Raw genomic sequence first — 95,691 nt, forward strand, 5'->3', positions numbered from 1 at the left:
CGCCGGCTCTGACCCAGCGACTAAAGCGCCTGAAGCAGGTGGACCCGGAAGGAAACCGGTCGGGAAGATCGGCCCAGCACGCCCCGGTACGCAATACCCACAAAATGCCATTGAGTACTGCCCGATCGCTGTGGACTTCAGGTCGACCACGGCCATCGAGTCGCCGCGCTGTTACGGGAAGCAACGGCTCCAGTAGCCCCCATTGCTCGTCGGTAAGCTCTTCTCTTCGTGACATGATGAAAAACCATACGAATCCGAAAAAAGCATCGACTACCTATTTATGGAATGAGTTCTAGTAAGGTTGGACTGTCATATCGGTCAACAGAAGAAAAACTGGGTCGAAAAATATAGAGCCGTGCGTGGCCAGGCAATGGCTGTTCCGATTTTACAAATCGTTGGCTATTGGATGAAACCGTAGCGCAGCCCAAGAGAATAAAAGCTGGCATTAAAACTAGCAGTCTCAAACTGCTGATGTATTGGGTCATGTGTAGTCTATATTCTTAACGCTCAATTGGGGTGCGCGGCGTGCGTCAAAACTGAATACCACGTTAAGCATTATTATGCTTACCATCATAACGCACAAAGTTTGTGCAGTTACGAATCCTTTCGCTTCTTCTCTTCTGCACTAATCATAATTTGCGTTAGGCGCGCGGCGACAAGCATTGCCGCCCCGATCATCATTAACACGTTGCTCGAGCGTCCCAGATCAAAGACATATCCGATCGCTGCCAATGCCATTCCCGGAACGGCATAGCGTAAAGCCGTTGATACCGAAGCCTTTTTGAGTTCATCCATAAATAAGTTTCAGTAAGAATATGACGTATAACGATTACGTTGACCAGCGCCAAAGGCGTCGGTGTCGAGCTTCGAGTTATGTCGCATTGCTACTGGCCTCTTCAAGGCGGCTTTTCGCGCCCCAGATGTAGTAGGAAGGGATTTGCTTTTGCAACCCCAACCTATACAGCCCAACACCGTCGGTAAGTCGAGTTTCACGAAGATTTGGCAACTGCAATTGCCATGCATTCCAAAGCAATTCCGCTACTGTGAACGCGTTACCGTCGTCCGCCTTTATCAAAATAGCTGGCTTACTGCTGCCTTTAGGACCAAAAGGAGAAACATATACCTGGGCGGTGCCTAAACACGGCGCACATGCAGCTCCTGCACCTTCGCCACATACCTCAAAAATGTGAGCAAGGCGCTCGATATTTTCTGGCACTTGGTCATACCAATTTAATGCCGTGGATTGCGAGAATGAGAACGGCAGGTCAGGACGATTTGTTTTGAATTCAAGTTCCGAATACTCATCCGTTCTGACGTAAGAGGCGCGTGCCAACAATAACTGGGTTGAAATCCTGTAGTAGGCAACTTTCCCGGTAAGTTTCCCCAGCCCCCAGCCCTCGACACCGGGCCACCATACGTCATACATCACTACGTTGTTATCGAACGCAATTACTCGAATGAGTCGCTCGTCCCAATCTGGCTTATACACAGCGCCGAGCTCAAGTGTGTCCGGTGTGGGATTAATCATTGTCATGCCACATAACTAGGTTTATACGGCACGACGTGTCTGATAAGCTGGGATGGTGTCTGATTAAACATTTCGCTTGATCCTCCGCAAGGCATATACCTCAAGGCTTGCAACAGTATACTGTACATTCATACAGTATTAATTCACCGTGAAAAACGTCAACCAGAATACTGCTCCTGGGCAACCACCAAAGTTGCTGGACCAGCCACAGTCTTCGGCGTTCATGCTTGGTTTATAAGAAGTCATCCTTATCCGCATCGTTTCGAAGTAAAACTTCTCGAAAGAAAAATATCAAATCTCGCTTCGCTATCTGCTAACTTCAGTTCAAGCTCGTAACGACTTAACGCTGCAGAGAGAATGACTAGGATGTGTAGCGGCTCTTGGTGCTCGGAATATTGAGGCGTTGAGCGATCTTCACTAGGCCCACCAGATTTCTGGCTCCCATCTTCTCCATGACCTTCTGCTTGTGCACCTTGGCGGTCACTTCCTGGATGCCCAACTCCATGGCGATTTGCTTATTCATCAGACCTCCAATGGCCAAGCCAAGAACCTCACGCTCGCGTTGGGTGAGCGTGGTGTAGCGCTGCTTGGATTCCAGCAGATCACGGTGCGCATGGAAGTTGACCTCGGCACTAACAAGCGCCTCGTCGACTGCCCGAAGTAAATCTTCGCTATCGATGGGCTTAGTGAGAAATTCCTGGGCGCCTGCCTTCATCGCGCGTACGCTCATCGGAATTGATCCATATCCTGTAATGAAAATAACAGGTAAGGTACTGCCCTTGAGCGCCAGCGCTTCGATCACGTCGAATCCGCTGGCCGTGGTTAGACGCATGTCGAGGACAAGACAGGCAGGCATAGCGTGGGACGGTTCCTGAAGGAACTCTTCCGCCGTCGCAAATTCCTTTGAGGCATGTCCGGCCGAACGTAAAAGCCTTGCCACAGAAGCTCGCACGGCTTTGTCATCATCGACTATGAAAACTAGCTTTTCCATGACTTTCCTCTTTGCATTGCCACACGCCGTTCGTCATTAGCGCACCAAATCCCTGTCATCTTACTTCAGGACGAGTTGCTTCATGGCCCGCCTCGACAAGAGGCAGCACCAAGGAGAAGATGCTGCCGCAGGGCTCAACCGCGGAGGCTTCGAGGCGGCCGCGATGAGCGTCGACAATCGAGCGCGAAATCGCAAGCCCCATGCCCATGCCGTGCCGCTTGGTCGTGTAGAACGGATCGAAAATTCTTTCTTTCGCTTCGGCGCTCAGGCCGACACCCGTATCTTGCACGGAAATCAGAATTTGGCCTTCTTCCACATTATGCGACGATATCGACAGCACGCGGGCGCGGCCGACGACTTCACTCATGGCGTCTATCGCGTTGACGACAAGATTCAACAATACCTGCTGCAGTTGCACGCTGTCGCCCAACACTTCGTAGGCATGCGCTGCTAAACACAATTCAATGGACACGGCCCGCCGCTCGATCTCGCTACGGGCAATGGCTAGAATATGGCGAACCGTATCATGGAGATCGACCGGTCCCATGACCGGGCCGCAGTTAAGGGTCAATGCATGCAAGCTACGGATGATATGGCCGGCGCGCCCGGCTTCGCTGACAATCTCGCTCAAGCCGGCACGCACCTCCCCGAGTTCCGGCGGGTTCCGGTCGAGCCAGCGCAGGCTGGCGCCGCCATTCGAGACGATAGACATCAGCGGCTGGTTGATTTCATGTGCAATCGAGGCGGTCAGCTGCCCTACCGTAGTAATACGCGTGACGCGCGCAAGTTCGGCTTGGGAAATCCGCAAAGCATCTTCGGAAGCACGGCGCTCGGTGATATCAGTAACAGTGCCGACGTAACTGACCGCATCGTCTTCCCCGCCGGACGGCTTGCCAACGCCGAACAAGTAGCGGATGCTGCTATCTGCACGCAGGATGCGGTACTCAACGTGGATGGCTCTCTGCTCGACGGTGCTTGAATGTAAAGAATCAAGTACCATTGAACGGTCGTCGGGGTGGATATGAGCAATGACCTCGTCAAACGGCAGGCGACGCTTCTGCATGTCCAGTCCGAAAATTCTGCAAAACTCCGCCGAGCAGCTGACGACATTCTGATCGAGGTCCCAATGCCAGCTGCCGGTATGGCTGATCTGCTCCCCGAGTTCCAGGGTCGCCTCGCTGGCCTTGAGCGCGCCTTCGGCCTTGCGGCGCTGCGTATTTTCTTCCATCAGTTCGGAATAGAGTCTTGCAATTTCCAGCGAGATCGCGGCTTGGGCCGCCAGAATTTCCAGTACTTTCGCATGCGAATCGGTAAAGGCCTCCGACATCATGCGGTTCTCTAGGTACAGCACGCCGACCAGTTCGCCGCGCTTGACTAAGGGAATGCACATCGCCGCGCAATCCAACTTGTCCTGCAGGTAAGGATCTGACATGAACGGGCTCGGCAGCATGCTGCCGGCATAGTGCACAGGCTGCAGGGTGCGCATCGTAGTCTGCAGTATGGACAGGGGCAAGTCGCCGGCGCCGGGCACATCGTGAACCAGTTTCACGGCAACCCCCGAGTAAGACGTTTCGGCGCAAGCGGCAATAAAGGGAGTCCCTTCTTGCAAGCGGATCAGGAAACCGCGCTGGGCGCTTGCATGCTCGATCGCTGTCGTCATCAGCACCTTGATCAGGCTATCCAGATGGATTTCTTCCGAAAGCGCACGTACCGACCGGATCACGCTGGCCATATCGCGTCCTTCCGTACTCTCGGCAATGGCGACCGTCGCATGAAATGGACTAACCCGCTTTTGCAGCAGCATCGGATAGCGCAGTTCCAGCTGCTTTGCTTTTGCGGTCGCCCCCCAACATCGGTACGCATTGTGCGCACTGTTAAGATGCGCTTCGCCCGCGGTTTGCATGCCTGCATTGAGGTAAAGCCGCGCCGCTAGTTCATGTGCATATGCAGCGTACTGCACGAACCCCTGTTCCTCGGCATGGCGAATGGCCTTGCTATACAAATTGAGCGCTTTCCAAGGATCGCCGTCCAGCCGGGCCAGCTCAGCCTGAACGAGCGCTTCCTTGTCCGCGAAACTGCCCGGGTTGATGCTTGCCCATTCGGCGATCTTGTCGTAATGCGGCCGGATTTTTGCGCGAGCCGCTTCAACGTCGCCCGTAGAGGCGGCTCGGGCGGCATGCGTGAGCGCATAGAAAAGATGGAAATCGAGCAGATGGATATGGCCAGGAGCAGACCAGGCTAAATGTTCTGCCTTGTTCAGGCACATCCATGCCTGTTCGAATTCGGACGCAAGGTAATGGCTGATCGCTTTGTACAACCAGAACCAGAACAACAGCGTAGGCATGCGTTCGTTGTCTTTTCCCGTCAGCAGATCTAGGTCGGACAGCAAAATGTTATTGCCTGAAAAAGGCGAGGAGTCGCTGCGGCGCAGATTATCGATGAAGCGCATTTGTATGCTCAGGATGGCTTCCACGTCCTGGAACGCCGCCTGCCGTACGAAGGAAAACCCACGCTCGGCTTCAGCCCAGACCGAATCGAGATGATCGCCGCGCGTGAGATAATTAGCCACCAGATGGCAGCATTCGAAGCACGCCATCGTCGTATCCCCATGCGCGACGCCCGCCGTGAAGCCCGCTTTCGCACAGTCGATTGAGAACGTGAGCGGCTGGGTCCACACGCTCAGCTGGTCCAGAGGAAGCAGTGTCTTCGCCTCATAATCCAGATAGTGATGTTTCGTGACCAATGCGCGCGATAGCTGACCGTACCGGAAGCCATCGTGATATTTGCCGAAACGATGGCCGACTAGTACTCCGAACCAACTCAGTGCAACTGTCCCTGCCCCCGTCATACCATGCTTGAGAGTTAGATCAAGCGTATGGCATAGCTGTAAGAACTGAAGACGGTCATCAGTAAAACTTGCCGGAACTGACAGTACCGACAGCAAGGCCAACGCCGCTTCCACTTCCGTATCTTGCAAGGGCTTGAGCGCAAGCAATACCTGCTCCGGCTGGTCGGTGAGCTTAACGGCTACGCTTTGGTAAGCAAGAGCGCAATCGGCTTCAGTCGGATGCCGATCAATGAAAATGCCAAGGCCTTGTAGGCCTTCCAGCGCTGTGTCGACGGCCTTGCCGCTGTTGGACCGGCGCAGGTGCAGTTCAGTCTTCAGGCAGAAGGCCATGGCCCTGTCCGCGGCCGGCGCTGGCCTCGCCAGCAGATCGTCGACGACACGGCCGGCATCGGAGAGTTTTCCGCAGATCAGCTTGCATTCTGCCAGCTCCAGCATCAATGGAAAGACGAGTCCTGAGCCATCGCCGCTGCAGTTGCCATTCACCAGCGACAGCGCCGTATGGATGTAAGTCATCGCGGAGTCGTATGCGATCGCACGCTTGGCCTTCTTTGCTGCGCTCAATCCCAGGTTAGCGACAGCGAGCCTTTCGGCCTTGTCGACGATGAGCGGCGCAGCGATGGCAAGATGGTCGTAGGCTCGGAACAGGTCTTCATCATGGTCGCTGGCAATCGCCACGTCCAGCAGTTGCCGTCCGATGGCTAGGTGAAGTTTGTACCGCTGGTCCTCATTGATCATCATGTAGGCCGCTTCCTGCACGCGGTCATGACAGAATCCGAGTCCGTCCCTGGAAAAAAATACGGCTTCCGCCTTCAGCGCGGGCTCCAGCAGCTCGCCAACTTCCGCTACGCTTCTGGAATGAAGCCGGGCCAGTGTCTCGACGGCCGTATGCCGTCCGAGACATGCCAGTCCGCCGAGCAGATATCTTGTGTCGGGAGGCATGCGGGACAAGCGTTGAAGAACTAGGATGGCCACGTTGTCGGTATAGGTCGTCTCGCGGATCGCAGGCAGATCGAATCTCCATTCCGCTTTCGCCGCATCGAATACAATCAGGCCATCGTCGACGATGGCCTTGACGAACTGTCGTACAAAAAACGGGTTACCGTTCGTTTTTTCGTAGATCAGGCGGCCCAGGTCGCGTACTTCGCGGGGGCTCTGCCCCAACAAGTCCGCAATCATGCGTTCGATGGCCTTCGCACTCAAGCCCTCCAGAGTAATTTCAACGACCGAGCTTGACTGTGAATGCAGGCTGTCGAGCATGGATTCGAACAGTGGGTCCGCGGTCCCCCCTTCATCACGGTAGGCGGCAATCAGCAGCAGCGGGATGTCTTCGGCGCAGCTCATCACATACTCAAGCAGCTGCATTGATGGCGGATCGATCCATTGCAGGTCGTCGATTATCAGCACCAGCGGCTCGCCGGGCGAGGCAAACGCACCGAGGAGACGTTGCATGACAGCACGGAATCTGATCTGTGCCTGCGGAGCGGGCAAATCGGGCACCGGCGCAACATCACCGACCAGATGTTCTAGCGCTGGAACGAGGTTCAATGCAAGGTCGCCATGCTCGCCGAGCGCGTGCAGCAGCCGCTGACGCCAAAAAGCCACCGTCTCGTCCGACTGGGCGACGATATGCATGACCAAGCTGTGTAATGCTTGTGCGATGACCGCATAAGGCAAGTCCTTCGAATATTGGTCTACCTTGCCTGTGGCCACGCAGGCGTGCCGTAGCCGCAACTGCGCGAAAAAGGACGACAACAGCGCGGACTTGCCGACGCCGGACTGCCCGTGCACCACTGCGAGAGCACGCGTGCGCGCCGCCGCGACATGGTCGAAGGCGCGGAGCAAGGACTGCAGGCTAGTATCCCTAGCGTAGAGTTTGTCGCCGAACATCAGCTCGCCGTTCGTCTCGTGCGAGCCGAGCGGGAATTCCTCAATGCGGTGCGCCTTCGCCCAGAGAAGACGGCAGCGCTTGAGGTCGCTCTCCAGTCCGGCTGCAGTCTGGTAACGGGCGTCCGGGTTCTTGGCAAGAAGTTTCAGGACCAATGCCGAAAGTTGCCCGGGAATTCCGGGAAGCACAAGGTGCGGCGCCGTTGGCTCGCTGGCCAAGTGCTGGTGTATCCAGTCGGCGCTGTCGGCATCCGCGCCCAGATTGAACGGCAATCGTCCGGTGAGCAGTTCATAGAAGATCACGCCAAGCGAATACAAGTCACTGCGGGTATCAGTCCTGCGCCTGGTCCGCCCCGTGTGCTCGGGGGACATGTAGGCGAAAGTTGTGCTAAGTATCTTAGGTTGATCGCGCGGGTCCGCGCCGGAGATGCGCGATGCCCCGCCGAAACCGGTGATGAGCCAATTGCCCTCGCTTCCGACAAGAAGATTGGAAGGCTTAACATTGTTATGCTGGATCCCGGCTGCGTGCATGTGCCGGACTGCCCCTGCGATGGCGGCGGCACACTCCAGAAAGACGTCGACTTCGATGAGCTGGGCCCGCATTTCATCGAGCGGCACGACGCCGATGTCATCGTAGATCAGCGCGGGACCGCCGTGCCACAGCATGGAGGCGCGTGGCACCAGCGCCCAGGTGGGATTGAGGATATCCCGCAATGCGTATTCATTGGCGAGCTTGAGCGCGGCTTCGACGCCGTCGGCGGCTGTCGCCGCCTGCGCCACCAGCACGCTTGCTTCGGCGTGCTGATGACGGCCTCGGTATAGTGAGAGCACGCCATCCTGCCGGATCGGCTCGAATACGAAGCCGTCGAGCGAACTGGCATCCAGGGCGCCCAAAGTGTTTAGGTTTGCGGACTGCGGAATCTTGTCGAGTTCCAGTTCATCACTCCTCATTGGCATCCCCCCGCCCGACGAGCGTTGCGTGAATATCGCCCAACAGGGCGTCGACGTCGATAGGCTTGTGGAAAAACGAGATGGCTCCCGATCCCAATGCACGCTTCCTGGTGAGCTCATCCCCGACCGCGGAAACGAAGATGACCGGAATATCGACTCCGGAGTCGGCAAGATGCTGCCGCACTTCGAAGCCATCCACTCCTCCCAGCTTGACATCTAGTATCAGGAAATCAAACTTGGCATGCTGGTCGGATGCAAGGAAGGATTCACCGGAAGGAAAGCACTCGGTCAGGTAACCCTCGGACTTCAGCAAGTTGCTCAACCCCCTTCGTACGGAACGTTCGTCATCGACGATGGCAATAAGGCTCTGGTCGATTGATGGGTCAAGCATGTTGCGCCTCGAGTGGGTTGACTGGAAATAGGTTCCGGATCGGAAAAAAGCGTAGAAGTTTCCAGCTGCTGCATTGGGACTCACTGCGCACGTGCGTGTATGTCGCCAGATAAGGATCTATGTTTTTTGATTGTAACGCGAAAAATGCGGCCGCTACGGGTTCGTTACGGCATACCATGGAGATATACCGGTAGTGAAGACCTGGACTGGCAAGGCCGGCATTAGGAATCGCGCTGCATTGCGCCTGAGGCCACGACTGCGGAGTCCGGCTTGTCGGAAGGAGCGCCCATAATTTTGGGCACGCATTCGGCGCGGAACCAGGACATCGTCACAGGTTCGCCTGAGGCCAGGCGCTTTGCGGTTGGCACGATCTGCTCGCCTACGAGCATGCCGAGCAGACCCAACAGGGCAATCACAGGAGGCGCAGGCGAACGTACATTGAGCACCGAGTAGAGCACTCCGGCCAGCAATCCCGTCAGTAAGGAAACCAGATACAACTTCATATGAACTCCCGGATGGATGTTAATGCATCAGTCGCGAAGCCGTAGTTGTCCGGCGACCGATGCAAGGCTGACAATCAGCGGGCAGGAACCGGAGCCAGCGTCTCATGGCTCGATGAGCGCGGCTGAGCCTTGTGCACCATCGTGTATGCATAATCTACGCCCATGCCGTAGGCGCCAGAATGTTCCCTCACGACATTCATTACGGCGTCATAGGTTTCGCGATGAGCCCAGTCGCGTTGCCATTCAAGTAGTACTTGCTGCCAGGTCATCGGCACGACGCCGGCCTGAATCATACGTTGCATCGCATAGTCGTGCGCTTCCTTAGAAGTGCCGCCGGAAGCATCGGCAACCATGTAGATTTCATACCCGCCTTCCGCCATCGCGCACAGTGCAAACGTGTTGTTGCAGACTTCGGTCCACAGTCCAGAGACGATAACTTTTTTGCGGCCGTTCGCGGCAAGCGCATCACGCACTTTCTGGTCATCCCACGAATTCATCGACGTACGCTCCAGCAGGGGCAACTCGGGAAAGACGTCCAGCAGTTCAGGATAGGTATGTCCGGAAAAGCTTTGCGTTTCGACGGTGGTGATGGTGGTCGGAATGCCGAAGATCTTCGCGGCTTTGGCCAAGGCGACGGTATTGTTCTTGAGCACCTGGCGGTCGATGGACTGGACGCCAAAGGCCATTTGCGGCTGGTGATCGATAAAGATGATCTGGCTGTTCTGCGGAGTGAGGACTTCTAGTTTCGGATTTGTCATGTTCGGCTCTTCTGTGATTTAAAGTGGGCAATTTCATGCCTGGACGCCCCTACCCGCACCTCGTTTTGCCTGAACCTCGACATCGTGCGTGACAAGAATCAAGCAATAGGTAAATCGCCGCGAGACTGGCAGGAATTTGCCAGGCATGCTGGTTGATCTGGACGCTGGCGCCGCCGGCCGACGTGGCCAGGGTCCCGGATCGGAAATCATATTAGGCCGCCGAAAGAGGGAATGATATTACCTGTAAGGATAATAGACGCGACCGCACGCCCTTAGCAGAATGCACGTACTTTCTCGTCGTCCGTACTGCCATCGATAGGAGCAAACCCGTGGAACTCTCTTTAAAGCCCGATCTCATTCTGGTAAATGGCAAGTTCCATACCATGAATCGGCAGCAACCGGTCGCCAGCGCCGCCGCCATCAGCGACGGCAGGTTCGTTGAAATCGGCGACACGGAAACCGTCCTGCGCCACAAGACAGCTGACTCCATCCTGATCGACCTGGGCGGGCGCACCGTAATTCCTGGCCTCAACGATTCGCATATCCACCTTATCCGCGGCGGGCTGAACTACAACCTCGAGCTGCGCTGGGAAGGCGTCCCCTCGCTGGCCGATGCGCTGCGCATGCTCAGGCAGCAGGCGGAACGAACGCCGCATCCACAATGGGTGCGCGTGGTAGGCGGCTGGACGGAATTTCAGTTCGCGGAACGCCGGATGCCGACGCTGGAGGAAATCAACGCAGCGGCGCCGGATACGCCGGTGTTCATCCTGCATCTCTATGACCGCGCCCTGCTCAATGCCGCAGCGCTGCGTGCTGTCGGATACACTCGCGATACCCCGAACCCGCCCGGCGGTGAAATCCAGCGTGATGGCGCCGGCAATCCCACCGGCATGCTGATCGCACGGCCCAATGCCATGATTCTGTATGCGACGCTTGCGAAAGGCCCCACTCTGCCCAGGGAGCATCAGGTCAACTCGACCCGGCAGTTCATGCGTGAACTGAACCGGCTAGGCGTCACCAGCGTGATCGATGCTGGCGGTGGTTTTCAGAATTACCCCGACGATTACGCAATCGTTGACCAGCTCGCCCGCGAAGGACAATTAACCGTGCGCATCGCCTACAATCTGTTCACTCAGCGCAAGGGCGCGGAGCTGGAGGACTTCCAAAATTGGACGAAGATGGTGGCGCCCGGCCAGGGAGACGACTACTTCCGCCATAACGGCGCGGGCGAAATGCTGGTCTTTTCCGCTGCCGACTTCGAAGACTTCCTTGAGCCGCGTCCTGAACTCGCGCCCAACATGGAGGCCGAACTTGAACGCGTAGTCAGACATCTCGTCGAGCAGCGCTGGCCTTTCCGCTTGCACGCGACCTATGATGAATCCATCAGCCGGATGCTGGATGTCTTCGAGAAGGTCAACCGCGACACACCCTTTAATGGCCTGCATTGGATGTTTGACCATGCAGAGACCATTACCGAAAAAAATATCGAGCGGGTGCGCGCGCTGGGAGGTGGCATCGCGATTCAGCACCGGATGGCCTTCCAGGGCGAATACTTCATCGACCGTTACGGGTTCGAAGCAGCACGCCATACGCCCCCGGTTGCGCGGATGCTCGAGATGGATGTCCCGGTCGGCGGTGGAACCGATGCCACGCGGGTTGCCAGCTACAACCCATGGACCGCGCTCTACTGGCTGGTCTCAGGCTGCACGGTAGGCGGTACTCGCCTCTATGACGCGGCCGGCATGCTGCCGCGGGATACGGCGCTGGAATTATGGACTGCCGGCAGCGCCTGGTTTTCCGGGGAACAGAACAAGAAGGGACGCATCCAGGCCGGGCAGCTGGCCGACCTTGCAGTCTTGTCCGCCGATTTCTTTTCCATTCCTCAGGAAGATATCAAATCGCTGGAGTCTGTTCTTACCATCGTGGGTGGAAAAGTCGTCCATGCGGATGGCGAGTTCTCGTCGCATGGCCCCGCGCCAATTCCGGTCATGCCGGAATGGTCGCCAGTCAGGACCGTGCCCGGCCATTACCGACCGGCGAAATCCAGTGCAGCCGTGATGGTCCCGCATGCATGCGTCGGAGCATGCGGCGTACATGGGCATGGGCACGACAAGGCACGGCTCTCATCAGTGCCGGCGGCGAACTATAGCGGTTTCTGGGGTGCGCTCGGCTGCAGTTGCTTTTCTTTTTGACCGGGCCAACCTGAACTCCGGCTTAGACTGACTTTATGAAACCGCGCAGATTGAAAGCCTCAAGCACGCGTCACGCCGGACACGCCCTCGACGCCGGCCTACTCTTCCTTCGCCTGGCCGGAAGTTTCATGTTGCTCTACGTGCATGGCTGGCCGAAGTTAATCAACTATTCCTCAGAGCTTGCCATCATTGAAGATCCTTTCGGACTCGGGCCGCATGTCAGCATGTGGAGCGCGCTGCTGGCTGAACTGCTCTGCCCGCTCTTTATCGCCTTCGGAGTCCGGACCCGGCTCGCATGCATGCCGGTCATCGCGGTTCTTCTCGTTGCCATGTTTGCCGTACATCCCGGATGGTCGTTGGCCGAAGGGCAGTTCGGCTGGCTACTCCTCATCATCTTCACCACGATTGTGCTATGCGGCCCCGGTCGGTGGCGCCTTCATGTTCCTTTTTCCGCGGCTTCGGTCTAGCACAACGACGCCGGGATGCCTGACGTAGGCGAACGTTCCCATGTTTAGATAGGTACGATATGAAACAAGCTACAAAGAATCAGGTCAGTTCATCCGAGTTGACAAGCCAGAACCGGACCGGTACGGAGGCAAGTACGAGCACGTCGCCATGGAGTCCGCTGCGTCAACCGATATTCCGCATGGTCTGGATTGCGACCGTCGCGTCCAATATCGGCACATGGATGAATGATGTGGGCGCAAGCTGGATGATGACCACCCTGAATCCCGATCCATTGATGATTGCTCTGGTTCAGGCTGCCGGCAGCCTGCCGATGTTTCTCTTTGCACTTCCGTCCGGTGTTCTGGCCGATATCATAGATCGCCGCAGGTACATGTTGTTCGCGCAAGTGTGGATGCTGATTGCCGCGGCCGGGCTGGGTGCGCTGGCGCTGGGAGGGCTGGTGACACCGGCCGTGCTGCTCGGCGCTGCATTCGTGCTCAGCATGGGTGCGGCGATGAGTGCGCCCGCCTTTCAGGCCATCGTACCCAGCTTGGTGCCCTCTTCCGACCTGCCTCAGGCAGTAGCGTTAAATTCGCTGGGCATCAACATCAGCCGTGCCATCGGTCCGGCTCTTGGCGGCCTTGTGCTGTCCTTCGCCGGACCATCCGCCGTGTTTTTGATCAACGCCGTTTCCGTCCTCGGGGTCATGGTTGTGCTGTATCGATGGAAACCTGCACAGATGCCCAATCGTTTGCCGCCGGAACATTTCTTCCCCGCCATCCGTACCGGAATCCGCTATGTGCATGCCGCGCCGGTTCTGCGCATTGTCCTGATGCGCTCGGTGGCCTTCTTCCTGTTTGGCAGTGCAGGCTGGGCCTTGCTGCCGCTGGTTGCTCGGCAAGAACTCGGCGCGGGGCCGGGGGGCTACGGCATTTTGTTGACCAGCATTGGCCTAGGAGCCGTGGGCGGTGCGCTGCTGCTGCCCAAGATACGGGCGGCGCTCGGTGCCGACAAGCTCGTCGTGCTGTCCAGTCTGGTGTTCGCGCTGACGATGCTCGCGCTAGCTTATATCCGTCATTTCTGGCTGCTCGCTGCCATTCTGCTGTTTGCCGGCTTCTCCTGGATCGCCGTCCTGTCGACGCTCAACGTGGGAGCCCAGCGCAGTACGGCCAATTGGGTCAAGGCGCGCGCGCTGGCCGCCTACCTGACCGTCTTCTATGGCTCCATGACGATAGGAAGTGCGATCTGGGGGCAGACCGCGTCCATGCTGGGCATCACCACGACCTTTCTGATCGCCGCCATCGGTATGGCGGTCGCATCAACGGCGGTACTACGCTGGCGCCTGGATATGTCTCCCGCGCTCGATCTCGGTCGCGCGCAGCTAGCGTCGCTTGCCGAAACCGAAATGGAGCATGACCGTGGACCGGTGATGGTCAGCATCGAATATGACATCAACCCGACGGAACTGGCCGGATTCCGCGCCGCCATACAAGAGATGCGGCGCGTGCGCAGGCGAAGCGGCGCGTTGTCCTGGGCGGTCTATGAAGATATGGAGAATCCGATCCGTCATGTGGAAGTATTCGTCGTCGAATCCTGGCTGGAACATTTGCGCCAGCATGAACGCCATACCGTCAATGACCAAATGCTTAAGAGCCGGGTTAACGCGTTCCATCGCGGCGCGAATCCGCCTTTAGTACGGCATCTTATCGCTCCAAAATGAAGCTGTCGCATGAGAGGCACAAAGCGGGCTCTCCAATACATACGGGTTCCGGCCGCGGGTACAAGCGTTGCCGTCGATAGCCACGACACCGGACCAGCGCTGGGCGACGGATCTATGCCGGGTATGGGCTGGGCGTGACGGCTGGGCGTAGCTACACGGCACTGGTCAGAAGCTATGGCTTGAAACAGGAATTCATTTCGCCGCATCGTCCGCAACAGAACGGCATGGTGGAACGGGTACTTCGTACGTTGAAAGAGCAATGCGTACATCGGCATCGGTTTGAAAGCTTGCAGCATGCCAGCCGGGTTATTGGTGACTGGATTGGCTTTTATAATACCCAGCGTCCACACCAGGCACTGGGCATGAAAACCCCTGCTCAGGCATACGCTTTAGCAGCATAAATTGAGCAGGACTCGGTAGGTCATTACATCTAGTCACCTGGGCGACTTGGAGTCGGTAGAATATGACGACGCTGATGAAATGTGTTGGTTGAAACAATGTCCAATCGGCCTTGCGTTGCGCGGAAGCAGTCGATACCTTTACCAACTACCTTTCAGGGCCTCTGCTGACAAAGAGGAAAAATCCAAAAGTGAGGCAACTCTCATTAAGGAAATTGGTACATTTGCGCCACTAGCGACGGGAGTTGCGACTTTTGCTGAATAAGATCAGGTAGTATTTCTTCACCGTGCGGGTGTGCGCCGAGTAAAATATCTGCCTTGAGGTGGTGCTTCTTCCTCCATGCACAACGCCCTCTCTCCTATCGGCTCGCGGAAGGCCCTGGCCAGACACATGTCCAATGATCAAAATCCGGTTGCGGCTACGACCCGCGCCACACTCAACGACGTAGCGCATGCCGCAGGCGTCGACGTTTCCACGGCCTCTCGGGTCCTGCGCGGAGTACAGAACCAGCGTGTGGCGGAAGAAACCAGGCAACGCATCCTGGATGCCGCAAAGGCGCTGGACTACCGGCCCAACTTCACCGCACGCAGCCTGCGAGCGGCAAAAACATTTACCCTTGGCATCGCGGTTCCGCAGCTCGACAATCCGGTATTTTCCCAGATGATCATCGGCGCAGAGCGGGGAGCGCGCGAACGTGGCTATTCGCTGCTGATTGCGCACATCGGAGAGGGGTCGTCCGACGAAGATGCGTATGAGCGATTAGCTACCGCCAACCGGGTTGACGGCCTGCTGATCACCACGCTCGACGATAACAGCGTCGTGCTGCGGGCAGCGCGGAAAGCACGGGTGCCGGTTGTGCTGCTCAACCGCACTGTCGACGGAATTGAAAATTCGGTCTACTTCGAAAGCGCCAGAGCCGCCAGGATGGCGATGGAACATCTGATCGGCCTCGGACATACCCGCATCGCCCATCTGTCCGGCCAGCTCAACCCATCCACTGGTGTTGGCCGCTTCGCGGGTTATCGCGATGCGCTGGAACTCGCAGGTATCGCCTTTGACCCAAGCCTGGTGGAAGTATCCGGCTATACGATCAAGGGCGGCGCCGACGCGATGCGGGCGGTGCTGCAACGGGCAAAAGAGCCGCCGACGGCGGTGTTCCCGATCACGCTGACGGCAGCGGCGGGCGCGGTGATGGCCATCCAGCAGTACGGCCTGCGTATCCCCGAGGATCTGTCCGTTATCACCGTCCACGACGGTGCGCTGGCAGAAGCGATGTATCCGCCGCTGACGACGGTCCGCATGCCAATCGACCGGATGGGATATGACGGCGCGATTGGTCTGATCGATATCATCGAGGGACGCCGCGACGGCGTATCCGAGGCACTGCAGCCCCTGGATCTCGTCGTGCGCGGCACGACCGCGGCGCCGCGGCCGGCGAGCCGCAAAGCCAGCTAACCCAGCCCTCGTCCAATCGCATCGGCACGGCGGAGGCAATCGGCAACCCGGGAAGCGTCCGCCGACGGGCGCAGATTCCCGATATACGGCGCCGCGCAGGTCCTCTCAGCGATGTCGTCCAATTCCTCGTTCGTCATAGCCGGTACGTTCATGTTCGCAAAGCACACAGGCAATCCCAGCTCACCGCAAAAGCGTGCATGCCGCTCCACTTCCTCCAGCGGGCGATCTTCGGCGATCAGTTGTACGATGGTGCCGAAAGCGACCAATTCGCCGTGCAAAAATCCGCCAAGTACCGGATGCGCCGTGAAGCCGCGGGTGAGCGCATGCGACAACGACAGGCCGCCGCTTTCAAAACCAAGACCGCTGAGCAGGACGGATGCCTCGACCGCGCGCTCGACAGCTTCGTTCGGCGTACCGTGGGTACGTACCTGGCGCACCGCCTCTGCTCCGAACTCGATGATCGTCTCGTAGCAGCGATCTGCCAGAAGGCGCGCCGTCGCCAGGGAGGCGGTGCCGAAGAAGTTCTTCCCACCGGCCAGATGACATTGCTGCGCCTCGAACTTTTTGCTCAACGCATCACCCAGTCCGGCACTGAAAAATCGGGCTGGCGCACGGCTGATGATCGTTGTATCGACCAGGACCACGTCAGGATTGCGCGTCATGGTCTCGACGCCGGCGACCCGATGCTGCTCGTCATAGAGCACGATCAGACGGCTGGTAGGGGAATCGTTGGAGGCGATCGACGGCACGATCATGAGCCGCGCGCCAACCGCCTTCGAGACTCCTTTGGCAGTATCAATGGTTTTTCCGCCGCCGAAGCCAATCACCAAATCGGCTCCGGCACCTTCTTCGGACAGGACCTGGATCGCCTCCTTCGTGCACTCGCCGGCGAAGCGCAAGTGTCGGGCACTCACACCCGAGGATGCCAGCGCGGCATCTAGCTCGGCGCCGGCAGCTTGCCGCACGATGTCGTCCATGACTACAATCGGCGACGTGCAGCCGAATTCCTGCAGCAGGCTGCCGAGCTCGGCAATGGCACCCGGTCCCTGAAGATACCGGCCCGGAAAGCCGATGGTCTTGACTGTCATTCTTCTTCCTTTCAATTTCCCCAGTAGAAATCGCGCCGGCCGCCATCCATGCACACCAGCTCGCCGTTGATGAATGCCGCCTGGTGCGAGCAGAGAAAGACTACTAGCGCGGCGACTTCGTCCGGCCTGCAGGTGCGCCCCACCGGGTTTTGCTTGCATAGCCGCTCACGCATCTCTTCAGAGAACTGCGCAATCAGTTCGGTCTCGACATAGCCAGGAGCAATTGCATTGGCGGTAATTCCAAGTGGGCCGGCTTCCCTGGCGAGAGTTTGCGTGAACCCTGCGATGCCGGCCTTCGCCGCCGCATAGTGTGCCACTCCTGGCCGGCCGCCGCCGGTGAAGTTCATTGACGAAACATTGATAATCCGGCCGAAGCGATTTGCCTTCATTGCAATGATCGCTTCGCGCGACCATAGGAAGGTGCTCCTCATGTGGACTTGGATCATTGTGTCCCAGGCATCAACCGGCATGTCTTCCACGTGGTACGCCGGCTTGACGCCGATACCTGCGTTGTTGACCAGGATGTCGAGCCGCCCGAAGCGCGCAACGATATCAGCGACCGTATTTCGTGCCACCGACTCGTCGGCAGCGTCCCCTGGGTAGCAGACCGCGTGTATGCCCATGCCGGTCAGCGCATCGACCGCCGCCTTCCCAGCTTCGGGGTCCAGTTCATTGAGCACGATAACCGCGCCCTCCTCTCCCAGCGCACGCGCATCAGCCAGGCCGATGCCGCGAGCGCCGCCGGTAATCAGTGCAACCTTGTCCCGCAACCCGAAATCCATGATCTAACCTTTCAGCGCGCCAGCCGCGAGGCCCTTGATGAAATAGCGCGACAGGAACATGAACATGATGAACAGAGGCAGCGCAATCAGCGTCGCGCCCGCCATCAGTTCGCCCCAGCGCGCATCGAAGCTGCCGAGTATCGAGGCCAACCCGACCGGCAGAGTCTTGTTCGCATCGCTGTTGACCAGCACGAACGAGAACACATAGTCGGTCCAGGATAGGAGGAACGAAAAAATCGCCACGGTGATGATGCCTGGCGCCGACAGCGGCAGCACCATGCGAAAGAAGGCGCCGGCTCGTGAGCAGCCATCGACCATTGCTGCCTCCTCAAGATCGAAGGGCATGGCCTTGAAAAATCCCCACAGCATCCAGACGCCCAGCGGGATCGACAACGTGCAGTGCGCCATGACCACGGCGATCAGGTGATCGGCAAGGCCCATGCGCGCGAAGATCGACAGTAGCGGAATCGCCAGCAGCAGCGGCGGGAACATGTAGGCATACAACATGCTGCCGATGATCAGGGTCTTGCCCGGAATCCGGTAGCGGGTCACGACATAGGCGATCACCACCGACACCAGCAGGGTAATCACCACGACAGCGAGGGCGACCTGTACGCTATTAGCGAATTGCACCGGGTAGTCGGTCAGCTCCAGCAGGTTGCGGTAGGCGCTGAATTTCCAGTCGATGTTTTCCGGGATCAGCATCGGCGGAGCGAACAGATCGCGCTCGGGCCGGACGCTGGAAGCGATCATCCAATAAATCGGGAAAAAGGACCATAGCCCGAGCAATGCGGCTGCCACCAACGTCATGGCGCGCAGGATCAACGGTCGGTCATTCATTTATTGCTCCCCTTCCCGTCCAGCGGATAGAAATAAAAGTACACGATGATCAGTATCGACAGTACCGCGAACGAGAGCGTGGCGACTGCCGCCCCACCGCCGACGTCATACTGCAAGAAGGCCTTCCGATAGGCCATGACCGGCAAATGCTCGGTGGCCGACAGCGGTCCGCCCTTGGTCATCAGCCAGATGATGTCGAACTTGTTGAACATCCAGATACTGCGGAGCAGGACGATGACCATCAGCATCGGAACCAGCATCGGGATGGTGACATGCCAGAACCTCTTCCACGGCCCCGCACCATCGACACGTGCGGCCTCATACAAGGATTTAGGTATGGTCTGCAAGGCTGCCAGAAACGAGATGGTGACGAATGGTGTCCAGGTCCAGACGCTGGCGACCACCACGACCAGCATTGCCATCGTCGCGTCTTCGAACCATGCCGGGCGCCCAAATCCCAATCGCTCCGCCCATATGGTAAATAGTCCGAGGCTGCCATCCAGAAGCCATTGGAAGGCAACTGCGACCACCACTGTTGGCAGCAGGTAAGGCAACACAGCAAGGCCACGGATCACCGGCCGCCCAAAGAACGGCTGATCAAGCAGCAGCGCGCAAGCGATGCCGAGCGTGACTTGCAGCAGTATGGTGACCACGCTGAACGTGACACCGATGCCGAACGCTCGCCAGAAACCGCTTTCCCCCAGCATGCGCAGGTAGTTTCCAAGCCCTACCCAGGTGCGGTCGGAGACGAAGGACTCCGAGCGATAGAAGCTCAGCTGGATCGCGTGCAGCACTGGAAACAGGATCAGGACCAGCGTGACAGCGACGCTGGCGATGAATGCGACTAGCAGAAGCTTGTCGCTGTTTGTGCGAAAAGAGAGCATAGATGTTTGACACTGGCTGCGTGAATTCGCGGTCCCACTGCACAGCTGCACAGCGGGACCGGAAGGTGGTTGTCAGAGCACGGTCCGGTATTTCGCTGCCATGACGTCGACTGCCTCTGTGGCCGCCATGTTCTTATACAGAACATTCTGGATCGCGTCGCAGATGGCAAACGTTTCGAACATCTTCCCAGGCCGCAAATCGATATCCGGGCCTTCGGTATCGATAGACCGGATCACCGCGTCCTTTCGGGTCAGGATACTCTTCATGAACTCGACCAGTTCCGCATGCTTTTCGATCAGCGGATGTGCACGCCAGCGGCCGTCGTCATAGACATCTATTCGCGGCGGCTGCATGTGCAGCGGAGCGGAGTGCAGGAAGTTGATGTAGTGGTTGTCGACGAACCATTCCATGAACTTCAGCGATTCTTCGCGCATTGGCGTGTTGAGTACGACCCAGCCATCGTAGCCGTGGTTGACGGCCTGGGACTTGCCGCCCGAGTCCGGGTACATGAAGAACCCGGTCTTGGCGACCAGGTCCGGTGCCTTGTCTTCCAGCACCTCAATCAAGCGTCCGGCATACGGCGCGTGCGCGATCTGTCCGCCGGAGTACTGTCCAAGCACTGTTCCAAACAGGGCTTGCGTCATCCCCTGCGGCATTGATGGAGCGAGCTTTTTCATGAACTCGAGATAGCGCACAACCTTTGGCTTCATCTCCGCATTGTCGACGATCAGCTTGTAGTTGTTGTCGAGCATGCGTACGCCATCCGCCCACATGTAACCGATGGACATCCACTGGGCTGCGGCGTTCGCGCCTACCGGATGGCCCACACCATATTTGCCGCCTTCCGTCAGCGCCTTGCAATTTTCCGCCATCTGGTCCCAGGTGGTCGGGACCTTCAGCCCTTTCTGCTGATACAAATCCTTGCGGTAGTACATCCAGCAGAAGTTGTAGTCATACGGATACCAGTAATTCTCGCCCTTGATGGGAAACAGGATGTTCGGTCCCCACTTGTGACGCTGCACCAGCTTGGTCAGCGGCACCAGCTTGTCGGCCTGCTGGAGCAGCAAGACATGGCCGCCAAACGCGAGTGTCCCCACGTCATAGGAGGTGCCTGCGGCAATAGCGCTCTGCAGCTTGTTGTATGCGTCGTCCGGCGGTACCGTATCGATCACCACCTTGATACCGGTTTTTTTCTCGTACTCTGCCGCGGCAACCCGTAGCGCTCGTACCGATTCGCGCCCCGGCTCGGCATTCAGGAAGCGCAGGATCTTGGGCTGCGCAAATACCGCTGGCGCACCGACGGCCATCAGCGCCGCGCCCGCAGCCGCTGACTTCAGCATGCTACGCCGGCTGACTGGTGGCTTTTCCTGGGCAAGACGGCATTCCTCTGCCAGCAAATCGTTCTGGTCACGCTGAGTCATTTTTTGTCTCCTCTGTTAGTGTGATGAAATTGACTGCCTGCCACTACGGTTACGCCATGTCCAGATTCACTCCCGATGTGGCGTCAAAAAGATGAATGCGGGAGTAGTCCAGACTGATGCGCGCACGATCGCCGGGATGCACATCGTTGCGCCGGCCGCCGAGGACACGGATGCGTGCCGACGCTGCACCTTGCGTACCCGCACCAGACGTTTCCAGCATGGTCAGCGTCTGCGCGCCAAGTTGTTCGACCAAGACGACCGTCGCTGCATTGCCATCGGTTTCCTCACCCGTCATGCGCGCATGCTCAGGCCTGAAGCCCAGCACAACTTCGCTATCCGGGCGCGCCTTCGCAGGCGGGGCATCGACCGGAATCTGCAGACCGGGAGCATCGAATATCAAGCGTCCGGCGCTGGTACGCAACCGCCCCTTGATGAGGTTCATTTCGGGTGCGCCGATGAAGCCTGCGACAAAGAGATTGGCTGGCCGGTCGTAGATCTCCAGTGGCCGCCCCACTTGCTGTACCTGTCCCTGGTTCATGATCACGATGCGGTCACCGAGCGTCATCGCCTCAACCTGGTCATGGGTAACGTAGACCATGTTGGTGGAGACGCGCCTATGCAGTTGGGCAATTTCTTCCCGCATGCGGATGCGCAGCTTGGCGTCGAGGTTAGACAGCGGCTCGTCAAGCAGGAACACCTCTGGCGAACGCACCAATGCCCGCCCGAGAGACACACGTTGCATCTGGCCGCCTGAGAGTTCGCGCGGCTTGCGGCCGAGCAGGCTTTCGATGCCCAGCATCTCTGCCGCCCACCGTACCTTGCTTTCAATCTCGGCTGCCGGCACCTTTCGCATGCGCAGCCCGAAAGCAAGGTTTTCATGCACGGTCTTGTGCGGATACAGCGCATAGTTCTGGAATACCATCGCGATGTTGCGTTCCCCGGGCTGCAGCCGGGTGACGTCGCGACCGCCGATATGGATGGTCCCGCTGCTGACTTCCTCTAATCCGGCGAGCATGCGCAATGTAGTCGACTTGCCGCAACCCGAGGGTCCGACAAGGACGACAAACTCGCTGTCGGCCATCTCAAGGTCGAGCTCGTGCACCACCGCTTGCTCGCCGAAGCGCTTGCACACTTTGGAAAGAACGATCTTTTTCATCGCGCTCATCCCGTTATGCGTGACAGAGCATGGTTGACGCTCGCAAGGCTGGCCTGTGCCTCCTTGTACACGCCGAACAGACTGTCGTAAAACGCGACGTTGTCCGAGTTGGGCGTCGACCTGTCGATGACTTTTGCACAAACAGCGGCTGCCGACAATTCATCGCTGAATACCCCGATCCCAACTCCGGCAAGCAGGGCGGCACCGAAAGAAGCATCGGTCGTCTCTGGCAGGAGAATTTCGACATTCAGCACGTCGGCGACTATCTGGCGCCAGGTCGCGCTTTTCGAGCCGCCGCCTATGATGCGCGCCGTGCGGATATCCATTTCCTGCGCACGGAACTGGTCGAGCACATCGCGCAGCGAGAAAGCGATTCCTTCATAGATCGCCCGCGAGAAATGCGCCTTATCGTGCCGAAACGTCATGCCGACGAAGTCCGCACGCAGCATCGGGTCCCAGTACGGTGCCCGTTCACCCTGCAGGTAAGGATGGAAGAGCAATCCTTCGGCACCCGGGCGCACGGTGGCGGCAAGGCGGTCGATCTCGGCGAATGCGGCGCTGCCGCTGATGCCGGGCGCCATCATGAAGCGGTCGCGGAACCAGCGATGGGCCGATGCGCAACTGTTGGTGCCTGTGATGGTGTACCACAGACCCGGCACCGCAAGCGGATAGTTGATCAATGTCGGGTGAACCCGGGGCTCGCGGCTCACCACGCTGATGGTACCGGCGGTGGCCAGCTTGACAGTACCGTCTCCCGGGCGGACCGAGCCGGCACCGAAGGTTTCGATCGAGGTATCCGACGTACCACAGACTACCGGCGTGCCTTCCGCCAGCCCGCTGGCGTGAGCCGCTGCCGTAGTCACCTTGCCAACGATGGTGGTGGGGGTCACCAGCGGCGGCAGGGTGGCGATGTCCCACTGCGCCATGTCGCACAGTTCCGGCGACCAGGTGTCGTTCGCTGCATCGAATAACAGCGTGCCGACCGCTTCGGTGCGGTCGGTCTCCCAGGTGCCCGTCAAACGGGAGCGCAGCCAATCCTTGGCAACATAGACACGCGCGGTGCGACGCACGGCGTCGGGTTCATGCCGTGCGAGCCACAGGAACTGTGGCAAGGTCCATGTCGGTGCGGGCCGGTTCAACCCGATGGCGAGGATGCGGTCTCCGTATTTCTCCTGCAGTTCACGCGACTCGGCGCCGCTGCGCTGGTCATTCCACAGAATTGCGGGCCGCACCAGTCTGCCCTGCCCGTCTTCCAGGACAGGCGTGTGTGCACCGGCGCTGAACGAAATGGCGGCGATCTGACCGGCGGTCAGACCCGCTTCTTTCAATGCTAGCGGAACGGTGGTGCAGACCGCCTCCCACCAATCCTGCGGATTCTGCTCGCTCCAGAGCGGATGAGGCGAATGGGTCACGATATCGACCGCTGCGCTACCGCGGACGCGCCCCGATGAGTCGATGATCATCGTCTTCAAACTGCCGGCGCCTATATCGATGCCCATCAGGTAGGTTTTTTCAGGTACGGCGCTCATGTCGCAATCCTTTCGGCCAGCGCCGCATCAAGCGTGGCTGGGATGTTCAGGCCGTAGGTGCAGTGCCCCACGCTGGCATTGGCGGCATCTCGCCTGCCAAGCGCAGTTTGCGTGCCGGAGTCGAGCGGCAGACGGCCGTCGAGCACCGCCAGGGTGATCAGCGACAACGCCGAAGGAGTCTGTGATTCCTTCTGTGCCGCGTCGTTATCAGCATAGCTCGGCCGGCAGGTGTTCGGACAGTAGGCACAGATAGTCAATGTGGCGCGATGTTCGTTCATGGTGTCTCCTCAGGATTGCCAGCCGGATCCGGGCGGCTGGCGCAACGCAAGCTTTCCGGGATTGATCAGGTTATCGGGATCGAGTCCGTCCTTGAGAATTTGCAGCAACCTTAAACCCTCGTTCAGTTCCGCGCGAACATAAGGGTTCCGGAACAGCCCTGCGCCATGGTGGTGAGCAACCGATCCACCCATGTCCAGGCATAGCTGCTCGATCCGGTCCCACGCCTGCCGGTGCAGACGGATTGCCTCTTCCTGAGGCATCGGCGGCAGGCGGATAGTCATATACTGGCAGGCACCTTCCGGATAAATGTGCGACCAGTGCGCGCCGAAGTGCATGTCGGGATGGATGGACTCGGCGGCGCTACGCATTGCTGTGTACATGTCGTGCAACCGGGTCCAGGTTCCAGTCACCTCGATCGTGTCCATGTAATAACCCTCGCTCTGCCACTTCGTAGAGTAGGAATGGAAGCGCGTCGCGTCCCAGTGCTCGTAAGGCGCATTGCCGGCCACGACAGCGCCGTGGCGGGTACAAATGGCGAGAGACAGATTGCGCTCGACCATGGCCAGGTCGCGCTTGCCGGCAAACTTCATGATGCAGAGGATGGGATGGCCTGCGAACTCAGGCATGCCTTCGGTACGCTGCGCGCTTTCCTTCGCGTCGTACAGGCGGATGACCTCCGGCCGCAGTTCTGCCTGTAACACTTCGCGCAATGCGTCAAAGCCTTCGGCAAGGCTGGGGAAAGCCAGCACCAGCGGGCTTGCGAACTCCGGGCTGCGCCAGACACGCAGCGTAACCTCCGTGATGAAACCAAAGACGCCTTCGGAACCGACCAGTAGATCCTTGATGCTCGGCCCGACCGCACGGCGGGCCACCGGCCTGACTTCGAGTGGCCGGCCATCTGGCAATATCGCCTTCAGGCCGATGACCATGTCCTCTATCTTGCCATAGCGGGAAGACGCCTGACCGGCACCCCGGCATGCAACCCAGCCGCCGACCGTCGACATCGCAATCGACTGTGGCAGGTGACCGGCAGTAAAGCCCTCACGCTGCAGCTCCTGTTCAAACTGCATGCCGTTCATGCCTGCCTGAACCGTTACCGTCCCGTTTATCTTGTTGAGTTCGACGATGCGATTCAAGCGCTTGAGATCCACCACGACCTCGTTGACGAGCGGCACCGTGCCGCCAAGCACGCCTGATCCAGCACCGAAAGGAATAAGGCGGAGCTGCTTTTGGCGCGCGTATTCGACAATCGCCTGCACTTCTTCCGCGTTGTGCGGAGAGACGATCGCCGAAGGCAAAGTACCAGGGAGATTGCCAGCGCGCAGCTGGAACAGGCCGTATGGCAAGCGGTCCCGGCTGTACGCGTACCGGTCCGCTATGCCCGTCATTACATTGGCCTCGCCAACAATCGCTGCAAACTCGGTAATTGCATCTTTGCCAAGTGGCGATTCGTCCGTTGCCAGCGCCGCTGGAGCTGTCTGAATCATTCTATTGGTTCCTTATTCAAGCAAAACTTGGTTGAACAAACGATTGTTCATTGTGCGCAGATTGGAATTTACTGTCAATAGTTTTGTAAGATGCAACAAATTGCGCGTATGCAAGATAAGATCGGCAAACCAATCAACTGCCAAGGAGTGAAATTTCTTTTCCATTTCACGTTGTCAAAAGCAAAACGCGTAACAACACGTTTCGATAGCTGAAAGATGGAGAAAGGAAATGAATGACTGCCGACTGGTTGAGGTAAGAAGAATTCAACCAAGGCTGCGATATGAAGGAGTAGGAGTAGGAGCCGCATCCGCTTCTATCCATGAAGCGCAGTACGCCTGCTGAAGCCGATGAGTATTGTTCATCACGTGCGTGCGGTGGGAAGCATGACGCAGCACTTCAAGCGAAGATCTCGCCGGTATCGCAATTAACTAGAGCAATGCGAAAAGATGCACTTGATTATCGTGCCACGCTTTCGCCTCGGCATTGCCTTATCGGCTGGTGATCAGGCCGGGCGAAATACACGACCAAGGAGTATTCGTGTTTTCGATGCCAATCAGGGCGTGTCAACATCCGAGTGAGACGGTCGCGAGGCCCAAAGCGACTGCGGATGGTTTGGGTATCCACGCTTTGTCATACTCTCTCGCTAACAAAAGTAGTGCACTGGTATGACGGTTTTTGTATTGACCGAATAGCAGCGCCTTACACGAAGCCTTTGGCGGAATGAAGTGCCGCTGGCTTCGCATCAAAACGTAATTGGTCAGCAGATCAAAACGCCGGAACCACGGCGCCCTTGTACTTTTCTTCAATAAACTTCTTCACTTCCGGAGAGTTCAGCGCGGCCGCTAACTTCTTGATCGCCTCGCTGTTCTTGTTGTCTTCACGTGCCACCAATAGGTTGGCGTAGGGAGAATCGCCATTCTCGATGAAGAGCGAATCCTTGACCGGATTAAGTTTGGCTTCCAGCGCATAGTTGGTATTAATAAGCGCCAGATCTACCTGGTTCAGTACACGCGGCAGGGTTGCCGCTTCCAATTCGCGGAACTTCAAGTTCTTAGGGTTAGCAACGATGTCCTTTTTAGTCGCCGAGATGTTGCTCGAGTCCTTAAGCTTGAGCAAGCCATGACGTTCCAGCAGCAGCAGCGCCCGACCAGAGTTGGATGGGTCGTTTGGAATTGCGACGGTGGCGCCTGCCGGCAGGTCCTTCAATGTCTTGTGCTTCACCGAATAGCCAGCGAAGGGCTCGACATGCACTTTAGCGACAGGCACTTCGATATCATTCTTGTGCCCCTTCTTGAATTCATTTAGGTAAGGCAGATGCAGGAAGAAATTGCCGTCAAGGCGTTTTTCGTTAACCTGCACCGCCGGTTGCACATAGTCGGTGAAGACCTTGACCTGCAGGTCGACACCTTGTTTGGCCAACTGTGGCTTGATGAACTCCAGGATCTCGGCGTGTGGGACCGGCGTGGCGGCAATGGTCAGCTTGTCGGCAGCATGAGCAGAGGGCTGAGCCAGAACGAACGATGCTGCAAGTAGAACGGCAAATTTGAAACGCATGGGAACTCCTGTTTTTTGAATGTTGTTGGGAAACGACTTACTTTCGGGTGAACTTGCGTACTAAGCGGTCGCCGCCTGCCTGCAGCAACTGGACCAGCACGACAAGGATCGACACGGTGACAATCATCACGTCGGTCTGGAAACGTTGATACCCGTAGCGCAATGCCAGGTCGCCTAGCCCGCCGCCGCCGACTACACCGGACATAGCGGCATATGACACCAAGGCAATCGTGGTGACAGTGACTGCCGCCAGCAGTCCGGGCAAGGCTTCCGGTAACAAGGCTTGCAGCACGATCTGGTGCGTCTTCGCGCCCATCGCCTGGCAGGCCTCGATCACGCCGCGGTCAACTTCACGTAATACGTTCTCCACCAATCGTGCGAAAAAGGGCGTGGTGCCGACGACCAGCGGCGGGATCGTGCCCTCCACGCCGAGCGAGGTTCCAACCAGCACCAACGTCACAGGGATCATTACGATCAGAAGGATAATGAATGGTAAGGAGCGCAGCACGTTCACGACTAGTGATAAGGCCGTGTACACGCCTGGCTGCTCGAGCAGCTGGCCACGCCCAGTCAGGAACAGCAGCACGCCCAGCGGCAGGCCAAGCAGGACCGTAAATACTAGCGAGAAGCCGGTCATGGTCAGCGTATCAAGGGTGGCCTGGGCGATGTCGGCCCAGTCAATATTGGAAAATTCCATGTGGTTCATCAATTCAGTCGGTTCAGTTCAATACCTCGCAGCGAATATCCAGGCGCCTAAACAACTCTTGCACCTTGGCGAATTCATCTGCCTCCCCACCGATCTCCACGAGCAGCTGGCCAAAGGGTGTTTTCTTGATCCGCGACACCGCACCTTGCAGAATAGTGATGGTGGCACTAGTCTGTGCGGCCACGACGCTGAGGAGTGGCTGGTAAGCCGCGTCGCCGACATAGGTAAGACGCAGGTGACGGCCATTGCCAGCCACCGCACGCGACCCATCCAATGCAAGTTCATCGTAGGTATTTTCGGTCACCAGGCTTTTCGTGACCGGATGCCGCGGATGCAGGATGACTTCTGTCACATCGCCGGTTTCTACGATCTCACCCGAATCAATCACCGCAACGTGGTCGCAGATACTGCGGATGACCTGCATCTCATGAGTAATGAGCACGATAGTCAGACCGAGCCTGACATTGATTTCCTCAAGTAGTCCGAGGATAGACTGAGTGGTTTCAGGATCGAGCGCGGACGTCGCTTCATCACACAGCAGAAGCTTGGGTGCATGCGCAATGGCACGCGCGATGCCGACGCGCTGCTTCTGCCCGCCGGAAAGCTGCGCCGGATATTTGTACCTATGCGCTTGAAGGCCAACAAGTTCGAGCAATTCATCGACGCGTTCTGCACGTTGTGCCTGGCTATAACCACCGGCAAGCTTAAGGGGAAATTCGATGTTGTCCAGGACCGTCTTCGACGATAGTAGATTGAAGCTCTGGAATACCATGCCTATACTTTGGCGCAGTCGATTAAGTTCCGTCTTATCGAGCTGCGTGATGTCCCGTCCATCAATGCAGATCTTGCCCTGTGTCGGTCTCTCGAGCAGGTTGAAGGTGCGCAGCAACGTACTTTTTCCAGCCCCGGAACGTCCAATGATGCCGAAAATTTTACCCCTGGGGATATGCAGGTTCACATTGGCCAGAGCACTGACCGTGCGGCCGCCGGAGGAATACGTCTTGTGAAGTTCTTCAATATGAATCATGGAGGATGTGGTTTATAACCACTTTATTACGTATGGCCGCGAGGATAATGAATCCATTGCAAAATGCGAACGAAGTAATTCCAATTTGCATATGCTCAGTGCGCACGATAGCCGGGAAATATGCTCTTCGAGCACAATGCACAGAACAAAGCTCAGTGCACTGTTAGATTGACGGAACAATGTTCCGAGTTCGAGATTGTTTTCAGGTCTACACTGTGAGCATGGTCGTGGCGACAGTCTAATGAGGTATGTCCTAACGACGTGCCGTGCAAGGCACTATAAACAAGGTCGGTAGTGGGAACAAAGTAAAACATTACTTTTGATAGTGAAGCGGCAAACGCACAATTCGGGCCGCTCCTGTGTACCGTCGAGACAGGCAAGTTAATTGCCAATTAAAAACTACATATCGGGCATTAAACGCTCATAGCAAGAGTCATCACTTCATCCCCATAATCTTGAAGGCGAAGGCGCTCCTCACGCTGCCATGCTTGATAGTAGCGGGTCTTCATTGGGATAAGCGTTGCTGGGTGCGGTGTCGCTACCCAAATAGCGCGTCCATCCTTATACGAGATTTTCTTATGGAATTGCGGCGAAAAATTGAGCTCCATGTCTGTGCCTCTTAACTTCGTCATTGCCAATCTTTTGCGTCCCTGAAGCCGGATGCCCTATCTGATTGTATTTTCCGCTCTGCCAGAAGTAAAAGATTGTCTTCGCACATTGATATACCTTTATGGATTATGCAGCCAGCTCTCATCGCTTCCCCGACCTACCTTAGTCTCAATGGTAATCCGCACCAACGATAAGGATAAGAAGTAGTTAAAGAATCGGCCACCACCGATCATTCGCAGGAATTTCCTGATCGCTGGCATGACTCCGAGCAATTTGACGTGGAGCTTTGTAAACACTGGCGTGATATACTTTTTAAGGGTGCTCACACAATTACGTGCGGCAGGTTGTGCGACGGTCGGGCCGCCTCGCGGCTCATCTACGACCTATGAACGCATCTACGTCCATCCAAGCTCGTGACGCTAGCCCCTCCAGCGCACCTCTCTTCAACTATGTCCGACATTCGCTTGCGGAAAGTTGGAAAACTTCTCCCCTCTCTCAAGGTTCATCGTACCGAGATACCGGTTACGAGGTACTGAAGTCGCCCCAATCCCCTATCCCTTGCTAAATATGGAAAACATAAACGTTATCGCAGCGGTCATCTTCGCAATTGCCCTTATTCACACTTTCGCGGCAAAGTCTTTTGAGCGGATTGCTGACAGGAGCACGAAGCATGCGGGCTTGTTTCATCTACTTGGTGAAATTGAAATCGTATTCGGACTATGGGCCTTTGTCCTTGTCGTGATAATGGCGATATTAATGGGCGGTAAAGAGGCAATTGACTACGTCGAGTCACGCCACTATACGGAGCCTTTATTCGTCTTCGTTATCATGGTCATCGCAGCCTCCCGGCCAGTCCTGGAAGTTGTGAAGTCGCTGGTTGCAGCAATTGCAAATCTGTCTCCGGTCAGAACAGCAATCGCCCAGGTTTGGCTCTGTCTCGCCCTGGTGCCCCTCATCGGTTCGCTAATTACTGAACCCGCTGCAATGACGCTCGCTGCCCTAATGCTAGCGCCATTGGTTTTTAGACCTGGCATTCCCGAGTGGCTCAAGTACGGCGCATTAGGTGTGCTCTTCGTGAACATTTCTATCGGCGGGACTCTGACATCCTTCGCAGCACCACCAGTGCTAATGGTAGCTTCCACGTGGGGCTGGGACAGTGGGTTTATGGCATCAAACTTTGGCTGGAAAGCGGTCGCCGCCGTCTTCATCAACGCGACAGTAGTCACCTTCCTGCTTCGCTCACATCTGTCCGACCTCGTCCCGACTGGCAACGAGCAAAACAAAGTCAGAGTTCCGGCTTGGGTGAGCGGGATTCACCTTGTTTTCCTGGCATCTGTCGTGGTCTTTGCACACCATCCCGTGGTTTTCCTGGGTTTCTTCCTGTTCTTTTTGGGCTTTACGCATGCTTACGGCGAATATCAAAACCCTTTGATTCTCAAGGAAGGTCTGCTCGTCGGATTCTTTTTAGCTGGCCTCGTCGTGCTCGGAGGCATGCAACAGTGGTGGCTCCAACCGATTGTATCGAGCCTTGAGCCGGCCGCATTATTCTTTGGCGCACTCGGCCTGACGGCAATCACCGACAACGCTGCGCTAACCTATTTAGGGTCACTAATAGAAGGAATGACCGACCAGGCAAAGTACATGTTGGTAGCAGGAGCAGTGGCTGGTGGTGGACTTACCGTGATTGCCAATGCACCTAATCCTGCAGGCGTGGCTTTGTTAAGAGATGGTTTCAACGACGGAGCAATTGGAATCGGCGGGCTGCTGGCTGGGGCAATTTTGCCAACCGTTGTTGCAGCTGGGTTCTTCCTGCTTTGAATTGGAGCCGAGTAGTGTCCCCTGCCAAGGGAACGCTTGCCTATTGCTGCAGCGGTAGATTTAGTGAAACGCGTCCGACTGGATGATCTGCTTGACGTGTCACGGGTGACATGCAGCTTGGATTCCTCGCCAAAAATAAGCTGGACGCCAAAAGGATTTTCGCCGATGCAATTGATCTGACCGGGATGATGCATGCGAGCATGCGTTGAGCGTTCTCAACGGTTGGCTGACTTTATGGATACAAGTCCGGGACGCGTGCTCAGTAGCGAATTGATTGAATATTAACCGGCCACTCTGCTGCCGTACAAATATCCTTTCCTGGTAACAGCTCTGTGTTGCGAACAGAGGGATTGCCATAATCAGAATCGTGAAACGGACTCCTATGACGTCGGTATTGAATAGACCATCTCATCCCTTACAGGTAATTGTTTCTTTAGTCATCTTCGCCGGGTGCAGTGCTGGCAACGCTCAACCGACCGCTCTTGGCGAGACGACCAGCGGTGGCCTTCCGCTGATATCCCCCCCTGCCGTGCAACCAACTGGTGCAGCCCGTCTCCAAGACAGCCTTGTATATACGCTTGATCCGTCTACCCTTCCATTTGGTCCAATAACAGACGTTGCTGTGGAGACCGATCGCTGGTCCGGCATCCTGAACGGAGCTGGGTATCGCGTTGAGGTGCCACGGAACTGGAACGGCCGTCTGGTGCTGTACGCGCACGGTTATGAAGGCCTCAACCCTGCATTGACCATCTCAGATCCACCGATACGACGCCATCTGATCCAAACTGGCTACGCATGGGCAGCATCCACGTTCAGCAAGAATGGTTATGATGTCCGGGCCGGCATAGAAGACACAAATACGCTTGCACAAGCCTTCAATGCTATCGCGGCCCAGAACAACCGACCGTTGCCCCCGCCGGCAAGAACTTACATTGTTGGCGCATCAATGGGCGGGCATGTCGCCGCCGCCGCTGTGGAACGGGAAACGCTCGAAACGGCGGTCAATAAGTTTCGATATAACGGCGCCATGTCGATGTGCGGCGTGGTTGGGGATACGGAACTATTCAACTACATGGCGGCTTACCAACTCGCAGCACAGTATCTCGCCGGTTTGCCAGCGGCGAGCTTTCCGGATAATGATTTTATTAACAAGAAAGACGAAGTCAAAGACAATCTCTGGCGGATATTTCCTCTGCTCCCCAAAGACGAGGGTAAGAAGCTGAGCGACGCCATTATGAACCTGACGGGAGGAGCACGTCCCGTCGCCGCAGACAGTTTCAGGCTCAAGCCTTTGCAAGATCCAATATGGGCTCGATTTGGTAGCGACGGCACCATTGACGGCATAGTCAGCAACAATATCATTGACACGACAGGCATCGTATACCAGCTTGATGGGGATCCCGCGTTATCGGATGAAGAGCGGTTGATGAATGCAACGATTCTTCACGTTAGGCCAACAACCGATGTCAACCCGCGACGCACCGATGGATTGCGCTGGATACCGAAGGTAAATGGCCAGTTTGATGTCCCTGTCGTGACCTTGCATACCTTAGGTGACCTAGCTGTGCCGTTCAGCATGCAGCAGATTTATAAGCGACGTGCAGCCGTAAATGGCAGCGATCAATGGCTTGTACAGCGCGCCATCCGCTCGCCCGGCCATTGCGACTTCACAGCAGCAGAACAGATCGAGGCGTTTGAAGCGATGGTTAATTGGGAGCAGCTCGGCGTTCGGCCCGCGGGCGATGAGGTGCTCAATCCGGGCGTCGTTGCGAATCCAGATTACGGCTGTTCCTTTACACGCAATACAAAGGGGCCGGATGACTCGTCCACGCTGGACGTATTGAGGAAGATTTTCCGCTCCTGCTCCTGAACAGTTGAGGCCTGGTTAAAAAGACCATTTAGTCGTCAAGTAATTTACCGGTCAGTCTCTCCACCAAGAACTCGACCAACGCACTGACCCGGGGAGCTAAAGCGCCTTGCTTATAAAATACAGCCCATACTGGTTGAGACCATGGCAATGTCACAGTCTCCAGAATAGGTAGCAGCCGGCCAGCGGCAATCTCGCTTCGCGTCATAAAATCGGCTAAGCAGACGACTCCGGCACCGGCGACCGCCAAATGAAGTAGCGTTCCGCCGCTGGACGTGCCAATGACCGGTTCCACAGGCAGGCCATCTATGTCGTTTTGCGCTAGCGGCCAGGTGTTCAGCGAGGTCGGCGCAGTGAAGCCGAGCAAGCGATGCTCACGAAGGTCTGCAACTTCTCGTGGAATGCCGTGACGTTTCAGATAAGTGGGCGATGCGAGCAGGCTCAGGCGACTGGTTCCCAAACGCCGGGCATTTAGCGTGGAATCCGCGAGCGGACCAATACGAATGGCGATATCAGCGCGTTCTTCGATAAGATCGATCACGGTTTCGCCGCTGATCAATTCCAGCCGCACGAGCGGATACCTGTCTAAAAATTCCGTCATCAACGGTGCGACCAGATAATCCAAAACCGGCGTTGCAGCGTTAACACGCACCAGGCCCGTTGGTTGCGCAAGGCGTGTCCTCAGTTGTTCTTCCGTGCGTTGCAGCTCTGTCAAAATCTCCCTTGCACGCAGGAGCAACCACTTACCCTCTTCTGTAAGATCGAGCCGACGCGTCGTGCGCGTGATTAATGCTGTTCCAAGTTGTTTTTCCAGCCGTGAAATCGTACGACTGACTCCGGAAGGGGTTTGTCCGATACGCTCTGCCGCAGCGGTAAACGATCCGGTCTCGATTACGGCGATAAAGCCGACAAGTGCATCAACACTGAGCATTATTGACCCTGAGTCAAAAGTATATTGTATTACAAGTGGTTTTTCTCTCTCAATGCCACCCGCACACTACATGGCATTGATAACCCCCACAGGAAAAACCATGCCTCTCGCCTTATGGGCGCTCACTCTAAGCGCTTTTGCCATAGGTACGACAGAATTCGTGATTGTCGGCCTTATTCCTACCATCGCAGCAAGTCTCCAGGTATCTGTTCCGTCGGCCGGTCTGTTGGTAAGCATCTACGCGCTAGGCGTTGCCGTTGGCGCTCCCGTCCTAACCGCACTCACTGGTCGCGTGCCACGTAAGCATTTGCTATTAGGCCTGATGGCCTTATTCACTGTCGGCAACCTGATTGCTTGGCAAGCTCCCGGCTACGAAGCGCTTATGGCGGCCCGGGTTTTAACCGGGTTGGCACACGGCGTGTTCTTCTCAATCGGTTCGACGATTGCTACCAGCCTCGTTCCGAAGGAAAAGGCTGCGAGCGCGATCGCCATCATGTTTACCGGGCTGACCGTAGCGCTGGTCACTGGAGTACCGCTCGGTACGTTTATCGGGCAGACGTTAGGCTGGCAGTCGACCTTCCTCGCAGTATCACTTCTGGGCGTTTTGGCGTTCATTGGAAGTCTGCTCCTGGTGCCGAATAACATCGCCAATAGCCCTCCGGCGTCACTAATGACGCAACTGTCGGTATTGAAGAGGCCACGTCTGTTGCTGGTGTACGCGATGACCACTCTTGGCTACGGTGGCTCGTTTATCGCATTTACTTACCTCGCTCCCATTCTGCAGGAAATATCCGGTTTCTCCGCGTCTAGCGTCAGCCTGTTGATGCTCGTTTATGGCGTGTCGGTAGCCTACGGAAATATATGGGGCGGCAGATTGGCAGACAGGAAGGGTGCAATTCCGGCGCTTAGGACGGTGTTTGGATTGCTGTCATTGGTATTGTTGGTATTTACCTTCACAGCCAACAATCCCTGGCTGGCAGTGGCTACTGTACTGGCATGGGGAGCAGTCGCATTTGGTAACGTCCCTGGTTTGCAGGTATATGTCGTACAGCGCGCCGAGCGTGATGCGCCGCAGGCGGTCGACGTGGCGTCGGGCCTCAATATCGCGGCTTTCAATGTTGGCATAGCGCTCGGAGCTTGGTGTGGCGGACTGATTGTTACCCACATCGGATTGATGGCAACGCCCTGGATTGGCGCACTAGTCGTAGTCGGCGCTTTGGGCCTGACCGCCCTTGCCGGCCGCTTGGACCAGAAGGACGGAATATGCACCCTCACTAGTTCGACGCGCACCATCGCTGCGCACTAACGCTGATCAGCCATCTCTTTAAGACAGAGATATATAAACAAATTAACAAAGGACTTATTGCAATGAATATTCCCGCTATCGGCCTCGGTACCTTTCGTCTGCAGGGCCAGAAAGTAATTGATTCGATCACCAACGGATTAGGGCTTGGCTACCGCCATATCGATACCGCCCAGATATACGACAACGAAGCTGAAGTCGGCCGGGGAGTTGCGAACAGCAACGTCGCGCGCCGAGACCTGTTTTTAACAACCAAGATCTGGATTGAGAACCTGCACGCCGACAAACTAATCCCAAGCCTGAAGAGCAGTCTGGTCAAACTGCGAACCGAACAGGTGAATCTGACATTGATCCACTGGCCGGCACCCGATGATGTAGTGCCGGTTACGGAATACATGCAGGCGTTGCTTGAAGCGAAAGAGCAAGGCCTTACACGCCAGATCGGTGTATCAAATTTCACTATCAACCATCTGGAACAGGCCATTGCGGCTGTTGGTGCTGAAAATATTTCGACCAACCAGGTAGAAATTCACCCATTCCTGCAAAATCGCAAGCTGGTTGAATACGCTGGCAGACAGGGGATTCACCTCACTGCGTACATGCCATTAGCGTATGGCAAGGTAATGCAGGATCCTGTCATACAGCAGCTTGCATTAAAACACGGTGTCACCCCGCCCCAGGTGTCGCTTGCATGGTTGCTACAACAGGGGCACGCCGTGATTCCTTCGTCAACCCAGCGCAACAATCTGGCGACTAATTTTGCTGCTCAAGACTTCAGTCTACCGGAGGAAGATATGGAGGTTATTCGCCGTTTGGACCGTAACGAGCGGATTGCCAACCCTGCTTTTGCACCCGTGTGGGATTAAGATCGGAGAATGCGATTTTCCCTATGACTGCTGCGGCTCGCGACCTTTCTCTTGCAGGACCGGAAATAGCGCAGAACGTGAGCAGGGCCTGCGAGAAATGCAACCGGCTCCTTCATACGGGAGCCGGTTCGGTCAGATTAAGTTGACTATATTGCCGGCTTTGAAAACGGTGGCAAGTATGGTCTTTTCATTGACATTGTCGTTAGAGAAGAAACACGGTACGCCGCCTTGATGTTGGGCCACTTCTGCCTCGCAACGGACTACCTGACGCTATGCGGCTTCACAATTCAGGCCCGGAGATATGTCGATCAGGTAAAGATCAAGTAAAGATTAGCTTGTCTCTTTGCCCACTTAAGATAAACTCCGATCCATCGAGGCGAAACAAGCTACGATTAGCTCGATATATCAGCTCCGAAGCACGCGAGAGACAAGTGACACCGTGCAGGAGCATTTCAAACAGTAACCAGAAAGAAATGCAATTATGGCAACAGGTACAGTAAAGTGGTTTAACGATGCAAAAGGCTTTGGATTCATCACGCCAGACCAAGGTGGCGAAGATTTGTTTGCTCACTTCTCGGCCATCAATTCTTCGGGCTTTAAGTCCTTAAAAGAAGGCCAAAAGGTATCGTTTGAAGTCACGAGCGGCCCAAAAGGTGCACAGGCGTCTAACATCGTTCCGATGTAATTAGGCTTTCCCGCAAGCCCTGATCCGAAGTGCGAGACCAGGGCTTAATCTTCACCCCCATCACTCGGCCATGCAGATCGATTGCATAATTATTGTGCCGCCGACCACTGCAACGCGATCTACCCTGATCGTTTCTAACGCTGCTGCAACAGCACATCAATTTTAATTCCAAGTACAACGATCCAACACAAACAGGGCCACGTACCTCCTTATGGGTCCGGACCGATCTACCGTCAAGTAGCGTCTATGTATTAATTGAGAACGTGAAAACGATGCCTTCTTAAGGCAGACCGCGACCCAGATACTCTCCATACGAGAATAGAGCTGCATGACTCCTGGCTGCTCTGAAGGATAACGGGGTTAGAGCCCAGGTCGCGTACCAGTTTTGATACATATTCTTACAATGGTTCCAAACGTCGGCGATTAATTTTCAAATCATACGCACCATGTCAGATCCGACGCCGGGATAAGAACTATCACGTGGGGACAACGAAGATTCCATCTGCTTTTGACGGCCTTTATCAGCTTGTGAAGTTAACACACAGCAATTCATAATGTTTCCTTATTGCATTGCACAATAAAAACGTTGAAAGTCTCTGTCATCCCTCTATACTGCGCATCTTGCACTGCACAACTTCAGTGTAATTCCGTAATTTTTGCCGACCTTCGCCTTAAGGAATAAATCGATGTTTCCCATGAACGACCAATTCGCTACTTTCTTCAAAACCTTGCAGCCTGCGAACACGCAGTTCACCAATATATTCCAGAATATGGGTCCGGCCAATGAGCAATTCCTTGGCACGGTCAAGGCTAGCGCTGAAAAGCAATTGGCGTTCTTCACTACCTTAGCCGAAACTGCTGTCGACAGTGTGAGCAAACTTGCTGAACTCAACCTTACTGCTTGCAAGGCATCGCTGGAAGAATCAAAGACTGTCACAACGCAGTTCCTTGCGGTGAAGCAACCGCAAGAAGCACTGCAATTGCTCACCGCACTGCAGCAGCCAACACTGACGAAAGTCACTGCATACAACCGCCATCTCGCTGATATCACATCAGGTGCCCAAACTGCCCTTTCCGCAGCTATACAGGAGCAGGTGAAGGAAACGTCCCGTCATTTCAACGAAGTCGTTGATGGCGCCGCTAAAAATGCACCAGCCGGATCTGAAAACGTTGTGGCGGTCATGAAGGCTGCGATTGCCAATGCCAACGCAGGCTACGATCAGTTCAACAAAGCAACACGCCAGGCAGCCGAAGTCGTTCAGGCCAACGTTACGGCTTCCGCTGATCAAATCACCAAGGTGGCTGAACAGGTCACCGGGACTGAGGCGCGCGCTCGCAAGTAAGTGCTATGCCGAAGGCAAACAAAGGCCGCATTGCGGCCTTTTCCTTTTATACCAGTAGAAGCCTACGGTATCACCGTGGCCAGTGGACGGTTCGCCATATCGATATTTGAAAAAACCGGCTCTCGCTTTTTCTGGGTGAACGGTGCGAAGATTGATACAAATGACTGATGCTGCAAACGGATGGGACCAGTAATGCAATCATCAAAAATGGTGAGTACGTGCATCTTCCTTCCTGCTTATCGCATTGCTCTTCAGTCCACTTATTCCTACAAGAGGCGCTCATGATAAGCACCAGTGTCCATGAGATGCAGCAGTATATTGCACAGCTGAACAAGACACTTGAAGATAAGTCCACTGCCTTGGCAGCGACAGAGATGGCTTTGGTCCGCGCAAAGACCAACCTCGACGAAGTCACGCAGATCTATCGAACGACGTTCGATCTTGCTCCTATCGGTATAGCCCATATCACGTTGGACGGAAGGTGGTTTCGTGTTAATCCTTTCCTGTGCGGGATGCTCGGCTATAGCAAGGAAGAGCTGCAAACAAAGACATTTGAGGAATTGACCTATCCTGGGGATGTTGTGCTTGACCTGCAACTGCTCACTGAAGTGATTAATGATAAGCACACGTCATACGCGGTGCAAAAGCGCTATGTCACGAAAAGTGGCGATCCGGTGTGGGCGCACCTAAGTGTTTCCCTGGTACGCGACGCCGATGGATTACCGAGTTACTTCATCGTTATCGTCAAGAACATCGATGCACGTGTGCGAGCCCAGAGCCAGGGGGAAAAAATCCGCGCCCGCCTGAAGGCCGTGCTCGATAGTCTCGATGAAGGTGTTCTTGTGTATTCAAATACGGGCAAGCTTCTGGAAGCCAACCCGGCTGCAATGCGCTTGTTCGAGTACCAAACTCAAGCCGATATCCGTTCAGCATCCAGTGCTCTTACGGACATGTTTGAAGCCACTACCCTGGATCGACAGGCGATCCCGATAGAAGACTGGCCCGTATCCAAGCTCTTACGAGGCGAAACAGTTTCCAACGCAGAAATGATTGTGAGCCGCCGAAATTCCGGAAGGTCATGGGTCGCGAGCGTTTCTGGTACCTTGGTAGACCATGCGCAGCTACCAGGTCCGCTCGCAGTATTGACCTTCAAGGATATCACCAAGCGCATGATGGCAGAGACTGCCTTACGGGTGAGCGAGCAACGGTTGCGACTGGCGTTCGACCATATCCCTGACATGGTCGTGATCTATGATGCTGGTCAGCGTATCCAGTATGTCAACCTGACGGCTGCCTACAATATTGGCAAGAGTGCGAATGATTTAATCGGCCAACACGCCGAGGATGCCCCGGCAAAGTCCATTCTGGGTTTGTGGCAACCCTTGCTTGCCGCGACGCTTAGTTCAGCCACACTGCAAGCCGGTAATTTTGACTTTCCTACGGAGGCGGGGCTTCGCAACCTCAGAGTCACTTGCGTCCCCATTACCGAAGGAGGCCAAACGGTACGAGAAATCATGGTCATCTGTCATGACTATAGCGAACGTCGACAGGCTGAAGAAAAAATCCGGCAGGCGGCCTTGCACGATCCTCTGACAGGATTGCCGAACCGTGCCCTACTCTACGAGCATGCCCGCCATACCTTCGCAGCTGCAAACCGCGCCCAGCAAGAAGTGTCGGTATTGTTTATTGACCTCGATCGCTTTAAACCGATTAACGATGTCCACGGCCATGAGGTCGGCGATATGGTATTGCGTCAGGTCGCCAGCCGGTTAAGACGGAGTATGCGGGGACAGGACATCGTGTTTCGATTGGGAGGAGACGAGTTTCTTGCACTCGTCCCTCACCAACGCGAAGCGACTGCCGGAGAAAAAGTGGCACGGCATCTGATGGACGCAATCAGTCGTCCCTACCATGTCGGATCAGTGGAAGCGTCATTGTCCTGCTCCATCGGAGTCAGCGTCTACCCTCGCAACGGTGTTGACGTTGATATGCTGATCGGCCATGCAGACGCTGCAATGTACATTGCAAAGCAGATGGGGCGTAACACCATCCAGCTTTATACGTCGTCTCTGGCGGAGCGTGTCTATATGCAGTCCCTAATAGAAGAGGGAATTAAACATGCCCTCAGGCGTGATGAGTTCACTTTGTATTATCAACCGTTGGTCGATATGGAAACCGGTCAGGTGGTGAGCGTAGAGGCCCTACTTCGGTGGCCCGCCAACGGCATGGGTCCCGACCGCTTTATTCAGGTAGCCGAAATCACTGGCTTGATCGGGCGCCTGGGCGAATGGGTTTTTTCACGGGCGTGCCATCAACACGCCGCATGGATCAAGGAAGGTTTGCCGGCAATTCCCATTGCAGTCAACGTTTCACCCATGCAGTTTCGGAGAAAGGACTTTGCAACGTATCTGGAAGCGACGATTCATGATCATAGCATTGCCACAAACGGGGTCCAGATTGAACTAACCGAAACTGCAGTAATGGAAGACATCGACCATGCCATCGTCATGCTAAACCGGCTGCGTAGCAAAGGCATCAAAATTTCGCTCGATGATTTTGGCACCGGATATTCGAGCCTGAACTACTTAAGCCGTTTGCCGCTCGACAAAATCAAGGTCGACAAATCTTTTGTGCATCGGCTCCAGGATGACACGGCGAGCCGGGCAATTATCGAAGCCATTATTGCGCTGGGCCGCACGCTCGACCTCGAAATAGTTGCCGAAGGTATTGAGTGTGACACGACGATGGAGTACCTACGTCGACATGGATGTCATCAGGCACAGGGATATCATGTCTGTAAGCCGGTTGCTGGAAGTAAGTTTGCGACATGGTACCGCGAGCACGCTGCTTCCCGCACCTGTCCTGATGAAATCTGATGGTAAACCGCCTCCCAGTGGCAGGCACCGTGCAGGGGCGTCAGCGCGATGTGGAGCGATGGAGCGGCAGGTTCCGGCACCGCTCCGTTTTAAACAACGTTTTTGAACAGTTTAATCGCCCTTGATCCCGTTATCGCGGATGACCTTGCCCCAGCGTTCGTAATCGGCCTGCATACGCTTCGCCATCTGTTGCGGAGGCTGATAAGCAGCGATCGTACCGGCGGCAAGCATCTTCGCCTGTACATCCTTATCCGCCAGCACTACTTGCAATTCCTTGTTGATGCGGTCGACGATTTCCTTCGGTGTGCCAGCAGGTGCCAGCAAGCCACCCCATGCGGTCGCGTCGAACCCCGGGAAGCCCTGTTCGGCTACCGTTTTTACCTCGGGCGTGAAACTAACCCGCTGAGTAGACCCTACTGCAATCGGACGCAGCTTGCCGGCCTTAATGTGCGGGAGGGCAGCGATCATATCGGAGAACATCATCGAGACCTGACCGCCAAGCAAATCCTGGATCGCGGGTGCACTGCCCTTGTATGGAATGTGCTGGACGTCAAACTTGCCAAGGTTCTTTAGCAGTTCGGTCGACAGATGGCCAAAGCTGCCGTTGCCAGCACTGGTGTAGTTCATCGCACCAGGCTGTGCTTTTGCTTTTGCGACGTACTGTTGCAGGCTGGTCACTTCCGGCAGTTTGTCGGGGTTTACCACCATCACGATAGGTAAGTCATATGCACTTCCAATCGGTGTGAAATCCTTGAACACGTCCGCATTTTTCCGCCCCGTCAAGTGTGGCACCAACAGTGTGGGTGTCGCCAGCATCATGATGGTATAGCCGTCCGGCGCACTTTTGGCCACTGCTTCGGCCCCGATCATACCGGACGCACCAGGCCGGTTTTCCACAATCACTTGTTGCTTGAGACCCTCGCCCATCTTTTGCCCAATAATCCTGGCGGCCGTATCGGTCGGTCCACCTGGGGGGAATGGCACTACCAAGCGAACCACGCGATCCGGATAGTTCTGTGCAAACGCCGAGACTGTCGCTGCAAGCAGCACGGCACCAAGCATGCTTACACGTAAGCTCCGCTGGGCTTTATCTGCCCTCGTCGGTGCATCCGGATGGCGAGGGTTCTGAATCTTTGTACTGAGAAATAACATCGGTTTTCCTCTTTATGCGGTTGTGTACGCGTCAGTTCTACTGACTGACAGTACTAACCATGCTACCAGAATCCGCGAAGGCAGCACGTCGTATGCCGGCATACCTGCGTTCGCTACGGCGCATCATTGTAGCCGTCCTCAAGACCAAAGCGTCGGAACAATGCCTTTATACTGAACTGAAGAAACTAACCGCTTCACCTAAATCCCGCACCAAGGATTCGAGAAAAGCTTCGTGCAGGTAAGCGCTTGCAGCGATCGTCGATATATTCTGCCTGATTCTCTCGCCCAAACAGTCGACTTGAATTGCTATAGAAAACCCTCCCTGCGACGACACAGCAAGCTGGCGGAAAAGTATCGCCACCCTGCCATCGCTCGCCATAAGGCGTTCGGTGAACGCGGGGGTAATATTCAGATTACGGAATTCCCCCTGTACGCGTCATCGCTGGCAAGTCTTCCTGTGTGAAAGGTGAGCACCGCAGGAACGCATTCACCTTAAGGCGCATTTTCGCGCTGATCCGTTCGCGCCGCGTACGTAGTTTCCTGAGTCGATCGGATGATCGGATGCAATTAGCCATGGCACCCCGAATCCTTCATTCCTTACTTGGCCGGAGGACGACTTTCTTTATGCCGGGAGCGATGCAGGGTCGCACCCGATCAGCGCATCTAATTTTGTCAGTTCGCTTTTCACAAACTCGCGTACATGGTTCACAAAAGCCCGAACCAGAATTGAAGGTGGCCTTTCGGACGGGAACAATACCTGAAACTCGTTTCGAAGAGTTGGTGTAAAACGCTTTATGATTAACCCACCCGACATATAGTCAAGTGCAGTAATGGAGTCAATAAGCGCCACGCCCAACCCGGCCTGAACAAACGCGCAAATACCCGCATTAATCTGCGTTTCGATTTGCAGCTTACGTTCAATACCGAACGATGCGAATAACGCATCGACTTCTAGGCGAGAGTGCAAATCGCGTGGATTGGAAATAAATCTCTCACCTGCGAGATCTTCCGGCGTGATCTCATGTTTGTCCGACAGCGGATGGCCTGGTGGCAGTATGCAGACCATATCTGCGGCTATCAGGGGTTCACCAAGCATGCTCGGGTAGCTCATTGGCAGGATCACGAAACCAACATTGCATCGTTGTTTCATGACCATGTCGACAACCGCGCGCGATGTGTTGCTGGTCAGGGAAATATTTACTTCTTGGTGTGTCTTAAGAAAAGCAGCGATCGCCGTCGGCAAAAACGACAAGGAAAGCGCAGGTGCCGCAGCAATCTGCAGCATGCCAACACGTGCAGCCTTAATCTCCTGTGCCGTCCTCGCGATGCGTTCTACACCAATCAAGGATCGCTCTACTTCATCAAACAGCGTAAGGCCTTCCGCCGTCGGGTACAAGCGGCCACGGTTACGCTCAAACAATGCAAATCCCACATCTTCTTCAAGGTCCGCTATCAAGCGCGTGACGGCGGGCTGAGAGATAAACAGCATTTGTGCGGCCCTTGTTACTGTCTGGCAAAGAACTAAGGCGCGAAAGGCTTCAAGTTGACGGATCTTCATATTGAAATTCTATAACCAAATGTTATACCACGCAGAAAAAAAGTGATTTTGCTAATTCTTGCTTAGCGAATAATCTTTGATTCAGCAAATCAATCTGCCGAAATAAAGCGTTTTCTACGTATTGAAGTACTAGCAAGCCCCTATACAGAGCATTCAAGCAGGACGATCAGAAGCGATCGTCAGTCCAAAATGCCGAGACAATCTTTCAATCAGGACGGTGCGATGACATTTTTGAAACTGGACGGCCTTTCAAAAACGTACGGCGACTATGTCGCCGTAAAGGGTTTGAGCCTCGATATTGATCGTGGCGAATTCATTTCTCTCCTAGGCCCGTCGGGGTGCGGCAAGACAACGACCTTGCAGATGATTGCCGGCTTTGTGGATCCAACCCATGGCCGCATTGTTGTGGACGGCCAGGACGTGACCAAACTTCGGCCAGAGAAGCGTGGTATGGGCGTTGTGTTCCAGAGCTACGCGCTGTTCCCGCACATGACGGTTGCAGACAACGTCAGTTTTGGCCTCGAAATGCGTGGCATGGCACGGCCTGAACGCCAGAAGCGGATTGCTGAAACACTGGAACTGGTGCACTTAAACGGATTGGATAAGCGCTATCCGCGGGAACTGTCCGGCGGTCAGCGGCAACGCGTGGCATTAGCCCGCGCCATTGCTATCAGGCCGCAAGTGCTACTGCTTGACGAACCGATGTCCAATCTTGACGCCAAGCTGCGCGAGGAAATGCATATCGAATTACGCGCTATACAGCGCCACCTTGGCATTACCACGATACTTGTTACCCATGATCAGGTTGAAGCGCTGACCATGAGTGACCGGATCGCGGTCATGCATGGTGGACGTATCGTGCAGGTTGGCTCACCGCTCGACGCCTACGAGCGACCCGAGTCTCCGTTTGCTTCAAGCTTCCTCGGCAAAATTAATGCCGTTAACGGGCAAGTGATCAATACACGTTCCGACTGCTGCGAAATACGCATAGCCGATATGACGGTGCTTGTTCCGCACGAGGGGCGCGATATCGGTTCTCAAGTAAACGTCTATGTCCGGCCGGAAAAGATTCGTATCGCGACGCAAGGTGAAGCCAGCAAAATTAACGGAAAAGTGACGACGCGCGTCTTTTTGGGCAGCCACTGGATGCTTGAAGTCGAGAGCGTACTCGGCTCCCTACGCATCAGCTTGCCAAACACCGGTGTCGCCCCGCCACAAGAAGGGGAAACCGTGGGCGTGGCCTGGTCCGACAAGGATCTGCGTGTGTTGACCGCGGAGGCGAGCCATGGCTAGTACTGTCGACACGCCTGCCGGAGCGACACCATGGTTGCTGGCATCGCCGGCCCTGTTGTTATTTGTCGGCTTGCTGCTCGTTCCCCTGGCACTAACTGCCATGCTGTCATTTAATACGTTTGATAGCGCCAAAGGTGTACTCGAAACCCATACGTGGAAGAATTATCTGGAAGTGTTCTCAGATGGTTACTACCACGAGATATTCCTTCGCACCGCTGGGCTGGCGTTAGCAGTGACAGCGCTCTCCATCCTCTTTGGGGTGCCGGAAACAATTATTCTTGCCCGCATGAAGAGCCCTTGGCGTTCCCTCTTCCTTGTCGTCATTTTGGGGCCGCTGCTTATCTCCGTTGTGGTCCGCACGCTTGGCTGGGCCATCCTGTTAGGAAACAATGGCCTCATCAATAACGCGCTAGCCGCGTTTGGCATTGTGGATGAACCGATTAAGCTTTTATTTACGATGACCGGCGTAGCAATTGCGCTGACGCATGTGTTGATCCCCTTTATGGTGGTGTCCGTATGGGCTGCCTTGCAAAAGCTTGATCCTCAGGTAGAAAACGCAGGTTTGTCACTTGGCGCGTCGCCACTGACCGTTTTCAGGCGCGTCATCCTGCCTCAGATTCTACCGGGCATTCTGTCTGGCGCGATTATCGTATTTGCTCTCGCTGCGTCGGCTTTCGCCTCACCGGCAATCATTGGAGGACGACGGCTCAAGGTCGTGGCCACAGCAGCCTACGATGAATTCCTGAGCACATTGAACTGGCCACTCGGTGCGTCGATTGCAATCCTGTTGTTGATCGCCAATGTCGTCATCATTCTCGGATGTAACCGCCTCGTCGAGCGGCGCTTCCGTCAAGTCTTTGAAGGATAAGGATCAGTTATGCGCAAAAATGGATTCTTCTCGTTGCTTTACCACAGCCTCTTCATCTTGTTCATCGTGGCGCCGCTCGTGGTTGTGGTGGCCGTGTCGTTCACTGATAAAGGTTATATATCCTTGCCGACCGACGGCCTGTCGCTGCGATGGTTCCGCGCCATCCTGGGTGCCGGAGACATCATGAATGCGTTATGGGTATCGCTATGGCTCGGACTCGCGTCGGCTACCGTCGCAGTGATGCTGGCGGTGCCGGGAGCACTGGCTCTGACGCGCTACCAATTTCCCGGCCGAGGTGCATTAATGGGCTTCTTTCTGTCTCCGCTGATGATCCCGCATGTTGTACTTGGGGTCGCCTTTCTGCGGTTTTTCACCACCGCGGGGGTGACAGGATCTTTCTTCTGGCTCGCAATGACGCACGTAGTAGTTATCTTGCCTTACGCATTGCGTCTTACCTTGTCGGCTGCGACTGGCCTGGATCGTGATGCTGAACGTGCGGCCCTATCACTGGGAGCCAGTCGCTTCACGGCATTCCGTCGCGTTGTCCTCCCGTTGATCTTGCCGGGGGTAACCGGTGGATGGCTGCTTGCCTTCATTCAAAGCTTCGACGAATTGACCATGACCTTATTCGTGGCGACCCCCGGTACTACCACCCTGCCCGTTGCCATGTACAACCAGATCGCCCAGAGCATTGACCCATTGGTCGCGTCCGTATCCACGGTGCTCATCATCGGCACGCTGGTGGTCATGGTTGTACTAGACCGCATCGTCGGCCTCGATCGCGTACTGATAGGTAAAGGTTAAACAACTCACATGTATTCAAGCGACATCATTGTGATCGGTGGCGGCCTTGTTGGCACCGCCGTCGCCTATGGACTAGCCAGTAGCGGCGCCAAGGTGCGGGTCTTAGATGAGGGTGACGACGGCTTTCGTGCTTCGCGAGGCAATTTCGGCCTGGTCTGGGTACAGGGAAAAGGCTATGGTTTCACGCCTTATGCCCGCTGGACGCGGCAGTCAGCGGCGATGTGGCCGACACTTGCACAGAAATTACTGAGCGAGACTGGTATAGACGTACAGCTACAGCAGCCTGGCGGCTTTGCGTTTTGCCTTTCGGAGGAAGAGTTTCAGGACCGGGGCAAGCGCATGGAAAGCATACGCGATGCGCTCGGTGGCGATTATCCGTTTGAGATGCTCGACCATGCCTCGCTCAAGAAGCATCTTCCGGAAATCGGGCCGGAGGTAGCCGGCGCGAGTTATACCCCTATGGATGGGCATGTGAATCCGCTCAAGCTTTTCCGGGCGCTGCATGCCGGTTGTCGTCATCAGGACGTCAACGTGCATACCCGCCAATCTGTAGAAAACATACGGTTTGATGACGGCTTGTTCACCGTGAATGGTAAGAACGGTACGTTTCAGGCACCTAAAGTCGTTCTCGCAGCCGGCCTGGGAAATAACCGTCTTGCGCCGATGGTCGGATTGCATGCTCCGGTACAGCCGAATCGCGGACAAGTGCTCATTAGCGAGCGGATCCGGCATTTCCTCGACTATCCCACCATTAACGTGAGGCAGACGGACGAAGGCACCATTCAGTTGGGCGACTCCATGGAAGAAGTGGGCTTTGACGACACCACGACGACCGATGTCATAGCGGCTATCGCACGGCGCGCCGTCGCCAGCTTTCCAGTGCTCGGCAAGGTCAACCTGGTGCGTGCGTGGGGTGCCCTGCGCGTCATGACTCCGGATGGATTTCCTATTTACCAGCAGTCACGCACCTGTCCCGGAGCATTTGTCACGACTTGCCATAGCGGAGTTACCCTGGCGGCGGCGCATGCTTTCCGGGTCGCTCCCTGGATTGCCGGCGGTGCCGCCCCGGACGAGATCGACGTCTTCGCGGGCGACCGCTTCCTTAACCCTGATCGGAATTTTTCCCATGCCCATTAAGCAGCTTTTTCGCCCTTTGGCCGCTGATGGCGACCAGACCGTACTCATTGAATTCAATGGACAACCGCTCCGTGTGAAGAGCAATTGCACGGTGGCGGCCGCATTGCTGGCCGCAGGTATATCGAGATTCCGTTCCACACCGGTTAGCGGCGCGCCGCGCGCACCCTATTGCATGATGGGTGTTTGCTTTGAATGTTTAATGGAAATCGATGGAATCGCCAGTCGTCAGACTTGCCTGGTGCAAGTAAAGGCAGGCATGAAGATACGTACCCAGGAGGGAGCACGTGAATGGACGATCGTCGACCTGGAGACGGCACATGACGCATGAGACCATTGATGTTGCCATTATCGGAGCCGGACCATCCGGTATGTCTGCCGCAATCGTACTCGCCTCCCGTGGACTATCGGTAGTAGTACTGGACGAACAGGATGCAGCCGGAGGGCAGATCTACCGCGGCATCACCCAGACAACGCCAAAACGGCTGGAAGTGCTGGGGCCCGACTATGCGGCGGGACAGGAACTTGCCGAGCGCTTCATTCAATCTGGCGCACGCTGCATTGCCGGCGCATCAGTTTGGCAGGTAACGCGCGAGCACGAAGTCAATTACCTGTATCGCGGCGTCTCTCACTCACTGCAAGCCCGGCAGGTCATCCTGTGTACAGGTGCCATGGAACGTCCGTTTCCGATCCCCGGTTGGACGTTACCTGGCGTGCTTACCGCGGGCGCCGCGCAGATCCTGCTCAAGAGCGCAGATGTTGCGCCTGCCAAGCCCGTCGTACTGGCTGGTTGCGGTCCCCTGTTGTACCTGTTGGGTTGGCAATACGTGCGTGCCGGCATTCCGATCCGCGCCGTTGTTGATACGACAGATTCGGGGGATTACCGACGTGCGGCACGGCATCTCGGCGGTGCCCTGGCCGGATGGCGGTACTTGAAAAAAGGCCTGACGCTGATGCGTACGCTAAAGGCCAGTGGTGTGCCTTTTTATACGGGAGCAAGTAAGCTTGCCGTGACCGGCACGGCATCAGCCGAGGCGTTGCGTTTTGATATTAACGGGAAAACCCACCAGATCAAAACCGATTTGGTGCTGCTCCACCAGGGGGTCATTCCGAATACGCAGTTCACCTGGTCACTGCGCGCCAAGCATACCTGGGACCAAGCGCAACTGTGCTGGACGCCTAGTGTAGATGATTGGGGCCAACTCGATATACCGGGAATCTATGTGGCCGGAGATGGGCGCGGGATTGGCGGCGCGGTCGTTGCCGCGCTCCAGGGCCAGCTGACAGGACTCGCGGTTGCGCATCAGGCGGGAAAGATAAACGCTGACGAAAGGGATCGCCAGGCAACGGACCTGCGCAGCGCGCTTCGCAGCCATCTGCATATCAGACCGTTCCTTGATGCGCTGTACCGGCCGAAACAGCAAAACAGAATCCCGTCCGATGACGTGATCGTGTGCCGCTGCGAAGAAGTAACGGCAGGGGCGATTCGCAACTATGTGGATCTGGGATGTGTCGGCCCAAATCAGACCAAGGCATTTGGTCGGTGCGGCATGGGTCCATGCCAGGGGCGTTTGTGTGGCATCACCGTAACTGAAGTCATTGCCGACAAACTCGCCATGCCACCCGCTGAAGTAGGTTACTACCGGATCCGTCCACCTATCAAACCGCTTACGCTTGGCGAACTCGCCGGTAAGTAATGCACCGGCATTCGCCGACGTGCGCAACAACATTGACCACCACCGGGAAATCTATCCCGGAACATTGCAACGCCAGAGGAGAAGTGATGAATCAAATAGACCGTATTGAAACTAACCAGAGGATGAGCCGCGTCGTCTCGTATAACGGCATGGTCTTTATCGGAGGACTGACAGCCGATGATGCGTCCCAGGATATTCAAGGTCAGACCCGACAGGTACTGAAAAAAATCGAAGATTATCTTGCCAAAGCAGGCACGGATAAGACCCGCATGTTATCGGCACAAATCTGGCTAAAGGATATCGAGGCCGATTTTGCTGGCATGAACGAGATTTGGGATGCCTGGGCGCCAGAAGGCGCGGCGCCAACGCGAGCCACCGGCCAATCGAAACTGGCGCGGTCGAACCTGCTGGTCGAGATCATTGTGACCGCCGCCGCGTAATACGCCAGCAATCTTTCCCATGTCGCCGGAGATTGCTGCTGCAGTCTGCCGGCACCTGAAGCGATAACACCGATTAACCGTATCCGACTGTTTTCCACGAGAGGTAAACATGAAACTCACCACACTAATGTGTGCAAGCCTGATGGCAAGTGCCGTATCGACTGTTTTTGCCGAACCCACGCTCTATCTTGGTTCCTTTGGTGGCTCAAATGAAAAGACGATGAAGGAGAAGGTGATCCCGCCGTTTGAAGCCAAGCATAAGGCAAAGGTTGTCTACGTGGCCGGCAATTCAACGGACACCCTCGCCAAGCTTCAGGCGCAAAAGGGCAGGCAAGAGCTTGACGTGGTTATCATGGATGACGGACCAACGTTCCAGGCTGCGCAGTTTGGATTCTGCGACAAACTCGCCGATGCGCCGATCTACAAGGATGTCTACGATATCGCTAAATACAATGACAAATCCATTGGTATCGGTATGGTAGCGACCGGCCTCGTGTACAACACTGAAGCGTTCAAGAAGGCGGGTCTGCCGGCACCAACGTCATGGGAAGATCTCACGAACCCGAAATTCAAACAGAAGATAGCCATCCCACCGATCTCGAATGGATATGGCCTGCAAACTCTGGTGATGTTTGCCAAGTTACGCAAGGGCTCTGAAAAGAATATCGATCCAGGGTTTACCGCTCTGCAAAAGGAAGTAGGTCCAAACGTGCTCGTGTGGGAACCGTCGCCAGGCAAGATGGCAGAGCTGTTTCAGAATGGCTCTGTGATCCTTGGCGTATGGGGCAGCGGTCGCGTGTCCTCGCTGAAGGCAACCGGTTTTCCCGCGGAACTCGTCTACCCGAAGGAAGGTGCACTTGCGCTAGGTGTTGGCGCATGCCCCGTGGTCAACAGTGATGTGCCTGAACTTGCGCAAGCTTTCCTTCAGTACATGCTGACACCTGAGGTGCAGGCATTGATGGCCGCAAGTGAAGGGTGGGGACCGACCAACCGCAATACCAAACTGGAACCTGCGGTCGCCGCGAAGGTGCCATATGGTCCTGAGCAAATTGGCAAGCTGTTGCCGATTGACTGGACGACTGCGAACGAGAAGCGTGCTGAATGGACCAACCGTTGGAATCGCACCATCGAACGGTAACCAGCATGCACGTGGCTGATGCAGCACAAAGCGCGGGACCACATGCGCTGCATCAGCGGTCCACCCAAGCGGATACCGTCGAAACCGCGGGAAGCCATGCCAATTACTGGAGAATGAATGAACAGTTTCACTCGATATGACGTCGGCCCACGGCTGTCGGAAATGGCGGTGCACAACGGCGTTGTTTATCTGGCAGGCCAGATCGCCGAACAAAATCCGGATGCAAATATTACGCAGCAGACCGTAGAAGTGCTCAGCCATATTGATCGCCTTCTTGCAAAGGCAGGGACCGATAAAACAGCGATCCTGCAGTGCCAGATCTTCCTGAAGGACATTGGCGATATTAGGGCGATGAACGAGGTGTGGGACGCGTGGGTGCCTGCCGGCAATACACCGCCGCGCGCCACCGTGCAGGCAGAGCTCGCAACGCCCAATCTGCTGATCGAGGTCGTCGTGACAGCAGCACTAAGAGGATAAAGTTTTCGTTCGACGGTCCCCGCGCCTTAACGGTCCGAATCGACAAGTCCAGAGTCATCTGCCAAACATCCGCATTTCTACCCTAGATAACTTTGCAGGAGCTGTAACAATTATGCGCGGCGTACATGCAGATGTAATTGTCATCGGCGGCGGCCTGCACGGTTGCTCAAGTGCTTTTCATCTTGCGAGAAAAAACGCAGAAGTGATTCTGCTTGAAAGCGACTATTGCGGTCGCCATGCGTCTGGAGTAAATGCAGGAGGGGTACGCACATTGGGACGTCCACTTGCCGAGATTCCTCTTGCTTTAGCGTCGCGCGAGCTATGGCATGAACTACCGGACCTGGTCGGAGACGATGTGGGCTTCCTAGCCGATGGCCAACTGAAGGTGGCTGAGTCGGACGAAGACATCGCTATTCTTACGGAACGCACAGCCTTATTGAGGCAGCATGGATGGACACACGAGGTCTTGGTTGACCATGACACGGTGCGCGCATTGGTGCCATCAATAACGCCAAATGTCCGTGGCGGCATATGGGTAGAACGAGACGGATACGCCATTCCTTATCGGGCGGTGACGGCGTTTCGCCGAGCGGCGCAGCAACTCGGTGTTCATGTCCATGAAAACAGCCCTGCAGTGTCAATCAAGCGTGTCGGCGACAGCTGGCAAGTTACGACCCCACGTGAAACCTACTATGCAACCAATGTCATTAACGCATCTGGTGCGTGGGCAGGCCAGTTGGCCCGACTAATGGGTGAGCAGGTGCCTGTCGTCCCGACCGGCCTCATGCTAATGATCACCGAGCGCATCCAACCATTCATCAGGCCGGTCCTTGGAGCGACAGCGCGTTCACTGTCGTTCAAGCAGTTTAGCAACGGTACGGTGCTGATTGGTGGAGCCTTGCGTTGTGAATCCGTTGATGTCGATGCGAAGCATGCTGACCTGGATATAAGGCGGCTTGCCAACAGTGCCCGCATTGTTACAGAGTTGTTTCCGTTTCTTCAAGGCGTATCAATGAATCGCGCCTGGTCCGGCATTGAAGCATTTACGCCCGATGAGCTTCCAGTCATCGGACCGAGTTCCGTTGCGCCGGGGCTATTTCATGCTTTTGGTTTTTCCGGTAGCGGATTTCAACTTGGCCCTATTGTCGGCCAGCTGATGGCGGAATTAATCCTTGATGGACAACCGACTCTGTCGTTAGAAAAGTTTGCGGTTAATAGGTTTAGGAATTAATTGGGGAGCCGCTCCCTCTCAATATCGTTTCTCATACGACGTATTGTCTTAACAGACCCAAGCTTTGCAAGATCTGCATTGCTTGTAACACATTGTTGCCATACCGAACTTACACATGCTTCAACCCTCCAATTTCCGTTTAGAAATTTGTAGAAAATCAACGGAGAGAATATGGATCGGGTTAAAGATCATCGAAAAACCACAGGCCATGTCATTTGCATAAAAGCGCTCCTTCTTTTGACAGCATGTGGCGGCGGAGGCAGTTCGCCGTCTGACACTACGCAAGCTGAAGCGGCCAGCCATGTGGCAGAAGCATCTCCCACGGACCTGGACACGTCGCCCGCTCAGTCTCCTGTCAACCCAAGCACATTGTCCGCCCTCAGTCCGCCCCCTGCTCCGTCGCCATCCCGACCTGAACTTGACGCCACCGTCCTGTCTGTAGGTCCCGGTAAAGCGTATGCCACACCTTGCGCAGCCTTTGCGGCAGCCGGGGATGGCTCAATCATAGAAATCGACGCCGCCGGAAGCTATGTTGGCGACGTCTGCGGCATTACCCGCAATAACCTGACTATCCGTGGCATTAACGGCCGGCCGAAGATTGATGCCAATGGCAAGAACGCGATGGGCAAAGGTAGCTGGGTTGTCTCCGGCTCCAATACCACTATTGAGAATATCGAGATGTATGGGGCACGTGTGCCGGACAAGAACGGTGCGGCAATCCGGCTCGACGGTAAGCACCTGACTCTTCGTGGCAGCTACCTGCACGACAACGAAAATGGCATTCTGACAAACAACGATGGCGTCTCGAATGTTGTGATTGAGTACACTGAGTTCGCCAACAATGGTTACGGTGATGGCTACTCCCACAATCTGTATGTGGGCCATGTTGCCAGCCTCGTATTCCGCTTCAACTATTCACATGATGCAAAGGTTGGCCACAATCTCAAGTCTCGGGCAGCAGTGAATACAATTGCATACAATCGTTTTTCCAGCGATGGCAGCGGCTCCCCGAGCTATGAGATCGACCTGCCGGATGCAGGAACCGCTTACGTCATCGGCAACGTGATTCAGCAGCCCTCAAACAACCAAAACCCCTCACTACTTTCGTTTGGAGCCGAAAGTACCAGCAATGATGAGCAGAAGCTTTACGTCGTTAACAACACCTTCCTCAACGACAATGCGACGCAAGGCACCTTCATTAATATAGGGTCCGGTGTGACTCGTCCTGCACTGATACAGAACAACGTTTTCGCAGGCGTAGGCAGAGTAACTACCCATTCCAGCGCGGTGCTGCGCACCAACTACAACGCAGTGTCCGCTCCGTTCACGAATCGCAGCAGTTATGACCTCCGTCCGCAGACAGGGTTGGCACTGCACAATAGCGGCTCTACCCTTGAGTTGACGGATACCGGTGTCTCACTGGCACCGGTCTTCCAATATCGGCACCCCACTAGCAAGGAAGCCCGACCTGCGGCCGGACTGATCGATATTGGCGCCTACGAGCTTCCATAATCGTGTGAACGCGTGATGGTGATGGTGATGGTGATGGGCAAAGGCACAGTCAGCGCTACAATAGGCGCTTCCCAGACAAAGGACGCCATATGAAGATAGCGAAAGATACCGTGGTCTCGCTCCACTATACCTTGTCAGATGCCGAGGGCAATCAAATTGACAAGAGCAAACAACCCATGGTCTATCTCCATGGCGGATACGGCAATACGCTGCCTAAAATTGAAGCAGCAATGGAAGGCAAAGATATAGGCTATACAACCACAATTAACGTCGAGCCGTCCGATGCGTTTGGGTACTACGATGAGCAATTAGTGAAGGTTGAGCCGCGTAAAAATTTGCCGGCGCAACTCGAGGTCGGTATGCAATTTGAAGGAGTCGTAGACGCCGAGGACAATACGCACAGCGTTGTCTTTACCGTGACTGAATTCAATGACGAGCAGGTGACATTGGATGGAAATCATCCACTGGCGGGCCTGTCGTTACGGTTTGCACTAAACGTAACGGATGTACGTGCAGCAACCACGGAAGAAATCTCGCATGGGCACGTGCATGGCCCGCACGGCCATCACCATTGATCTACCGGTGCAGCGGTCGTCAGGCCGCGCATCGTTGTCGATGTACTTCGATATTGGATCAAGCTGCTCCACAGTAGCGGGGAGCGCTCGCAGAGCACCGTAAACCACAAACAGAATTCACCGTCTGCCTGATAACGACTGCTGTATCCTTGGCTTAAGCTTCATACGCAGTCCCACAGGACTTAAGGTGAATGCAAGCTTTTCCTGCACTTCCTTACCATCTGGTGTTGCGACTTCCACAATATCGAAGTTCCAGACCAAGGTCGAAATAACCATTTTCATTTCTTCAAGGGCTAGATACCTGCCGGGGCACATTCTTGGCCCGGCCCCAAAGGGAATCGACACTTTACGTTGATTCGCGGCGGTCGAGGAGGCTGTCCAACGGTCCGGATTGAACATCGACGCATCGACGAAATTACCGGTATCCATTGAGCCGACTCTCGTGAGCAGCATTAATACCGTTCCTTTTGTAATAGCCGTTCCCGCAACTACGCTATCGTGACATGCCTCCAACACGATGAGCGGTGCGACTGGTCGCAGCCGCATTGCTTCATTGATACAGGTATCAATATAATCGAGCTGACCTAGCTGCTCATGGCAAACAGGTAACGGCTCACTGCCTAAGACTTGGTCCACTTCAGTGCGCACGCGCTCCATAACAGCCGGGTGGTGATAAAGCATGTGTATCAACCAGGCAAGCGTATGTGCTGTCGTATCTTCTCCTGCCAAAAGCATTGTGACAACGTTGCCAATGAGTTCCGATTCAGTCAGCGCGGTATTGTCTTCGCCACGTGCGACAATCATTGCTTCGAGCATGTTACCGGGGTGCTCGCGTAAAGTTGGATCCCGTTCCAACCGCTCTCGAGCTGCATGAATAAACTCAAGAACGGCCTTGTGAACGAACTTGATGTCTTCGTCAAGTTTGCGGTCTTCCGCAAACTTTATCCAATGCCAATAGGGAAAAGGAGCGAAGAGTCGCTTCTGGAGCATGCGAAAGATATCCTCCAGGTGCTTTTGAATAGTGACATCTTCGGATTCGATAGTATTGATATCGCTTCCGAACGCCAAACCTGCCGTCACGTCCACCGTGTATCGCATTAATTCCGGTTCGAGGTCGAAGGGCTGAAGAACGTTTGCATAGGTTGTCCAACGTTTTAAAAACCGGTTCGTGACTATGCGTAGAGATGGAAAGTACGCTTTAACGTGAGTTGGATTGAATGCCGCCATGACCAACGGTCGTTGACGGCGCCACACATCGCCGTTAGCGGAAAAGACACCTTCAATGCCCAGTTCTCTCGCAATCAATTGAAGCCTGGAAGTCCGGCTAAACCCGCCTGGGCGGTCCTTGAGTACGGTAGAAATGTCATCAGGATTAGCGCAGACCATGAATTGTCGAGGCCCGATCGTAAATTGATACGAATCGCCATATATCTCGGCCCAAGTCTCTAACTTGCGATGCATTTGCCCCATTTCAATTTCCAGCATGTTGCCCAAAAAAGGCAATCCTTTTGGGCCAGTCAGGTCTTTAAGGGACCGGATAGCACGCGAAGCATGTGATTGAAGCTGGGAATGTGATTCTAGCGTCATGGCAAGCTCCTTCCGATCGCAATGCCAGCATAGAAATGCTGTTCAGCCCAATATAGGCATTGAGCGTCGTAGTCGTTTGTCTGCTGTCAAAGCGTGGGACAAAAGATCAGTGCTCAAGACGAGAACAGGGACAAAGATGCTGGCGGCGAAAGCAACCACAGTCGTGGCTTCATATTATATTTCTGTGGATATATGCATATAGCGAAACGACAGAAGACAACAATGGTGCGGCGCAGTATCATGAATCCGTCTCCTCCAACTCTTCTTGAATTGGATTCGCCCGCGACCGCAAGGTCCGCGGGCTTTTTTCTTTTCCTGCCTACCTGCATAAGTACGTCATGCTCCGGAGCCGGATTTCCGGCTCGCGTTAGAGCCGACATCGGATCCTCATTCAAGTTAAGGATCAGCTATAGCTGATTCGCCCAAAACAATCCTGCCTAAAGTCAATCGGCTAACCGCTTCGCCGCAACATCAAGAAAAAGACCTAGTGCCGGCGTTACGCTTGCAGGATTCCACAACAGATGTGCCGCTGATACGGCGCGCGCGCCGAGAATCGGTATGAACCGTGCGCCGGAGATCGCCGATTGCGCCAGGGATGCCGGCACCAGCGCTACGCCGAGACCATTTGCTACCAACGCGGTAATGGTAAGCCATTGTCTCGCCGCATATCGGGTTTGCGGTTCAAAGCCAGCCTGCCGGCAGATCGCAATCACATTGTCATAGTTCGCCGGCGAAATCTCGCGTGCGAACATGATAAAAGGCCTTCCGACAAGTTCCTTCAATGCGATCTGCTCGCGTCCCGCCAGGGGATGCGACGCGGGAAGACAGCAAACGAATGCGTCGTCAGGGAGTGCAAGACCTGTCAGGCCATCTGGTATGTGAGGCGTGTTGACGAAGCCTGCGTCGAGCCGGCCGTGCTGCAGGCCCTCAATCTGTTCCATTGATGATTGCTCGCGTAGCGTGACCTCGATGCCGGGATGTCGTACAAAAAAACAGGAGACGATGTCAGGCACGTCGCGGTACACCATCGAACCCGTGAACCCGATATCCAGTCGCCCTAGATTACCGGACGCCACTGAACGGGCAGTGTCATTCGCATGTTCGAGCCGATCGAGGATTGCTTGCGCCTCGACGTAATATGCTTTCCCCGCTGCCGTTAGGCTCACACGCTTGTTGTCACGCTCGAAGAGCCGGATGCCAAGCTCCTTTTCCAGCGACTGAATTGAGAAGCTTAGCGGCGGTTGGGTGATCGCCAGCCGCAATGCCGCGCGACCAAAATGCAGTTCTTCGGCAAGAGCCACAAAATAGCGTAAGTGCCTGAGCTCCATGTCTCCCCGCGCGTTGAAGGTCGTATAAACAATAAATACGGGCGCTTGTCCTCCTTATGCCTTGGATACGCATGCAATACGCAAGCCGTGCAGTCAATAGGATTTCGCCAGTCCAAGTACTTTCTCGGCAATAAAGCACAAGATGAGTTGTGGACTGACCGGCGCCAGCCTTGGAATCCACGATTCTCGCAGATAACGCTCGACATGGTATTCCTTTGCATAGCCCATGCCGCCGTGGGTAAAGATGGCATTCTCGCAAGTATGAAAACAGGCCTCGGCAGCAAGGTACTTGGCAGCGTTGGCTTCGGCGGCGCATTGTCTGCCGCTGTCGTACAACGAGGCTGCCTTGAATACCATCAGATTGGCCGCTTCGAGTTCCATCCATGATTTTGCCAAGGGGTGCTGTATTCCCTGGTTCTGACCGATGGGCCGGTCAAATACTAGGCGTTCTTTCGCATACTCGGCTGCGCGGCGTAGCGCGGCACGGCCGAGGCCAATGGCTTCGGCGGCGATCAGAATGCGTTCCGGGTTCAGCCCGTGCAAGATGTAGCTGAAACCCTTTCCCTCCTCGCCAATGCGGTCCTCGACCGGGATGCGCAGGCCGTCAATGAAAACCTGGTTGGAATCGACCGCCTTGCGGCCCATCTTTTCGATCTCGCGTACTTCCACATGGTCGCGGTCCAGATCAGTGTAAAACAGCGACAGGCCATCGGTGCCCTTGGCCTCTTCAAGTGGCGTGGTGCGGGCAAGCAGCAGCATCTTGTTGGCGACCTGAGCGGTCGAAATCCAGACTTTCTGCCCCGTCACCACATAGTGGTCACCTTCGCGTACGGCACGGGTGGTAAGCTTGAGCGTATTGAGCCCGGTATTGGGTTCCGTCACGGCGAAACAGGCCTTGTCCTTACCCTGAATAAGTGGCGGAAGCCAACGCCGCTTCTGCTCGTCGGTGCCGAACACGACCACCGGATGCAGACCAAATATATTCATGTGTACGGCCGAAGCACCTGATAACCCCGCGCCGGTTCCGGCGATCGTTTGCATCATCAATGCTGCCTCAGTGATGCCCAGCCCTGCTCCGCCGTATTCCTCGGGCATTGCAATGCCCAACCAACCTGCCTCTCCGAGTGCGCGATGAAAATCTTCCGGGAATCCGCCCTCGCGATCCCTGGTTGCCCAATAGTCATCATCAAATGGGACGCACAGCTTTTCGATAGCACTCCGTATCTGTTCCTGTTCTGCACTCAGCAAGAAATCCATCTTCTACTCCTGCGGCATGTTAGTAATCGTACGGGCATTGGATTCGGCATAAGGCGGGCTGTATATCACTAGAAGCCGGGCCGGCTGTTCACTGGTGACCGTGAAGACATGCATGGCATCTGCGGGAAAGAAGCAGGTGTCCCCCGGAAGCATGTCAAAAGTCTCGCCGCCCACTTCGGCACGTGCGCTACCTTCGAGTAAATAACACACCTGTTCAATGCCGGGATGTGAATGCGGCAGTGCGCCGCCATCACGCTCAATGACGCCCAGCACGACTTCGACGTGCTGGGCTCCGACGTTCTCCCGACCGATCAGGCGCCGGTTGACTGTGCCAGTGTGGTTTGCCGGCGAATAGGCTGGGGCCTCGCCAGCGCGCACGAGATATCGATTTTTCATTAACTGTTCTCCTTGTCGAGCGAATGGCATGCGGTTACGCCAATGGCTATCAATTGTTGAATCTGCTGTTCGGAATAACCTGCCTCAGCCAAAATTTCGGCGGAATGCTGTCCGAGCAGCGGCGCCGGCGAGACTTCGGGATCAGGAGGAGTCTGCGACCAGGAAGTCGGATTCCCGGTGGTACGTATAGCCCCTTCGGTCGGATGTGTGACCTCACGAATGAAGCCTGTCTGCCGCAGGTGCTGGTCTTCCAGCAGGTCGGCCGGGGAGTTCATTGGCATGTTCGGAATGTCAGCCTCACCGAATAGGGCCTGCCATTCCGCCGTGGTCCTTTCACGCATCAGGGCGGCGACTTCAGCATAGACAGCATCGATATGGGTGGCGCGCATGCGGTGCGTCGTAAAGCGCTCGTCCCGAGTGAATCGCTCCGGATCGCCGATGGCAGCAAAGAAGTTGCGCCAGTGCTTGTCGTTATAGATGAGCACGCAGAGAAAGCCGTCGCGTGTCTGGTAAGGCCGACGATGCGCAGTAAGCAGGCGCGCGTAGCCCGGCTCGCCCTCCGGCGGCTCGAACGACAATCCGGCCAGGTGATCGCCCAGCACCAACTGCGCCATTGCCTCGAACATGGGCACCACGACTGCCTGCCCTGTTCCGCTTTTCTCACGCGCATACAATGCCGTCGTTACTGCGTACACCGCATGTAGGCCAGTGACGCGGTCTCCCATGGTGACTGGGGCATAGCATGGCGATTCTGCGCCATACTGCTGCATGAGCCATGGCAAGCCGGTGGCACCCTGAATCAGGTCGTCGTAGGCAGCCTTCCCCGCATAGGGCCCCTCCTGTCCGAAGCCGCAGCAGCTAACGTGGATGATGCGGGAGTTGCGCTCCCGGACCGATTCATAGTCGAGCCCGAGGCGCGCGATGGCTTGCGGTCGCACGTTGGTGATCAGCACATCGGCATGTTCGGCAAGGCACAGTACCGCCTCCCTTCCCTGTGGCTGTTTCAGGTCTAGCACGATGCTTCGTTTGCCCTGATTCGCGTGAAGGAAGATATGTCCCATGCCGGCATGGCGCATGGGACCGACATGGCGCATGTTGTCACCGTCAGGTGTCTCGATCTTGATGACGTCGGCACCTAGCGATGCCAATATCTGTGTTGCGTATGGGCCCATGATGACCGAGGTCATGTCGAGAATCCGGATGCCCGCGAGCGGGCCTGATTGCGTTGTCATACCTTACCTATTCGGGTTGGATGCCGGCCTGCTTGATGAGCATGCTCCAGTGGTCGCGTTGAGCGACGACGTACTTTGCGAAATCCTGTGGCGTCGCCGACGGGCCCACCTGGAAGCCCTGTGCAGCAAGCTTGTCCTGCACTTCCTTGTCCGCAAGGACAGCCAGGATGTCGGCATTAAGGCGATCAACGATGGGTTTGGGCATTCCGGCCGGGCCGAAAATGCCGTTCCATGACGTCAGATCAAAGCCAGGAACCGTCTGGCCCACGGGCGGCACATGCGGCAATAGTTTTGACGGTGCGGCGGTAGTCACCGCGAGGGTTTTGACCTTATCGGTCTTAAGCATTGACATGCCTGAGCCGAAATCGACTACGTAAAAATCGATCTGTCCGCCGATCAGGTCGGTCATTGCCTGTGGGCTGGATTTATACGGGACTTGAAGCATATTGATACCAGCCAGCCGCTTTATTGTCTCTGTGGCGACCAGAGAGGTGCTGTTGGGTGTGCCGTAGGACAGCTTGCCGGGATTGGCCTTGGCATAATCAACGAATTCCTTCAGCGTTTTAACAGGAAGTTTCGGATTAACGACGACGGCGAATGGCAACTCGCCGACAAGCGTGACAGGTGTGAAATCCTTTACCGGATCATAACGCAGCGCCTTGAACAGACTCGGATTGGCAGAGTGCGAGGTATTGGTGGTCATCATCAGCGTATAGCCGTCCGGCTTGGCGCCAGCGACATGCACCGCTGCAATCTGTGCACTTGCACCCGGCTTGTTGTCCACAATCACGGTCTGCTTCAGTCGGTCGCTCAACTTCTGGGCCACCACGCGTGCAACACCATCGGTGCCGCTGCCGGCGGCAAAGGGCACTACCAAGGTGATCGGTCCCGAAGGATAGGTCTGCGCGCTGACAGCACCAGCGGCCATCAGCAACCCAATGGTTCCGACGAACGTTGCCATGAATTTCATGTAGGTCTCCTCGCTTGTTAAAGCCGCTCGATGTGGCGGTGGAGACATCATTATTCACTGATCGATACATGTCCAATCGTAAATATGGCTTGTACGATCCAAAGAATGTATCGAAGAGAGGCTTGCGGTAATAATAAACAATTAACCTGAGCGCTTGAATTACGGCTTTCCGCTTGAAATCGCAATGGAGACTCTGAAACGTAACTTGCCGCTATATGAATTTTCGACTACGACCGTATTAGGACGAATAGAATCAAGAATGTCGCCGCATTGGCGAGAACTGGAACTTGATTAGGCGTGTTGAGTCACAGAATTTCTTACCTTATGAAGCACTTGAAATGGCTAATACGAGAATACAAACATCTTTTGAAGACACAGAGATTGAATACTTTTCCAGTCTCGACGAGTTCGAGAAATGGTATGACCAGCACCTTGCCGCGGGAAGAACTGTAGACCTCCTCGTGGAGATGCTTAAGCTCGGTGCTAAAAGCTAGTCATCAGGTTCGAGAGACTGCCGGGGCGGTGGCGAAAGGGTAAGCGATGCGACGCTTGTTATCGCTTTGACCACATCACCTCTGATATGGAAAATGCTCTTGATAGTTGGTTACTTGGCGCACTGTGACCTTATGTATAAGCCAAGGGACTTAACAAGGAATTTGGCTATGTCCAACGACGTGACAAATACTCCAAATCTGCCGCATTAGGATTTGCTATGCAGCTTCGTACTTCTTGTTTATGTTCGCCTTTCGCGACCCAGATATTTACCTAGCTGATCAGTCAGTACCTTCTGCGCCTCCAGCTTGGCTCGCATTTCGGCCTGCGACAATTCCGGTTCTCGTACTTGCCGAGAAAGTACTTCCCCTTCCGCCTTAGCCGCATTCAATTGCTCAAGCAGACGCTCGGACAAATGGGCTATGACGATCTTGCTTTGCTACCACGTCAAATCGTCTGGGATTTGGTAAGCGGCATATGGGTCGTCCGCATCGATTTCCGTACTAGTCTTGTTCACTCTTACAACGAGCGAGGCATCGCGCTCGGCAATCTTGTCCGCTATCACTTTGGGCACCAATTCTGCAGTGCCGCCATGGCATACGATCACTAGGCGCCCAGCAATTAAATGTGCCTGCACCGCAGCTGATACATAGATCCGCTCGATTTTATTGTCGTGAGTAAAATTGTAAGCGATGTCGCCGGCGCCTTTGCTTTGGCGATTTTGTTCCACCATCTGGACAATCTGAGCCATGATTGCCTTTTCTTTGGCTACCGCATCGCGCTGGGCATTGAGTTCGCGCGCCCGCTCGGCATTTCTTCGTTGCGTCTCGTTAGCGGCCACTTTTGCTTCATCGACACCTTGCGTGCCGGTCCGGCGTTCGACCTTCTTTTGTTTGCTCTTCTCTTGGTTCGCCTGTTTGACTTTGTTTTTGTCGACCAGGCCGGCTTTCAAAAGCTGCTCTTGCAAAGAAACCATTTTTGTTATTCCATAAATAGGGTATCAGCAGGCGCGGCGGCGCCTATCGCGCTCGCGAGAAGAACAATTGCTCGCCACCTGCGGGACAGTTTGAAACGATGGGAGGTCGCGCCGGTCGGAGATTATAACGGCGCCGTAGTCCTTATGACCGTAACGCGGCTAATAAGAAATTCACCATCTACTACGGTTCTATGAGGAACGCCAACGACGTTGAACCCGGGTCCGCCATCATCGAGCCAGCGCTGCGCCATAGGATCAAACTCTTGTGGTTTCACGCGGAGCATCTGCGCACTGATTACAAAGTGCGCACCGGCCTTCTGCTTTTTTACCAAATCATCAAGTGAAGCCATACATCACCTTTCCGTTCACGGAAACGCCAATCATAAGGCAGTTTACTCGTTAGCGAGAGCTTCGGTCGTACAACAACTTGTAGCCGTTCCCTGTTGCTGTCAGCATTTGAAATGCTGCTCGCCTCAGTGCGCCTTACGGCTATTCAGTGACACAATTGTTTATTCCGCTGTGCCAGGCCTTCTGATTTCAGGCGTTCACAGATACGTTTGAGACGCAACTCCATGTCACCCAACGTGTAGTTGAGATCAATGTCGACGATGTCCAATGAAAAGCCATATTCCGGTTTGAACAATGCCGGTCTGCCCGGTAAACTTGTGAACGATTTCGTGGATACGGCTTGTCCAGATTTGCGCGCGGGCCCAAGGAATTCAGACAGAAAACGGCGCCAAGACGATCCCTTGTGGCATGAACAATTGACTGCTACCGAACGGCATAGCTACCGTACAAATTGGTCGATGAAATTCTGCCCAAGCCCATTGCTTGTGTAATGCGCGCGGCACATGTCAATCTTTGTGAACACGTCTTCGTATCCGCTTTGATTACCGTGCTCGTCCAGGTAAACCATCGCTCCGCTGATATTGAAGAACGTAATCATTTCATCACAATCGGCTGGCACTTCGAGAGTGTGAATCTCACCTGGCGGCTCATAAACAAAATCGCCCTCATTGGCAACCCAATCGTGCTCGCGATAAAACCAGCGTCCCTTAATCACATATCCAACGACGATACTTGGGTGACGATGTCGTGAGAGAACACCCGATTTCCGAACGCGCAGGAGGTTGCACCATCCGCCAGTCACCGTGTTAAGCAGCAAAGGGCGAAACCATACATTCTCAGCTTGAGGTACCCATTCTCGCTCATCTTCCGGGATGGCATGCGCGACGATTTCAGGCTGTATTCCGTTTGAGGGTTTAACACTTGATGACATTTACATTTCCTTCGTCAATAAACCAGATAGCCGCCGTCCATCGGAAGGATCACTCCAGTGATGAAGCGAGCCGCATGACTAGATAAAAGTGACACTGGACCAACTGCGCCGTAATCCAACTTTGTGCCACGGCCTTGGCCTAACAGCCGTGCGACCTTTTACTTTTTACCGAACATATTGTTCCAGAAACGTCTTTAGAACAGTTTAAGCCATCTCGACTCCTGGCTGGGGAGCTCTGCGCGTGCATCGAAAGCAACAAAAGTTTCATGATGGCTTGTTCCCGGCGCCAGAACGTAGATAAGGCGTATCACCAGCCATGACGAGATCGGCAGCCGACAAAGTTATCAATGCACGAACATGCAAACGATAGCAGATGCGGTGGACGCCACGTAATGTGCATCGGGTTATGCAAGTACGGTATCGGATAGTTAATGGTGGTTTCGCGCAGGACAAGGAGGTTATACGGGACTTCTGCTGATACCCAACGGTTCTATGCTGGAGTTGCTGAAATCGTTTTGTATTCGATGTGAGGGCTGGTTACTTCGTAGATCGCCAACCCATACACCTGTTGGTCACAACGTACCGTTCTTCTTTCGTTAACTGCAAGGAGATGATGAATCGCCCCGGCGAGATTACGAATGACAATACATTTGATCCCGGGTCGGTGAGGTGTACGTGCCAGACTTGAATTCTGCTCCTTGGAAGAAGGTCGTCCGTCCGGATCAGGTCATAGCAAGGGCTACGCGTCTCCATGTCTCCATGTCTCCATGTCTCCATGCCTTCACTCCTGCTCACATACCTCGAAGCTGCTTGATCTGCAGGTGGGAAACGCAGCTGAAACACCGATGGATGGGTTTCTCCACTTCTCCGGAACGGTCCTCTTCAGAGCTTTTCCGCGCACTTTTTTGCGTAGCTGGACAGCCTTCTCCTCCAGTCGCTTTGCCGGCGGTCTTCATGGTATTGATGACTGGTAAGACTTCGGTCCATTGGCCAGGCTCGTTGAACGAACTGACATCCGCGGAACAGCGCCGGTTTGTATCCTTCTCTGTAAGTGTTCGGGTTAACGCGGAATCAGATGGCGGAACGTCGGCTCAATATTTTTTGAATGCAGAAATTTGACAATATCCTCCAACGTGGCATCCTTGAGGAGCAAGCCCTCCGCAGGCTCTGCCCGTCGTGCCACCGCCGCGCTGGCTGTTGGCATATTGGCAGGCGTAACGGCCGTCGTTGCGTTGTGTGCATGCTGAAGGATATCTAGTGCTTGCTGGAACTGTTCCAGGCTAATGCTTTCTAGTCCCTCAAGGAAGGCAACCTGCCCTGCCAGCGGCGGCTCCATCTCCAGTCCCGACTCGTCGGCGAAGGACGCGCCCATGCCCGGATGGATGAAGGCGGCCCATTTGCCGGTGCGCGGGTCCAGGCAAGGCGGTAGTTCGACTGGTGCACCCACAGTATTGGAGGCAAGCCGCATGTCCGGGCAGTATGTCAGATGCAGCGCCTCCAGAAACCGTTGCGCCTGAGCCGCTGGCACTGGCTCGCCAAATGACAGCCACAACCGATAACCGTTCGTGCTGGAGGTGCTTACCGCCGGCATCGGCAAGCCGAGGTCGGCCTGCAGCCCTTCGGCGACCTTGCACAGGCAGCTCCAGTGCTGGGCATCTTCGCCAGGGCCCATCTTGTCATAGGGGATCACAATGGCTTTCACAAGGCCCTCATCGGTCGTCAAGCTGACCGTAACGTTTGCTTTGCCGCTAAGGTGTCGCTCCAGGACGTCCGACTGCACCGCGCCCGGAGGAAGGTATAGCCTGGTTAATTCCGCAATCAGTTTTTCCATATGTTTTACCTCTTAAGATTTTCTTGAAGTCGACCGACCAAGACGAGGTCAGCGACACCGTTGGCCACCGCTTCCTGCAACACTATCTGTGGCGCTCTTGGGCAATTCCCGCCCAAACGGCCATTTAATTAGCGATCCAAAACCATCCTTTCAGCGACACAGCAATCCGGCGGTAAAGAATCGCCGCGCCGCCGTCGCTGGCCATTAGGCGGTCAATGAACACGGCGTCATTTTTTGAATCACGCGATGTTCATTACACGCCATTGCTAACAAGTCTTCTTGTGGAAGGTGAGCATTGCAGGAACGCGCTCACCTCATGACGCAATTTCTCGCGCATCTGCCGCACGGTGTAGTCTCCAAATCAACTGGAAGCAGACAACCAGGGCGCCAAAGCCTTCAGTTTCCGTTTAGCTGGAATACGGCCCACTTTATACGGTGATTTCGCGCTAAATGCTATTGGAAATCCGCTTTAGTCGTTGACCGTAGATACCCCATACTGTCTCGACACCATCTACATTTCCTACTAACGCCCAACCAGTACCAATCTTGCGTACCTCGACAAGAATTCCTAGCTCGACCCCGACCTGTTGCGCCCATTGCTTTGCCGCACCCTGTCCCTTAAACAGCTCTTTGTCTTCAAACACTACCGTGCCTTCGAATACTGGTTTGGTGAATACGCTCATATTGGTTTTGTACCGGTAATGAATAATGTGCAAATGCATCCCCGTCTCTCAAGCACATGGGTGCACAGTAATGGAAAGTGAAGTTTCATTCTGTTGTACGACCTGAATAAATGAAATTTGACCGTGCTGGAAATGGTTAATTTCCTTCAGCGAACAAGTCTCCCTGGCGAGGCTCTGGTCTGGGCTCTACTTCCGCAACGGTCAACGCAGATATTTTGACGCCTAGAAGACGTATCCTCTTGTCGAGTGTTACGCGCTTCAGGCATTCGCTTGCGGCGCGCCGTATCTCAGCTGCGTCGCAAGTAGGTTTGACAAGAGTGATATCCCTTGTCACAGTTTGGAAATCGTGGAACCGGAGCTTGATCCCCACAGTCTTCCCGACATACCTTTTGCGGAGCAGGTCTTCAGAGACCCGAACACAAAGATTCGTAAATACCTCACCAAGAAAGTTACGATCATGTCGGGGATGGAAATCTTTTTCAAACGTCGTTTCACGACTCATGGACTTCGGTTCTGAATGCGTAACGACCTCACTATGGTCGATTCCGTGCGCGACATTCAGCAGCCATGCGCTGTACGAGCGTCCGAAGTGCTCTTGCAAAAGCCCGGCATCTGCGGCTGCCAGCTCTCCAATTGTTGTTATCCCAAGTAGCCGCAGCTTTTCTGCCGCCTTGGGCCCTATGCCGTTGACTTTGCTCGCAGCCAGCGGCCAGATCCGCAAGGGAACGTCGGCAGCAGACAGAATCGTCAGTCCATTGGGCTTTTCAAGATCGGACCCTATTTTCGCAAGCAGACGGTTTGGCGCGATGCAGATCGAACAGGATAGTCCGGTGGCGCCGACTACCGCATCTTTGATCCGCTGCGCGAGCTCCCGTGTTTCTCCCGCCTCGTGGGTCAGGTCAATATATATTTCATCAATGCCGCGATCCTGGATATGCGGAGCTACTGTTGCCACAGCAGCTTTGAAAGCGCGGGAATAATGGCGATAGTCGTTGAAGTTCGCCGGCAGCAAGATCGCATCTGGAGCAAGTTTCGCGCACTTCATCGTGGGCATTCCGGAGAAGACGCCGAGCGCCCTCGCCTCATACGTCGACGTGGTGACTACGCCGCGCCCAACATAATCGCGAAGACGGGCATAGCGCCGCGTGCCATCCGGCATTGGCTCTGGCTGATGAGCACTGCGACCACCGACGACGACAGGCCATCCCTTCAGGTCAGGGTACTTCAGCAGCTCGACGGATGCAAAAAACGAATCCATATCTAGATGTGCGATACGGCGAACGGGCTGTGCATTTTGCTTGGTATCGATAACTGAGCCCTGTTCGTCATCCACCATCACGCTAGTATGTTCGTTTCCGTTTTCCATATTGACTGCTGTTTGCGATCCTTCTTTCACATTACCAAGGATAGCGCATAACTTCGGAATCTCACGCTGTAAATGAAACCGACTCCCTCTTGACATCCTCCCCGGCCTGAAGGGGAGAGAGGATGTGAAATGATCTCACCTACTCCGTACCTCACCTTCAGCTCTCGATATGCCATGCATGGATCGCAAAGGCACCTTTCCATAACGTCAAGCATAGTTTGGCAAGCTAAAGGCTGTTTAAATTGCAAATTAATGAAAGTTGACCTGATGCGCGACGCCGAACCGCTCTGCCAAGGTCGCAAGCCGCTTATCTAACGTCCAAAGCTTCGCCCCGGGTGTAATCAATGTTGATGCGAGCAGTGCCATGTTCACCAGTCCGCGGACCAGACCATACAACTTTTCCCGTTCGAGGGACTCAAGCACTTCGTTCATGCGTGCCTGGTTGATTTGTTGAAGTGATTTCAAATCGCCCAACGATCTCCAACCTAGCGCTGGTGCGCTTGTCTTCGTCGCCGGATTGAAGTTCTGCTTGCTGTTGGGGTGGGCTGCTTGGGCCTTAGACTACTTTATCTTCCTAAACCCAGGGATAGGGTTTCAACACCGCCTTTGGCATATTGGCGCTTACGATGTCGAAATTGCGTTGCCGGGCCGTTATCGCCACGAGCAAAACGTACCCGATCGCTTAAGTCGGCGGTACTATATCAGCGCGCTTCGGAAGGTTAAGGACGTTAGGCAATATCTTTTCCTGGTAAATCTTAAATAGCCGGCGCAGCTCGTCCATCGGAGCATTGTGGTCATCGATGCGGATGTCGCACAATGCGTATTCCTCGGTGGAGAACACAAGAATATTGACTGACCGCTCACCGTGGCGATCACCACCTACCGAGTCGCCAGCCAGCAACGCCAACGTCAGACGCTTGGCAAGATCGAGGTGTTCCGTTTCGTGCATGGCGATCAACGCCTGTTCGAGAACCTCTGGACCCGTAAGCCGATTACCTTGGATGCTGCACTGACGACCCGATACTTGCCCGGACCATTTTATCGTGTCGGGACCAGTCCATGCGGCGGTACGACCCATGTTGTCAACTACGCCGACCTGACGCCTGTTTGCATGGGCGTCTGCTGCCAGTACGCGCTTTAATGCGTCTTCGGCGGAAATGCCTCTTTCCAGCAGTCTTAACCCGTCATAGGCGAGATAAGGGTTGGTCAAGGCTTGTGATGCAATGGCACCCACATTGGCAATAGCATGGCATGCGAGTTTGCCGACCGCCTGTACAGCGGTGGCAGCTGCAACGCCAACTTGCCCAGTTCGCTCACAACGAGCAACAATTGAAAACGTCATTCGAGACCTCCGTAGTGAGGGTAAACAAGTGCTCCTTGCATGTCTTCACGCACTCCAGCTTCACCCGTCCACTAAAGGTCAACAATAACGAACAGCTTCGCAAGGGGCAGAATATGACACGCCATGAATTGCGCAATAAAACGGATGTGTACCACATCGATACCGACGAGTAGTCACACTCAAGTGTAGGCAAGCAGTCGGCCGCATGAGATGACAGCAATCCATATCACAAGCGACAGCAGAGCCTGGACCCGTGCCAACTTTGGTGCTGTTACTAATGTATTCCAGCTGGTGACTCGACGATAGACGCCCAGATGGAACAGTACTGCATTGGTTCCGGCTAACGCGATGAGCGTCAGCTTAAGCAGGAAAATCTTATTGGCAATGAAGTCGCCGGGATGCGCTGCAAACATCATGATTCCAGCAGGTATCACGAAAAGTAGGCTGAGCACTGACCAGCGCAAGAGATGTCGTGCCATTGCGGTCACCGGAATGTCTTTCGACAAACCAAGTATCCGCAGATCGAACATAACAATAGAACCTACCAATACTGAAAACCCGATAATGTGGAAAATCTCCACAATGGGATACATCCAGAGACTTTCTCGCATTGTGGCGCCCATAACACTTGTTTCGAGCCACCCGAGTGCCCCACCGGTTGCGGATGTCTGCATTAACGCAGTTCTGTCGTCTTGCTATCAACAATGATACGTTCGGCACGCATCTCTTCGGGTTTGTTGCGATTCGGATAACCAACAACGGTAACGCTACGTCCTGGCTTGATCATTTCTTGACTAAGCCCTCGGTTTTCCATACGTGTTGGCGGCGCCAGCACAACCAGCCATGATTTTTCTGCCGTTTTAAGACGCACGAACCCATGAGGATGGGAATAACCTGAGTCCTCGATTTGTCCCGTCAATTGCAGCATAGAACCGGAATCGTATTCACTCCAGCCATGGTGCGCAAAAGCACTTACACTTACCATCAACGTGAATGCAGCGAGATACTTCATAACACACTCTCCGTAATGAATAGAAAAATATCCGCAGTTCAATTCGCATCAGAAGCAAGGCTCTTGGTATGACAGTGCCACCAGCTATCCAACATTGTACAAGTGTGTACCGGACCGGTTTTGCTTCTTCCCAAAATCCGAGCGGACAGATTCTTGATCAGCTCCAGACTTCCTTTAAACACCTTTACTAAGCCAATCCCTATTGCGAAGGTGATCAGCGACCTGTGTCATTGTTACCTGTATTACGCGCCTGAAGGCTTCGTTATTCGAGGTTTCCTCATCAATGCTCAAGTAGTCGATTAATGCGTTCTAAGTGAGGGCAGAGCGAAGCTTACGTTTATGTCACGATTATTAACAATTTTTCTACAACTTGCCGAGGATATAAGCGTCTATCTTCCTACAGGACATTATTTATAAGGAGGATTGCATGAGTACGAAAACTATTATTGCTGTGGCTTCTACATTGTTCGCAGTAGCGCTTACTGGTTGTGATGTCGATAAAACCAAAGAAGGAAGCGTCAGCGTACCTAAGTATGAAGTCGAGAAAACGCAAGAGGGCAACGTCAAACTCCCGGAATACGATGTTAAAACGCCCGAGGTGACTGTGAAAAAAGAAGAAAAGACAGTAGAGGTCCCAACCGTCAAAAAAGAAGAGCGGAACGTTCAAGTCCCGAACGTCGACGTCACCCCAGCAAAAGAAAAGTAACCGCAGAGAGAAGATTGTCGGAGATTTTTCCGACAATCGAAGTTCTCGCCCCAGATGGTGCGCCAGCGTAGCCAGGAATGCTTTGCTTGTTCTTCTATCTCTATCAGGAGAGCAGTTGGGCCTTTCTCATGTCTAAATGAATTTCGTAAGCATACTTGTCCGCGCTCAGCCCCTATGAATGCGGTCCGCGAGCAAGTCGGCAACCGCTCGTACCGAGGGCAGCTGACCTCGACGATGCGGCATTAGCAACGTAGTAATGACGTGCCCGGCGGTCCAGTCGGACAGCACCTTCACGAGTGTGCCTGAGCTGAGATCCGCCAGGCAAAGCTTGCGAGGCAGGCAGGCGATACCGAATCCCGCTCTGGCTGCACGAAGCAGGACACTCGATTCGTCAGCCGCCATCCGTGGAACAGGCCGGCCTTCCGCTTTCTCACCCGTTTCGCTCCCAAGAAGCCACACGCCGGAAGACGAGTACGTGACCAAGCCATCGTGGTTCGTGAGATCGCCAGGGTTTTGCGGAGCACCTCGGCACTCCACATATGTGGGGGAGGCGACGAGATAAACTGGATCACTATGGACTCGCCTTTGAACGAGGCCGGAGTCCGGCAGCGGAGCGAAATGATCGCGCACCGCAATATCGAATCCCTCCTGTACCAGATCAACAAAGCGGTCAGTGGCGTGGAGCGCAATACGGAGCTTGGGATAGGTACGGGCCAGCTCCAGCAGCGGTTCCGCGAGCGAATGCTGCGCCGTAGGAATCGATGCCGTAATCCGTACGATGCCGCTCGGTTCGGCCAGTCTCCCCTTCACTATGCTCTCCGCTGCTTCCGCCTCGATCAGCATAGCTGAGGCATGCCGATAAAAATCCTGGCCAACCTCCGTCACGGTAAAGCGCCGCGAAGTACGTTGAATCAGCCGAACGCCTATATCAGACTCAAGTGCCGCCACCCGTTTCGCCAACGTTGACTTGGGGGCACCGATAACGCGAGATGCAGACGCAAACCCTCCGTGGTCGACAACCTGAACAAAGTAATAGAGGTCATTGAGATTGAGCATCTTTTCTATCGTTCATATATAGAGACATTGAGTCTACATTCTCCAGTCTTTTGAAGCAATGTCCACCCATGTATATTTCTCTCATCGCATGTCGCGGTGAATTGTTTAATAAATGAATGGAGATGCAAATGAACCCAGTCCTTTTTTACGGCGTGCCCAGCGGTTGTTCGATCGGTTCCGTTATCGCTCTAGAATGGATTGCGCAGCCATACCACCTCTGTCGGATCGAGATGCTGCAACACCCTTGGAACGAGGTCTACGCCAAGATCAATCCGCGGATGAAAACCCCCGCACTGCTGCTTGAGGACGGCGCAAGCCTGACAGAAAGTCTCGCAATTCTTCAGAACATAGGAGGACGCGGCATTGACGCCGGGCTCGGCTTTCAACAGGGAACGCGGGAATTTGACCGGCTGGCTGAAATGCTTTCGTATTTAACCACCGACTTATTTGCGGCCTTCGCGCCACTATGGAAACTGTACGACGCAAATGAAACCAGCGGGCCTACAAAGGAAGTGTTGCGCAAGCTCGGCGTCGAGAGTGTGAACAAGGAATTTTCGTATCTCGAGACACTTCTCTCGGACCGACAGTGGCTGCTGGGAGGGAGCAAGCCCACCGTCGCCGACGCCTATCTGTTTGCTATTGGTCGTTGGGCTGAATATCACAAGGTATGCAATCTCCAGGAAAGCTATCCCAACGTGTATCGCTACCTTCACCGGTTGGGCGAGGATCCAGCTGTTCGCTTTGCCCTAGACATTGAACAGGGAAAGAGCGTTAAGGATAACGGGAGCTTCAAGGGTCACGTTACCTTCGAGGAACTGTCTGCTCGAATTGCGCAATGAACCTCGTGGCTTGATTAGGTACGCCCGGTCCACTTCGATGCACGTGCATCAGATCACGAGGTGACGAACATTCCCTCGGACCGGGCACAACTGTCGTCCATGGCCACCAGGGCGCGTGAGATGCTGGGCCAGCCGGCGGATCACTGCTATTGCTGATCGCGGCTATTACAACAGTGAAGAGCTGTTCAAATGCCGACAAGCTGGCATTGATGCCTCGTGCCCAGGTCGACCGAGGGAACGGGGCGCACATGGACGCTTCGATCAGCGAGCGGAGCCATTCAGCTGGCAGTTCTGGTTTACCACACAACGCGGGACAGTAGTCGGCGCTATCGTTGCGCTGCTGATTTCAACCGCCCTGTTGCTCGCCTATTTAGAGTGATTATCGATTGCGGCGAGGGCGAGCCGCGCCGTGATCTGCGATACATGCGTCAAGCCTTGAGGAAAATTACCCAGCATGCTCCAGTTGTCGACATCGAACTCTTCAGAAAACAGCCCGACATCATTGGCGCAAGACAATGCGCGCTCGTAATACTGCCACGCACGCTCTCGCTGGCCTTGTCGTGCCAGGCAAGTAACCAGCCAAAACGTGCACGGCAGGAACACCCCTTCGTTTCCGGGTAGGTTATCCGTCGAGTCGTACCGCACCAGCAAACCGTGGCGATCAAGCTTGATACATATTGCATCAGTTGTGCGTTGCATGCGCGGATCGTCATAGGCGATGAAGCCGACACGCGGCAGCAGCAACAACGCCGCATCCAAACAGTTGCTATCGAACGCCTGCACGAAGATGCCGCGCTGGGGATCGTAACCTCGGGTCTCCACGGCCACGCGCAGTTCTTCACGGTTTTTAATCCAACGCTCGACCGGTGCCTTGAACTGCTTATCTTTTGCCAGCATGATGCCCCGGTTCAATGCGGCCCAACACATGACTTTCGAATGCACGTAATGCACAGGTTCGGCACGCACCTCCCAGATGCCATGGTCGCGGTCCGGCCAGCGCTCGCACACAGTGTCGATTACATCCACCAGAAAGGTCCAGTAATCCGGATCGGTTTGATGGCCGTTGGCGTGCCACTCCCATGCCATTTCCACCAGCTCGCCATAGATATCCATCTGCAGTTGCTTGGCTGCCCGGTTGCCGATGCGTACCGGGCGCGAGCGCCGGTACCCTTCCAGCCAGTCAAGCTCGATCTCGGTCAAGCGTCGCTTGCCGTCAACGCCGTACATGATCTGCAGTTCGTCGGCACTGCCGGCGGAACTGCGCTCGATAAACTGGTGGAAGCGGTCAGCCTCTCGCACATAGCCGAGGTCGTGCAGCGCCCGTACCGTGAACAGGGAATCGCGTACCCAGCTGAAGCGATAATCCCAGTTGCGCTGCCCGCCTATGGACTCCGGTAGTGACGTCGTCGCAGCGGCGGCAATTGCCCCGGTGCGTTCGAAAGTCAGGGATTTGAGCGTGATGGCCGATCGCAGGGTTTGGAAATCCACCTCGAATGGCGCCCGAATGCGGGCCGACCAATCGCTCCACCACGCGCGGGTATGTTCGAAAGCGCGGTCGATCTTTGCCTGATCCGGCAAACCATGTGCGATTGCCGACTCGATCAGTTCGGGAACCTGGAACTTCAACACTAGCCGGATACGTCGGCTTGCCGCTACCCGTACTGTTGCGCTGAGATCGCGGTGCTCAATCACCTTCAGCGGTACATCGCTATGGATGAGCAATCCCTTGTTGCTGCCGATTGCCGTATAGACACCGCTCGGATGCCGTTGCATTCGAGGAACAATCTCACCGTAGTCGAAGCGCGGGCAGATATCCAGACTCAGTTCCACTTCGCCCGTGATGCCGTCGACAATCCGCACGAGATCGTAACGCGGATGTTCTAGTCCATCCTCATCCATAGCGAAAAAGTCGTAGAGCATCACTTCGCCGGCCGGTGTACAAAAACGGGTTTCCAGCATCATTGTTCCAGGCAGGTAGCGCCGCGTCGACACATACCCTTTTTCGACGGGACTGATCGCGCAGAAACCGCCCTTGTCCCAGTCCAGCAGTCGTCCGAACAGGCTGTCGTCGTCGATGCGCGGCATGCAGCACCAATCGACTGATCCAGCGCGCGACACCAGCGCCATGCAATGGCAGTCGCTGACGGTCGCATACTCAGCAATGGGCGGATACCGGGAGTCAGTGTCAAGGGTGCTCAATCGAGATCCTCCAGTGTGTACATGAAAGCAGCGATGTCGCGCGCATCCTTGTCGGTCACGCCCAGGCTAGGCATCGCGGAAAGCGGCGCGAACTGTTTCGGGTTCTGTATCCAGCGCACCATATTTTCCGGGGTATTGGGCACGACGCCGCCAATATACTTGCGGTGCGCGATGCCGTTGAGCGGCGGGCCGACATGACGGTTGGCACCCGTAATGCCGGGTATCTGGTGACAGGTCGCGCACAAGTATTGTTGCAGTGCGCGCTCACCGGCTTTCGCATCTCCCAGTCTGGCGGTTACCTTGGCCGCTCCGGTCGAACCGGCCTCCGGCAGAGCAGGATCCGCAGGCAGTTGCCTGCTCCATTGCTCATAATCATTGGGCGACAGCGCCGGCATCCGCTCGACAAAGGCGACGATATCCCACGTCTCCTGCTCGCTCAGCCGGTATTCCCACCCCGGCATGCCGCTCATCTTGATTCCGTGGCGGATCACCCAGAACAGCTCGGCCGCCTGCCATTCGCGCGCCGTCGTGACCAGATTGGCCGGTGCCGGTGTCATCCCGAAACTAAACGGCTCAGGCGCCACGCCAGGGGCACCATGGCATCGGACGCAATGCGCACGGTAATGCACCATTCCAGACCGCACACGCTGTTCGCTGGACAGATCCGGCACCTGAATCGTATTCGCGCGGAACATCACGGACTTGCGCATTGCATATTCAAGTAAATGGTAAACCGGTGACGTATGCTGCTCGGTGGCCGCAACGTTATAGATCCCCAGGTACACGAAGCCGGCGGCGCCCACCATTCCGACCACCAGCAAGACCACGATTGTGCGCAGCTTGATCTTCATCGGCAGCAGTTTCTAGTCCAGCGTATAGAGATAGGAGGCGATGTCCTTCGCATCCATCTCGGAAACACCCAGGTTCGGCATCGTGGTGCGCGGGTCGACCTGCGGCGGGTTGCGCAGCCAACGTATCAGGCTGTCGGGTGTGTTCGGCAGGACGCCGCCAACATACGCGCGACGCGCAATCTTGTACAGGGGCGGGCCGACGTTGCTCCCCTGGTTCGCGCTTCCTGGAATGGCATGGCATGCCGCGCAGCCGTAACGTTCCACCGCTGCTTTGCCCCGCTTCGGATCGCCACCGGCAATCTGCGCCGAGACAACCTCGGTCGTTGTTAACGGTGCTACCAGTATCAGGCAAAGTAAAAACGTCATGCGAGCGGTCATGAGCGGCTCCCCGCAGGTGGAATGCCTTGCGGGCGGCTACCGATTGGCGGCACGATGAGTCGGGCCGCCAATGCCAGTCCCACAAATACAAAGACAAAGCCGGCTGGCACCCACATGATGAGGCCGCCCAATTGCTGATCTTGCAGGGGGGTGACCCCCCAATACTCTGTTCGTGTGGCATAGAGCGGGTACCAGGCGCGTGGCGAAAACGTCAGCAGTGCACCGAGTATCCCGGTGTGGATTGCGGTGGTCAGCAGGTATGGCACCGCAATGCCGTGGCGCAGCCACGCGTGCGGGCCGAGGATCGACGACCAGAACAACAAGGCTGATAACAGAAAGCTCAGGTGCTGTACCGTGTGCACGGTGTTACTTGTGAGGCCCGCCTGAAACAAGCTGGGAAAATGCCAGACCCACAGGATCAGCGCGTGCAGCGACCACGTAACGAGCGGCCGGGTCAGTGCTGTCCATGGTCCCAGGATCGCTGGCGACTTAATCGCACTGGCAATGTGCCTGCGCCAAGCCGCGGGGAATGCCCAGATGAAAACCACCAGCGGCCTGCCTGCCACTATCAGCGGCGCCGCTCCCAGCATCAGCAACTCATGCTGCACCATGTGCATAGCGAACAACTCTTCACCCAGCATCTCTACCGGCGATAGCAGTGCCACCACCAGCACGGCCAGGCCGCAGTTAAAGAACACAGCGCGACGCGCCCAGGAACGCGTGCTATGGCGCGTGACCTGTCGCAGATGGTAAAGGCCGGCGGCATACAACCAGCATGACACGAACAAGCTCGCGACGATCCACGCATCGAGGTGCAAGACGACGCAAATCCATACCGCCGATGCGACCGCTGCGGACAACAGTGCTGCAGCAATGGTGCCACCGGCGCGTGCAGCCCTCCATGCCGCAACCATCCAGAACAGGAGCGCGCCACCCATTGCGAGCGATTCATCCACCGGCCAGGTAAATATCGAGAATCCGATGGCCGGTGAAGAAGTGTCGTGGGCCGCCGCCGCAGGTACCAGCCCTGCGTTGAATACAAGCATGCAGAACGGCAGGAAGGGCAGGCGCATTGGTATTGGTTGGCAAGCGAATTGAAACGTGGTCAAGATACAACGGCCCAAGTCGAAACGGCGGTAAGGAGCATGGAGGCAGCAACCGAAGTCCTATCCTCCTGGCAACATACGAAGCGAATTTATTTCAAGCTGTTCGTCGTCACACCGGCTTTCAATGCCTGCTTCCTTCTTCGCCTATGCAGGCACATGGAACAAATGCTGCTGATGGAATGCAAGTTGATAAACGTTGCAATATCTCTGCCAGCGCAATCAATTGCTCATTCAGTGCAACAGCGCCGGGATGCGAATTGCGGTCAATGTAAAAAATGCAATCTTTGGAATAATCGAGACAGGGAGCGCGGCGAGTATGAGCGCAGGCTGCAAGGCATGTTTGCGTCGTTACATGAATGGTATGCAACCTGCTTCGGCGCCAACGCCAGACGCTATCTTGCCTGTACTACCAGCATGCATCATCGCTGCTGCTTCATACCAGAGCAACGGACGTTGCAGCGCTTGTTTGCAAGAACGCAAGAACGCTTGTTTCCCGATTCGCATTTTCTGCGGAACGCTACCGATGTCTGTTCTCTTTTCCTTTCTGCTGCTTTGTCTCACGCCATCGCTCGCCTGGGGCGAGATGCAGTCGGCATTCGAGCCGAAGGGAAACAACGCCGCAGAGATAGCGGACATCATGTGGGTACTTTTCGTCGGCGGCAGCCTGATCTTTGTCGCGGTCATTATTCTTGCAGGAATTGCCTTGTTCGGGACGAATGCGCAACGCCATGTGCTTGCCCGCCAAGAGCTGATTATCGGCGGTGGTATCGTCTTTCCGGTGGTGACGCTGTCTGCGCTGCTGGTCTATTCCTTTGCTTCCGGCGCCATTCACATTGGTAGAAACGCGGCACCACAGGAGCGCATCGAAGTGATTGGCGAACTTTGGTGGTGGCGTGTACGCTACCTGGACAGTAGAGGCAATCCGCTATTCGAAACGGCGAATGAACTTCGCATCCCGGTGGGCAGGGCGATCGAGGTATTGCTCAAGAGCGGGGACGTCATTCACAGCTTCTGGGTCCCTAACCTGGCTGGCAAGATCGACATGATCCCAGGCCATGTGAACCGTTTGCAGTTGCACGCCGCAGCTCCGGGCGTCTACCGTGGTCAGTGCGCCGAGTACTGCGGTGCGCAGCACGCAAAGATGGCGTTCTATGTGATCGCGCAGGAACAGACTCAGTACGATGCATGGCTCAGCCTTCAAGCTCAGCCCGCTTTGGAGCCCGCCGATCCGTTTCTGCTTCATGGCCGGCAGTTGTTTCTCGATAACCGATGTGGTCAGTGCCATGCGGTACGGGGTACGCAAGCAGCCGGCCAAATCGGCCCCGAATTGACGCATGTCGGCGGCCGCCACGCCATCGCTGCCGGCACCCTGCCCAATAACAGCGGCACGATTGCCGGGTGGATCAGCGGCAGCCAGCAAATCAAACCGGGGAACAGAATGCCCTCTTTCAACCAGTTCTCTGGAGAGGAACTGCGCGCGCTTGCGGCTTATCTCGAGAGCCTGCAATGACAGCGCCGATGGCAAACAGCGACACGGGCTTGCCCAACCCGGCTCCGCGCCCGCAAGCCGAACTCGATCAGCTGCAGAAAGTCTGGCAGCCCCCATCCGGCCTGCGCTTTCTCACTGTCGTCAACAACACCTATATCGGACTGTTCTATGTCGGCACGGCCTTCGTGTTCTTCCTGCTGGCCGGCATCCTGGCGCTGATCATGCGCACGCAACTGGCGATGCCCGAGAACGACCTGGTCAGCTACCAGACCTACAACCAGTTGTTCACCATGCACGGCACCACCATGATGTTCCTGTTCGCGGTGCCCGCGGTCGAAGCGATGGGCGTGCTGCTATTACCGAACATGCTGGCCGCGCGCGACCTGCCGTTCCCACGCCTGTCGGCCTATGCGTACTGGGCCTATGCGGTAGGCGGACTGGTGTTTTTCTGCAGCATCCTCTTCGATCTGGCGCCACAGGGCGGCTGGTTCATGTACCCGCCGCTGACCAGTTACCGGTTTTCCCCCGGCGCCAATGCCGACTTCTGGCTGCTCGGCATTGGCTTCATTGAAATTTCGGCAATCGCCGGTGCCATCGAAATCGTTGTTGGCGTGCTGCGCACCCGGGCACCTGGAATGACGCTCGACAAGATACCGATCTTCGCCTGGGCGATGCTGGTGTTTGCCGGAATGATCATCTTTGCCTTTCCTGCCGTCATCCTCGGTACCATCCTGCTTGAGCTGGAACGCAGCTTTTACTGGCCGTTCTTCGTTGCCGAGAAAGGCGGTGACCCTTTGCTGTGGCAGCACCTGTTCTGGTTCTTTGGCCACCCCGAGGTCTATATCATCTTTCTTCCCGCTGTCGGCATGGTGTCGATGATCGTGCCGGCGATGGTGCAAAAGCCGCTGGTCGGCCACCATCTGATCGTGCTGGCGCTCATTGCGACCGGCTTCCTCAGCTTCGGGCTGTGGGTGCATCACATGTTTGCTACCGGCATTCCCCAGCTGTCGCTCAGTTTCTTTTCCGCCGCCAGCATGGCAGTCGCGATTCCCAGCGGCATACAGGTGTTCGCCTGGATCGCGACCATCGCCGCCGCCGACCGCTTCAAGATCAAGGTGCCGATGCTGTTCGTGCTCGGCTTCCTGTTCGTCTTCGTCTTGGGCGGATTGACCGGCGTAATGGTGGCGGTCGTTCCGTTCGACTGGCAAGCGCACGATACCTACTTCATCGTCGCGCATTTGCACTATGTGCTGATCGGCGGCATGGTTTTTCCGCTGTTCGCCGGCTTTTATTACTGGGCACCGTTCGTCAGCAGGACGCCGCTTTCCGAGCGTCTCGGAAAATGGGTGTTCTGGCTGATGTTCACCGGGGTCAACGTCGCCTTCTTCCCGATGCATATTACCGGGCTGGCCGGCATGACGCGGCGTGTCTATACCTACTCCGACGGCATGGGATGGGGACCGCTCAATATGCTGTCAACGATCGGCGCCTACATGATCGCTTCCGGTGTGCTGGTCTTCCTGATCGATCTTGCATTGCATTTCCGTCCAACCGGCGGCAAGAATGCCGGCAATATCTGGAATGCGGGAACGCTGGAGTGGCTGCCAAATGATCTTTACGGCGTACGCAGCATCCCGATCGTGACAACGAACAGTCCTTTATGGGAGCAACCCGGGCTCGCGGAGAACGTGGCGGCCGGCTGTTATTACCTGCCAGACGCGCCGACCGGTGGCCGCGAAACCATCGTCACCAGTGCCGTTGACGCTCAACCGCAATACGTGCTGCAGATGCCCGGACCGGGTTGGTCGCCGGTGCTCGCCGCCTTCGGCACTGCGGGGTTTTTCCTGCTGCTGACCGTCAAGCTGGTGCTGCCTGCCCTGGTATTCGGCGCACTGGCGATCGTGATGGTGTTCAAATGGTTATGGACGACAGATCCTGATCCGTCTCCGGCACCCGTCGACATCGGCGGCGGCATCCGGCTGCCAGTCTACATGACCGGTCCGTCGTCACATTCCTGGTGGGCGATGGTTGTGCTGATCCTGGTGGCGGCTTCGATCTTCGGGTCCATGCTGTTTGCCTACCTGTTCTTGTGGACGGTCTCTCCGGAGGTCTGGCCGGATGCCGACGCCCTGCCCTCGTTCGCATGGCCGGCCACGGTAGCGGCGCTGCTGCTGGGAAGCAGCGCTTGCGTCGCCCGGGCAAGCCGCAGCCTTAAACGCGGGGAGGCACGGTTTGGCGTATCGATCCTGCTGCCACTCGCCGTGCTGCTGCTCGTCGCGTCAATTGCCATCGACTGCTATAGCCAGATGCAAACCGGCCTCAGCGCGCAGGAGACCGCCTATGGCGCGGCGGTCTACACCCTGATCGGATTGCAGGGATTCTTTGTCGTGGTGGTGTCGATGATGGGGCTGTACACCCTGGCCAGAAACCGCCAAGGGCTGATCAGTGGACGGCGCCGTGTCACGTTCGACAACACCATGCTGCTGTGGCACTACACCGTGGTGCAAGGGCTGGTCGCCCTGGGCCTCATCCATTCCTTCCCACGCCTGGCCGGGTGATGCTGAAGACGCCCGCTTCCTTTGTTCGCAGCTTGTTGCTGCTGTCCTCTGGACCGCTTGTCTGGGCCATTCACTTTTTGTTGATCTACGGCTTGACCGGCATTGTCTGCGCGCGGCCCGGACTTCAGCCGGAATGGCTCGGCATCGGCATCCTCGGTTGGGGCATCGCAATGGCAACGATAATAGCCATCGGCGGCATTCTGGCAATTCACTTGCGTATCAGGCGGATGCGCAACGATTCGGCAGACAATGACTTCATTTACCGGACTTCTGCATGGCTTGGCGTGCTCGCTGGCATTGCCATCGTTTGGGAAGCCTTGCCTGTGCTTCTTGTACCGGCATGCGGCTAGGGCTTGTCCTCACCGCGTGAAGGCGGATGCGTCTGTCCACGGCGAGATCGCCGTGTAGATCTTGCACTTGCTCCGTAATCCTTACTCAAGCTGCATCTCCGATGCATGCAATCGGAGCATCTTCGTCCGGATGTTCTCCGTGGTACGGCGATCGCTGCTTGTTCACAATGCGTACAGCGACCTCTTCTTCGCATCCCGGATAACGATGACCCTGATTGAATTTCCGCTCCGGTTTCTGGAATTCCCGTTCCCGGTTCAGGTTGACATCGGCTGGCATCCGTTTCTTCTTTACCTATCCGGAGGCATCCCACAGCACGGCTCTATGCATTAATCCATACCGGACTAGTGCTCGCTAGGCGTCTTGACCGGATCTCCTAGCACGTCCTGGACATAAAGCATCGTGATAAGGACGGCGAGTACCGCAGTCAGCGGGGTTGCCAATGCGACCCCGGCGAGCCCGAACAGCGCACCGAACACGACTTGCATCGCGATTGTCAGGGCTGGCGGCAGTGACACGGTTCTTCGTTCGATCAAAGGCGACAGCAAATAACCCTCTGCGATCTGCACGGCAAGAAATAATAATGCCGTATAGAGTGCGAGGGTCGGACTCTCGGCAAACGCGATCAACACCGCGGGCACGCCGGCGATAACGGGACCGAGGTATGGGATGAAATCAAGCAAGCCGGCAAGTATGCCAAGCGTCAGCGCAAGCGGCACGCCGAGCAGACTCAGTCCGAGCGCGGTGATAGCACCGACGATCACCATGGTCACAGCCTTGCCGACTAGCCATTGCCCAAGCGTGCGCCCCAGCTCTGCAATGATTTCCTGTATACGCTGCCTTTTTCGGTGCGGCATCAATGTCACAAGACCGTCGAGATAGATGTGAGGCTGTGCGGCAAGATATACCCCGACAAACGCCATGATGGCGATATTGCCTGCTGCGCCGAGAACGCCGGAAAACACGAGCCCCGCTTGCGACAACATGGACGCGGCTTGGGACATCAATTGATCGGTCGGCGGCAAATTCACCAACAGACTGCGCAGCAACGGATACTGCTGCGCTTCGGCGCGGATGCGGTCCACCGCCTGCGGAATCGCCATGGTCAAGTCACCCACCTGACGGCTCACTTGGGGTGCCATCAACCATCCTGCCAGACTGAGCACGGCAAGCAAGAGTACGACGACCAGCGCAAGTGTTGGTCCGTGCGGCCAGTGGAGCCACCGCTGGACGCGTTGCGCAATATCGTACAGAAGAACGGCAACGAGAATGCACGCAAAGAGCAGCAGTAAGACCTTGGCCGCATACCACACGATACCGGCAACCAGCAGAAACATCAGCCCGACTGCATAGAAAAGGATTGCGTTGTGAAGAAAGCTGCGCTCTTCACGAAGCGTGTCGTCGCTTCTTGCTTGCGGCACCTGGCTGTCGTGTTTATCGTCCATAAAATGCGCTCGCTTTACCTATTGCGCAACCGCCAATGTCCGGCTCTTTACGTGTTAGTGCAGGCCATGCTCATTGCAGCGCAATAGTCGGGCGCATTACTTCACACGCTACGCCGCTTCGTATCCCACTGGGCCGCACATTCCTTGTTCCTTCTTCAACAGTGGATTCTTCCGTCCGCAAGTGCCTTTTTGCAAATATGGGCAATAGCCAGCATCAAGGTTGAAAGGCGTTAATTCTTTACAGATAATTTTGCGTCAATATGGTTCCAGTTCCTGCTTCGGGCCTGCCACGGAGGAACACTGAAAATTGTTGCAAACCAGAACAAGGAACTGTCTGCATCGCATCCCTGGCATTATCCGATTCTTCTTTCGTGGTTCACGTCATGGACGGCGATCGTTCCTGTCATTTCATCAGCTCGCAAATCACTGAGATAGCATCTAATCGATGCCGATTAACGGAACCGAAATCTCTGCCGCCACACACGAACATCCAAGACAAAACGCGCCGCACCAGGCCGGTCCAGCACGTGGCACTTCTGCATATCTCACCGACAGAAACACAATCTTGAATCGATAGCAATGGATGGCAGCAGCAGGGGACAATGTCGAAGCGACGCGGCGCTACGCGCCCTGCCCCTGGAACAGCATCAGGGCGCCATCAACCACAATCGTGGTGCCATGAATATACCGGGCCTGTTCGGATGCCAGGAACACTGCGACATGCGCAATTTCTTCCGGGTGCGCCGCACGCTTCATCGGGATCGACTGCACCTGCTGCTTCAGCACTTCCGGGTCGTCGATGGCGGACTGGTTCATTGGAGTCAGCACCATGCCGGGGGCAATGTTATTGACGTTGATGTCCTTCTCCGCGAGTTCCAGCGCGAGCGTTGTCGTCAGATTACGGAGGCCCCCTTTGGCCGCATCATAACCGGATGCACCGGCACGCGGAATTTCCTGATGCACGCTGGTGATATTGATAATGGTTCCATGCCGGCCGGAATTCTCGATGGCGCGGATGAATTCGCGGCAGCAGTAGAACGGCCCGAAAAGATTGGTGCGGATGGCGTCGTTCCAGTCGTCATCCGTCATATCCTTGACCATCTTGCCCGACGCATCGATGCCTGCGTTATTGACGAGGATGGTCGGCACGCCCAGCGTCGACTTCACCTCATGGAATAACTGCTGCACGTTCTTCGAGTCGCGCTGGTCGAGACGAAACACCGCCGCCTTTCGCCCTGCATTTTCAATCTCACCGGCCGTTCGCTCCGCACCCTGACGGTCATGCAGGTAGGTGACAACCAAATCCGCGCCTTCCCGGGCAAAAGCAATCGCAGTCGCCTGCCCGATACCGGAATCGGAACCGGTCACGATGGCCAGTTCGCCGTTCATTCGTTGTTCTTTCATGAGATTCTCCAGTTCTTGCGGCGGCAACAGAGCCCCCCGTTACCCAATGCCCCTGGTTGCAGCACGCAGGGCTCAGTAAATATGGCGCTTGAGTGAAGAGATCGCGTTGCGCGCCTGGGTCACCGCCCTCAGCACCTGCTGGCCGACACACTGACGAATGCCGTCATCGTTACCTTCGATTTGAACGAACTCCTTGACCTGAACGGATTCCCGATCAAGCTCGCCGAAACAGTTGTGCAGTTCGCCAAGAATGTTAGTACTCCGTTAGCACGCATTCCACGCGTCGTCTGTGCACCGCTCGATGTTCGAGACTTGATCTCGGATCTGGGATGTCTGCATGTTGGCACCTCCAATAAAATCTCGATAATCGATATGTTTGTCTGCCCGATTTACCAATTGTTCCCTCGCTGCGATCACGTGCAGGAGGCGTTACGTCACGGCGCCTTCCTATGCCGAATTCAATGTCGTGGCAAGCACCTTGCTTGCCTCCGATGCAGGAGGTGGCTGCAATGAAACGCTCACGAACAGTAGACGTGCAAGCGGTTCGCATCGAGCCGCACGGCCTCGAAGGATTGCTGGGCCTGGGCGAGGAATCGAAAGGTGTCGTCATATTTGCACACGGTAGCGGCAGCGGACGACACAGTCCACGCAACAACCATGTGGCGGCTGGCTTGCGGGAAGCAGGATTTGCCACACTATTGCTGGACTTACTGCGGCCCGAGGAAGAAGCAAATCGGGCAAACGTGTTCGACACTCCACTTCTGGCCGCCCGCTTGATTGAGGCCACGTGCTGGATACGACAACAAGCGGAGACAGCACATTTGCCGATTGGCTTCTTTGGTGCCAGCACGGGCGCCGGCGCTGCGCTGGTCGCCGCCGCGGATGCCGACCATCAGATTACGGCTATCGTGTCCCGTGGCGGTCGGCCAGATCTGGCCGGCGCCTCGCTTGCCCGGGTCCGTGCCCCGACATTGCTCATCGTCGGTGGCCTGGACATACCGGTGATTGCACTGAACCGGCATGCCTTGTCGCAATTAGCCGGAAAAAAGGAACTGGTGATCGTTCCTGGCGCAGGCCACCTCTTCGAAGAACCAGGCACACTGGAGCAGGTGCTCCGCTTTGCCATTGGTTGGTTCAGTGAACACTTTCCAGTAGGTTCGACATGACCCCTGATTTCTCCCCATTCAAAGACCGGCGCGAGGCCGGCGCACAGCTTGCCGCCGCACTGATGTATCTGAAGAAAGACTCGCCAGTCGTGCTGGCCCTGCCAAGAGGCGGTGTGCCGGTAGCGTACGAGGTCGCCCAGGCGCTCGGCGCACCGCTCGATGTGCTGTTGGTTCGCAAAATCGGCGCGCCGGGTTTTCCGGAACTCGGTTTGGGTGCCGTCGTGGACGGACAGCGCCATCAACGAGTAATCAACGAGGAACTGGTGAATCGGCTGCGCCCGCCACCGGGGTATCTTGAGGCGGAAGAACAGCGTCAGCTGGACGAAATCGAGCGTCGCAGGAAAATCTATTGTGGCGACCGTCCGCCAGTGCCAATCCAGGGACGCACGGTGATCGTGGTGGACGACGGCATCGCCACCGGGGGAACAATGGGAGCTGCGCTCAAGGCACTGGCGCGGGAAGGCGTCGCAAAACTGATTTTTGCTGTCCCGGTTGCGCCGCGCAGTGCGCTCGACAGCTTATGCGCCGTTGTCGACGACGGTGTTTGCCTGTTCACCCAATCCAACTTTCAAGCGGTTGGACAGTATTACAAGAATTTTGAGCAAACCACGGATGAAGAAGTCATTGTCCTTCTGGATGCGGCCGCGAACGAGTCGGGGGAACTTGGTGCAGGGACGGAAGTTGGCGCGATACCACCGGATGCGGTTGGCGGCCAGATACCTCCTGATGCCAGCATTCCCGGCAAGCCGGCCTGATTTCGGCGCCCTCACCATGTATCTGACGGACCCGGATCGGGGAAACCGGCGCCGCGCGCTAATCAAAGACAAAGCGTATAGCACGTTGGTCACAATGCGCAAAGCGATCGAGTCCCGGTCACGTGATCTGGCGAATCGTGCCAAGGGGTTGCGTGCCGAAGCAAGCAGCGCGGTATTGCATTGAAATCACTCTGGAGCAGCAATGAGCTTGATCTTAACCTCGACGGCTTTTACTGAGGGCAGCGATATTCCGATGAGGTACACCTGCGACGGAGAGAATATTTCGCCACCACTGTCGTGGGCAGGTTCGCCACCGAACGCAAAGAGCTTGGTTTTGATCGTCGAAGATCCTGACGCGCCGGACCCCGCGGCCCCGGAAAGAACGTGGGTGCATTGGGTACTTTACAACCTGCCGGCAACCGATTCCGGCTTGAAGCAGGACGTGGCCTCGGCGGGTTTGCCGACAGGTACGAAGGAAGGCCTCAACGACTGGCAGCGAACCGGCTATGGCGGTCCTTGTCCGCCGATTGGGCGGCATCGATACATCCATCATCTCTATGCACTGGATACCATGCTGCCTGAACTAAATAGCCCGGATAAGGCGACCATCATAGAAGCGATGCAAGGCCATATTGTCGACGAGACGGTGTTGATGGGCACTTATCAGCATCAGGTGCGGTGTACCTACCATCTCTGGCCAGCACGCTACGGACATTTGCCGGATGGATCAGCAAGCTGAGAGCAAGTGATCATCTCTTTTCAGCAAATAATCGCTATTTGGGACTCGAAGTAGTTTGGTATGCCAGTTCCATGTCCTTAGCAGTAAGGCACAGTGGCGTTTGAGTGGGATTGTGCTTCATAAGTGTGCCCGCTACCGAACAAATGCACAGCTCAAAAGCTTTGAATAGTTCACGGGAACTGGCATCGGTCCCATCAATATTCTTCAATGCCGCGAGTCTGTCCAATGCATCCCTTGATATTAAGCACGGCCGTTCGATGGAGTCCAAATTGATAACGAATGCAATGTTTTCCGCAGCCGGGCGTGGATTCATGTTATCCATTTGTACCTCCTAAAAGTCTATCTCACACCAGTGTTTGCTGAACAAGAAGCGCGAGCACGCTATAGCATGGTCAAGGAAAGCCAAAACATCAAAGGTAACGATGAACCACTTGAGAATAAAATCTAAGCCAGCCTTATTTTTGGTCGTTCTGTGCAATCTGTCTTTTCACAGCTTGTTCCAGGTCACCAGAGGTTGATTTTGCAGGGCAGCTCGGAATGGCGTTATTTGCTTCTGGCTTCAATTGCGCTGTCCCAGTGTTACACACTTTAGCAGCTATTTCTGGCGGGACTTGAATCATCAATGGAATCCTGGCCATATCCGCGTGGATGTTTTTTGCCAATATTTCCTTGATATCTGTGAGACTTACTTCGACCATTTGCTGTTGTTGCGCCACAGCCGGCGAAACAACGATTACAGCGACGACGACATTCAAGAGCGTCAAGAATTTCGTTCCGTCCATAGTAGAACTCCTTGCCTAGCACGGTAACGTCACGATGAGATGCCGCCCTAACCCAGCCATATAGCCAGACACTCTCATCGTTCACGACAACAATTACAATTGATATATCGCTATTTATTTTAATATTGCGGTACGAGCAGCGAATTTCAAAGCCTGTTACGTTTGATTACATGGTGGGTTAGAGCGCTTCATCCTGACTGTACTGTCAATGCCGGGCGCTTTACCGACAGCACGGCGTTGCCTGGCCAGCAGAGTGAAAGCACTCTAGTCGGTGTGGGAAGCAGAAAGTTGAGCCGCCAGACCAGTCCACGCACCTTCGGTATGCACGGTCCCTTACCGTCGTGGAACTACGATCAAAAACCGCCTGACCGCTCCAATTGCCAAGACTCAAATTTTACGTCCGCTTGCAGAATGCGCTGTTGCGTCCAGTAACGCTATCGATGGCGTCGCGTTTATACGCCAATCAATAAATTGCACTTAATCGCACAATTTTTCTGCATGATTGGGTATCTTAAATGTTGAACGAGCAGTGTACCCATGATCTCCGGCGCTTCCACCACTGGCATTTGTCGTTTACCAGTTTGAATAAGATCGGCAGACGAAGCCGCTACTAACTGTCACGGTCAGCTTGCGCAAGAATGAGTTTGTGTACGGCAGCACAAGAATATTTACTCCGGGACGATTCTGCTGAAGGAGGAATTTTTAAAAGGTAACAAAAAGAATTGAGCGCTTGCTGCCGCCCACAAGACGTCAGGATAGACAGGCTATGAAAATCGCACAGGTAGCACCTCTCTTTGAAAGCATTCCGCCCAAGGGGTACGGTGGCACTGAACGCATAGTGTCGTATCTCACCGAAGAACTTGTCCGGTGCGGGCATGACGTAACGCTGTTCGGTTCCGGAGACTCGGTTACTGCGGCAAAGTTGGTAGCGGCTGTTCCAAAAAGCATACGTCAGGAACTATACAACCAGGCATGGGCGGCATATCACACGATACAACTTGATCTGGTTTCCGAACTGGCTGACAGCTTCGACGTTATTCATTTTCATACCGATTACCTGCATTTTCCCATTGCTCGCCTTCGCCATGTTCCGTACCTCACCACGATGCATGGACGCCTCGATCTGCCTGAGCTGACGTGCATATTCAATCGTTTTTCCGACACGCCACTCGTATCCATATCGGCAAGCCAACGCACGCCCCTGCCGTGGGTCAACTGGATCGATACGATATATCACGGCTTGCCGCCCGACTTATATTCCTATGGGCCGGGCGATGGCAACTACTTTCTTTTTCTGGGACGCATGTCACCGGAGAAGCGTCCCGATCGAGCGATATCCATTGCGCGGCAATGCGGTGTGCATCTCTACATGGCTGCAAAGGTCGACAAGGCGGACCAGGCATATTTCGATCAGATCATCAAGCCAATGCTGGGCGGGCCGATGGTAAGTTATCTGGGAGAGGTGGGAGAGAAGGAAAAATGTGAATTATTGCAAGGAGCACGAGCGCTGCTGTTTCCGATCGACTGGCCAGAACCGTTTGGACTTGTCCTTATCGAGGCTCTTGCCTGCGGCACACCTGTGGTGGCATATCGACACGGTTCGACGGTCGAAGTGCTGGAGCATGGGGTTACCGGGTTTTTGGTCAGCGATGAAGAAGAGGCCGTTGAAGCAGCTCGAAACATTACGTTGTTGGACAGGAAGCAATGCAGGGAAGCATTCGAGCGCCGGTTTACCGTTGCGCAGATGGCCTCCAGGTACCTGCAGGCGTATGAGAATGTGATGAACATGCAGAACCCGAAACCCGACTTGCATGCCGTCACACAAAGGCGTAACAGGGAGAGGAAGGAAGTCTCTCGAATTAGCACCGGGAAATTTTGACGAGGAGTCCAGCCGCTTGGTTTGTATCAGGATCAACGGGATAAGTGGCGAGACAGGTAGAATTTTGACTGACAATGGGCATGAGGGGTCAGTAGCGTTGCTATCGAAAAGTGCAACGCAGGCAGGCGGGAAAAAGCGCGATGTCAAGTTGCGTCATGGGTTGGGATTGGTATTCGGCACTGCGCAGACTGCGACCAATAGAGGAACATCCTGATCTCGGCTCAGTCCACAGGAGTAATCAGTCATAGCCGGCCGCAATACGGACGCTCGAAACAACCTCAACTCCCGCGCAAGGAAAACGGAGTGCGCGTCCGATGGCCATGTATGGAAAATTGCAAATCGCCGGGCTGGGTGAGACAGCAGCCCGCTACGCCAAGCTGAGTGGAGAATTCAATGGTTGAGAAAATCCGTCTGGGCGAGCAATGGTACATTCTCGCGACTTCCTCGTCTCCCGATGAAAGGCGTCGAGTTCTCAAGGAAAACGACACCTTTGCGATGTTCGATCGTTTTGGTGACATTCAGCCGATCGGGGTAAGTGAGGAAGGTATTTATCGCGGTGATACCTGCTTTCTTTCACAACAGGAATTGCTGGTCGAGGGTGTGCGACCGCTGTTTCTGAACTCGACGGTCCGAGACGATAATGGATTATTGACTGTCGAACTGATGAATCCCGACTTGCATCCTGAAGGGAAGAATTCGATTCAAAAAGGCACGCTGCACGTCTTCCGTGCGAAGTTGTTGCGGGACGACGTATGCCATGAACATATTCGTGTCATCAACTTTGGCCTTGAACCGGTCGACATTACTCTTTCCATAGAATTCGGCGCAAGCTATGCCGATATCTTCGAGGTGCGGGGATTCAGACGCAATCGTCGTGGTGAAAGCCTGTCGCCGAAGACCACGGATCGTGAGCTGCTCTTGGGCTATCGTGGTCTCGATGAAACCTTGCGCAGAACCCGCATCAGCTTTGATCCGCCGCCGCAAAAGCTGTCACCGTCAGGGGCGGATTTTACATTGCACCTTCTTCCCAAGGAAGAAACGCATTTATATGTCGCTATCGGCTGCGAAATTGGTAACGAGGCGGTACCGGCCCCGACCGATTATTTCACGGCATTTACCCAGAACAACGAGGCGATGGCGCAGCGCTTGACCAACCACTGCAGAATCACGACGTCCAACGACCGCTTCAATCAATGGCTTGACCGTTCCACCGCGGATCTGGTGATGTTGACCACGGTGATGAATGATGGCACTTATCCTTATGCCGGTCTTCCCTGGTATTCAACGACCTTCGGCCGCGACGGCATTTTGACGGCACATGAATATCTGTGGCTCGATCCTGGCATGGCGAAAGGCGTGCTTGCCTTTCTGGCGAATAGTCAGGCTACGGAATTTGATCCCGAGCGCGATGCGGAGCCCGGCAAGATATTGCACGAGGCGCGCAACGGTGAACTGGCTGAATTGAATGAAATTCCGTTCGGCCGGTACTACGGCTCGGTGGACGCCACGCCTCTCTTCATTGGCTTGGCCGGTGCCTACTACGAGCGCACCGGGGACCTTGAATTCATCCGAAGCATATGGGACAACATTCTGCGCGCATTGCATTGGATAGACCACTACGGTGATCGTGATGGTGACGGCTTTGTCGAATATGCACGCTACACCGAATCGGGTCTAGCACAGCAGGGATGGAAGGACTCCCAGGATTCCGTCTTTCACAGCGACGGCCGGCTTGCTGATCCCCCGATCGCGTTATGTGAGGTGCAGGGCTATGTTTACGATGCCAGGCTGCAAGCAGCCCGTCTTGCGGGCCTGCTGGGCGACGATGCGCTCAAACGGGATCAGGAAAGCGCGGCGCAGGCGCTGAAGAAGCATTTCAATGAAGCGTTCTGGTGCGAGGAAATCAACATGTACGCGCTGGCTCTCGACGGCCAGAAGCACCAATGCGCTGTCCCGTCCTCTAACGCAGGGCACGCGCTATGGTCAGGTATCGCGACACCGGAGCATGCCGCCAGAATTGCGGCTCAATTGGTCAGTGAGAAATTCTTTTGCGGCTGGGGAGTGCGCACCATCCCGACCGGGGAAGCACGCTATAACCCCATGGCTTATCACAATGGTTCGGTGTGGCCGCATGACAATGCAATTATTGCCAGCGGCATGGCGCGTTATGGCCTGACCGCTAATGCAATGCAAGTGTTCGCGGGTCTGTGGGATACGATCCAGTATATGGATCAGTATCGCATGCCCGAACTTTTCTGCGGCTTTTCCAAGCGACCGGACGAGGGACCGACACTGTATCCGGTTGCCTGTTCCCCGCAGGCATGGGCGGCCGCCAGCGTGTTCTACCTGCTGCAAGCCTGTCTAGGTCTTTCTTTCGATAGCGCAAGGTCCGAAATACGATTCCGCCATCCAAAGCTGCCGCCTTTCCTTGAGTCCGCCACGATTGATAAGCTCGCCGTCGGCGATGCAGTGGTAGACCTGCAGCTTCAACGTTATCCGAATAATGTCGGCATCAATATCATGCGCAGGTCCGGCAAGGTGGAAGTCGTGTCCATCGCCTGAAACGTACATACCTATGTGGTCAGGAATGGTTCGCCATCACCGCGAAAATTTCTGCAATAACATGTCAGGCACGTCGCGGCGTGGCAAGGGATTTCCTCGGTTCACCTGCTAGTGTGGTGTCCTGTAAATATCTTTATTTGATGTTAGAAGTCAGATGGTTATCTGATGCAACAAAAATGCGATCAATTATGTAAAGTTATTTAGGGCAGACCACACGTAAAGCATTTTCACGCTGACCGTCCATAGTCTGCATGACTGAAGTAGCCCCTCTGAAGTAGCCCCTTAGAGTAAGACCATCGAATCCGGCATGTCGGCTTCCCTGGTAGCCCACGAAGCCGGCATCACAGCCAGCCAGTTGTTTCAGAGGCGCAAAGCTTGTACGGAAGGCCGCTGGTGGCAGTATCGTCAACGAATCAATCGTGCCGGCCCAGAGTTGCCCGAATCCATATATGGGTACTGGCCAGGCTTTAGCTAACTAATTCCGACGATCCAGCAATATAGGGGCGGGACCATAGCGCTTCCGAACGCGATCCGCCTGGTTCAAACCAGTAGCTAACGGCAGGCCGTAAGCTTCCCGCTTCTTATGATCAGGCTGGGATGATCTGAAACTAAACTGCCGACGTTTGACGAGTATCGGAGCATATCCTTGAGAATATGGTAAACAGGCAAGTACTAGCCGGTTTTCTCCAGGACAAGACTGAATGACTCTCGATCTCGCGCAAAACTTCCTGATTGCTCTATTGATCGGCGCTTTGATCGGCATTGATCGGGAAAAGAAAAAAGATGACGAACCTAGTCATACTGCTGGAATCCGCACCTATATCCTGGTGGCACTAATTGGGGCAGCAGCGGCGTGGATATCACTTGAACTTGATACGGCATGGATCTTCGCCGCCGCTTTGCTGGCAGTGAGTGCCGCGATCATCGCAGGTTATATATTCCAGAACCGGACGCGGGATGATGCTATCGGCCTAACCAGTGAAATTGCTGCCATTGCCGTCTGCCTGCTCGGCGCCATGGCAGTGATCGGCTATCCATCCCTTGCCGTCGCTTTGGCAGTTGTAACATCGGCGGTCCTCGCCTACAAGCAGCCACTGCATGGATTGGTAGAACGCATTGGCAGCGAAGACATTTTCGCCGGAATCAAGCTTCTAATTGCGACATTCATCATCCTCCCCTTGTTACCTGACAATGCAATCGATCCATGGGGAGCGATCAACCCCTATAAGTTATGGCTACTTGTGACTTTGATCGCCGGCCTGTCTCTGATTGGGTATGTGGCAACCCGTATCCTGGGGAAAACTCAGGGTACCGCCATTACCGGACTCACTGGGGGATTGGTGTCATCTACAGCCACGACACTCAATTTTGCCCGTGCCAGTCGCAACGAGTCAGAGCCAGCCGATAGCCACGCAGTTAGTGCCGGTATTCTTCTGGCATGGCTCGTCATGTTCGCACGTACCATGGCGCTCGTTACCTTCATCAATCCAGCATTGTTTCAAACGATGTGGGTTCCCTTTACAGCAATGGGCGGCGTAACGGCAGTTTTCGCCGGCTGGCACTACCGGGCAAGCTTGAAGGTTGCGGCAAATCACAAATCAAACAACGATAATGCAGCCACACTTTCCGGAATGGCGTTACGCAATCCATTTAGTCTCACATCCGCTATTCATTTCGGCATCGTGTTTACCATTGTGCTGCTGGCTGTGAAATTTGCTCAAGAAAATGCCCCGGGGCTTGGGGTATACGTGGTTTCAGGATTAGCCGGGTCCGTCGATGTCGATGCGATTACCCTATCAATCGCCGAAAGTACAAATGAATCGGCTGGACTAACTCATGCTGCGTCTGCCATCAGCATCGCTGCATTAGCCAATACTGCAGTGAAATGCGGAATGGTAGCCTTGCTGGGTGCTGGTGCCGCTCGGCGCCAAGTGGCAGTTGCTACGGTTGCGATCTTTATAGCTGGCGGTGCGTGGTTCTGGCTCAAGGCGGCTGTCATTCCAGGGGCTATGGATGTGCGCTGACTTTTTACAGATTAAGTCACAACATCATATTCGAGCGGCGACTCTTCAGGGCTGTAGCTAGTCAGAGCCGCACCTTGGTCGCTACCTTCGTTGACCAGTGCGGACATGATATTGCCATACCATGCCGATTATGTCGCCGCTAAAGCGATACGAAGCTCATATTATTTATGATCGCACTATTCTTCTTTGGGAAACGCTTTACGGTGTGCGACCCATTCGCTCTCTCGCCAATGGCTTATCGCATTTCACCTAATCGCCGATCAACACAACCCGAAGAGCACCTCACCAACGTTTATCACTATGGCTTTGTCGCATTAAGCATGAACGCTTGAAGTTATATCGCAACATGATATGTTTTACTAGAACTCATTCCATAAATAGGTAGTCGATGCTTTTTTCGGATTCGCATGGTTTTTCATCATGTCACGAAGAGAAGAGCTTACCGACGAGCAATGGGGGCTACTGGAGCCGTTGCTTCCCGTAACAGCGCGGCGACTCGATGGCCGTGGTCGACCTGAAGTCCACAGTGATCGGGCAGTACTCAATGGCATTTTGTGGGTATTGCGTACCGGGGCGTGCTGGGCCGATCTTCCCGACCGGTTTCCTTCCGGGTCGACCTGCTTCAGGCGCTTTAGTCGCTGGGTCAGAGCCGGCG

At 55.4% G+C, this 95,691-nt stretch carries 85 protein-coding genes; 36 read left to right on the plus strand and 49 right to left on the minus strand.

Annotated elements, in window-relative coordinates:
• The 8 genes from ACFQUU_RS21070 to ACFQUU_RS21105 form a co-directional block, all read right to left on the minus strand.
• On the minus strand, positions 1-235 hold a 235-nt coding region (locus ACFQUU_RS21070; protein ID WP_382250087.1), incomplete at its 3' end, for a transposase.
• 359 nt (positions 236-594) lie between these two features.
• Entirely contained in the window at positions 595-795 is a 201-nt protein-coding gene (locus tag ACFQUU_RS21075) for a hypothetical protein (protein WP_382250088.1), read from the minus strand.
• Between the two features lie 76 nt (positions 796-871).
• Positions 872-1,528, minus strand: a complete 657-nt coding sequence (locus ACFQUU_RS21080) for a hypothetical protein (RefSeq protein ID WP_382250089.1) — start codon at positions 1,526-1,528, stop codon at positions 872-874.
• A gap of 361 nt (positions 1,529-1,889) precedes the next feature.
• Positions 1,890-2,519, minus strand: a complete 630-nt coding sequence (locus tag ACFQUU_RS21085) for a response regulator transcription factor (RefSeq protein ID WP_382250090.1) — start codon at positions 2,517-2,519, stop codon at positions 1,890-1,892.
• Positions 2,520-2,574: 55 nt separating this feature from the next.
• A complete protein-coding gene (locus tag ACFQUU_RS21090; protein ID WP_382250091.1) occupies positions 2,575-8,202 on the minus strand; it encodes an AAA family ATPase in 5,628 nt (1,875 codons plus the stop codon).
• Positions 8,192-8,593 carry a response regulator transcription factor gene (locus ACFQUU_RS21095; protein WP_382250092.1) on the minus strand — a complete coding sequence of 134 codons (402 nt, stop codon included), beginning with the start codon at positions 8,591-8,593 and terminating at the stop codon, positions 8,192-8,194. The genes ACFQUU_RS21090 and ACFQUU_RS21095 overlap by 11 nt, the downstream gene beginning before the upstream one ends.
• Before the next feature lie 221 nt (positions 8,594-8,814).
• Positions 8,815-9,096: a DUF1427 family protein gene (locus ACFQUU_RS21100; protein WP_382250093.1), complete on the minus strand. Its 282-nt coding sequence runs from the start codon at positions 9,094-9,096 to the stop codon at positions 8,815-8,817.
• A 74-nt stretch (positions 9,097-9,170) separates the two neighbouring features.
• On the minus strand, positions 9,171-9,854 hold the full coding sequence (locus ACFQUU_RS21105; protein WP_382250094.1) for a hydrolase: 684 nt from the start codon (positions 9,852-9,854) through the stop codon (positions 9,171-9,173).
• Between the two features lie 383 nt (positions 9,855-10,237).
• Here ACFQUU_RS21105 and ACFQUU_RS21110 point away from each other — a divergent pair, with 383 nt between their 5' ends.
• The 5 genes from ACFQUU_RS21110 (at position 10,238) to ACFQUU_RS21130 (ending at position 16,067) form a co-directional block, all read left to right on the plus strand.
• The gene (locus tag ACFQUU_RS21110; RefSeq protein WP_382250166.1) at positions 10,238-12,046 is read left to right on the plus strand and encodes an amidohydrolase; all 1,809 of its coding nucleotides are present in this window, start codon (positions 10,238-10,240) and stop codon (positions 12,044-12,046) included.
• Positions 12,047-12,081: 35 nt separating this feature from the next.
• Positions 12,082-12,513 carry a DoxX family protein gene (locus tag ACFQUU_RS21115; protein WP_382250095.1) on the plus strand — a complete coding sequence of 144 codons (432 nt, stop codon included), beginning with the start codon at positions 12,082-12,084 and terminating at the stop codon, positions 12,511-12,513.
• Positions 12,514-12,572: 59 nt separating this feature from the next.
• On the plus strand, positions 12,573-14,213 hold the full coding sequence (locus tag ACFQUU_RS21120; protein WP_382250096.1) for an MFS transporter: 1,641 nt from the start codon (positions 12,573-12,575) through the stop codon (positions 14,211-14,213).
• A gap of 179 nt (positions 14,214-14,392) precedes the next feature.
• Entirely contained in the window at positions 14,393-14,614 is a 222-nt protein-coding gene (locus ACFQUU_RS21125) for an integrase core domain-containing protein (RefSeq protein ID WP_382250097.1), read from the plus strand.
• A 388-nt stretch (positions 14,615-15,002) separates the two neighbouring features.
• Positions 15,003-16,067, plus strand: coding sequence for a LacI family DNA-binding transcriptional regulator (locus tag ACFQUU_RS21130; protein WP_382250098.1), 1,065 nt, complete (start codon positions 15,003-15,005; stop codon positions 16,065-16,067).
• Here ACFQUU_RS21130 and ACFQUU_RS21135 read toward each other — a convergent pair.
• The 13 genes from ACFQUU_RS21135 to ACFQUU_RS21195 form a co-directional block, all read right to left on the minus strand.
• Positions 16,064-17,155: a glycerol dehydrogenase gene (locus ACFQUU_RS21135; RefSeq protein WP_382250099.1), complete on the minus strand. Its 1,092-nt coding sequence runs from the start codon at positions 17,153-17,155 to the stop codon at positions 16,064-16,066. The two genes, ACFQUU_RS21130 and ACFQUU_RS21135, sit on opposite strands and share 4 nt — an antisense overlap.
• 11 nt (positions 17,156-17,166) lie before the next feature.
• Positions 17,167-17,937: an SDR family NAD(P)-dependent oxidoreductase gene (locus ACFQUU_RS21140; RefSeq protein WP_382250100.1), complete on the minus strand. Its 771-nt coding sequence runs from the start codon at positions 17,935-17,937 to the stop codon at positions 17,167-17,169.
• A gap of 3 nt (positions 17,938-17,940) precedes the next feature.
• Positions 17,941-18,777, minus strand: coding sequence for a carbohydrate ABC transporter permease (locus ACFQUU_RS21145; RefSeq protein ID WP_382250101.1), 837 nt, complete (start codon positions 18,775-18,777; stop codon positions 17,941-17,943).
• Positions 18,774-19,661: a carbohydrate ABC transporter permease gene (locus ACFQUU_RS21150; protein WP_382250102.1), complete on the minus strand. Its 888-nt coding sequence runs from the start codon at positions 19,659-19,661 to the stop codon at positions 18,774-18,776. The genes ACFQUU_RS21145 and ACFQUU_RS21150 overlap by 4 nt, the downstream gene beginning before the upstream one ends.
• 72 nt (positions 19,662-19,733) lie before the next feature.
• Positions 19,734-21,083: an ABC transporter substrate-binding protein gene (locus ACFQUU_RS21155; RefSeq protein WP_382250103.1), complete on the minus strand. Its 1,350-nt coding sequence runs from the start codon at positions 21,081-21,083 to the stop codon at positions 19,734-19,736.
• A 49-nt stretch (positions 21,084-21,132) separates the two neighbouring features.
• Entirely contained in the window at positions 21,133-22,239 is a 1,107-nt protein-coding gene (locus ACFQUU_RS21160) for an ABC transporter ATP-binding protein (protein WP_382250104.1), read from the minus strand.
• A gap of 5 nt (positions 22,240-22,244) precedes the next feature.
• Positions 22,245-23,768: a xylulokinase gene (gene xylB / locus ACFQUU_RS21165; protein ID WP_382250105.1), complete on the minus strand. Its 1,524-nt coding sequence runs from the start codon at positions 23,766-23,768 to the stop codon at positions 22,245-22,247.
• Positions 23,765-24,046 (minus strand): hypothetical protein, encoded by a 282-nt coding sequence (locus ACFQUU_RS21170; protein ID WP_382250106.1) that lies wholly within the window; start codon positions 24,044-24,046, stop codon positions 23,765-23,767. Before ACFQUU_RS21170 ends, xylB begins: the two co-directional genes overlap by 4 nt.
• A 9-nt stretch (positions 24,047-24,055) precedes the next feature.
• Positions 24,056-25,534 (minus strand): FAD-binding oxidoreductase, encoded by a 1,479-nt coding sequence (locus ACFQUU_RS21175; protein WP_382250107.1) that lies wholly within the window; start codon positions 25,532-25,534, stop codon positions 24,056-24,058.
• Positions 25,535-26,300: 766 nt separating this feature from the next.
• A complete protein-coding gene (locus ACFQUU_RS21180) occupies positions 26,301-27,089 on the minus strand; it encodes a MetQ/NlpA family ABC transporter substrate-binding protein (protein WP_382250108.1) in 789 nt (262 codons plus the stop codon).
• A gap of 37 nt (positions 27,090-27,126) precedes the next feature.
• The gene (locus ACFQUU_RS21185) at positions 27,127-27,786 is read right to left on the minus strand and encodes a methionine ABC transporter permease (RefSeq protein WP_382250109.1); all 660 of its coding nucleotides are present in this window, start codon (positions 27,784-27,786) and stop codon (positions 27,127-27,129) included.
• A gap of 22 nt (positions 27,787-27,808) precedes the next feature.
• Positions 27,809-28,822, minus strand: coding sequence for a methionine ABC transporter ATP-binding protein (locus tag ACFQUU_RS21190; protein WP_382250110.1), 1,014 nt, complete (start codon positions 28,820-28,822; stop codon positions 27,809-27,811).
• Positions 28,823-29,235: 413 nt separating this feature from the next.
• Complete coding sequence (locus ACFQUU_RS21195; RefSeq protein ID WP_382250111.1) at positions 29,236-29,430, minus strand: hypothetical protein; 195 nt, start codon at positions 29,428-29,430, stop codon at positions 29,236-29,238.
• Positions 29,431-29,998: 568 nt separating this feature from the next.
• Between ACFQUU_RS21195 and ACFQUU_RS21200 the strand changes: the two genes are divergently transcribed.
• Positions 29,999-31,249, plus strand: coding sequence for a putative Na+/H+ antiporter (locus ACFQUU_RS21200; RefSeq protein WP_382250112.1), 1,251 nt, complete (start codon positions 29,999-30,001; stop codon positions 31,247-31,249).
• A 622-nt stretch (positions 31,250-31,871) separates the two neighbouring features.
• A complete protein-coding gene (locus tag ACFQUU_RS21205; RefSeq protein ID WP_382250113.1) occupies positions 31,872-33,119 on the plus strand; it encodes an alpha/beta hydrolase family protein in 1,248 nt (415 codons plus the stop codon).
• A gap of 28 nt (positions 33,120-33,147) precedes the next feature.
• Here ACFQUU_RS21205 and ACFQUU_RS21210 read toward each other — a convergent pair whose 3' ends face one another.
• Positions 33,148-34,047, minus strand: coding sequence for a LysR family transcriptional regulator (locus ACFQUU_RS21210; RefSeq protein ID WP_382250114.1), 900 nt, complete (start codon positions 34,045-34,047; stop codon positions 33,148-33,150).
• 100 nt (positions 34,048-34,147) lie between these two features.
• Between ACFQUU_RS21210 and ACFQUU_RS21215 the strand changes: the two genes are divergently transcribed.
• The 5 genes from ACFQUU_RS21215 to ACFQUU_RS21235 all read left to right on the plus strand — a co-directional run bounded on the left by ACFQUU_RS21215 (position 34,148) and on the right by ACFQUU_RS21235 (position 41,120).
• On the plus strand, positions 34,148-35,353 hold the full coding sequence (locus ACFQUU_RS21215) for an MFS transporter (RefSeq protein WP_382250115.1): 1,206 nt from the start codon (positions 34,148-34,150) through the stop codon (positions 35,351-35,353).
• A 62-nt stretch (positions 35,354-35,415) separates the two neighbouring features.
• Positions 35,416-36,216 carry a 2,5-didehydrogluconate reductase DkgB gene (dkgB, locus tag ACFQUU_RS21220; RefSeq protein WP_382250116.1) on the plus strand — a complete coding sequence of 267 codons (801 nt, stop codon included), beginning with the start codon at positions 35,416-35,418 and terminating at the stop codon, positions 36,214-36,216.
• Between the two features lie 481 nt (positions 36,217-36,697).
• A complete protein-coding gene (locus ACFQUU_RS21225) occupies positions 36,698-36,901 on the plus strand; it encodes a cold-shock protein (RefSeq protein ID WP_057293330.1) in 204 nt (67 codons plus the stop codon).
• A gap of 695 nt (positions 36,902-37,596) precedes the next feature.
• Entirely contained in the window at positions 37,597-38,244 is a 648-nt protein-coding gene (locus ACFQUU_RS21230; RefSeq protein WP_382250117.1) for a phasin family protein, read from the plus strand.
• A gap of 305 nt (positions 38,245-38,549) precedes the next feature.
• Positions 38,550-41,120, plus strand: a complete 2,571-nt coding sequence (locus ACFQUU_RS21235; RefSeq protein ID WP_382250118.1) for an EAL domain-containing protein — start codon at positions 38,550-38,552, stop codon at positions 41,118-41,120.
• A gap of 111 nt (positions 41,121-41,231) precedes the next feature.
• On the opposite strand, the gene ACFQUU_RS21240 is transcribed toward ACFQUU_RS21235, so the two are convergent.
• A complete protein-coding gene (locus ACFQUU_RS21240; protein ID WP_382250167.1) occupies positions 41,232-42,182 on the minus strand; it encodes a Bug family tripartite tricarboxylate transporter substrate binding protein in 951 nt (316 codons plus the stop codon).
• A 712-nt stretch (positions 42,183-42,894) separates the two neighbouring features.
• Positions 42,895-43,830, minus strand: a complete 936-nt coding sequence (locus ACFQUU_RS21245; RefSeq protein WP_382250119.1) for a LysR substrate-binding domain-containing protein — start codon at positions 43,828-43,830, stop codon at positions 42,895-42,897.
• A 222-nt stretch (positions 43,831-44,052) separates the two neighbouring features.
• Here ACFQUU_RS21245 and ACFQUU_RS21250 point away from each other — a divergent pair, with 222 nt between their 5' ends.
• The 12 genes from ACFQUU_RS21250 to ACFQUU_RS21305 all read left to right on the plus strand — a co-directional run bounded on the left by ACFQUU_RS21250 (position 44,053) and on the right by ACFQUU_RS21305 (position 54,999).
• The gene (locus ACFQUU_RS21250; protein WP_382250120.1) at positions 44,053-45,123 is read left to right on the plus strand and encodes an ABC transporter ATP-binding protein; all 1,071 of its coding nucleotides are present in this window, start codon (positions 44,053-44,055) and stop codon (positions 45,121-45,123) included.
• Positions 45,116-45,991 (plus strand): ABC transporter permease, encoded by an 876-nt coding sequence (locus tag ACFQUU_RS21255; RefSeq protein WP_382250121.1) that lies wholly within the window; start codon positions 45,116-45,118, stop codon positions 45,989-45,991. The genes ACFQUU_RS21250 and ACFQUU_RS21255 overlap by 8 nt, the downstream gene beginning before the upstream one ends.
• 9 nt (positions 45,992-46,000) lie before the next feature.
• Positions 46,001-46,795 carry an ABC transporter permease gene (locus ACFQUU_RS21260; RefSeq protein ID WP_382250122.1) on the plus strand — a complete coding sequence of 265 codons (795 nt, stop codon included), beginning with the start codon at positions 46,001-46,003 and terminating at the stop codon, positions 46,793-46,795.
• 9 nt (positions 46,796-46,804) lie between these two features.
• Positions 46,805-47,932 carry an NAD(P)/FAD-dependent oxidoreductase gene (locus ACFQUU_RS21265; RefSeq protein ID WP_382250123.1) on the plus strand — a complete coding sequence of 376 codons (1,128 nt, stop codon included), beginning with the start codon at positions 46,805-46,807 and terminating at the stop codon, positions 47,930-47,932.
• A complete protein-coding gene (locus tag ACFQUU_RS21270) occupies positions 47,922-48,260 on the plus strand; it encodes a (2Fe-2S)-binding protein (protein ID WP_382250124.1) in 339 nt (112 codons plus the stop codon). Before ACFQUU_RS21265 ends, ACFQUU_RS21270 begins: the two co-directional genes overlap by 11 nt.
• Entirely contained in the window at positions 48,250-49,626 is a 1,377-nt protein-coding gene (locus tag ACFQUU_RS21275) for an FAD-dependent oxidoreductase (protein WP_382250125.1), read from the plus strand. Before ACFQUU_RS21270 ends, ACFQUU_RS21275 begins: the two co-directional genes overlap by 11 nt.
• An 86-nt stretch (positions 49,627-49,712) precedes the next feature.
• Positions 49,713-50,066, plus strand: a complete 354-nt coding sequence (locus tag ACFQUU_RS21280; protein WP_382250126.1) for a RidA family protein — start codon at positions 49,713-49,715, stop codon at positions 50,064-50,066.
• 109 nt (positions 50,067-50,175) lie between these two features.
• A complete protein-coding gene (locus ACFQUU_RS21285; protein ID WP_382250127.1) occupies positions 50,176-51,204 on the plus strand; it encodes an ABC transporter substrate-binding protein in 1,029 nt (342 codons plus the stop codon).
• Between the two features lie 117 nt (positions 51,205-51,321).
• On the plus strand, positions 51,322-51,681 hold the full coding sequence (locus ACFQUU_RS21290; protein ID WP_382250128.1) for a RidA family protein: 360 nt from the start codon (positions 51,322-51,324) through the stop codon (positions 51,679-51,681).
• A gap of 112 nt (positions 51,682-51,793) precedes the next feature.
• Positions 51,794-52,912, plus strand: coding sequence for an NAD(P)/FAD-dependent oxidoreductase (locus ACFQUU_RS21295; protein WP_382250129.1), 1,119 nt, complete (start codon positions 51,794-51,796; stop codon positions 52,910-52,912).
• Positions 52,913-53,083: 171 nt separating this feature from the next.
• Positions 53,084-54,424, plus strand: coding sequence for a hypothetical protein (locus ACFQUU_RS21300; RefSeq protein WP_382250130.1), 1,341 nt, complete (start codon positions 53,084-53,086; stop codon positions 54,422-54,424).
• Positions 54,425-54,513: 89 nt separating this feature from the next.
• A complete protein-coding gene (locus ACFQUU_RS21305; protein WP_382250131.1) occupies positions 54,514-54,999 on the plus strand; it encodes a peptidylprolyl isomerase in 486 nt (161 codons plus the stop codon).
• A 117-nt stretch (positions 55,000-55,116) separates the two neighbouring features.
• Here ACFQUU_RS21305 and ACFQUU_RS21310 read toward each other — a convergent pair whose 3' ends face one another.
• The 16 genes from ACFQUU_RS21310 to ACFQUU_RS21385 form a co-directional block, all read right to left on the minus strand.
• A complete protein-coding gene (locus tag ACFQUU_RS21310; RefSeq protein ID WP_382250132.1) occupies positions 55,117-56,586 on the minus strand; it encodes a cytochrome P450 in 1,470 nt (489 codons plus the stop codon).
• A gap of 443 nt (positions 56,587-57,029) precedes the next feature.
• Positions 57,030-57,914 (minus strand): LysR family transcriptional regulator, encoded by an 885-nt coding sequence (locus ACFQUU_RS21315; protein ID WP_382250133.1) that lies wholly within the window; start codon positions 57,912-57,914, stop codon positions 57,030-57,032.
• Between the two features lie 93 nt (positions 57,915-58,007).
• Positions 58,008-59,171 (minus strand): acyl-CoA dehydrogenase family protein, encoded by a 1,164-nt coding sequence (locus ACFQUU_RS21320; protein WP_382250134.1) that lies wholly within the window; start codon positions 59,169-59,171, stop codon positions 58,008-58,010.
• A gap of 3 nt (positions 59,172-59,174) precedes the next feature.
• Entirely contained in the window at positions 59,175-59,567 is a 393-nt protein-coding gene (locus ACFQUU_RS21325; protein ID WP_382250135.1) for a cupin domain-containing protein, read from the minus strand.
• Positions 59,567-60,799, minus strand: coding sequence for a CaiB/BaiF CoA transferase family protein (locus ACFQUU_RS21330; protein ID WP_382250136.1), 1,233 nt, complete (start codon positions 60,797-60,799; stop codon positions 59,567-59,569). Before ACFQUU_RS21330 ends, ACFQUU_RS21325 begins: the two co-directional genes overlap by 1 nt.
• Before the next feature lie 7 nt (positions 60,800-60,806).
• Positions 60,807-61,760: a Bug family tripartite tricarboxylate transporter substrate binding protein gene (locus tag ACFQUU_RS21335; protein WP_382250168.1), complete on the minus strand. Its 954-nt coding sequence runs from the start codon at positions 61,758-61,760 to the stop codon at positions 60,807-60,809.
• Between the two features lie 940 nt (positions 61,761-62,700).
• Positions 62,701-63,237 carry a DUF2058 domain-containing protein gene (locus ACFQUU_RS21340; protein ID WP_382250137.1) on the minus strand — a complete coding sequence of 179 codons (537 nt, stop codon included), beginning with the start codon at positions 63,235-63,237 and terminating at the stop codon, positions 62,701-62,703.
• A 122-nt stretch (positions 63,238-63,359) separates the two neighbouring features.
• On the minus strand, positions 63,360-63,587 hold the full coding sequence (locus ACFQUU_RS21345) for a hypothetical protein (RefSeq protein WP_382250138.1): 228 nt from the start codon (positions 63,585-63,587) through the stop codon (positions 63,360-63,362).
• Positions 63,588-64,024: 437 nt separating this feature from the next.
• Entirely contained in the window at positions 64,025-64,516 is a 492-nt protein-coding gene (locus tag ACFQUU_RS21350) for a 2,4'-dihydroxyacetophenone dioxygenase family protein (protein WP_382250139.1), read from the minus strand.
• A gap of 1,060 nt (positions 64,517-65,576) precedes the next feature.
• Complete coding sequence (locus ACFQUU_RS21355) at positions 65,577-66,347, minus strand: hypothetical protein (RefSeq protein ID WP_382250140.1); 771 nt, start codon at positions 66,345-66,347, stop codon at positions 65,577-65,579.
• Positions 66,348-66,793: 446 nt separating this feature from the next.
• Positions 66,794-67,030, minus strand: coding sequence for a hypothetical protein (locus tag ACFQUU_RS21360; RefSeq protein WP_382250141.1), 237 nt, complete (start codon positions 67,028-67,030; stop codon positions 66,794-66,796).
• 136 nt (positions 67,031-67,166) lie between these two features.
• The gene (locus ACFQUU_RS21365) at positions 67,167-68,288 is read right to left on the minus strand and encodes a DNA polymerase IV (protein WP_382250169.1); all 1,122 of its coding nucleotides are present in this window, start codon (positions 68,286-68,288) and stop codon (positions 67,167-67,169) included.
• A 357-nt stretch (positions 68,289-68,645) separates the two neighbouring features.
• The gene (locus tag ACFQUU_RS21370; RefSeq protein ID WP_382250142.1) at positions 68,646-68,870 is read right to left on the minus strand and encodes a hypothetical protein; all 225 of its coding nucleotides are present in this window, start codon (positions 68,868-68,870) and stop codon (positions 68,646-68,648) included.
• Between the two features lie 208 nt (positions 68,871-69,078).
• Complete coding sequence (locus ACFQUU_RS21375) at positions 69,079-69,738, minus strand: DUF1028 domain-containing protein (RefSeq protein ID WP_382250143.1); 660 nt, start codon at positions 69,736-69,738, stop codon at positions 69,079-69,081.
• Positions 69,739-69,917: 179 nt separating this feature from the next.
• On the minus strand, positions 69,918-70,412 hold the full coding sequence (locus ACFQUU_RS21380) for a DUF6644 family protein (RefSeq protein WP_382250144.1): 495 nt from the start codon (positions 70,410-70,412) through the stop codon (positions 69,918-69,920).
• Positions 70,412-70,750 (minus strand): DUF6152 family protein, encoded by a 339-nt coding sequence (locus tag ACFQUU_RS21385; protein WP_382250145.1) that lies wholly within the window; start codon positions 70,748-70,750, stop codon positions 70,412-70,414. Before ACFQUU_RS21385 ends, ACFQUU_RS21380 begins: the two co-directional genes overlap by 1 nt.
• Before the next feature lie 427 nt (positions 70,751-71,177).
• Between ACFQUU_RS21385 and ACFQUU_RS21390 the strand changes: the two genes are divergently transcribed.
• Positions 71,178-71,456 (plus strand): hypothetical protein, encoded by a 279-nt coding sequence (locus ACFQUU_RS21390; protein WP_382250146.1) that lies wholly within the window; start codon positions 71,178-71,180, stop codon positions 71,454-71,456.
• Between the two features lie 165 nt (positions 71,457-71,621).
• Here ACFQUU_RS21390 and ACFQUU_RS21395 read toward each other — a convergent pair whose 3' ends face one another.
• A complete protein-coding gene (locus ACFQUU_RS21395) occupies positions 71,622-72,512 on the minus strand; it encodes a LysR substrate-binding domain-containing protein (RefSeq protein WP_382250147.1) in 891 nt (296 codons plus the stop codon).
• Positions 72,513-72,640: 128 nt separating this feature from the next.
• On the opposite strand from ACFQUU_RS21395, the gene ACFQUU_RS21400 reads away from it, so the two are divergent.
• Complete coding sequence (locus tag ACFQUU_RS21400; protein WP_382250148.1) at positions 72,641-73,351, plus strand: glutathione binding-like protein; 711 nt, start codon at positions 72,641-72,643, stop codon at positions 73,349-73,351.
• 366 nt (positions 73,352-73,717) lie between these two features.
• Here the strand turns inward: ACFQUU_RS21400 and ACFQUU_RS21405 are convergent, their stop codons facing one another.
• From ACFQUU_RS21405 to ACFQUU_RS21420, 4 genes are read right to left on the minus strand one after another with little or no spacing between them, the layout of a single operon-like run.
• Complete coding sequence (locus ACFQUU_RS21405) at positions 73,718-75,550, minus strand: glycoside hydrolase family 15 protein (RefSeq protein WP_382250149.1); 1,833 nt, start codon at positions 75,548-75,550, stop codon at positions 73,718-73,720.
• Entirely contained in the window at positions 75,547-76,401 is an 855-nt protein-coding gene (locus tag ACFQUU_RS21410) for a c-type cytochrome (RefSeq protein ID WP_382250150.1), read from the minus strand. The genes ACFQUU_RS21405 and ACFQUU_RS21410 overlap by 4 nt, the downstream gene beginning before the upstream one ends.
• A gap of 12 nt (positions 76,402-76,413) precedes the next feature.
• Positions 76,414-76,779 (minus strand): c-type cytochrome, encoded by a 366-nt coding sequence (locus tag ACFQUU_RS21415; protein WP_382250151.1) that lies wholly within the window; start codon positions 76,777-76,779, stop codon positions 76,414-76,416.
• Complete coding sequence (locus ACFQUU_RS21420; protein ID WP_382250152.1) at positions 76,776-77,852, minus strand: cytochrome c oxidase assembly protein; 1,077 nt, start codon at positions 77,850-77,852, stop codon at positions 76,776-76,778. Before ACFQUU_RS21420 ends, ACFQUU_RS21415 begins: the two co-directional genes overlap by 4 nt.
• A gap of 556 nt (positions 77,853-78,408) precedes the next feature.
• Here ACFQUU_RS21420 and coxB point away from each other — a divergent pair.
• Genes coxB through ACFQUU_RS21435 form a run of 3 tightly spaced genes read left to right on the plus strand, consistent with a single transcriptional unit; the run spans position 78,409 to position 82,282 of the window.
• Positions 78,409-79,395 carry a cytochrome c oxidase subunit II gene (gene coxB / locus ACFQUU_RS21425; protein ID WP_382250153.1) on the plus strand — a complete coding sequence of 329 codons (987 nt, stop codon included), beginning with the start codon at positions 78,409-78,411 and terminating at the stop codon, positions 79,393-79,395.
• Positions 79,392-81,932 (plus strand): cbb3-type cytochrome c oxidase subunit I, encoded by a 2,541-nt coding sequence (locus ACFQUU_RS21430; RefSeq protein ID WP_382250154.1) that lies wholly within the window; start codon positions 79,392-79,394, stop codon positions 81,930-81,932. Before coxB ends, ACFQUU_RS21430 begins: the two co-directional genes overlap by 4 nt.
• Positions 81,932-82,282 (plus strand): hypothetical protein, encoded by a 351-nt coding sequence (locus ACFQUU_RS21435; RefSeq protein ID WP_382250155.1) that lies wholly within the window; start codon positions 81,932-81,934, stop codon positions 82,280-82,282. The genes ACFQUU_RS21430 and ACFQUU_RS21435 overlap by 1 nt, the downstream gene beginning before the upstream one ends.
• Before the next feature lie 85 nt (positions 82,283-82,367).
• Here ACFQUU_RS21435 and ACFQUU_RS21440 read toward each other — a convergent pair whose 3' ends face one another.
• The 3 genes from ACFQUU_RS21440 to ACFQUU_RS21450 all read right to left on the minus strand — a co-directional run bounded on the left by ACFQUU_RS21440 (position 82,368) and on the right by ACFQUU_RS21450 (position 85,129).
• Complete coding sequence (locus tag ACFQUU_RS21440; protein WP_382250156.1) at positions 82,368-82,559, minus strand: hypothetical protein; 192 nt, start codon at positions 82,557-82,559, stop codon at positions 82,368-82,370.
• A 65-nt stretch (positions 82,560-82,624) separates the two neighbouring features.
• The gene (locus tag ACFQUU_RS21445) at positions 82,625-83,725 is read right to left on the minus strand and encodes an AI-2E family transporter (protein ID WP_382250157.1); all 1,101 of its coding nucleotides are present in this window, start codon (positions 83,723-83,725) and stop codon (positions 82,625-82,627) included.
• Positions 83,726-84,346: 621 nt separating this feature from the next.
• Positions 84,347-85,129, minus strand: coding sequence for an SDR family oxidoreductase (locus ACFQUU_RS21450; protein WP_382250158.1), 783 nt, complete (start codon positions 85,127-85,129; stop codon positions 84,347-84,349).
• A gap of 509 nt (positions 85,130-85,638) precedes the next feature.
• On the opposite strand from ACFQUU_RS21450, the gene ACFQUU_RS21455 reads away from it, so the two are divergent.
• From ACFQUU_RS21455 to ACFQUU_RS21465, 3 genes are all read left to right on the plus strand, one after another.
• Positions 85,639-86,295, plus strand: a complete 657-nt coding sequence (locus tag ACFQUU_RS21455) for a dienelactone hydrolase family protein (RefSeq protein WP_382250159.1) — start codon at positions 85,639-85,641, stop codon at positions 86,293-86,295.
• On the plus strand, positions 86,292-87,050 hold the full coding sequence (locus tag ACFQUU_RS21460) for a phosphoribosyltransferase (RefSeq protein ID WP_382250160.1): 759 nt from the start codon (positions 86,292-86,294) through the stop codon (positions 87,048-87,050). Before ACFQUU_RS21455 ends, ACFQUU_RS21460 begins: the two co-directional genes overlap by 4 nt.
• Positions 87,051-87,252: 202 nt before the next feature.
• Positions 87,253-87,789 carry a YbhB/YbcL family Raf kinase inhibitor-like protein gene (locus ACFQUU_RS21465; RefSeq protein WP_382250161.1) on the plus strand — a complete coding sequence of 179 codons (537 nt, stop codon included), beginning with the start codon at positions 87,253-87,255 and terminating at the stop codon, positions 87,787-87,789.
• Positions 87,790-88,244: 455 nt separating this feature from the next.
• On the opposite strand, the gene ACFQUU_RS21470 is transcribed toward ACFQUU_RS21465, so the two are convergent.
• Positions 88,245-88,571 (minus strand): hypothetical protein, encoded by a 327-nt coding sequence (locus ACFQUU_RS21470; RefSeq protein ID WP_382250162.1) that lies wholly within the window; start codon positions 88,569-88,571, stop codon positions 88,245-88,247.
• Positions 88,572-89,337: 766 nt separating this feature from the next.
• On the opposite strand from ACFQUU_RS21470, the gene ACFQUU_RS21475 reads away from it, so the two are divergent.
• The 4 genes from ACFQUU_RS21475 to ACFQUU_RS21490 form a co-directional block, all read left to right on the plus strand.
• A complete protein-coding gene (locus tag ACFQUU_RS21475) occupies positions 89,338-90,450 on the plus strand; it encodes a glycosyltransferase family 4 protein (RefSeq protein WP_382250163.1) in 1,113 nt (370 codons plus the stop codon).
• A 393-nt stretch (positions 90,451-90,843) separates the two neighbouring features.
• Complete coding sequence (locus ACFQUU_RS21480; RefSeq protein ID WP_382250164.1) at positions 90,844-93,012, plus strand: glycogen debranching N-terminal domain-containing protein; 2,169 nt, start codon at positions 90,844-90,846, stop codon at positions 93,010-93,012.
• A gap of 701 nt (positions 93,013-93,713) precedes the next feature.
• The gene (locus ACFQUU_RS21485; RefSeq protein WP_382250165.1) at positions 93,714-95,036 is read left to right on the plus strand and encodes an MgtC/SapB family protein; all 1,323 of its coding nucleotides are present in this window, start codon (positions 93,714-93,716) and stop codon (positions 95,034-95,036) included.
• 420 nt (positions 95,037-95,456) lie between these two features.
• On the plus strand, positions 95,457-95,691 hold a 235-nt coding region (locus ACFQUU_RS21490; protein ID WP_382250087.1), incomplete at its 3' end, for a transposase.

This window comes from Herbaspirillum sp. GCM10030257, assembly GCF_042666555.1.
GTDB lineage: Bacteria > Pseudomonadota > Gammaproteobacteria > Burkholderiales > Burkholderiaceae_D > Noviherbaspirillum.

Coding starts and splice junctions, on each gene's coding strand:
- ACFQUU_RS21265 (WP_382250123.1), top strand. CDS start 46,805: ATGTATTCAAGCGACATCATTGTGATCGGTGGCGGCCTTGTTGGCACC.
- ACFQUU_RS21395 (WP_382250147.1), bottom strand. CDS start 72,512: ATGCTCAATCTCAATGACCTCTATTACTTTGTTCAGGTTGTCGACCAC.
- ACFQUU_RS21245 (WP_382250119.1), bottom strand. CDS start 43,830: ATGAAGATCCGTCAACTTGAAGCCTTTCGCGCCTTAGTTCTTTGCCAG.
- ACFQUU_RS21260 (WP_382250122.1), top strand. CDS start 46,001: ATGCGCAAAAATGGATTCTTCTCGTTGCTTTACCACAGCCTCTTCATC.
- ACFQUU_RS21250 (WP_382250120.1), top strand. CDS start 44,053: ATGACATTTTTGAAACTGGACGGCCTTTCAAAAACGTACGGCGACTAT.
- ACFQUU_RS21300 (WP_382250130.1), top strand. CDS start 53,084: ATGGATCGGGTTAAAGATCATCGAAAAACCACAGGCCATGTCATTTGC.
- ACFQUU_RS21450 (WP_382250158.1), bottom strand. CDS start 85,129: ATGAAAGAACAACGAATGAACGGCGAACTGGCCATCGTGACCGGTTCC.
- ACFQUU_RS21270 (WP_382250124.1), top strand. CDS start 47,922: ATGCCCATTAAGCAGCTTTTTCGCCCTTTGGCCGCTGATGGCGACCAG.
- ACFQUU_RS21410 (WP_382250150.1), bottom strand. CDS start 76,401: ATGAAGATCAAGCTGCGCACAATCGTGGTCTTGCTGGTGGTCGGAATG.
- ACFQUU_RS21430 (WP_382250154.1), top strand. CDS start 79,392: ATGACAGCGCCGATGGCAAACAGCGACACGGGCTTGCCCAACCCGGCT.
- ACFQUU_RS21275 (WP_382250125.1), top strand. CDS start 48,250: ATGACGCATGAGACCATTGATGTTGCCATTATCGGAGCCGGACCATCC.
- ACFQUU_RS21150 (WP_382250102.1), bottom strand. CDS start 19,661: ATGCTCTCTTTTCGCACAAACAGCGACAAGCTTCTGCTAGTCGCATTC.
- ACFQUU_RS21235 (WP_382250118.1), top strand. CDS start 38,550: ATGCAGCAGTATATTGCACAGCTGAACAAGACACTTGAAGATAAGTCC.
- ACFQUU_RS21485 (WP_382250165.1), top strand. CDS start 93,714: ATGACTCTCGATCTCGCGCAAAACTTCCTGATTGCTCTATTGATCGGC.
- ACFQUU_RS21340 (WP_382250137.1), bottom strand. CDS start 63,237: ATGGTTTCTTTGCAAGAGCAGCTTTTGAAAGCCGGCCTGGTCGACAAA.
- ACFQUU_RS21355 (WP_382250140.1), bottom strand. CDS start 66,347: ATGGAAAAACTGATTGCGGAATTAACCAGGCTATACCTTCCTCCGGGC.
- ACFQUU_RS21360 (WP_382250141.1), bottom strand. CDS start 67,030: ATGAGCGTATTCACCAAACCAGTATTCGAAGGCACGGTAGTGTTTGAA.
- ACFQUU_RS21470 (WP_382250162.1), bottom strand. CDS start 88,571: ATGGACGGAACGAAATTCTTGACGCTCTTGAATGTCGTCGTCGCTGTA.
- ACFQUU_RS21285 (WP_382250127.1), top strand. CDS start 50,176: ATGAAACTCACCACACTAATGTGTGCAAGCCTGATGGCAAGTGCCGTA.
- ACFQUU_RS21180 (WP_382250108.1), bottom strand. CDS start 27,089: ATGCGTTTCAAATTTGCCGTTCTACTTGCAGCATCGTTCGTTCTGGCT.
- ACFQUU_RS21255 (WP_382250121.1), top strand. CDS start 45,116: ATGGCTAGTACTGTCGACACGCCTGCCGGAGCGACACCATGGTTGCTG.
- ACFQUU_RS21380 (WP_382250144.1), bottom strand. CDS start 70,412: ATGCAGACATCCGCAACCGGTGGGGCACTCGGGTGGCTCGAAACAAGT.
- ACFQUU_RS21435 (WP_382250155.1), top strand. CDS start 81,932: ATGCTGAAGACGCCCGCTTCCTTTGTTCGCAGCTTGTTGCTGCTGTCC.
- ACFQUU_RS21375 (WP_382250143.1), bottom strand. CDS start 69,738: ATGACGTTTTCAATTGTTGCTCGTTGTGAGCGAACTGGGCAAGTTGGC.
- ACFQUU_RS21095 (WP_382250092.1), bottom strand. CDS start 8,593: ATGCTTGACCCATCAATCGACCAGAGCCTTATTGCCATCGTCGATGAC.
- ACFQUU_RS21420 (WP_382250152.1), bottom strand. CDS start 77,852: ATGCGCCTGCCCTTCCTGCCGTTCTGCATGCTTGTATTCAACGCAGGG.
- ACFQUU_RS21310 (WP_382250132.1), bottom strand. CDS start 56,586: ATGACGCTAGAATCACATTCCCAGCTTCAATCACATGCTTCGCGTGCT.
- ACFQUU_RS21110 (WP_382250166.1), top strand. CDS start 10,238: ATGAATCGGCAGCAACCGGTCGCCAGCGCCGCCGCCATCAGCGACGGC.
- ACFQUU_RS21085 (WP_382250090.1), bottom strand. CDS start 2,519: ATGGAAAAGCTAGTTTTCATAGTCGATGATGACAAAGCCGTGCGAGCT.
- ACFQUU_RS21415 (WP_382250151.1), bottom strand. CDS start 76,779: ATGACCGCTCGCATGACGTTTTTACTTTGCCTGATACTGGTAGCACCG.
- ACFQUU_RS21215 (WP_382250115.1), top strand. CDS start 34,148: ATGCCTCTCGCCTTATGGGCGCTCACTCTAAGCGCTTTTGCCATAGGT.
- ACFQUU_RS21350 (WP_382250139.1), bottom strand. CDS start 64,516: ATGTCATCAAGTGTTAAACCCTCAAACGGAATACAGCCTGAAATCGTC.
- ACFQUU_RS21390 (WP_382250146.1), top strand. CDS start 71,178: ATGAGTACGAAAACTATTATTGCTGTGGCTTCTACATTGTTCGCAGTA.
- ACFQUU_RS21155 (WP_382250103.1), bottom strand. CDS start 21,083: ATGACTCAGCGTGACCAGAACGATTTGCTGGCAGAGGAATGCCGTCTT.
- ACFQUU_RS21385 (WP_382250145.1), bottom strand. CDS start 70,750: ATGAAGTATCTCGCTGCATTCACGTTGATGGTAAGTGTAAGTGCTTTT.
- ACFQUU_RS21325 (WP_382250135.1), bottom strand. CDS start 59,567: ATGAAAAATCGATATCTCGTGCGCGCTGGCGAGGCCCCAGCCTATTCG.
- ACFQUU_RS21200 (WP_382250112.1), top strand. CDS start 29,999: ATGGAAAACATAAACGTTATCGCAGCGGTCATCTTCGCAATTGCCCTT.
- ACFQUU_RS21315 (WP_382250133.1), bottom strand. CDS start 57,914: ATGGAGCTCAGGCACTTACGCTATTTTGTGGCTCTTGCCGAAGAACTG.
- ACFQUU_RS21140 (WP_382250100.1), bottom strand. CDS start 17,937: ATGGATTTCGGGTTGCGGGACAAGGTTGCACTGATTACCGGCGGCGCT.
- ACFQUU_RS21455 (WP_382250159.1), top strand. CDS start 85,639: ATGAAACGCTCACGAACAGTAGACGTGCAAGCGGTTCGCATCGAGCCG.
- ACFQUU_RS21105 (WP_382250094.1), bottom strand. CDS start 9,854: ATGACAAATCCGAAACTAGAAGTCCTCACTCCGCAGAACAGCCAGATC.
- ACFQUU_RS21330 (WP_382250136.1), bottom strand. CDS start 60,799: ATGACAACGCAATCAGGCCCGCTCGCGGGCATCCGGATTCTCGACATG.
- ACFQUU_RS21305 (WP_382250131.1), top strand. CDS start 54,514: ATGAAGATAGCGAAAGATACCGTGGTCTCGCTCCACTATACCTTGTCA.
- ACFQUU_RS21160 (WP_382250104.1), bottom strand. CDS start 22,239: ATGAAAAAGATCGTTCTTTCCAAAGTGTGCAAGCGCTTCGGCGAGCAA.
- ACFQUU_RS21195 (WP_382250111.1), bottom strand. CDS start 29,430: ATGGAGCTCAATTTTTCGCCGCAATTCCATAAGAAAATCTCGTATAAG.
- ACFQUU_RS21400 (WP_382250148.1), top strand. CDS start 72,641: ATGAACCCAGTCCTTTTTTACGGCGTGCCCAGCGGTTGTTCGATCGGT.
- ACFQUU_RS21460 (WP_382250160.1), top strand. CDS start 86,292: ATGACCCCTGATTTCTCCCCATTCAAAGACCGGCGCGAGGCCGGCGCA.
- ACFQUU_RS21210 (WP_382250114.1), bottom strand. CDS start 34,047: ATGCTCAGTGTTGATGCACTTGTCGGCTTTATCGCCGTAATCGAGACC.
- ACFQUU_RS21090 (WP_382250091.1), bottom strand. CDS start 8,202: ATGAGGAGTGATGAACTGGAACTCGACAAGATTCCGCAGTCCGCAAAC.
- ACFQUU_RS21465 (WP_382250161.1), top strand. CDS start 87,253: ATGAGCTTGATCTTAACCTCGACGGCTTTTACTGAGGGCAGCGATATT.
- ACFQUU_RS21475 (WP_382250163.1), top strand. CDS start 89,338: ATGAAAATCGCACAGGTAGCACCTCTCTTTGAAAGCATTCCGCCCAAG.
- ACFQUU_RS21280 (WP_382250126.1), top strand. CDS start 49,713: ATGAATCAAATAGACCGTATTGAAACTAACCAGAGGATGAGCCGCGTC.
- ACFQUU_RS21295 (WP_382250129.1), top strand. CDS start 51,794: ATGCGCGGCGTACATGCAGATGTAATTGTCATCGGCGGCGGCCTGCAC.
- ACFQUU_RS21185 (WP_382250109.1), bottom strand. CDS start 27,786: ATGGAATTTTCCAATATTGACTGGGCCGACATCGCCCAGGCCACCCTT.
- xylB (WP_382250105.1), bottom strand. CDS start 23,768: ATGAGCGCCGTACCTGAAAAAACCTACCTGATGGGCATCGATATAGGC.
- ACFQUU_RS21080 (WP_382250089.1), bottom strand. CDS start 1,528: ATGATTAATCCCACACCGGACACACTTGAGCTCGGCGCTGTGTATAAG.
- ACFQUU_RS21120 (WP_382250096.1), top strand. CDS start 12,573: ATGAAACAAGCTACAAAGAATCAGGTCAGTTCATCCGAGTTGACAAGC.
- ACFQUU_RS21130 (WP_382250098.1), top strand. CDS start 15,003: ATGTCCAATGATCAAAATCCGGTTGCGGCTACGACCCGCGCCACACTC.
- ACFQUU_RS21145 (WP_382250101.1), bottom strand. CDS start 18,777: ATGAATGACCGACCGTTGATCCTGCGCGCCATGACGTTGGTGGCAGCC.
- dkgB (WP_382250116.1), top strand. CDS start 35,416: ATGAATATTCCCGCTATCGGCCTCGGTACCTTTCGTCTGCAGGGCCAG.
- ACFQUU_RS21075 (WP_382250088.1), bottom strand. CDS start 795: ATGGATGAACTCAAAAAGGCTTCGGTATCAACGGCTTTACGCTATGCC.
- ACFQUU_RS21100 (WP_382250093.1), bottom strand. CDS start 9,096: ATGAAGTTGTATCTGGTTTCCTTACTGACGGGATTGCTGGCCGGAGTG.
- ACFQUU_RS21190 (WP_382250110.1), bottom strand. CDS start 28,822: ATGATTCATATTGAAGAACTTCACAAGACGTATTCCTCCGGCGGCCGC.
- ACFQUU_RS21440 (WP_382250156.1), bottom strand. CDS start 82,559: ATGCCAGCCGATGTCAACCTGAACCGGGAACGGGAATTCCAGAAACCG.
- ACFQUU_RS21320 (WP_382250134.1), bottom strand. CDS start 59,171: ATGGATTTCTTGCTGAGTGCAGAACAGGAACAGATACGGAGTGCTATC.
- ACFQUU_RS21240 (WP_382250167.1), bottom strand. CDS start 42,182: ATGCTTGGTGCCGTGCTGCTTGCAGCGACAGTCTCGGCGTTTGCACAG.
- ACFQUU_RS21480 (WP_382250164.1), top strand. CDS start 90,844: ATGGTTGAGAAAATCCGTCTGGGCGAGCAATGGTACATTCTCGCGACT.
- ACFQUU_RS21115 (WP_382250095.1), top strand. CDS start 12,082: ATGAAACCGCGCAGATTGAAAGCCTCAAGCACGCGTCACGCCGGACAC.
- ACFQUU_RS21170 (WP_382250106.1), bottom strand. CDS start 24,046: ATGAACGAACATCGCGCCACATTGACTATCTGTGCCTACTGTCCGAAC.
- ACFQUU_RS21290 (WP_382250128.1), top strand. CDS start 51,322: ATGAACAGTTTCACTCGATATGACGTCGGCCCACGGCTGTCGGAAATG.
- ACFQUU_RS21445 (WP_382250157.1), bottom strand. CDS start 83,725: ATGGACGATAAACACGACAGCCAGGTGCCGCAAGCAAGAAGCGACGAC.
- ACFQUU_RS21345 (WP_382250138.1), bottom strand. CDS start 63,587: ATGGCTTCACTTGATGATTTGGTAAAAAAGCAGAAGGCCGGTGCGCAC.
- ACFQUU_RS21175 (WP_382250107.1), bottom strand. CDS start 25,534: ATGATTCAGACAGCTCCAGCGGCGCTGGCAACGGACGAATCGCCACTT.
- ACFQUU_RS21365 (WP_382250169.1), bottom strand. CDS start 68,288: ATGGATTCGTTTTTTGCATCCGTCGAGCTGCTGAAGTACCCTGACCTG.
- ACFQUU_RS21225 (WP_057293330.1), top strand. CDS start 36,698: ATGGCAACAGGTACAGTAAAGTGGTTTAACGATGCAAAAGGCTTTGGA.
- coxB (WP_382250153.1), top strand. CDS start 78,409: ATGTCTGTTCTCTTTTCCTTTCTGCTGCTTTGTCTCACGCCATCGCTC.
- ACFQUU_RS21335 (WP_382250168.1), bottom strand. CDS start 61,760: ATGGCAACGTTCGTCGGAACCATTGGGTTGCTGATGGCCGCTGGTGCT.
- ACFQUU_RS21135 (WP_382250099.1), bottom strand. CDS start 17,155: ATGACAGTCAAGACCATCGGCTTTCCGGGCCGGTATCTTCAGGGACCG.
- ACFQUU_RS21230 (WP_382250117.1), top strand. CDS start 37,597: ATGAACGACCAATTCGCTACTTTCTTCAAAACCTTGCAGCCTGCGAAC.